The sequence below is a fragment of the Schinkia azotoformans genome (assembly GCF_035811335.1).
Classification (GTDB): Bacteria; Bacillota; Bacilli; order Bacillales; family Bacillaceae_J; genus Schinkia; species Schinkia azotoformans.
The window spans coordinates 1-115,343 of record NZ_JARSMD010000024.1 but is presented as its reverse complement, the minus strand read 5'-3'; the positions used below and the strand labels follow the sequence as shown (position 1 = coordinate 115,343).

117 protein-coding genes, 3 pseudogenes and 1 riboswitch (1 of these 121 running past the window's edge) are annotated in these 115,343 nt (G+C 38.1%); of the genes and pseudogenes, 98 read left to right on the top strand and 22 right to left on the bottom strand.

Annotation, left to right across the window (positions count from 1 at the left end; genetic code table 11):
- The 11 genes from P9E47_RS15020 to P9E47_RS14970 form a co-directional block, all read left to right on the top strand.
- Window positions 1–570 carry the 3' portion of a 50S ribosomal protein L25 gene (locus tag P9E47_RS15020; RefSeq protein WP_003330494.1) on the top strand. It extends 33 nt beyond the left edge of the window, so the window shows 570 of its 603 coding nt (coding positions 34–603); its start codon lies beyond the left edge, outside the window; its stop codon occupies window positions 568–570.
- 450 nt (window positions 571–1,020) lie between these two features.
- A complete protein-coding gene (locus P9E47_RS15015; RefSeq protein WP_326163882.1) occupies window positions 1,021–1,470 on the top strand; it encodes a DinB family protein in 450 nt (149 codons plus the stop codon).
- 203 nt (window positions 1,471–1,673) lie between these two features.
- Window positions 1,674–2,783, top strand: coding sequence for an ABC transporter ATP-binding protein (locus P9E47_RS15010; RefSeq protein ID WP_003330496.1), 1,110 nt, complete (start codon window positions 1,674–1,676; stop codon window positions 2,781–2,783).
- Complete coding sequence (locus tag P9E47_RS15005; RefSeq protein WP_003330497.1) at window positions 2,773–3,576, top strand: ABC transporter permease; 804 nt, start codon at window positions 2,773–2,775, stop codon at window positions 3,574–3,576. Before P9E47_RS15010 ends, P9E47_RS15005 begins: the two co-directional genes overlap by 11 nt.
- Window position 3,577: 1 nt before the next feature.
- Window positions 3,578–4,381 carry an ABC transporter permease gene (locus P9E47_RS15000; protein WP_326163881.1) on the top strand — a complete coding sequence of 268 codons (804 nt, stop codon included), beginning with the start codon at window positions 3,578–3,580 and terminating at the stop codon, window positions 4,379–4,381.
- A complete protein-coding gene (locus tag P9E47_RS14995; RefSeq protein WP_003330499.1) occupies window positions 4,378–5,451 on the top strand; it encodes an ABC transporter substrate-binding protein in 1,074 nt (357 codons plus the stop codon). The genes P9E47_RS15000 and P9E47_RS14995 overlap by 4 nt, the downstream gene beginning before the upstream one ends.
- Before the next feature lie 302 nt (window positions 5,452–5,753).
- Window positions 5,754–5,894, top strand: a complete 141-nt coding sequence (locus P9E47_RS14990; protein ID WP_157382080.1) for a hypothetical protein — start codon at window positions 5,754–5,756, stop codon at window positions 5,892–5,894.
- Window positions 5,895–5,911: 17 nt separating this feature from the next.
- Window positions 5,912–6,373 carry a cytochrome c oxidase subunit II gene (locus P9E47_RS14985; RefSeq protein WP_003330500.1) on the top strand — a complete coding sequence of 154 codons (462 nt, stop codon included), beginning with the start codon at window positions 5,912–5,914 and terminating at the stop codon, window positions 6,371–6,373.
- Between the two features lie 14 nt (window positions 6,374–6,387).
- The gene (locus P9E47_RS14980) at window positions 6,388–8,094 is read left to right on the top strand and encodes a cbb3-type cytochrome c oxidase subunit I (RefSeq protein WP_326163880.1); all 1,707 of its coding nucleotides are present in this window, start codon (window positions 6,388–6,390) and stop codon (window positions 8,092–8,094) included.
- Window positions 8,095–8,180: 86 nt separating this feature from the next.
- Window positions 8,181–8,816, top strand: coding sequence for an SCO family protein (locus P9E47_RS14975; RefSeq protein ID WP_003330502.1), 636 nt, complete (start codon window positions 8,181–8,183; stop codon window positions 8,814–8,816).
- Window positions 8,816–9,388: a hypothetical protein gene (locus P9E47_RS14970; RefSeq protein ID WP_003330503.1), complete on the top strand. Its 573-nt coding sequence runs from the start codon at window positions 8,816–8,818 to the stop codon at window positions 9,386–9,388. The genes P9E47_RS14975 and P9E47_RS14970 overlap by 1 nt, the downstream gene beginning before the upstream one ends.
- A 41-nt stretch (window positions 9,389–9,429) precedes the next feature.
- Here P9E47_RS14970 and P9E47_RS14965 read toward each other — a convergent pair whose 3' ends face one another.
- Window positions 9,430–9,609 (bottom strand): DUF3896 family protein, encoded by a 180-nt coding sequence (locus P9E47_RS14965; protein ID WP_039957070.1) that lies wholly within the window; start codon window positions 9,607–9,609, stop codon window positions 9,430–9,432.
- Between the two features lie 213 nt (window positions 9,610–9,822).
- Here P9E47_RS14965 and P9E47_RS14960 point away from each other — a divergent pair, with 213 nt between their 5' ends.
- On the top strand, window positions 9,823–11,022 hold the full coding sequence (locus P9E47_RS14960) for an MFS transporter (protein ID WP_326163879.1): 1,200 nt from the start codon (window positions 9,823–9,825) through the stop codon (window positions 11,020–11,022).
- Window positions 11,023–11,141: 119 nt separating this feature from the next.
- The gene (locus P9E47_RS14955; RefSeq protein ID WP_003330505.1) at window positions 11,142–11,702 is read left to right on the top strand and encodes a YkoP family protein; all 561 of its coding nucleotides are present in this window, start codon (window positions 11,142–11,144) and stop codon (window positions 11,700–11,702) included.
- 19 nt (window positions 11,703–11,721) lie between these two features.
- Here the strand turns inward: P9E47_RS14955 and P9E47_RS14950 are convergent, their stop codons facing one another.
- Window positions 11,722–12,570 carry a metallophosphoesterase gene (locus P9E47_RS14950; RefSeq protein ID WP_326163878.1) on the bottom strand — a complete coding sequence of 283 codons (849 nt, stop codon included), beginning with the start codon at window positions 12,568–12,570 and terminating at the stop codon, window positions 11,722–11,724.
- Window positions 12,571–12,696: 126 nt separating this feature from the next.
- On the opposite strand from P9E47_RS14950, the gene crcB (P9E47_RS14945) reads away from it, so the two are divergent.
- From crcB (P9E47_RS14945) to P9E47_RS14935, 3 genes are read left to right on the top strand one after another with little or no spacing between them, the layout of a single operon-like run.
- The gene (gene crcB / locus P9E47_RS14945; RefSeq protein WP_035199085.1) at window positions 12,697–13,053 is read left to right on the top strand and encodes a fluoride efflux transporter CrcB; all 357 of its coding nucleotides are present in this window, start codon (window positions 12,697–12,699) and stop codon (window positions 13,051–13,053) included.
- Window positions 13,050–13,412 carry a fluoride efflux transporter CrcB gene (gene crcB, locus P9E47_RS14940; protein ID WP_326151602.1) on the top strand — a complete coding sequence of 121 codons (363 nt, stop codon included), beginning with the start codon at window positions 13,050–13,052 and terminating at the stop codon, window positions 13,410–13,412. Before crcB (P9E47_RS14945) ends, crcB (P9E47_RS14940) begins: the two co-directional genes overlap by 4 nt.
- 14 nt (window positions 13,413–13,426) lie before the next feature.
- On the top strand, window positions 13,427–14,212 hold the full coding sequence (locus P9E47_RS14935; protein ID WP_326163877.1) for an arylamine N-acetyltransferase family protein: 786 nt from the start codon (window positions 13,427–13,429) through the stop codon (window positions 14,210–14,212).
- A gap of 51 nt (window positions 14,213–14,263) precedes the next feature.
- Here P9E47_RS14935 and P9E47_RS14930 read toward each other — a convergent pair whose 3' ends face one another.
- Window positions 14,264–16,894: a cation-translocating P-type ATPase gene (locus P9E47_RS14930; protein WP_326163874.1), complete on the bottom strand. Its 2,631-nt coding sequence runs from the start codon at window positions 16,892–16,894 to the stop codon at window positions 14,264–14,266.
- A gap of 703 nt (window positions 16,895–17,597) precedes the next feature.
- Between P9E47_RS14930 and selB the strand changes: the two genes are divergently transcribed.
- Genes selB through P9E47_RS14915 form a run of 3 tightly spaced genes read left to right on the top strand, consistent with a single transcriptional unit; the run spans window position 17,598 to window position 21,431 of the window.
- Window positions 17,598–19,487: a selenocysteine-specific translation elongation factor gene (selB, locus tag P9E47_RS14925; protein ID WP_326163872.1), complete on the top strand. Its 1,890-nt coding sequence runs from the start codon at window positions 17,598–17,600 to the stop codon at window positions 19,485–19,487.
- 15 nt (window positions 19,488–19,502) lie between these two features.
- On the top strand, window positions 19,503–20,522 hold the full coding sequence (locus P9E47_RS14920; RefSeq protein WP_157382083.1) for a glycosyltransferase: 1,020 nt from the start codon (window positions 19,503–19,505) through the stop codon (window positions 20,520–20,522).
- Between the two features lie 18 nt (window positions 20,523–20,540).
- Window positions 20,541–21,431 (top strand): selenium metabolism-associated LysR family transcriptional regulator, encoded by an 891-nt coding sequence (locus P9E47_RS14915; RefSeq protein WP_003330513.1) that lies wholly within the window; start codon window positions 20,541–20,543, stop codon window positions 21,429–21,431.
- Window positions 21,432–21,487: 56 nt separating this feature from the next.
- On the opposite strand, the gene selD is transcribed toward P9E47_RS14915, so the two are convergent.
- Window positions 21,488–22,507: a selenide, water dikinase SelD gene (gene selD / locus P9E47_RS14910; RefSeq protein WP_326163896.1), complete on the bottom strand. Its 1,020-nt coding sequence runs from the start codon at window positions 22,505–22,507 to the stop codon at window positions 21,488–21,490.
- 230 nt (window positions 22,508–22,737) lie between these two features.
- Here selD and P9E47_RS14905 point away from each other — a divergent pair.
- A pseudogene (locus P9E47_RS14905) lies at window positions 22,738–22,932 on the top strand (Rdx family protein); the annotation flags it as partial.
- A gap of 45 nt (window positions 22,933–22,977) precedes the next feature.
- Here P9E47_RS14905 and P9E47_RS14900 read toward each other — a convergent pair.
- Window positions 22,978–23,400: an Hsp20/alpha crystallin family protein gene (locus tag P9E47_RS14900; RefSeq protein WP_003330515.1), complete on the bottom strand. Its 423-nt coding sequence runs from the start codon at window positions 23,398–23,400 to the stop codon at window positions 22,978–22,980.
- A gap of 147 nt (window positions 23,401–23,547) precedes the next feature.
- Here P9E47_RS14900 and selA point away from each other — a divergent pair, with 147 nt between their 5' ends.
- On the top strand, window positions 23,548–24,963 hold the full coding sequence (gene selA, locus P9E47_RS14895) for an L-seryl-tRNA(Sec) selenium transferase (RefSeq protein WP_326163871.1): 1,416 nt from the start codon (window positions 23,548–23,550) through the stop codon (window positions 24,961–24,963).
- A gap of 5 nt (window positions 24,964–24,968) precedes the next feature.
- Here selA and P9E47_RS14890 read toward each other — a convergent pair whose 3' ends face one another.
- Window positions 24,969–25,103 carry a small acid-soluble spore protein P gene (locus tag P9E47_RS14890; protein WP_003330517.1) on the bottom strand — a complete coding sequence of 45 codons (135 nt, stop codon included), beginning with the start codon at window positions 25,101–25,103 and terminating at the stop codon, window positions 24,969–24,971.
- A gap of 117 nt (window positions 25,104–25,220) precedes the next feature.
- On the opposite strand from P9E47_RS14890, the gene P9E47_RS14885 reads away from it, so the two are divergent.
- Window positions 25,221–25,481 (top strand): hypothetical protein, encoded by a 261-nt coding sequence (locus P9E47_RS14885; protein WP_003330518.1) that lies wholly within the window; start codon window positions 25,221–25,223, stop codon window positions 25,479–25,481.
- A gap of 39 nt (window positions 25,482–25,520) precedes the next feature.
- On the opposite strand, the gene sspO is transcribed toward P9E47_RS14885, so the two are convergent.
- The gene (gene sspO / locus P9E47_RS14880; protein ID WP_003330519.1) at window positions 25,521–25,670 is read right to left on the bottom strand and encodes a small acid-soluble spore protein O; all 150 of its coding nucleotides are present in this window, start codon (window positions 25,668–25,670) and stop codon (window positions 25,521–25,523) included.
- A gap of 212 nt (window positions 25,671–25,882) precedes the next feature.
- Between sspO and acnA the strand changes: the two genes are divergently transcribed.
- The 17 genes and pseudogenes from acnA (at window position 25,883) to P9E47_RS14795 (ending at window position 44,032) form a co-directional block, all read left to right on the top strand.
- Window positions 25,883–28,588 carry an aconitate hydratase AcnA gene (gene acnA / locus P9E47_RS14875; RefSeq protein WP_003330521.1) on the top strand — a complete coding sequence of 902 codons (2,706 nt, stop codon included), beginning with the start codon at window positions 25,883–25,885 and terminating at the stop codon, window positions 28,586–28,588.
- A gap of 106 nt (window positions 28,589–28,694) precedes the next feature.
- Window positions 28,695–29,720, top strand: coding sequence for a redoxin domain-containing protein (locus P9E47_RS14870; RefSeq protein WP_003330522.1), 1,026 nt, complete (start codon window positions 28,695–28,697; stop codon window positions 29,718–29,720).
- Window positions 29,721–29,986: 266 nt separating this feature from the next.
- A complete protein-coding gene (locus tag P9E47_RS14865; RefSeq protein WP_326163870.1) occupies window positions 29,987–30,199 on the top strand; it encodes a hypothetical protein in 213 nt (70 codons plus the stop codon).
- Between the two features lie 230 nt (window positions 30,200–30,429).
- Entirely contained in the window at window positions 30,430–32,043 is a 1,614-nt protein-coding gene (locus tag P9E47_RS14860) for a class I adenylate-forming enzyme family protein (RefSeq protein ID WP_326163869.1), read from the top strand.
- Window positions 32,044–32,117: 74 nt separating this feature from the next.
- Complete coding sequence (locus tag P9E47_RS14855; RefSeq protein ID WP_326163868.1) at window positions 32,118–34,325, top strand: helix-turn-helix domain-containing protein; 2,208 nt, start codon at window positions 32,118–32,120, stop codon at window positions 34,323–34,325.
- Between the two features lie 142 nt (window positions 34,326–34,467).
- A complete protein-coding gene (locus P9E47_RS14850) occupies window positions 34,468–36,033 on the top strand; it encodes a class I adenylate-forming enzyme family protein (RefSeq protein ID WP_326163866.1) in 1,566 nt (521 codons plus the stop codon).
- Between the two features lie 873 nt (window positions 36,034–36,906).
- Complete coding sequence (locus P9E47_RS14845) at window positions 36,907–37,185, top strand: hypothetical protein (RefSeq protein WP_326163865.1); 279 nt, start codon at window positions 36,907–36,909, stop codon at window positions 37,183–37,185.
- Window positions 37,186–37,348: 163 nt separating this feature from the next.
- Window positions 37,349–38,206 carry a 3-hydroxyacyl-CoA dehydrogenase family protein gene (locus P9E47_RS14840; protein ID WP_326163864.1) on the top strand — a complete coding sequence of 286 codons (858 nt, stop codon included), beginning with the start codon at window positions 37,349–37,351 and terminating at the stop codon, window positions 38,204–38,206.
- A gap of 31 nt (window positions 38,207–38,237) precedes the next feature.
- Window positions 38,238–38,639: an acyl-CoA thioesterase gene (locus tag P9E47_RS14835; RefSeq protein WP_326163863.1), complete on the top strand. Its 402-nt coding sequence runs from the start codon at window positions 38,238–38,240 to the stop codon at window positions 38,637–38,639.
- A 25-nt stretch (window positions 38,640–38,664) separates the two neighbouring features.
- On the top strand, window positions 38,665–39,804 hold the full coding sequence (locus tag P9E47_RS14830; RefSeq protein ID WP_326163862.1) for an acyl-CoA dehydrogenase family protein: 1,140 nt from the start codon (window positions 38,665–38,667) through the stop codon (window positions 39,802–39,804).
- Window positions 39,805–39,929: 125 nt separating this feature from the next.
- Window positions 39,930–42,011 carry a (Fe-S)-binding protein gene (locus P9E47_RS14825; protein WP_326163895.1) on the top strand — a complete coding sequence of 694 codons (2,082 nt, stop codon included), beginning with the start codon at window positions 39,930–39,932 and terminating at the stop codon, window positions 42,009–42,011.
- 102 nt (window positions 42,012–42,113) lie between these two features.
- Window positions 42,114–42,245, top strand: a complete 132-nt coding sequence (locus tag P9E47_RS14820) for an FbpB family small basic protein (protein WP_003332641.1) — start codon at window positions 42,114–42,116, stop codon at window positions 42,243–42,245.
- A 110-nt stretch (window positions 42,246–42,355) separates the two neighbouring features.
- On the top strand, window positions 42,356–42,499 hold the full coding sequence (locus tag P9E47_RS14815) for an acid-soluble spore protein N (protein ID WP_003332642.1): 144 nt from the start codon (window positions 42,356–42,358) through the stop codon (window positions 42,497–42,499).
- Window positions 42,500–42,587: 88 nt separating this feature from the next.
- Complete coding sequence (gene tlp, locus P9E47_RS14810) at window positions 42,588–42,815, top strand: small acid-soluble spore protein Tlp (protein WP_326163893.1); 228 nt, start codon at window positions 42,588–42,590, stop codon at window positions 42,813–42,815.
- A 119-nt stretch (window positions 42,816–42,934) separates the two neighbouring features.
- The gene (locus tag P9E47_RS14805) at window positions 42,935–43,363 is read left to right on the top strand and encodes an acyl-CoA thioesterase (RefSeq protein ID WP_003332644.1); all 429 of its coding nucleotides are present in this window, start codon (window positions 42,935–42,937) and stop codon (window positions 43,361–43,363) included.
- Between the two features lie 3 nt (window positions 43,364–43,366).
- Window positions 43,367–43,663 (top strand): annotated as a pseudogene (locus P9E47_RS14800) (hypothetical protein); the annotation flags it as partial.
- A gap of 6 nt (window positions 43,664–43,669) precedes the next feature.
- A complete protein-coding gene (locus P9E47_RS14795; protein ID WP_326153848.1) occupies window positions 43,670–44,032 on the top strand; it encodes a GIY-YIG nuclease family protein in 363 nt (120 codons plus the stop codon).
- Window positions 44,033–44,078: 46 nt separating this feature from the next.
- On the opposite strand, the gene P9E47_RS14790 is transcribed toward P9E47_RS14795, so the two are convergent.
- The 7 genes from P9E47_RS14790 to P9E47_RS14760 form a co-directional block, all read right to left on the bottom strand.
- The gene (locus P9E47_RS14790) at window positions 44,079–44,366 is read right to left on the bottom strand and encodes a HesB/YadR/YfhF family protein (protein ID WP_003332647.1); all 288 of its coding nucleotides are present in this window, start codon (window positions 44,364–44,366) and stop codon (window positions 44,079–44,081) included.
- Window positions 44,367–44,572: 206 nt separating this feature from the next.
- The gene (locus tag P9E47_RS14785) at window positions 44,573–44,767 is read right to left on the bottom strand and encodes a hypothetical protein (protein WP_003332648.1); all 195 of its coding nucleotides are present in this window, start codon (window positions 44,765–44,767) and stop codon (window positions 44,573–44,575) included.
- Window positions 44,768–44,830: 63 nt separating this feature from the next.
- Window positions 44,831–45,262, bottom strand: coding sequence for a Fur family transcriptional regulator (locus P9E47_RS14780; protein WP_003332649.1), 432 nt, complete (start codon window positions 45,260–45,262; stop codon window positions 44,831–44,833).
- The gene (locus P9E47_RS14775; RefSeq protein ID WP_326163860.1) at window positions 45,263–46,123 is read right to left on the bottom strand and encodes a metal ABC transporter permease; all 861 of its coding nucleotides are present in this window, start codon (window positions 46,121–46,123) and stop codon (window positions 45,263–45,265) included.
- The gene (locus P9E47_RS14770; protein WP_003332651.1) at window positions 46,120–46,908 is read right to left on the bottom strand and encodes a metal ABC transporter ATP-binding protein; all 789 of its coding nucleotides are present in this window, start codon (window positions 46,906–46,908) and stop codon (window positions 46,120–46,122) included. Before P9E47_RS14770 ends, P9E47_RS14775 begins: the two co-directional genes overlap by 4 nt.
- Before the next feature lie 23 nt (window positions 46,909–46,931).
- On the bottom strand, window positions 46,932–47,168 hold the full coding sequence (yidD, locus tag P9E47_RS14765; RefSeq protein ID WP_003332652.1) for a membrane protein insertion efficiency factor YidD: 237 nt from the start codon (window positions 47,166–47,168) through the stop codon (window positions 46,932–46,934).
- Window positions 47,169–47,445: 277 nt separating this feature from the next.
- Window positions 47,446–48,624: a CapA family protein gene (locus P9E47_RS14760; protein ID WP_004432437.1), complete on the bottom strand. Its 1,179-nt coding sequence runs from the start codon at window positions 48,622–48,624 to the stop codon at window positions 47,446–47,448.
- Between the two features lie 233 nt (window positions 48,625–48,857).
- On the opposite strand from P9E47_RS14760, the gene P9E47_RS14755 reads away from it, so the two are divergent.
- Together P9E47_RS14755 and P9E47_RS22955 are read left to right on the top strand one after the other, a co-directional pair.
- The gene (locus P9E47_RS14755) at window positions 48,858–49,148 is read left to right on the top strand and encodes a hypothetical protein (protein WP_004432435.1); all 291 of its coding nucleotides are present in this window, start codon (window positions 48,858–48,860) and stop codon (window positions 49,146–49,148) included.
- Window positions 49,149–49,467: 319 nt separating this feature from the next.
- Window positions 49,468–49,653 (top strand): iron-sulfur cluster biosynthesis family protein, encoded by a 186-nt coding sequence (locus P9E47_RS22955; protein ID WP_157382194.1) that lies wholly within the window; start codon window positions 49,468–49,470, stop codon window positions 49,651–49,653.
- Between the two features lie 103 nt (window positions 49,654–49,756).
- Here the strand turns inward: P9E47_RS22955 and P9E47_RS14750 are convergent.
- From P9E47_RS14750 to P9E47_RS14740, 3 genes and pseudogenes are all read right to left on the bottom strand, one after another.
- Window positions 49,757–49,912, bottom strand: a pseudogene (locus P9E47_RS14750) (tyrosine-type recombinase/integrase); the annotation flags it as partial.
- Window positions 49,913–50,112: 200 nt separating this feature from the next.
- Window positions 50,113–51,396 (bottom strand): M48 family metallopeptidase, encoded by a 1,284-nt coding sequence (locus P9E47_RS14745; RefSeq protein WP_326163858.1) that lies wholly within the window; start codon window positions 51,394–51,396, stop codon window positions 50,113–50,115.
- A gap of 64 nt (window positions 51,397–51,460) precedes the next feature.
- Window positions 51,461–51,862 carry an RDD family protein gene (locus P9E47_RS14740; RefSeq protein WP_004432432.1) on the bottom strand — a complete coding sequence of 134 codons (402 nt, stop codon included), beginning with the start codon at window positions 51,860–51,862 and terminating at the stop codon, window positions 51,461–51,463.
- A 1,010-nt stretch (window positions 51,863–52,872) separates the two neighbouring features.
- Here P9E47_RS14740 and P9E47_RS14735 point away from each other — a divergent pair.
- The 38 genes from P9E47_RS14735 to P9E47_RS14550 all read left to right on the top strand — a co-directional run bounded on the left by P9E47_RS14735 (window position 52,873) and on the right by P9E47_RS14550 (window position 89,592).
- The gene (locus tag P9E47_RS14735) at window positions 52,873–54,075 is read left to right on the top strand and encodes a dipeptidase (protein WP_004432430.1); all 1,203 of its coding nucleotides are present in this window, start codon (window positions 52,873–52,875) and stop codon (window positions 54,073–54,075) included.
- A gap of 26 nt (window positions 54,076–54,101) precedes the next feature.
- The gene (locus P9E47_RS14730) at window positions 54,102–54,860 is read left to right on the top strand and encodes an SDR family NAD(P)-dependent oxidoreductase (RefSeq protein ID WP_326163857.1); all 759 of its coding nucleotides are present in this window, start codon (window positions 54,102–54,104) and stop codon (window positions 54,858–54,860) included.
- Window positions 54,861–54,882: 22 nt separating this feature from the next.
- Window positions 54,883–55,248, top strand: coding sequence for a hypothetical protein (locus P9E47_RS14725; RefSeq protein ID WP_004432427.1), 366 nt, complete (start codon window positions 54,883–54,885; stop codon window positions 55,246–55,248).
- A 13-nt stretch (window positions 55,249–55,261) separates the two neighbouring features.
- Complete coding sequence (locus P9E47_RS14720) at window positions 55,262–56,317, top strand: TRAP transporter substrate-binding protein (protein ID WP_004432426.1); 1,056 nt, start codon at window positions 55,262–55,264, stop codon at window positions 56,315–56,317.
- A 102-nt stretch (window positions 56,318–56,419) separates the two neighbouring features.
- The gene (locus P9E47_RS14715) at window positions 56,420–56,986 is read left to right on the top strand and encodes a TRAP transporter small permease (RefSeq protein ID WP_004432425.1); all 567 of its coding nucleotides are present in this window, start codon (window positions 56,420–56,422) and stop codon (window positions 56,984–56,986) included.
- Complete coding sequence (locus tag P9E47_RS14710) at window positions 56,973–58,262, top strand: TRAP transporter large permease (RefSeq protein WP_004432424.1); 1,290 nt, start codon at window positions 56,973–56,975, stop codon at window positions 58,260–58,262. Before P9E47_RS14715 ends, P9E47_RS14710 begins: the two co-directional genes overlap by 14 nt.
- Before the next feature lie 238 nt (window positions 58,263–58,500).
- Complete coding sequence (locus P9E47_RS14705; RefSeq protein WP_004432423.1) at window positions 58,501–59,625, top strand: acyl-CoA dehydrogenase family protein; 1,125 nt, start codon at window positions 58,501–58,503, stop codon at window positions 59,623–59,625.
- A gap of 323 nt (window positions 59,626–59,948) precedes the next feature.
- Window positions 59,949–61,868 (top strand): XylR N-terminal domain-containing protein, encoded by a 1,920-nt coding sequence (locus P9E47_RS14700; protein WP_326163855.1) that lies wholly within the window; start codon window positions 59,949–59,951, stop codon window positions 61,866–61,868.
- A gap of 184 nt (window positions 61,869–62,052) precedes the next feature.
- Window positions 62,053–63,342, top strand: a complete 1,290-nt coding sequence (locus P9E47_RS14695) for a Rieske 2Fe-2S domain-containing protein (RefSeq protein WP_004432420.1) — start codon at window positions 62,053–62,055, stop codon at window positions 63,340–63,342.
- 240 nt (window positions 63,343–63,582) lie between these two features.
- Window positions 63,583–64,992, top strand: a complete 1,410-nt coding sequence (locus P9E47_RS14690; protein WP_326163854.1) for an amidase — start codon at window positions 63,583–63,585, stop codon at window positions 64,990–64,992.
- Complete coding sequence (locus P9E47_RS14685) at window positions 64,989–65,375, top strand: VOC family protein (RefSeq protein WP_326163853.1); 387 nt, start codon at window positions 64,989–64,991, stop codon at window positions 65,373–65,375. The genes P9E47_RS14690 and P9E47_RS14685 overlap by 4 nt, the downstream gene beginning before the upstream one ends.
- A gap of 59 nt (window positions 65,376–65,434) precedes the next feature.
- Window positions 65,435–66,349 carry a catechol 2,3-dioxygenase gene (locus P9E47_RS14680; RefSeq protein WP_004432417.1) on the top strand — a complete coding sequence of 305 codons (915 nt, stop codon included), beginning with the start codon at window positions 65,435–65,437 and terminating at the stop codon, window positions 66,347–66,349.
- Window positions 66,350–66,369: 20 nt separating this feature from the next.
- Complete coding sequence (locus P9E47_RS14675; RefSeq protein WP_326163852.1) at window positions 66,370–66,678, top strand: 2Fe-2S iron-sulfur cluster-binding protein; 309 nt, start codon at window positions 66,370–66,372, stop codon at window positions 66,676–66,678.
- Between the two features lie 486 nt (window positions 66,679–67,164).
- Window positions 67,165–67,350, top strand: a riboswitch (cobalamin riboswitch).
- Window positions 67,351–67,479: 129 nt separating this feature from the next.
- On the top strand, window positions 67,480–68,229 hold the full coding sequence (locus P9E47_RS14670) for an energy-coupling factor ABC transporter permease (RefSeq protein ID WP_326163851.1): 750 nt from the start codon (window positions 67,480–67,482) through the stop codon (window positions 68,227–68,229).
- Entirely contained in the window at window positions 68,219–68,497 is a 279-nt protein-coding gene (locus tag P9E47_RS14665; protein WP_003332150.1) for an energy-coupling factor ABC transporter substrate-binding protein, read from the top strand. Before P9E47_RS14670 ends, P9E47_RS14665 begins: the two co-directional genes overlap by 11 nt.
- On the top strand, window positions 68,494–69,285 hold the full coding sequence (gene cbiQ, locus P9E47_RS14660; RefSeq protein WP_003332151.1) for a cobalt ECF transporter T component CbiQ: 792 nt from the start codon (window positions 68,494–68,496) through the stop codon (window positions 69,283–69,285). Before P9E47_RS14665 ends, cbiQ begins: the two co-directional genes overlap by 4 nt.
- Before the next feature lies 1 nt (window position 69,286).
- Window positions 69,287–70,117, top strand: a complete 831-nt coding sequence (locus tag P9E47_RS14655) for an energy-coupling factor ABC transporter ATP-binding protein (RefSeq protein ID WP_003332152.1) — start codon at window positions 69,287–69,289, stop codon at window positions 70,115–70,117.
- Window positions 70,118–71,674: a precorrin-3B C(17)-methyltransferase gene (gene cobJ / locus P9E47_RS14650; RefSeq protein WP_326163849.1), complete on the top strand. Its 1,557-nt coding sequence runs from the start codon at window positions 70,118–70,120 to the stop codon at window positions 71,672–71,674.
- 12 nt (window positions 71,675–71,686) lie between these two features.
- Entirely contained in the window at window positions 71,687–72,577 is an 891-nt protein-coding gene (locus P9E47_RS14645) for a sirohydrochlorin chelatase (RefSeq protein ID WP_326163847.1), read from the top strand.
- 12 nt (window positions 72,578–72,589) lie between these two features.
- The gene (cobK, locus tag P9E47_RS14640; protein WP_326163846.1) at window positions 72,590–73,366 is read left to right on the top strand and encodes a precorrin-6A reductase; all 777 of its coding nucleotides are present in this window, start codon (window positions 72,590–72,592) and stop codon (window positions 73,364–73,366) included.
- Window positions 73,356–74,012 carry a precorrin-8X methylmutase gene (locus P9E47_RS14635; RefSeq protein ID WP_326163845.1) on the top strand — a complete coding sequence of 219 codons (657 nt, stop codon included), beginning with the start codon at window positions 73,356–73,358 and terminating at the stop codon, window positions 74,010–74,012. The genes cobK and P9E47_RS14635 overlap by 11 nt, the downstream gene beginning before the upstream one ends.
- 6 nt (window positions 74,013–74,018) lie before the next feature.
- Window positions 74,019–75,122 (top strand): cobalt-precorrin-5B (C(1))-methyltransferase, encoded by a 1,104-nt coding sequence (locus P9E47_RS14630; RefSeq protein ID WP_326163843.1) that lies wholly within the window; start codon window positions 74,019–74,021, stop codon window positions 75,120–75,122.
- Window positions 75,115–76,314 carry a precorrin-6y C5,15-methyltransferase (decarboxylating) subunit CbiE gene (gene cbiE / locus P9E47_RS14625; protein ID WP_326163841.1) on the top strand — a complete coding sequence of 400 codons (1,200 nt, stop codon included), beginning with the start codon at window positions 75,115–75,117 and terminating at the stop codon, window positions 76,312–76,314. The genes P9E47_RS14630 and cbiE overlap by 8 nt, the downstream gene beginning before the upstream one ends.
- A gap of 13 nt (window positions 76,315–76,327) precedes the next feature.
- Window positions 76,328–77,029: a precorrin-2 C(20)-methyltransferase gene (gene cobI, locus P9E47_RS14620; protein ID WP_326163840.1), complete on the top strand. Its 702-nt coding sequence runs from the start codon at window positions 76,328–76,330 to the stop codon at window positions 77,027–77,029.
- Window positions 77,026–77,802, top strand: a complete 777-nt coding sequence (gene cobM, locus P9E47_RS14615; RefSeq protein ID WP_326163839.1) for a precorrin-4 C(11)-methyltransferase — start codon at window positions 77,026–77,028, stop codon at window positions 77,800–77,802. The genes cobI and cobM overlap by 4 nt, the downstream gene beginning before the upstream one ends.
- On the top strand, window positions 77,799–78,908 hold the full coding sequence (locus P9E47_RS14610; protein WP_326163837.1) for a cobalt-precorrin 5A hydrolase: 1,110 nt from the start codon (window positions 77,799–77,801) through the stop codon (window positions 78,906–78,908). The genes cobM and P9E47_RS14610 overlap by 4 nt, the downstream gene beginning before the upstream one ends.
- A gap of 1 nt (window position 78,909) precedes the next feature.
- A complete protein-coding gene (locus P9E47_RS14605) occupies window positions 78,910–80,280 on the top strand; it encodes a cobyrinate a,c-diamide synthase (RefSeq protein ID WP_326163836.1) in 1,371 nt (456 codons plus the stop codon).
- Window positions 80,277–81,794, top strand: a complete 1,518-nt coding sequence (locus tag P9E47_RS14600; RefSeq protein WP_326163834.1) for a cobyric acid synthase — start codon at window positions 80,277–80,279, stop codon at window positions 81,792–81,794. Before P9E47_RS14605 ends, P9E47_RS14600 begins: the two co-directional genes overlap by 4 nt.
- Window positions 81,791–82,843, top strand: coding sequence for a nicotinate-nucleotide--dimethylbenzimidazole phosphoribosyltransferase (gene cobT, locus P9E47_RS14595; protein ID WP_326163833.1), 1,053 nt, complete (start codon window positions 81,791–81,793; stop codon window positions 82,841–82,843). The genes P9E47_RS14600 and cobT overlap by 4 nt, the downstream gene beginning before the upstream one ends.
- 4 nt (window positions 82,844–82,847) lie before the next feature.
- Window positions 82,848–83,504 (top strand): NAD(P)-binding protein, encoded by a 657-nt coding sequence (locus P9E47_RS14590; protein WP_326163832.1) that lies wholly within the window; start codon window positions 82,848–82,850, stop codon window positions 83,502–83,504.
- Window positions 83,501–84,274, top strand: a complete 774-nt coding sequence (gene cobA, locus P9E47_RS14585; protein ID WP_003332168.1) for a uroporphyrinogen-III C-methyltransferase — start codon at window positions 83,501–83,503, stop codon at window positions 84,272–84,274. The genes P9E47_RS14590 and cobA overlap by 4 nt, the downstream gene beginning before the upstream one ends.
- Window positions 84,271–84,810 (top strand): cob(I)yrinic acid a,c-diamide adenosyltransferase, encoded by a 540-nt coding sequence (cobO, locus tag P9E47_RS14580; protein WP_003332169.1) that lies wholly within the window; start codon window positions 84,271–84,273, stop codon window positions 84,808–84,810. Before cobA ends, cobO begins: the two co-directional genes overlap by 4 nt.
- Window positions 84,810–85,916: a threonine-phosphate decarboxylase CobD gene (gene cobD, locus P9E47_RS14575; protein ID WP_003332170.1), complete on the top strand. Its 1,107-nt coding sequence runs from the start codon at window positions 84,810–84,812 to the stop codon at window positions 85,914–85,916. Before cobO ends, cobD begins: the two co-directional genes overlap by 1 nt.
- Window positions 85,913–86,455, top strand: a complete 543-nt coding sequence (cobU, locus tag P9E47_RS14570; protein WP_326163830.1) for a bifunctional adenosylcobinamide kinase/adenosylcobinamide-phosphate guanylyltransferase — start codon at window positions 85,913–85,915, stop codon at window positions 86,453–86,455. The genes cobD and cobU overlap by 4 nt, the downstream gene beginning before the upstream one ends.
- A complete protein-coding gene (cobS, locus tag P9E47_RS14565) occupies window positions 86,449–87,189 on the top strand; it encodes an adenosylcobinamide-GDP ribazoletransferase (RefSeq protein WP_326163829.1) in 741 nt (246 codons plus the stop codon). Before cobU ends, cobS begins: the two co-directional genes overlap by 7 nt.
- Before the next feature lies 1 nt (window position 87,190).
- Complete coding sequence (locus tag P9E47_RS14560) at window positions 87,191–87,787, top strand: histidine phosphatase family protein (protein ID WP_326163828.1); 597 nt, start codon at window positions 87,191–87,193, stop codon at window positions 87,785–87,787.
- Window positions 87,788–88,741 (top strand): adenosylcobinamide-phosphate synthase CbiB, encoded by a 954-nt coding sequence (gene cbiB / locus P9E47_RS14555; RefSeq protein WP_326163826.1) that lies wholly within the window; start codon window positions 87,788–87,790, stop codon window positions 88,739–88,741.
- Entirely contained in the window at window positions 88,738–89,592 is an 855-nt protein-coding gene (locus P9E47_RS14550) for a GHMP family kinase ATP-binding protein (RefSeq protein ID WP_326163825.1), read from the top strand. Before cbiB ends, P9E47_RS14550 begins: the two co-directional genes overlap by 4 nt.
- A 61-nt stretch (window positions 89,593–89,653) precedes the next feature.
- Here the strand turns inward: P9E47_RS14550 and P9E47_RS14545 are convergent, their stop codons facing one another.
- Window positions 89,654–90,373, bottom strand: coding sequence for a FadR/GntR family transcriptional regulator (locus tag P9E47_RS14545; protein WP_003332177.1), 720 nt, complete (start codon window positions 90,371–90,373; stop codon window positions 89,654–89,656).
- A 392-nt stretch (window positions 90,374–90,765) separates the two neighbouring features.
- Here P9E47_RS14545 and P9E47_RS14540 point away from each other — a divergent pair, with 392 nt between their 5' ends.
- The 15 genes from P9E47_RS14540 (at window position 90,766) to P9E47_RS14470 (ending at window position 107,635) form a co-directional block, all read left to right on the top strand.
- Window positions 90,766–91,950: a M24 family metallopeptidase gene (locus P9E47_RS14540; protein WP_003332178.1), complete on the top strand. Its 1,185-nt coding sequence runs from the start codon at window positions 90,766–90,768 to the stop codon at window positions 91,948–91,950.
- Between the two features lie 5 nt (window positions 91,951–91,955).
- Window positions 91,956–94,079 (top strand): hydantoinase/oxoprolinase family protein, encoded by a 2,124-nt coding sequence (locus P9E47_RS14535; protein ID WP_003332179.1) that lies wholly within the window; start codon window positions 91,956–91,958, stop codon window positions 94,077–94,079.
- Complete coding sequence (locus P9E47_RS14530) at window positions 94,072–95,844, top strand: hydantoinase B/oxoprolinase family protein (protein WP_326163824.1); 1,773 nt, start codon at window positions 94,072–94,074, stop codon at window positions 95,842–95,844. Before P9E47_RS14535 ends, P9E47_RS14530 begins: the two co-directional genes overlap by 8 nt.
- Window positions 95,845–95,956: 112 nt before the next feature.
- Window positions 95,957–97,369 carry a purine-cytosine permease family protein gene (locus P9E47_RS14525; protein ID WP_326163823.1) on the top strand — a complete coding sequence of 471 codons (1,413 nt, stop codon included), beginning with the start codon at window positions 95,957–95,959 and terminating at the stop codon, window positions 97,367–97,369.
- A 70-nt stretch (window positions 97,370–97,439) separates the two neighbouring features.
- Window positions 97,440–98,681 (top strand): acyl-CoA dehydrogenase family protein, encoded by a 1,242-nt coding sequence (locus P9E47_RS14520; RefSeq protein WP_003332183.1) that lies wholly within the window; start codon window positions 97,440–97,442, stop codon window positions 98,679–98,681.
- Window positions 98,656–99,435, top strand: a complete 780-nt coding sequence (locus P9E47_RS14515) for an SDR family NAD(P)-dependent oxidoreductase (RefSeq protein ID WP_326163821.1) — start codon at window positions 98,656–98,658, stop codon at window positions 99,433–99,435. The genes P9E47_RS14520 and P9E47_RS14515 overlap by 26 nt, the downstream gene beginning before the upstream one ends.
- A gap of 35 nt (window positions 99,436–99,470) precedes the next feature.
- Window positions 99,471–100,805: an aromatic ring-hydroxylating oxygenase subunit alpha gene (locus P9E47_RS14510; protein WP_326163819.1), complete on the top strand. Its 1,335-nt coding sequence runs from the start codon at window positions 99,471–99,473 to the stop codon at window positions 100,803–100,805.
- Window positions 100,802–101,380 carry an aromatic-ring-hydroxylating dioxygenase subunit beta gene (locus P9E47_RS14505; protein ID WP_003332186.1) on the top strand — a complete coding sequence of 193 codons (579 nt, stop codon included), beginning with the start codon at window positions 100,802–100,804 and terminating at the stop codon, window positions 101,378–101,380. The genes P9E47_RS14510 and P9E47_RS14505 overlap by 4 nt, the downstream gene beginning before the upstream one ends.
- Window positions 101,381–101,427: 47 nt before the next feature.
- Entirely contained in the window at window positions 101,428–102,936 is a 1,509-nt protein-coding gene (locus P9E47_RS14500; RefSeq protein ID WP_326163817.1) for a glutamine synthetase family protein, read from the top strand.
- Between the two features lie 39 nt (window positions 102,937–102,975).
- Window positions 102,976–103,248: a hypothetical protein gene (locus P9E47_RS14495; protein ID WP_326163816.1), complete on the top strand. Its 273-nt coding sequence runs from the start codon at window positions 102,976–102,978 to the stop codon at window positions 103,246–103,248.
- An 80-nt stretch (window positions 103,249–103,328) separates the two neighbouring features.
- Window positions 103,329–104,060, top strand: coding sequence for a class II glutamine amidotransferase (locus tag P9E47_RS14490; protein ID WP_003332189.1), 732 nt, complete (start codon window positions 103,329–103,331; stop codon window positions 104,058–104,060).
- A 380-nt stretch (window positions 104,061–104,440) separates the two neighbouring features.
- Window positions 104,441–104,641, top strand: a complete 201-nt coding sequence (locus P9E47_RS14485) for a hypothetical protein (RefSeq protein ID WP_326163815.1) — start codon at window positions 104,441–104,443, stop codon at window positions 104,639–104,641.
- A gap of 26 nt (window positions 104,642–104,667) precedes the next feature.
- The gene (locus tag P9E47_RS14480) at window positions 104,668–105,114 is read left to right on the top strand and encodes a pyridoxamine 5'-phosphate oxidase family protein (RefSeq protein ID WP_326163813.1); all 447 of its coding nucleotides are present in this window, start codon (window positions 104,668–104,670) and stop codon (window positions 105,112–105,114) included.
- A 415-nt stretch (window positions 105,115–105,529) separates the two neighbouring features.
- The gene (locus P9E47_RS14475; protein ID WP_003332192.1) at window positions 105,530–106,861 is read left to right on the top strand and encodes a DNA recombination protein RmuC; all 1,332 of its coding nucleotides are present in this window, start codon (window positions 105,530–105,532) and stop codon (window positions 106,859–106,861) included.
- A 15-nt stretch (window positions 106,862–106,876) separates the two neighbouring features.
- Window positions 106,877–107,635 (top strand): IclR family transcriptional regulator, encoded by a 759-nt coding sequence (locus tag P9E47_RS14470; protein WP_003332194.1) that lies wholly within the window; start codon window positions 106,877–106,879, stop codon window positions 107,633–107,635.
- Between the two features lie 65 nt (window positions 107,636–107,700).
- Here P9E47_RS14470 and P9E47_RS14465 read toward each other — a convergent pair whose 3' ends face one another.
- Window positions 107,701–108,696, bottom strand: a complete 996-nt coding sequence (locus P9E47_RS14465) for a 5-oxoprolinase subunit C family protein (RefSeq protein WP_003332195.1) — start codon at window positions 108,694–108,696, stop codon at window positions 107,701–107,703.
- Complete coding sequence (gene pxpB / locus P9E47_RS14460; protein WP_003332196.1) at window positions 108,686–109,429, bottom strand: 5-oxoprolinase subunit PxpB; 744 nt, start codon at window positions 109,427–109,429, stop codon at window positions 108,686–108,688. The genes P9E47_RS14465 and pxpB overlap by 11 nt, the downstream gene beginning before the upstream one ends.
- Window positions 109,430–109,698: 269 nt before the next feature.
- Between pxpB and P9E47_RS14455 the strand changes: the two genes are divergently transcribed.
- The 3 genes from P9E47_RS14455 to P9E47_RS14445 all read left to right on the top strand — a co-directional run bounded on the left by P9E47_RS14455 (window position 109,699) and on the right by P9E47_RS14445 (window position 112,581).
- On the top strand, window positions 109,699–110,487 hold the full coding sequence (locus P9E47_RS14455; protein ID WP_003332198.1) for a LamB/YcsF family protein: 789 nt from the start codon (window positions 109,699–109,701) through the stop codon (window positions 110,485–110,487).
- 124 nt (window positions 110,488–110,611) lie between these two features.
- Window positions 110,612–111,754, top strand: a complete 1,143-nt coding sequence (locus P9E47_RS14450) for an NRAMP family divalent metal transporter (protein ID WP_235786740.1) — start codon at window positions 110,612–110,614, stop codon at window positions 111,752–111,754.
- 35 nt (window positions 111,755–111,789) lie between these two features.
- Entirely contained in the window at window positions 111,790–112,581 is a 792-nt protein-coding gene (locus P9E47_RS14445) for a putative hydro-lyase (protein WP_407697189.1), read from the top strand.
- Between the two features lie 57 nt (window positions 112,582–112,638).
- On the opposite strand, the gene P9E47_RS14440 is transcribed toward P9E47_RS14445, so the two are convergent.
- Entirely contained in the window at window positions 112,639–113,703 is a 1,065-nt protein-coding gene (locus P9E47_RS14440; protein ID WP_326163811.1) for an acyl-CoA dehydrogenase family protein, read from the bottom strand.
- 255 nt (window positions 113,704–113,958) lie between these two features.
- Window positions 113,959–114,495: a DUF4242 domain-containing protein gene (locus tag P9E47_RS14435; protein ID WP_326163809.1), complete on the bottom strand. Its 537-nt coding sequence runs from the start codon at window positions 114,493–114,495 to the stop codon at window positions 113,959–113,961.
- Window positions 114,496–114,639: 144 nt separating this feature from the next.
- Here P9E47_RS14435 and P9E47_RS14430 point away from each other — a divergent pair, with 144 nt between their 5' ends.
- Window positions 114,640–115,077, top strand: a complete 438-nt coding sequence (locus tag P9E47_RS14430) for a winged helix-turn-helix transcriptional regulator (protein ID WP_326163808.1) — start codon at window positions 114,640–114,642, stop codon at window positions 115,075–115,077.
- The last annotated feature ends 266 nt before the right edge of the window (window positions 115,078–115,343 follow it).

Genomic DNA, 115,343 nt, shown 5'->3' with positions numbered 1-115,343 from the left:
GATTTTAGAAAATCAGCCTCAAATCAATTGAAAAGTAAAGGCCAAATTCCCGCGGTTGTTTACGGAAAAAAACATGAACCAAAAGCAATATCTGTTTACAAGGGAGATTTATTGAAATTATTAAGACAAAATGGCAGATATGCGATTCTTTCTCTAAATGTGGGAGGAATTGATGAGAAAGTGATTCTAGGAGACTATCAAGTAGACCCTCTCACTAAAGAAATAATTCATGCCGATTTTCTTTATGTGGATTTAACTAGTGAAATTAACACGAAGGTCCCTGTTGTAATAAAAGGAGAAGCGGAAGGTGTTAAAGTGGGAGGGATCCTACAACAAGTGCTTTATGAACTAAACATTTCAGCGAACGTAAAAGAAATTCCAGAGGAAATTTTAATAGATGTAACAAACTTGGAAATTGGTGATACGTTGAAAATAGCCGATATAAGAGAAAGTTATCGTTCCATCATACTTAACCATGAAGACGATGAACTAATTATTTCTGTGATCCCTTCAAGGCTTAGCGTAGGTGCTAAAGAAGATATGAATGAATCTATACCACAAACTGTATAAATTGGGGAAAAGAATGGTGCTCGTTTATTGGCACCATTCTTTTGTTTGACTGGGACAGAGGGTCGGGAACTGTGTCCCGAAGAGGCTGAATCGTATAATATTTCGTAATTTACACTTTCTTCTGTTAATATTGATATATAAAACATTGTTGAAAAAGAGGTGCTATTGTTATGTCATATACGGGGGTTATCATTTTTAGTATAATCATAGCTGCCGTTGTCATAGGTTTGACAATTTGGATAACAAATAAGGCGTATGAAGTGCTACCTTCTGTAAGTAAAGTAGATCCACTCCCTAATGAAAAAACGAGAGAAATATCAGAGAATACTAGGTTCGATTGGGATAATTGATGAAAGGTGCTTGCGCTCGTGCGTGTAATGGGGAGCAGGCACCTACACCTGAAGGGACAGATTTCGTGATCTGCTTCGTGGATCGAGAGGAGGATATAATTTGAAAACAATTCAAAGAATGTATGAGCATTTGCATTGGGCAAATCTTCATATTTTTGACGCATTGCAAAATATTAAAGGTGATAAGCAAGAGGTATGCGGATTATTTTCCCATATTCTATCAGCTGAAAAAGTTTGGTTTACTAGGTTACAAGGTATAGATGGCCCCCAAATTCCATTATGGCCCGAAATGAATATGGTACAATGTGCCGAACTTATAATGCAAAATGAGATGACTATTACAACCTATCTTACTAACTTAAAAGAGTCGGATTTGGATCAATCACTATTATATAAAAATAGTAAAGGAACAGAGTTCACTAATTCGGTTCGTGATATATTAACGCATGTAGCAATGCATGGACAGTATCATCGGGGTCAAATTAATACACGACTACGCGCTAACGGCGAAGTGCCAGTTAATGTTGATTTTATTACTTTTGTAAGATAATGGACCTTTTTGAAGAATTGTAAAAGTATTTGACCCTTGTCGACTAAATATAATAACAACAGGACCCACCACGCCTCTTAACAATGCGGACAATGGTGGGTCATTTTATTCTAAGGAGATTTTAAAAGCCGGGTGTAGTCAGTGTTCTAGTTTTTTTAGTATAATAGTGGCGAATTTATTTTTTGGCATAGGAAGTGTTTTTATTGACGAATATACCGATCATACGCTTTGAAAATGTAACAAAGCAATATGATGATGACGATGCTGTTCTTGTTAACGTTAGCTTGGAGTTTGAACGAGGGAAGTTTTACACACTACTAGGGCCATCTGGTTGCGGTAAAACAACAATCCTTCGCTTGATAGCTGGATTTACAGAGCCTTCAGCGGGCAATATTTATTTTAATGGCAAAAATGTCAATCAAGTTCCCGCAAATAAAAGGCAAGTCAATACTGTTTTTCAAGATTATGCATTATTTCCGCATTTGAATGTGTTTGAAAATGTAGCATTTGGTTTGAGAATTAAAAAAATGAAAAAAAGTGAGATAGAGAAAAAGGTTCATGAAGCCCTGCAATTTGTGAACCTTAAAGGGTATGAAAACCGTGAAATTAAAGAAATGTCTGGTGGACAACGGCAGCGTGTAGCCATTGCTCGTGCGATTGTGAATGAACCGGAAATTATCCTTTTAGACGAGCCTCTATCAGCGCTTGATTTAAAATTGCGCACAGAAATGCAATATGAGTTGCGTGAACTGCAACGCCGTCTAGGCATTACCTTTATTTTTGTTACTCATGACCAAGAAGAGGCTCTTGCGATGTCGGATGAAATTTTTGTCCTTAATCAAGGAAAAATTCAGCAGAGCGGTACTCCAAATGATATCTATGATGAGCCTATTAATCGATTTGTTGCTGATTTTATTGGGGAATCGAATATTATAAATGGCAAAATGATTCGAGATTACGAAGTAGAATTTGTTGGAAAAAGATTTGAGTGTGTTGATAAAGGTTTACATGATAATGAACCAGTTGAAGTAGTCATTCGTCCAGAAGATCTTGAAATTACCTCAATCGAACGAGGGAAATTACAAGTCCGAGTAGATACGCAACTATTTAGAGGTGTACATTATGAAATAAGCTGCTATGACAAGGATGGAAATGAATGGCTTGTTCATTCGACTAAGAAAGCAACAGTTGGAGAAGAGATCGGTCTCTATTTTGAGCCTGAAGCCATCCATGTTATGCGTTTTGGAGAGAGTGAGGAAGAGTTTGATCGCCGTTTAGAATCATATGAGGAAGGAGATTATGATGAATTCTAAATTAACACGTAATCTTTATATGATTCCTTATGCTGGTTGGATTGTACTCTTTGTCATTGCACCGATTTTTTTAATACTTTATTATTCCTTCTTTGATATTGAAGGACATTTTTCACTGATCAATTATCAAAAATTCTTTACGTCTGTTTATTTACATATGACATTGAGCTCTTTTTGGTATGCATTTTTAATTACTGCCTTTTCTTTATTCATTGCATACCCAACTGCTTTTTTATTAACGAAAACGAGGCATAAGCATCTTTGGCTTTTATTAATTATTACACCTTCGTGGATTAATTTATTATTAAAAGCCTATGCATTTTTAGGAATTTTCGGTACGTACGGAATGACAAATCAATTTTTAGAAATCATTGGCGTCGGTACCAAGCAGATCTTATTTACGGATTTTAGTTTTATATTTGTTTCGGTTTATATATTTATTCCATTTATGATTCTGCCTATTTTTAATGCATTAAATGAATTAAATCCAACCTTAATTGATGCTGCCAATGATTTAGGAGCATCGAAATGGACAACGTTCCGAAGAGTGATTTTTCCACTTACGTTGGACGGTGTAAAATCGGGGTGTCAAGTTGTCTTTATTCCTGCTCTTTCTTTGTTTATGTTAACAAGATTAATAGCTGGAAACCGCGTGATTACCCTTGGTACTGCGATTGAACAACATTTCCTTGTGACACAAGACTGGGGAATGGGAGCAACCATTGCTGTATTTTTAATTATTATTATGTTTTTAATTATGAGCGTAACTGGCAATAGAAAGCGTGGTGTATAAGGTGACTCAAAAATTAGCACCTATTTCAAAGCTTTATTTACTGGTTATTTTTGTTATTTTATATACGCCGATTTTCTTTTTAGTGTTCTACTCTTTCAATAGTGGTGGAACAATGTATGACTTTGAAGGCTTTACCCTTGATTGGTATAAAGAATTATTTAGTGATACGAGGCTTCTCATTATCGTGCTGAATACGGTTGTAGTAGCATTATTATCTGCACTGTTAGCAACCATCATTGGTGTTTTTGGTGCTCTTGCTATTTATAACGTTAGAAAGAGAAAGACAAAGCAAGCTTTATTATCATTAAATAATGTGCTGATTGTCAGTCCGGATGTCATTATTGGTGCATCGTTTTTGATATTATTTACAGTTGGTGGAATGAAACTTGGATTTATCTCCGTGTTATGCTCGCATATTGCTTTTAGCATTCCCATTGTTGTGTTAATGGTTTTGCCTAAGTTAAATGAAATGAGTCCGACATTAATCGATGCGGCAAGAGACCTAGGTGCAAACGAATGGGATGTACTGACAAAGGTTATTCTTCCCTATATAACACCGGGCATTATGGCTGGCTTTTTTATGGCCTTAACGTATTCGTTTGATGATTTTGCTGTGACGTTTTTTGTAACAGGAAATGGCTTTAGTACGCTTTCTGTTGAAATATACTCATTGGCCCGTCGGGGAATTTCCTTAAATATTAATGCATTGTCAACTGTACTATTTTTATTTACAACATTATTAGTTGTCATCTATTATTTTATTTTACAAAAAAATAAACCAAGAGGAATGGGGGCTAGAAAATGAAAAGATTAGTCCATTCGTTATTGGTAGTTGTCGTAGCATCCGTCGTTTTATTAGTGTTGCTAGATCAATTAAATTCATCCCAGGGGTATTCAAGTGGAAATACGTTAACCATTTATAACTGGGGTGATTATATTGACGAGGAGCTGATCACTCGTTTTGAGAAAGAAACGGGTATTAAAGTGATCTATGAAACCTTTGATTCAAATGAAGCGATGATGACAAAAATCGTTCAAGGCGGTACAACCTATGATATTGCAGTTCCTTCCGAGTACACGATAGAAAAAATGAGGGAAGAAGACCTGTTGATTCCACTTGATCATTCCAAGTTGCCAAATTTAAAGTATATTGATGAACGTTTTATGGACTTGCCGTTTGATCCTGAAAATAAATATTCCATTCCTTATTTTTGGGGGACCGTTGGAATCGTCTATAATCCAACATTGCTGGAAGGGATGGAAATAACAAGTTGGAATGATTTATGGGATCCAGCATTGAAAAATCAAATTCTTTTAATTGATGGTGCTAGAGAAGTAATGGGAATGGGGCTAAATAGTCTTGGGTATTCATTAAATGATACGAATAAAGACCATTTAATGGAGGCAAAGGAAAAACTGGATCGACTGACGCCGAATGTGAAGGCGATTGTTGGTGATGAAATCAAGATGCTCATGGCAAATGAAGAAGCCGCGATTGGACTTGTGTGGTCAGGCGATGCAGCTGATATTATGTCGGAAAATGAGAATTTAGACTATGTAGTACCGGAAGAAGGTTCCAATCTCTGGTTTGACAATATGGTTATCCCTAAAACGGCTAAAAACATCGAAGCTGCCCATCAATTTATCAATTTTATGCTTGACCCAGAAGTTGCAGCACAAAATACTGAATATGTGAGCTATTCAACACCAAATAAGGAGGCTTTGAAATATATGCCTCGGGATATGGTAACGGATGAACGCTTCTATCCATCACCTGAATTAACGGAAAAACTTGAGGTTTATGAAAATCTTGGCAAAAAGAACTTAGCTTATTATAATGCCCTGTTTTTAGAATTTAAAATGCATCGGAAATAGGCAAGGAAATAAATACGTGATGACGAAAAACTGCACAGTGAACTCTCACTGGTGCGGTTTTTTAATCCTTTTTTTCATTTATCTCCCAAAAAAATTAAATTTTTTTAATTTTTTTATTTAGCTATTGACAAAGCTAAAGATGTTGTCGAACCCTTGAGTTTACTGGGTTTTCATAGTGTTAAAGTGGCATATAGCCGTCGTTATTTACCAAAAATTGATAATTGACTGTGATTTAACGCACATTATTGAAAATGATTTGCAATTAATATGGAGGTAGAAAATCATTTGGGAGGTGGAGTTCGATGGCTACAACAAAAAATACTCAAGAGGTAGTCAAAGAGGGCCGCGAGGGAATAGGAACCTTTATCGGGGTAGGGATTGTTGGCGCTGTAATTCTAGTTACGTATATTGCAATGTACGGACTATATATGGCGAGAATTTAGAAAGGAGATAGGTGAACATGCATAAATCGGAAAAGATTTGGCTGACGTTAAGTTTCGGTATGATTATGGGTTTTATGATTCTTACTGGTTATCAGGCCTTTGCATTAGGAATGGGGACACCATCTGGTCAAACAACACTTGATCCACAAAAAGTGGATCAAACAGCTCCATTTGATAAACCTGGTGTTACACAGATTGGAGAAAATGAATACGAAGTGGTCATGACATTACAAATTTTTAGCTTTACACCAAATAAACTTGAGTTTCCTGCAGGATCAACAGTTCATTTTAAGTTAACTTCAAAGGATGTTGTCCATGGATTTGAAGTCGCGGGAACAAACCTAAATGCAATGGTAATGCCAGGCTATGTTCAAGAAATCACACAGAAGTTTGATAAACCTGGTGACTATTTAGTTTTATGTAATGAATACTGTGGTGCCGGACACCAATTAATGTCAACAACCATCACGGTTAAATAAAAGGGGGGAGTTACATGCAACCTACATCATCAACGGCAAATATGTCAAAGCCGTCATTTAAAGAAAGATCAAATCAAATGCTTGGCGCAATACCACAAGATGCTATTATAACAAAATCATATTTATTTGTCGCTTTTACTGCGGTACTATTAGGTGGACTGTTAGGACTATTACAAGGTTTAAACCGTGCAGGCTTACTTCAACAAATGCCGCTTGGATTAAACTATTATCAAATATTAACAGCACACGGTTTATTATTAGTCGTTATCTTTTCAGCAACGTTTGTAATTGGTTACTTTTATGCAGGTATGTCACATACATTAGGAGGACTTCTTCCTAAAGTTAGAAAGATCGTATGGACTGGATTTTGGTTGAAAATTGTCGGAACTGTAGTAGTAGTAATTCCGGTATTAATGAATGAAGCTTCAGTTATGTATTCATTCTATCCACCTATGAAAGCACACCCAATGTTCTATTTCGGGTTAGTATTTGTAGTATTGGGTGTATGGGCAGCTGCTATTGGGGCTTTTATTCAAGTAGCTTCTTGGAGAAAGAATAATCCTGGAAAGCATGTACCGATTTTCTCTTTCTTTGCTACTGGGGTATTTATTCTATTAGTAGGCGCAACATTAATGGTTGCAGTTGAAGTATTATTCATGATTATTCCTTGGTCTTTAGGATGGGTTGATACAATCAATGTTATGGTTGCTCGTACCCTATTCTGGGCATTCGGTCATACTGCGGTTAATATCTGGTATTTAACAGCTGTATCTGCTTGGTATGTTATTGTACCAAAAATTATCGGTGGTAGACGCTTTAGTGATATGCTGACTCGTGTCGTAATTATTGCACTAGTAATTATGAACATCACTGGTGGATTCCATCACCAAATTATTGATCCAGGTATTTCAGAACCGATTAAATTTATGCACGTATTCATGAGTTTAGCAATTGGTTTCCCATCTTTAATGACTGCTTATGCAATGTTTGCTGTAATGGAGCGTACAGGTAGAGAAAAAGGTGGAAAAGGTGCTTTTGGTTGGTTTAAAAAGTTACCATGGGGCGATGTTCGTTTCTTAGCTCCATTTATTGGAATGGCTGCCTTTGCTCCAGCAGGTGCAGGTGGTATTGTTCAAAGTACAAACCAATTAGATCAAACTGTGCATAACACGATGTGGATTGTCGGACATTTCCACTTAACATTAGGTATGTCTGTAGTTATGACATTTTTTGGTGTAAGTTACTGGTTAATTCCGCATGTTTCAAAACGTATTTTAACACCGGCTATGAATAAATTAGGTGTCTTCCAAACAATCGTTTGGACAATTGGTATGGTGATTATGTCATTCTCAATGCACTATATTGGATTATATGGCGGATCACCACGTAGAACATCTTATACAACATATTTCGATCATCCGATGGCCTTATCATGGGATCCATGGATGTTAGCAGTTGGTATCGGAGCAGTTTTATTATTCACCGCTGTTTGTATTCAAGTTTTTGCAGCATTCAATCTTATGTTCTTTGCACCAAAAGGTGTTACAGAATTCCCAATTGGTGAACCACAAAGTGATGATGAAAAAACACCATATTGGACAGAACGTTGGGGTATCTGGGTTGTATTAATGATCATTACAATTGCAATGGCTTATACTGTACCATTAGTTGAAATGATTGTGAATGGCCCTCCAGGATCACCACCATTCAAAACTTGGTAATAATTAAAATAGAGAGGTAGCTCGATTTTTATGGGCTATCTCTTTATGCTAAGTAAGAGAAAACTATAATTCAGGAAGTGATCTCCGTGATCAAAAATCGCCATACGACAATAGCTTGTTGGCTCGTTATAATATTTGGAATCGGCTTGTTTTTTATCGGAACCGACGGATTTAGTGCGTTTACTGCTGAAAAGGCAAGGGTAAATAAATTGGTCGATGAGAAACCAAAGTTCCCAAGTGTCACACTAGAGGATAGTAAAGGTCGTACCTATTCATTCAGTGAATTTGAAGGAAAAAATGTATTTATTACGTTTCTTTACACATCTTGTGGATCGGTTTGTCCGCAATTAGAAAAAAATATGTCACAAGTTTATGAAAAGATCCCGAAAAAATACTTTGATAAGGACATTGTATTTTTAAGTATAAGTTTTGACCCAACTAGGGATGACCCAGCTACATTAGAAAAATATAGAGAACTATTTAATAGTGACGGGGAAACATGGAGGATGGCGAGAATTAATGATCAAGCCGAATTAGATTCCCTGTTAAAATCCTTTGGAGTCATTGTAATACCTGATAAAAACGGAAATTTCTCGCATAACTCTGCCTTTTATTTTGTAGACAAAAAAGGGAGTTTAACACATGTAATGGATTATAAAAAAATTGATGAAGCAGCACAAACAGTAATTGATATTCTTGAAAAGGAAGAGGGGGATAAATAATGGAACAATCCAAATATGGTTTAATCTTATTTATTTTCCTTGCTATGCCCCCTGTTGCTTACATTTTGGAATCCGTAATGGCATTGCATATGCATATGCAAATGCCGATGCTAGTTATAGCTGGACTGTTAATGGCTCGTTTCTTTCAAATACGTTTTCCACAATTTTTTGAAAACTGGAATCAAAATGGTATACCCGGAATTTTATTATTTATCATTATAATTGTGTTTTGGATGATGCCGAGGACCATGGACGAGGCATTAACCGAATTAAGTGTTGAGATATTTAAATTCATCAGTTTACCGTTTTTGGCCGGAGTTCCGCTCCGTGACAGCTGGAAAAAGCTAAGTGAAAAAATTAAAAATGGTGTAATCATTCTGTTTACTGTTTTATTTTTATTAATGGGATGGCTGTATATTTACTCTCCTGTTCAATTGTGCAACAATTATTTGCAGATTGAACAAATAACCCTTGGTTGGGCTTTCATTACGACAAGTATTGGGTTGGTCGTTTATTTGATTTACATTACAGTCGTTGATCGTTCGAAATATGAAATTGGAAATAATGAATAATCATATAAATGAAAAAAAGGAGCTTGTGCAAGAGCTCCTTTTTAATTTATATTTCCTCGCTCAAAGTGATTCATTTCTGTTAATTCGATAATATAATCATAATTCTGGATTGAATTTTGGACTGATTCATACTCCTCCCTTGTTAAATCCTTTTTTTCTAATCTTTCTACTAATTTTCTTTTATTTTCTTCAAGATTGACGATAATATCTTTATAGTTCATATTTCAACATTCCTTTCCAAATCAGGGGTTTGAAAGCGCTATCTATTTCTATATATATTTTAATTTACGAAGCAGTAAAATTACTGATGGTCCTGTTGCGAATTGGTGACATATTGGTTACGAATTTAGCAAAATTAATCTTGTATTTTTGAAATCATGCTTTATAGTTAATACATATAGACAGTTGTCAAGACAGGAGGAAAGACGTACAAGATGGGAGAAAAAACGATTTCAAGAAATAAAGTATTAGGAATTGCTGGACTGGGTTGGATGTTTGATGCAATGGATGTTGGCATGCTATCATTTATCATTGCTGCCCTGAAGGTAGACTGGGGTTTAACACCGCAACAAATGGGTTGGATCGGGAGTATAAATTCGATCGGTATGGCTGTTGGTGCTTTTGTATTTGGTATATGGGCAGACCGTATTGGTAGAAAAAATATATTTATTATAACCTTAGTCTTATTTTCGCTAGCCAGTGGACTTTCAGCTTTTGCAACAACACTTTCAATCTTTCTCATATTGCGGATTTTCGTTGGGATGGGACTTGGCGGTGAATTGCCAGTAGCCTCAACCTTAGTATCTGAAATTGTCCCGGCGAAGGACCGTGGTCGTATTGTAGTATTGCTTGAAAGCTTTTGGGCTGTGGGTTGGTTGATTGCGGCACTAATTTCATACTTCGTTATTCCGGCTTTTGGTTGGAGAATAGCTCTGTTATTAAGTGCCTTACCTGCTTTATATGCTATTTATTTACGATTAAAACTGCCTGACTCCCCGGCATTTTCACCTAAAAAGAGTGAAAAACGGACAGTATTGCAAAATATAAAGGATGTTTGGTCGAAAGAGCATGCCCGTTCCACGTTTGTCCTGTGGACGGTTTGGTTTACGGTTGTTTTTTCTTACTATGGAATGTTCCTATGGTTGCCAAGTGTTATGGTTATGAAAGGTTTCAATTTGATCCAAAGTTTTGAATATGTGGTGATCATGACACTTGCGCAATTGCCTGGATATTTTACAGCAGCATGGTTTATTGAACGAATCGGCCGTAAATTTGTACTAGTTACTTATTTATTAGGCACCGCTGCATCAGCTTTTGTATTTGGAACAGCAGAATCGACCGCTTTATTAATCGGCTCCGGGATATTATTATCCTTCTTCAATCTTGGGGCATGGGGCGCTTTATATGCCTATTCTCCGGAACAATATCCGGCAGTGATCCGTGGAACTGGTACAGGAATGGCGGCATCTGTTGGCAGAATAGGAGGCATCTTGGGACCGCTTTTAGTAGGTTCTTTAGTAAGTGCCGGCTATTCAATTGGTTTTATTTTCTCAATTTTTTGTGGAAGTATTATTATCGGAGTTTTGGCTGTCGCTTTTGTTGGACACGAAACACGACAGATCGAACTTGCTTAGAAAAAAGAGTTGCAGTCTAGATTGCAGCTCTTTTCTTTCCTAATTTTTTCAAAAATAAAATTCCCCTAAATGTAAAAAAATAAAATGAAATGAAGAAAAAGCGAAGGAGAGCTGGCAATATGCGGGGCTACGTTCTTTCGATTTGGAACTTTTTTGATCCTTTTTATTTTTTCTGTACACGTCTAACATTTCCTCCGCGAACAGGTACGGAAAGCAATATTTTCAGGGTTAGACTAACAAAATACAAAGGAAGAGAAGTCGTTCTTACTGATGGAACAATCATCACGAAAAATGATATTTTAGTTAAAATCCACCTTCACAACGTGAAACTATTAAGGGAATTATTTGAAATAAAAAGTGAATTAAGAAAAGCAAAAATTCTTTACCGCCATGTTCAAGAGTCACTGCCAGGGATCGAGTATTTCATTCGAAACAGCAGTTTTTCAAATGAAATTAAAGGAATTGTTGGTATCACCCATTTAAATAAAAGCTGTGAACGGCTTGGATTTGAAATTTTTGATATTTCTCATCCTATCTATAAATGGTTTAAAGTGTTTGCTTTTTTGCCAATCGAAATTCTATCCAGCGCAAATCATTCCATTCTCAATAGTTTAAAACATCAAACACCAAAATATTTATTTATGTCAAGAAATACACTAAACAAAATGTATCGAATCTAAAAGAAAAAGCTGCTCATGATTAAATAGCAGCTTTTTTAGGTCTTAAAGGCAGTTCATGAAGGGTAATTTCTGGTCGGCTTCCGACACGGATATTAACTCCCGTTTGACCAAGTCCTTCATTGATATAGTAAGGCTTCCCATCTTGTAAATGGAGTCCCTTTGTAATATTCATTCTAGCGAGTTTCCCCATTTTTACTAGGTGATAGGCTTTTGGGTAGCAGATTTGCCCCCCGTGGAAATGGCCAGATAGCAAATAATCAAAATGATAATTCTTCATATGCAACACGATATTTGGATCATGGGTAAGAACTAATTTTGTACCGGAAACGATTCCTTTGTAAGAAGCGTTAATATCGCTACGTTTTGTCTTAAAGTCGTCAATGCCAATGATGTTAACTGGTTTACCATTTACATAAATGACATCATGTTGATTGATCAAAACCTTGCAGTTATATTGTTCAAGAATTTCGATTAGCTTTTGTTGGTATTTAGGTCGCAGAAAGTAATCATGATTTCCTAAAACCGCATAAATCCCATGCTTTGGATTCAGTTTGTTCAATGTTTCAAGGTAGGGAGCTAGTTTAGGAATGGTTCGTTTACGATCTAAAAAATCACCAGTTAGTGCAATTAAATCAATCGGTTCGTCTTTTAGCATTTCATAGAGATCGGTTGGAGAAATCGAAATATTTTCAAGATGCAAATCTGATAGCTGTAAAATTTTTAACTTTGGATGCTGTGGTACAAGTTTTTCATTTAATTTTATCTTGTTTATGACAACATCTTTCGTGTTATCATGGGCTTTTTTAAATAAATTATTAAGAATATAAACAAGAAATAGGATGAGGACAGCAAGTAATAAAAATTCCAAGTGGCTACGCACCTCCATATAAAAATTATACAGGATGGGAACAGGAATTTTTACATGCAATAGTTGGAAAGCGTTTTTCTTCTTAGTATAATTAAAAAAGCTTAACGGAAGAAAAGGTGCTTTTTTATGCAAATTTTACTAGTCATGATTGGTGGTTTTTTAGGGGCAATAGGTAGGTTTAGTGTCGGAGAGTGGTTTAATCCAAATCAAGGTTTTCCTTTTGGAACTTTACTCGTAAACCTTATTGGATGCTTTCTTCTAGGGTGGCTTTTAACTTTTATGAGCCGTCGCAGCAAAAATTACTCTTACCTAACTTTGTTTCTCGGAACTGGGGTAATTGGCTCTTTTACAACCTTTTCAACATTCTCTGTTGAAACGATTCAATTATTCAAACAGGGACTTGTTGTTCTCGGTTTGCTTTATGTACTCATAAGTATATTTTTCGGCTTGTTATTAGCCTATTTGGGGAGCAAATTAGCATGATCTGGATCATTGGGTTTGGTGGTGCAATTGGTGCAGCTGTACGCTTTTTATTAGGTGATTTTATTAATAAAAGGTGGTCTAAAAAACTAGGTAGGTTTCCGGTGGGAACATGGATCATTAATATTTCCGGCTCTTTTTTACTTGGTGTAATCGCTAATTATCATTTGTCAAACAGCATAGAGGATTGGGTTTGGTATTTTGTTGGAGTTGGATTTTGCGGGGCATATACTACTTTTTCCACATTTGGCTTTGAAACAATTCGGTTGATCGAAGACAAAAAAATTAAGATTGCGATTGAATATATACTATCATCATTGGTAGTAGGGATTGCATCAGCTTCAGTAGGTTTTATAATTTGATTTGGAGGTATGGTATGCCTGATATTAATGCTTTATTTCGCAAAAGAATTGGTTTACCTGAGGATGAGATTGTAAGGTTTGAAATATTAGATAAGGTTCTTGAAAAAACAGCCAAATCAATTCCCTTCGAAAATATATGTATTATTAATAAAAATACAAGTGATATTTCGAAGGAAAGCCTAGTTAATAAAATTCTTGATAGGAATGAAGGCGGCGTCTGTTATGAGTTGAATCCTATTCTTTATTTGTTTTTACAGGAAAATGGCTTTGATGTCTCCTTAGTTCGTGGGGCTGTTTATGATCATTCAGCGCAAAACTGGGCGCCTACGGGTCTTACCCATGTTACAATTTTATTAAACCTTAATAATCAAACCTTTGTATTGGATACTGGTTTTGGAGGGAATTTACCTTTAAAACCTGTTCCATTGAACGGGCGAATGGTTCATTCCGGTAATGGCCAATTTCGAATTAAAAAGCAGAATAGTGAGTATGGAGATTATGTTTTTGAAATGAAGTTAAAGCATAAGGATTCTGACTGGAAGCTAGGTTATGCTTTTGATACGAAAAGTATCATTCGCGACCTCCCTGAATTAAATGCCGTTAAACAGGTCATCTCTGAAAGTGAGCATTCGGCCTTTAACAAGGCCCCTTTGATGACAAAAATTACAGACAGCGGAACAGTCACTTTAACCGGTTCTTCATTAACAGTATGGACAGATGGAGAAATGAAAAAAGAGGATATTGCTGAAACACAATATCCAGATCTAGCCAAAAAACATTTTGGTTTGTCGGTTAAATAGTAAAATAGCAAAGGGGTACCCGAAAAATGGGTACCTCTTCTCTATAATGTCTTAAAAAATTCTTTTCCATGCTTTAGAAAGCTCGCTGAAAATGATTGGGACTAGAGATAGCGTTAGTACGAATAACCAGTCCTTTAAAGAAAGGATGTGTAGGTCGAAGATATCGTTAAAGACCGGTACATTCACTAATAGGGCTTGAAGTGCAATACCTACGAAAATAGACACTAGTAAAAACTTATTTGTAAATAGTCCCACTTCACGAAGTGACTTTTTAGTACTCCGCAAATTCAAGGAATGGAATAATTGAGCAATACTTAGTGTTACAAATGCCATCGTTTGGGCATGAACGAGTGCATCCTTCGAAATGTTGCTAAAGTCGATTGAAAAAATCGATGGTGCGCCAGTGTAATAATTTAATCCTGTAACAAAAGCAAATAAGGTTAAGGAACCGATTAATAATCCGTAAAGTAGGGTAAACATTCCGCTGCCATGGGCAAAAATACTTTCTTTAATGGAACGTGGCTGTTGATCCATAACATCTGGATCATCAGGATCCAGCCCTAGTGAAATGGCAGGCAATGTATCTGTAATTAGATTGATCCATAAAATATGAATAGCGGATAGGGGAGCCGGCCATCCAAGAAGAATAGCGATGAAAAGCGTTATAATTTCCCCTAAGTTACATGATAGGAGGAATAAAATCGATTTTTTAATGTTTTGATAAATATTTCGACCTTCTTCAACGGCAGCAACGATCGTTGCAAAGTTATCATCGGTTAATACAATATCCGCTGCACCTTTTGCGACGTCAGTACCGCCTTTCCCCATTGCAACGCCAACATCAGCTTGTTTTAATGAAGGAGCATCGTTTACCCCGTCCCCCGTCATTGCAACAATTCGCTCATTCGTTTTTAAAGCTTTCACAATTTTTACCTTATGCTCTGGTGACACCCGCGCAAAAACACGGATTTTGTTAACCTTCTCGCATAACTCTGATTCACTAAGTCGATCGATCTCGGATCCTGACATAGATTCGATCTCCTCGTTTGCAATTCCAAGATCTTTAGCAATTGCGAACGCTGTTTTTTGGTTATCCCCGGTAATCATGATCGTTTGGATACCGGCTTGTTTGCACTGTGCTATGGATGCTTTTACTTCTTCTCTTGGCGGGTCGATCATTCCGGTTAGGCCTAGAAAAATTAGTTCTTTTTCCAAATCCTCGCTTGTCATGCTGTTATCGAAGGTTGGAATTTCCTTGTAGGCAATCGCAAGAACACGTAATGCTTCAGCAGACATTTCATTGGCAACATTCTTAATTTTATCTACTTCAAGGGTAGTCACTCGGATTTTGGGTAAAATGCTTTCTAATGCACCCTTCACCATTACAAAATAACGGCCACCATGGTGGTGAACGGTTGTCATCATTTTACGGTCGGAATCAAAAGCTATTTCAAAAATTCGCTCATAATTTTTATCAAGAATTTGTTTTTCAAATCCAGCAACATGAGCCGCAGCAACAAGGGCGATTTCGGTCGGGTCGCCAGAATGTTCCTCCTCAGTAAAAACGGCATCATTACAAAGAGCCATTGCTTCAAAGAAGCGGGAGTATTCCCTTTGCTTTAGTAATGGTGAGTTCATGGAAAGATAATTTCCGTTAACATAGACTTTTGTCACGGTCATTTTGTTTTGGGTTAGCGTCCCTGTTTTGTCAGAACAAATAACACTAACAGCACCAAGAGTTTCAACCGCCGGCAGTTTTCGAACAACAGCTTGTCGTTCGATCATTCTCTGTACGCCAAGAGCAAGTACAATCGTAACGATGGCAGGCAACCCTTCAGGAATGGCTGCAACCGCCAGACTTACAGATATCAAAAACATATCAAGAACATCTCTGCCTTGAAAATAGCCGATTAGGAAGATGATGACTGACACAATGACGGCACCAATTCCGAGAATTTTCCCAAGCTCTGCTAATTTTTTTTGAAGCGGTGTTTGTTCTTTTTCTTGTTTCCCAAGCAAATTAGCGATTTTTCCGATTTCGGTCTGCATTCCCGTGTTCACGACTATACCAATAGCCCGCCCGTAAGAGGATAGGGTGGACATAAACGCCATATTCCGTTGATCGGCAATCGGCAATTCCTCAGCTGCTACCCAATCAGCATTTTTATCAACAGGAACGGACTCCCCGGTTAATGAAGATTCTTCAACCTGAAAATTGGCAGTTTCAATTAACCGTATATCAGCAGGAATAAATCGTCCAGCATCAATAATTACGATATCACCTGGTACTACGTGCTCTGATGGAATTTCAACCGTCATTCCATCTCGTTTTACAATGGCTTTGGGGGTTGTCATTTTTTTTAGTTCCTCCAAAGCTTTTTCTGCTTTAGATTCCTGAATGACGCCAATAATCGTATTCAGCAGAATCACTAATACAATAATAATGGCATCACTATACTCCCCAACAAACGCAGAAATAAGGGCGGCCCCAATTAAAATATAGATTAGTAAACTATTAATTTGCCTGAAAAACAACGTAAAAATCGATTCTTTTTTATGCTCGCTGAATTCATTAGCTCCAACCTGATCTAACCGTTTTTTTGCCTCTACATTCGTTAGACCTGTTTCCGTATTAGTTTCTAAATCAATGGATACTCTTTCTGTATCTTTTGTGTACCACATACTTCACACTCTCCCCTAGATAGAAAATGGATTATCTATCCCAATTTAATTAAACCACATATAGGTAAATATTTCTAAAACGAAAAATGAAAGTTTATATATAAATTAGTCAGTGATATCCCCTTATATTACCATTTAAAAGTTTGCTATTTTTACCGATAGTAAGGATGAGCAGCAATTTCCCTAGCAAATGTTGTTGTTCATGATAACTTTATTCAGCTGAATAAAGTTATAGCCTTCGGCGAGCCTTGCGATTTTTAAAGGTAGTTTTTCGAGCTAAGATCAAAGACTAAGAACGCCACATCCTGTGGCAACGTCTTTGTGACCCACATCCTGTGGGCCTAAAAATCTGGGCGCAAATATGCCAAGGCATATTTGATTGTATTCCTCTATTTCGTCCATCTAATTTAGGTGGACTTTTTTTATTTTTAACAACCTTAGTTCATGCTACTTGAATAGTTTTCCCAGACCTATTAAAGTAAAATGGAATGATTAACTTCATTCAGCAGAAGTCTTCCACTTCCATAAGTGGTGAGATGAATGCAAAATAGTGTTTTAATCCAGTGGGGGTGCAAACCCCTGCTGAATAAAGTTAAAGCCTCCGGCGGATGCCTCGGATTTTTAAAGGTAGTTTTTCGAGCAAGCTCGAAAAAAATCCGGGCGCAAATACGCCAAGGCGCATTTGATAAAGTGGGTGAATATTTTGGCAGTTCGAAATTATACGATTGGGATGGCCGGGCACATTGATCACGGCAAGACATCTCTTACGAAGGCATTAACGAATGTTGATACAGATCGACTTAAGGAAGAAAAAGAAAGAAATATTTCAATAGAATTAGGCTATGCACCATTAAAGATTGATGATGAGCTTGATGTCTCTATTATCGACGTGCCTGGTCATGAACGTTTTATTAGACAAATGATTGCCGGTGTTGCTGGAATTGATTTAGTCATCTTGGTTATTGCTGCAGATGAAGGTGTTATGCCGCAAACGAAAGAGCATCTTGAAATCCTGTCCTTTTTAGGTATCGAAAAAGGGATTATCGCAATTAGTAAAATTGACCGTGTTGATGCAGAATTATTAGAACTTGCCGAAGAGGACATAAGGGATAACCTCAAAGGGACGGTGTTTGAATCAGCTCCTTTTGTATTAGTGGACAGTCTTTCAAAGAAAGGTCTGGAGGAACTAAAACAGCAAATTAAGAAGGAATTAGAACATAAGGAGATGCGTGATGCAAGGGGACCGTTCCGCTTGCCGATTGACCAAGTGTTTTCAGTTCAAGGACAAGGAACGGTGGTACGTGGTACGGTGTATGAGGGAATTGTCGAAAAAGGCAGTTCACTGCAGGTTTTACCACAGGGCATTCCGGTAAAAGTTCGGCAAATTCAGGTGCATCATGAGCAAACAGAAGTGGCTAAGGCTGGACAAAGGGCGGCCTTAAATTTAGGTGGCATTTCCAAACAAGAAATTGCCCGTGGAGACGTTTTAGTATCATCTGAGCATTTTCTCGTTACAGATACGCTTGATATTACAACAAAATTTGTGGGTGACTTGGCATCGCCGGTCAAGCAGCGTGCACCGATTAAGCTACATACAGGAACAACTGAAGTAATGGGAACAATCGTGTTCTTTGATAGAAATGAAGTTGTTGAAGAGGATGATGAAGTAGTTTGTCAGCTTCGTTTAGACCACCCAATTGTTTGTAAACGTGGGGACCGCTTTATTTTAAGGAGACCGACACCTGTCGAAACGATTGGTGGTGGCTGGATTATCGACCCGAAAGGCAGTAAATATCGCTTTGGCGAAGATACAGTAAAAATGCTCATGCAGAAAAAAGAGGGCACACCAAATGAACGGGTTCTTTCTATATTAAAAGAGAAGGCACTTATGACATTTGAAGCTTTATTGAAATATTCATCGATGGATAAAGACGATTTAATAGCTATAGTGGATGCAGAAAAAGGTACGAGTATTTTTGAACTAGCAAGTGGCGAGTATGCCCTCCACTCTGATTTTGAATATATTAAAAACAGGATAGAGGAAAAATTAACAGAATATCATGAGGAATTTTCCCTTCGTGCTGGCTTCAATAAAGCGGAAATTGTTCATTCTTTCCTGAATCTTTATCCGAAACGTCTAGTTGAATTTGTTATTGAAAAATTGATAGAAGAAGGCTTCTTAAAGAAACAAGAGCAATATATTCAGCTTGCAACTTTCTCACCGCATTATCCAGAAAAATGGAGTAAACGTATGGAAGCAGTAGTCATAGCTATTCAAAAAGACGAAATTGAAGTGCAGCCATTTGAGCAATATATGAAGAGTGAAAAAATACCGGAACAGTACAAGGATGATTTCAAATATTACTTAATCCAAGCAAGAAAAGCTGTTGCCTTGGATGAAAATCATCTCCTATCAATAGAAACAATTAACAAAGCAGCAGATTTATTAAAGTCAAAAACCGGTGAAGAATTCGCAGTTAAGGATGCAAAAGATGTTCTAGGACTATCCAGAAAATATTTGATTCCATTACTAGAGTTATTTGATGCATTAAATCTTACAAAAAGAGTAGAGGATAAACGGAAGTGGGTGTAATGTAGTTTGTCACCAATGAAGATCTTACTTCTCACACCTTTTTTATACAGCAATAGAGGCAATTCAACAACCGCAAAACGAATTGCCTCTGGTTTGGAGCAAAATGGAGTAGATGTTACTGTTTTTGCCTATGAAGAAGACGCGTGGAACGATGAAATCGATAGACAAGCTAAAAACTGTGACCTTATCCATATCATCCACTTTTACCGTTTTTCAAAATGGGCAAAAAAGACAAAATTTCAGTTGAATAAACCATACATTATGACGAACGGCGGAACGGATGTAAATCTTGATTTGTATAACCTAGGTAATCGGGCAGAAATGTTGGATATTTTGCAAAATGCCAGTGCAATTACCGTTTTTACTGATGATGCAAAGGCAAAGCTTTGTCATGCATATAGTGGTATGGGGCTACGAATAGAGGTTATTATGCAGAGTGTATGGTTTCCGATTTCTGAGGAAAATGCAGACGATTTGAAATTGGGAATAGGAGAGCCTGCGATTTTACTTCCATCTGGATTAAGGGCGGTAAAGGATGTTTTCTTTTTAATGGAAGAAATTGTTGGTCTGCAAAAGAAGTATCCTAATTTACAGTTTTTGATCGCCGGTATGGTTTTAGATGAAAATATATATGAAACGTTAAACCAATATATCGAAAAATATAGCTGGATTCACTTTTTGGAAAATGTTCCGATTGAAAACATGGTATCATTGTATAAATGGGCACATATAGTTTTAAATACGTCTATTTCAGAGGGCCAATCTTCGGCTATTTTAGAGGCAATGGAAATGGGTTGTGTTGTTTTGGCGCGAAATAATCCCGGCAATGCCAGCATCATCGAAGATGGAGTAAATGGCTATCTATTTAATGACGGAAAAGAATTTTTAAATAAGATTAATGTAGTTTTAACTGAGCAGGAAAAAGCCCAAAGGATTATTCAAAATGCTAAAAACTTTGTGCAAACCAATCATTATTTTGAAGATGAAATAAAGGCATTTATCAAGCTTTATCAAGATTGTTTACAAAAACCTTGAAACTAGTGGTGAAAAACAATGAATTTAAACCATCTAAAAGCGTTTGAAAAGTTGATACAAGTAAAAAGCTTTCAAGAGGCGGCAAGGCAATTATCGGTATCACAGCCGGCTATAACGCTCCGAATTCAAGCCTTAGAGGAGCATTTTAAAACAAAGCTAGTAAAGCGCACAGGAGAGGGTGTGCAGTTAACCTCACAAGGTGAAGTGATCTATAAAAGGGTTAAAGAGATTCTAAAACTATGGGAAGACTTGGAGGTCCAATTTTTAGGAGGAGAGCCAGTAGGGAAACTTGTCATTGGGGCCAGTACAATTCCTTCTGAATATATTCTTCCAAAAATCATTAAGAATTTTAAATCAACCTACCCAGATGTAGATTTTAGTATGAGAATATCAGGGAGCAAGGATGTCGTTGATTGGTTGAAAAATCGCTTAGTTGATATTGCCATTACCGGTGAACCGATGACAACCCCTTTGCTTTATTCAAGACCAATTGTTAGTGAGAAATTAAGTATCATTGCCCCTTTGGAATTTATTGAAGAAGATATAAAGCAGTTTCGGGATTTATTTGATGTAGAATGGATTTTACGTGAAAAAAATTCTGATACAAGATCCTCGCTTGAGAAAACGATTGGAACACTAGGTTTTTCAACAGAGTTAATGAAAATCGTAGGTGAGTTGGGTAGTACAGAAGCTGTCATAGCGGCGGTAGAAGCCGGTCTTGGAATTACCGTTGTATCTTCTTATGCAGCAGAACGGGCCGCCCAATCTGGCCGTGTAAAAATTATTAATTTGAAGGATTTTCAAGTCACAAGGAACTTTTATTTTTCTTGTCTTGAGGAAAATAAAAATCTTCCGGTCATTTCCGCGTTTTTGGGTTTTATAGAAGATTCCTATAAAGACCATAATTAATGAAGGCTGACATAGGTAATTTCGTTTTCAAACGACTTTACTGGTCAGCCTTATTTTTATTTAATGTATAAAGATTTCTTATTTAATTCATTCACTTCACCGATAATTTGGGCAGCCGTTATATTTTGTTCGTGAAGCTTTTGCACATAAGCCTTGGCTTCTTCTTTTGGCAGACTTACTAAAAGTCCTCCTGAGGTAATCGCATCACATAAAATGTATTGACTGCTTTCAGTGATTGATGACGCGAACTCCACATTATCCTTTAACCATGCAAAGTTGGATTTTGAACCGCCAGGAATGACGCCCTGTTCAGCTAGGTTGTATGTTCCGTCTAAAATAGGAACATCATCGTATGTAATCGTCATGCTGACGTTACTTCCTTTTGCCATTTCACAAGCATGACCTAATAGTCCAAACCCTGTTACATCGGTAACAGCATGGATTTGGAAACCTTCTAATGCTTCTGCTGCTTTTTTATTAAGCATGGCCATTGTTTCAATGACTTTTTCCTCTTGTTCTGGTGTTACAACACCACGCTTAATGCCTGTTGTAAGAATGCCAACTCCTATTGGTTTTGTAAGGACCAAGGCATCGCCAGGCTTTGCTCCTACATTACGGAAAAACTTTTCAGGATGGACATAGCCTGTTACAGCCATTCCGAATTTTGGTTCTTGATCATCAATCGAGTGTCCACCGACAATAATGGCGCCAGCTTCCTTCACCTTATCAGCCGCACCCTTTAAAATTTCAGCAAGCATATCTGCTCCGAGTTTTTTCACAGGGAAGCCTACGATATTTAGAACAGTTTTAGGCTCTCCGCCCATCGCATAAACATCACTTAAGGCGTTTGCAGCCGCAATCTGTCCAAACATATAAGGGTCATCCACGATAGGTGTAAAATAATCCACGGTCTGGATTAAGGCTAACTCATCTGATACACGATAAATCCCCGCATCATCCGATGTATCTATACCAACTAATAAGTTTGGGTCATGTTCTCTCTCGGGTAAAAGCCGCAACACTTGCGACAATTCGGCAGGGCCGATTTTGCAGCCTCAGCCAGCTTTTGTAGACATAGCCGTTAGGCGAATTTTCTCTTCCACAATATACACCTCCAACTTATAGTATAGTATATCCTTGACGATAATCTCTAACAAAAAGACTTTCAAGCTGAAATTACGGGCAGAAGATTTTACTGTTTGCTATAGTTTGTACTACAATATTGGGTAAAGTCTATGGTTTAGGAGGAATATTTATGACTTATAAAATTACAATTGAGTTTTGCATGATGTGAAACTATGCTCCAAAAGCTGCGAGTTTCGCAGAAGGATTAATTACCCATTTTCGCAACCAAATTACATCAGTAGAACTAATTCCGAGTTCTGGTGGGGTATTTGAAGTAACAGTAAATGGGGAAAAACGATATTCTAAGCAAGAAACAGGGAAATTTCCGAATGTTGATGAGTTTATTGCAGAAATGGAAGCAATTGAGGGGAAATAGATGCCATAAAAGGTGCCAATTCATAGTGGATTGGCACCTTTTGAGTTATTCAATATCAATGTATTTTTTCTTTCTCCGACTTGTTTTCGGTATATGGACTTCAAGGATGCCATTTTTATAATAAGCTTTTGTATCTGCACTTATCTCATATGGGAGTGGAATGACACGTTCTAGTCTCCTGAATCTTCTTTCTTTTTTAAAATATTTTTTCTTGTCATCAATGGTTTCAAGTTCTTGATGATCATCTGCGATAATTTTTAAACCTTCATGGACGGCCTCAATTTTAATTTGATTTTGATTAAAACCAGGAAGTTCTGCTTCGACTACAATTTTATTACCCATATCATATAGGTCGACCCGAAACTGTTGAGGGAAAAGAGAGGTAAATGGGTCCTCCCAAAAACGGTTAAACAGCTGATTTAAGTCTTTAATGACAGGCAAAAATTCATTATCTTCTTTCTTGTTCATTACCACAAATCTCCTTTACTTAATTTCTCAATATAAAGGTATTCATAGTAATGAAAAAATGATTAGGCTCCGAGATATTGAGGATTATGGTAATACTGGCAAAAATGATATAATATGACATGAATTTCTGGAGTGGAGGCGTTAAAAATGAAGCAATATTTACGTTACTTACCACCTGTTCATGAGTTGCAGAAGTCTGTATTTTTTGAACAGCTGTTACAAAAATATAATGTAAGCAGTGAACGTTTAACAAACATTTGTCAACAAGAGTTAAATGGGATAAGAGAACAGCTTTTACAAGATCAATGGCATGATGAAAATCCGGACTTAAATAAGGAATATTGGATAAAGCAAATTTTTGCAAAAGTAGAAAGAGCTGTTGAACAGCTGTCACAGTACTATTTAAAAACGATAATTAATGCGACTGGAACGGTTTTACATACGAATTTAGGACGAGCTCGTTTAGGGGAAAAGCAAATTGAGCATGTTGTGAAGGTTGCCTCCAATTATTCAAACTTAGAGTATAAAATTAATGAAGGAAAAAGAGGGTCGCGTCACGATATTATTGAAGGTCTAATTCAACAAGTAACAGGCGCCGAAGCAGCGATGGTTGTAAATAATAATGCTGCTGCTGTTTATTTGATTTTGAGGGCGCTTGCCAAGGACAAAGAGGTCGTCGTATCAAGGGGACAGCTTGTCGAAATTGGAGGTTCTTTCAGAATTTCAGCAATTATGGAAGAGAGCGGGGCTAAGCTTGTTGAGGTTGGAACAACAAATAAAACCCATTTGTATGATTATGAAAAAGCAATAACAGAGGAAACAGCGATGATTCTGAAAGTACATACAAGCAATTTTAAAGTGATCGGTTTTACAGAAAGTGTAGAAAGCAAAGAGCTGGTTGAACTTAAAGAAAAACATGATAATGTGATTTTCTACGAAGATTTAGGAAGCGGTGTTTTATACGATTTTCAAAAGCACGGCATTGGTGAAGAGCCTGTTGTGAGGGATGTTATTAAGCTTGGGGCGGACCTTGTTTCATTTAGCGGTGATAAATTGTTAGGTGGGCCGCAAGCAGGAATTATTGCCGGAAAACGTGAACTGATTCAGAAATTAAAAAAACATCAGCTTGCGCGTGTGCTCCGAGTAGATAAAATGACTTTTGCCGCCCTTGAAGCAACATTAAAAGCGTATTTATTGGGAGAGCAGACAATGATGGAAATTCCAACACTCCGTGATATTTTACAATCGGAAGAGGAAATCGAAGCGCGTGCCTCTAAATTTCGACAGCAATTAATAGAACAAGATCCGCAATACCGCTGTACGCTTGAAAAAGACTTTTCACAAGTTGGCGGGGGGACAATGCCGGAAGTAAAGCTCCCAACAGTAGTAGCTGCCGTTACCCATTCTTTCTTAACCTCGGAAGAACTGGCAGTTAGGCTGAGATTATCTACTCCGAGCATTGTCACTCGTCAACAAGACGAAAAAGTATATCTTGATTTTAGAACGGTCACGGATGATGAACTGGTATTTATCATTGATGCTTTTCAAAATATTCAATGTTAAACCATTTACATATCATGACTTTGATTGTTCTTTTGTCGTGTATGGTTATGATTTTTAACCTTTTTCGAACCGCTTAATGCTTGAGGTTGATTTGTTGGCTCTTGTTGGTTCTTTGGTTGATTAGTACGTCCAGATCCCATGGTACTCCCTCCTTTAAATTTAGGATGGATTGCCTTACATGGATTTATTCAGTATAAAATTCATTCTTTTGTCCACAATATAGCTATGCTATATAACATAAGGAGTTGGATTTTATAATGCCATACAATAAGAACAAACAACAAGCATTCCAGGCAGCCCAGCAAGGTGTTGACCATGCCGTTGATATCTATAAAGATCTAGTGCGAAATGATCCGGATTACGGGCACCACTTGAAAGATCTTAAAAATGAAGTGAATGAAGCGTTCGAGCAAATACAAAATGCTTTAGAAGTGGCTTCAGAAAGCCAATTAGATCAACTTCAAAAATTTCAAAGTGACCTCCAATCCATCGTTAGCAATGTCGATTTTGGAGAGTAAATAAAAACCGCTGGGAAGCGGTTTTTACTGTTCTATTGCCTATTGATTTTTCTTACGTTTCTTGTTGTGCTGCTTTTGTGTCTCTGTCAGAGGTTCATTAGATAATTCCTCATTAAAACCCGCACCTGTTCCTTGAGCTTTGGCCGCGTTCATTCCTGGGATCACATGATTTGCTTTTCTTTTTGGCATTTTACTCACCTCCACTAGTAGGTTTTGAAAAAATATCATAAATATACAAAATTTTATCATTATGTAAACTTATGTCGCCAAGAATCGAATCGGTATTTACTTATGCGAAAAATTCTATTAAAATGATAGAGTAATGAGATGGGAGTCATATTGTCGTCTTTTTTTTGACAATTACGACAATATGCAAAACTTTACAGGGGGGTACATAATAAATGGCAAACAATGATGTGTTTAAAGCACGGAAAACGTTTGAAGCAAATGGCAAAACGTACAACTATTACGATCTAAGCGCGCTTGAAGGCGTAGCAAATATTGCGAAATTGCCATACTCAATCAAAGTATTACTTGAATCTGTTCTTCGTCAAGTTGACGGACGTGTCATCACTAAAGAGCATGTTGAAAACCTTGCAAAATGGGGCACAAGTGAATTACAAGATATCGATGTTCCATTCAAGCCAGCTCGTGTAATTTTACAAGACTTCACAGGTGTCCCTGCAGTTGTTGACTTAGCTTCTCTAAGAAAGGCAATGGCAGATATGGGTGGGGACCCTGCGAAAATTAATCCTGAAATTCCAGTTGATCTAGTTATCGACCACTCAGTACAGGTTGATAAAGCTGGTACAGCTGATTCATTAGCATTCAATATGGAGCTAGAATTTGAGCGTAACGCTGAGCGTTATCAGTTCTTAAACTGGGCTACAAAAGCATTTGATAACTATCGTGCAGTTCCACCTGCAACAGGTATCGTTCACCAAGTAAACCTTGAATACCTTGCAAGTGTTGTTATGACAAAAGATGAAAACGGCGAAACAGTAGCATTCCCTGATACATTAGTAGGTACTGACTCACATACTACAATGATCAACGGTATCGGTGTTCTTGGATGGGGTGTTGGTGGTATTGAAGCTGAAGCAGGAATGCTTGGACAACCTTCATACATGACAGTTCCGGAAGTTATTGGTGTTAAATTAGTTGGTTCACTTCCAAGTGGAACAACAGCTACTGATATTGCATTAAAAGTAACTCAAGTACTACGTGAGAAAAAGGTAGTAGGTAAGTTTGTTGAGTACTTCGGTCCTGGTCTTGCAGAAATGCCGCTAGCTGACCGTGCGACAATTTCAAATATGGCTCCAGAATATGGTGCAACATGTGGATTCTTCCCAGTTGATAAAGAAGCACTTAACTACTTACGTTTAACTGGTCGCTCTGAAGAGCAAATCAACCTTGTTGAAGCATATTGCCGTGCAAATGGTTTATTCTATGTTGCTGGTGAATCAGAAGACCCAGTTTACACTGATGTAGTTGAAATCAATCTTTCTGAAATTGAACCAAATCTTTCTGGTCCTAAGCGTCCACAAGACTTAATTCCACTTACAAAAATGCAAGAGCAGTTCAAAAAAGCTGTTGTTGCACCACAAGGAACACAGGGTCTTGGCTTAACAGAAGAAGAGTTCAACAAAGAAGTAACTGTAAAGCTTGCTGACGGTACAGAAACTACTATGAAAACAGGTGCAATTGCCATCGCTGCAATTACAAGCTGTACAAATACATCAAACCCATACGTACTAGTTGCTGCTGGTTTAGTTGCGAAAAAAGCAGTTGAAAAAGGATTAACAGTACCTGATTATGTTAAAACTTCTTTAGCTCCAGGATCTAAGGTTGTAACAGGATACTTGCAAAATTCTGGACTTTTACCATACCTAGAGCAACTTGGCTATAATATTGTTGGTTATGGCTGTACAACATGTATCGGTAACTCTGGTCCATTAGCACCAGAAATCGAAAAGGCTATTGCTGATAATGACCTTACTGTAACTGCTGTACTTTCAGGTAACCGTAACTTTGAAGGCCGTATCCATCCACTAGTAAAAGCTAACTACTTAGCATCACCACCATTGGTAGTTGCTTACTCACTAGCAGGTACAGTTGATGTTGACCTTCGCAACGATTCTCTTGGAAAAGACAAAGATGGTAATGATGTGAAGTTTGCTGATATTTGGCCATCTTATGATGAAATCCAAGCAGTAGTTGAGAAAACAGTTACTCCTGAATTATTCCGTGCAGAGTATGCTGAAGTATTTAAGAGCAATTCACGCTGGAATGAAATTGAATCTCCAGAGGATGCTTTATACGATTGGGATGAGGAGTCTACTTACATCCAAAATCCTCCATTCTTTGAAGGATTAACAAAAGAATTACGTGAAATCAAGACATTAGATGGTTTGCGTGTAGTTGGTAAATTTGGAGACAGTGTTACAACTGACCATATCTCACCAGCTGGTTCAATCGCGAAAGATGCTCCTGCAGGTAAATACCTACAAGAGAAGGGTGTTAGCCCACGTGACTTCAACTCATACGGTTCTCGTCGTGGTAACGACCGAGTTATGACAAGAGGTACATTTGCAAATATCCGTATCCGCAACCAAGTTGCACCAGGTACTGAAGGCGGTTGGACTACTTATTGGCCAACAGGCGAAGTTATGTCTATTTATGATGCAGCTATGAAGTACAAGGAAGATGGAACAGGATTAGTAATCCTTGCTGGCAAGGATTATGGTATGGGTTCTTCTCGTGACTGGGCAGCAAAAGGTACATTCCTTCTTGGAATTAAAGCTGTAATTGCTGAGAGCTATGAGCGTATCCACCGTTCAAACCTTGTATATATGGGCGTTCTTCCTCTTCAATTTAAAGATGGAGAAAGTTCCGAAACACTTGGTTTAACTGGAAAAGAAACGATTGAAGTTCAACTTGATGAAAACATCAAACCACGTGACTTCGTAAAAGTAACCGCTACTAAAGAAGATGGTTCTAAAGTAGAATTCGAAGCACTTGCTCGTTTCGACTCTGAAGTTGAAATCGACTACTACCGTCACGGCGGTATCTTACAAATGGTTTTACGTGAAAAGTTAGCTCAATAATAATAGCGTAAGCTTGATAAGAGGGTGCAGTATTGCAAATTGGCAATACTGCACTTTTTTGGTATAATTCATACTGGATGGGGTATTTATAAAAAGGAGTGAGGACTTGTTAAACGATGCCATCAAACTTGGACCATTTTTAATCAAATACTACTATTTGTTTATATTTATTTCTGGATGTCTAGCTTATATTATGATGAGGTATCGTTTACGATTGAACCTCCCTTTGCGTGATGTAGTTTTAAACCTGATCACGAATGGTGTAATAATTTGGATTTTTGTATGGAAATTTAGTTATATCATATTTAACAGCTCAAAATCTATTTCCAACCCGCAAACGATTTTATTTTTTACAGGCGGCAAAAGTGGCGCCGTGTTAGCAACCATTATTACTGTCATTTATTTGTTCGTTAAACTTTGGAAAAATAGTAGTAACAAGAAAACCGTATTAGATGTTATAATTGTTGGTAGTTTTAGTTTTTTCATCAGTTTTTATATGATCTTGCTATTATTTGGACATGACGGTCACTTGTCATTAATTAAGCTATTGGTTTTAGGTACATTATTTTTATTATATTTATATAAGGATATCAAGCAGCAGGAAAGGAAGGAAACAATGAAGAAGGTCATTGCACTAATTGTTTTTATTGGATTAATCGGCTATACTGTCTATACAACTGCATTTACAGAGAAAACTGCGGTAGTAGGACTTGAAAAAGGCAATCTTGCCCCAGACTTTGAATTAGTTACATTAGATGGGAACAAGGTCAAACTTTCAGATTATCGTGGTAAAAAAGTATTGTTAAATTTCTGGGCTTCCTGGTGTGGTCCGTGCCGTGCAGAAATGCCAGATATGGAGGAGCTTCATAAAGAAGGTCGGGAGGATTTCGTAATTTTGGCAGTAAATGCAACCCAAACTGAAAAAAGTAAAGAAAGTCCTGCCGAATTTATAAAGGAACTCGGTTTAACTTTTCCAGTCGTTTTAGATGAAAAAGGCGATGTGAGCAAAATATATCAAGTTATTGCCTTGCCAACAAGTTATTTTATTGACAGTGAAGGGAAAATCAACGAAAAATACACGGGAACATTAAGTTATGAGCAAATGATCAATGGGGTTTCTAAATTGGATTAAATGGATTAAGATTAAGATTAAGATTAAGCTCACATAATGTGGGCTTTCTTTGGACAAGTTATGTGAATTTATTCACAAAATAGCCATAGACAAAATTTAAAAATGATGTATAATGAGGATAGCGCTTACAAAAGTCATTGCTAATGAATACGATAATATGTGAAAAAATGTACAAGAGAGTCAAGCACTGAAGCTAAGCAACAGTTCTTTTTTATAATATTGAATTGTGAATAGTTTCACAAAAAATAGGAAAGGGGGAAAAGTCCGTGAAGAAATATGTATTTTTATTTATAAATCCAAAGGAACCTCAAGCAGATTGTTTATGTGAGCAAAAGGTAGAAGCTGTTGGAATGTATGATGCTTTTACTAAAGTCCAAAAAATTGCGAATGATTATGTTAAAGATACTCACAGTCCATTAAAAATTGAGTTGAAGGAAGTTCAATACTTTGATGAAGTACAATATGTAGATGCTTTGTAGTTGAGGAGGAACCCCTATTAGCAGAACTAAATACACCAATAATCATTGAACAAGCCGCTTTTTGAAGATTCATTCAGAAAGTGGTTTGTTTTTTTATCCGTTATTTTGTAGAAATAAAAAACAATATTATCCTACATTTTACGTATAATTTATCAAATTTTATAAGTTTATAATAAGGATGACTACATAAAGTCTTTGAAACTTAAAACAAAGGATGAGGAGTGGGGAGAATGAAAGATAATGGTGTTGACATGATTAAAGGAGCAAGAGCAGCTTTTATGAAATCACAATCTAATTTATCAGTTAATCAACTATTAAATGCCGCTGCATCCTCCCATCCAGATAAAGAAGTTATCGTTGATGGAAAAGTGAGAATGACATATAAAGAGTTGGAGAAAGAAGCGAATCTTTTAGCTTCCGGATTATCAATGCTTGGTATTGGAGAAGGTGATCGCGTTGCTGCAGGGTTGCCAAATTGGTACGAAATAGTTGTTATTTATTTTGCGTTGGCTAAAATCGGTGCTATTCTTGTACCTTTTAACTATCGTTTAAGAATGGCGGAAGCAGAATATATCCTTCGAAATTCTGGTGCAAAAGCATTATTTCTTCCAGAGGAATTTGATCGTTTAAACCAGTATGAACAATTTATAAATATAAAAAATCATTTGAGCTCTTTGGAATATCTCCTTTCCGTTCGTTTTGAAAAAGAAAATACGATTAGTTATCAAAAGTTGCTTGAAATGGGGATGCAAGAAGAAATAGATGAAATAGAGATTGATAGTGATAACGACATTTATACGATTCTTTACACATCAGGAACAACTGGAAAGCCAAAAGGAGCCATGCTCACACATAAAAACATCGTTCAAACTGCCGTGGTTACAGCCGATTGGATGCAGTGCTCGAGCGAGGATGTTTTTTTAATGTCCATGCCTTTATATCATGTGATGGGCATCAACTTTTTGTTCCGAGTAATTGTTTCGAACGCTTCCTTAATTTTAATGGATAAATATAAACCTGAACGCGCATTATCACTAATAGAAACAGAAAAAGTGACCGTACACCCGGGGGTTCCAACCATGTTTATCTTAGAGCTAAATCATCCAATGTTTTCATCGTTCGATCTATCATCACTTAGAACAGGAGAAATAGGTGGCTCATCCTGTCCAATTGAAATCGTTCATCGAATTAGGACTGAGATGAATTGTAATATTTTAGTAGGGTATGGCTTGACCGAAACGTCTCCGACTTTGACACTTACTGATTTTGAAGACGATGATACAATTCGGTCGGAAACGGTTGGCAAGCCGCTACCAGGAGTAGAAATTAAAATCGTCGATGATTTTGGGAATGAAATAGGAAAAGACAAAGTTGGCGAATTAGTTTGTCGTAGTTTTGGAGTGATGAAAGGGTATTATGCTATGCATGAAAAAACAAGAGAAGCTATTGATGGAGACGGTTGGTTTTATACAGGTGACCTAGCTATTATTGATGAAGAAGGGTATATCCGCATCATTGGTAGAAAACAAGAAGTAATTAAAAAAGCTGGTTTTAAAATATATCCACAAGAAATTGAGGAAATTTTCCTCACTCATCCCAATGTTGCCGAAGCAGCTATGATCGGGATGCCGGATTCAGAAGTTGGTGAAATATCTTATGCCTGTCTCCGGCTACGATGGGGCTCAAAAAATTCCGAGGAAGAATTAAAAGATTTTATTAAAAATAAATTGGCAGATTATAAGGTGCCAGACAAGATTATTTTTATGGAGCACTTTCCAAGGACAGCCACAGGGAAAATAAGAAAAATAGATTTGCAATGTCAAATTAAAAGTGTAATACTTTAAATAATTATAAAATTCAGAATCTTGGTGCGCTCACTTGTCGAACTAAGATTCTTTTATAGGGAGAGGGTTCCCGCATGCAAATGGACAAGCGTGAAAAGTTAATGAAAAAGGTCGAAAACCATTTAAGAATGACCGCTCGAAAACTAGTAAAGTTTGATACCGAAGGGGAAACGCTGCAATATTTAATTGATTCATTCCGCTCTGAATTTCAGTGTGATTTTGTAGGCATTATTATGAAAGAGGAAGACTTGCTTGTCTCTAAAGCTAACAGTGGTGATTCGGTTCTTTTTATCAAGTCTTTACCACTAAATGTAGGTGATTGTTCCAGCAATCTTTTATACACTCCGTTAACCTTCGATGATATGGTTACGGAAAATGATCAATGTCCTTTAATTGAACTGCTAAAAAAAGAAGAAATGAATACATGGTTTACAGTTCCATTAATAGATGAAGGAGCCAGCTTTGGCTTTTGTATTATCGGGTTTAAAAATAATATCCGCTTAATAAAAGAAATGGATTCCATGTTTATTGAGTTCGGCAAAGATGTGGCCACGGCGATAAGATTAGCGAGTAAAAAGGAATCTGAAAAACGGAAAATTCTCGATGTTGAGTGGATTAGCCGAAACCTTTCTCTTAATTCATCACTTGAAAAGGTAGTAGAAAAGGTGGTCGATCGGGCTGGAAAAGGGACGAGTTCAAAGTTTGCCTGTATTTATTTATATAATGAGCATGATAATAGCTTTAATTATCAGCCACCCTCCTATGGAGAAATGAATGTAACCGAAAAAATTAATATCAATAATTACGTTCTAAATGACTACTTTCCGTACATAGAAAAAGTTGGGGGACCGGAGTTAACCGTTCCGTTGGTTGTTGATTTAAAAACGATTGGTGTTCTACATGTTGGGCAAAAAGGCAAAGGAAAATTTTCCGAAGAGGATTTGGAGCTTCTTGAACTGCTTGCAAGCCATGTAGCTTCCATGCTCGAAAATGCCAAGCTTTATAATGATGAAAAAAATCACAAAATTAGATTACATTCTTTACTAGAATACCAGCAAAAGCTAGTCTTGGAAACTGTCAAACCGAATAGCTTTGATGGAATAACAAAGATTGTCAGTCATTATTTTAGTAAAAACGTGATCTTATTTGATCGCTTTATTAGACCGATTTCCTACCATTTACAAGGGTCAAAAATGGACGACCTCTCATATCTATTTGAAAAGGCAACCGTTGAAATCGTTGGCACCAGTAGGGGTGGTGGTTGGCTTCAGTTAGAAAATAATGAGAAATCGGAAATTATCGTTTGGCCGATCAATGATGGTATTGATTTATTAGGATATTTAGCGATTGAAAAAGACAAAGATGGTATTGATGAATTTGATCAAATCGGCATCGACCTTGTGTTAAATATCTACTCTTCTCAATTTGTAAAGCAAAAACTAATATTAGATGCGAAAGAGCAGGTAAAGGATAGTTTTATCAATAAAATTTTAGTTAAGAGCATTAAAGAGCCTGATAGCATAATCCAATACGCTAATTTGTTTAATTGGAATTTATTTGATCATCACCGTGTTGCAGTTTTATCATTAGTGCTTGAAAAAGATGAGGCAACTGACGAAAATATTCTTGAAAAAGAAGCTCGAAAATCAATCCTTTGGGAACGATTGAAAAAGCGAATTACGATACACGACAATGATATCCAGGTAGCGAATAAGAAGGATGAATATATTCTTATTGTTCCGATAGCAAAAGAAATGAACAAGCCTAAAGTGTTTTGGTCAAGTTTTTATGAAAGAGTAAAAAAATGGGCGAAGGAAGATCATATTCATAATCATGTTTTTATGGGGATAGGTGGAATAACAAAAGGGCTTGAGGATTATTATAGCAGCTACCAACAGGCACTGCAGACTTTAAACGTTGTAAACAATAGATTTAGAGATACCTGTTTTGCCTTGTTTGATGAATTAGGTGGATATGCTTTATTACATGGATTGAAAAATTCTTCTGTTACAAATCTGTTTACAAGTAAATATATTGATCCACTACTTAAATATTCAAAAGAAAAAAATGCCGATTTATTTCATACTTTAAGGGTATTTTTAAATAATCACGGCAATCTTTCCAAGACATCAAACGATCTATTCATCCATAGAAGTTCGTTGCTTTACCGAATCGAAAGAATTGAAAGTCTATTAGAAATTGATCTAAATGATCCAGACCATCGTTTTAATATTATGCTTGCGTATCGATTATATGATTTATTCTATAGTGCCGAATCGTAAAAATATAGGAAACATCTAAGGTAAATTTCCTATACCTTGTACGTGTTTTAACAGAGGATAATATTTTATAATTAATTTACAGAATATTATAAATTTGGGACGGAGTTCCCGACCCTCTGTCCCAAAAAGGAGGAACGATAAAATGAATTATCAGCTCTCGGTACCTCAGGTGTTAGAACAGGCTTATCTTCAAAGTCCTGAAAAAGAAGTTATCTTTGATGGATATAAACGTGTTACCTATGAAGAATTATATCAAAGTGTGCAATTAATGGCGTCGGCTTTAGCTTCAAAAGGCATCCAAAAAGGAGACAGGGTTCTGGTCTGTCTCCCAAACTGGCATGAGTTTGTTACGATATATTTTGGTTTGGCCCAAATCGGTGCAATTCTCGTCCCATGTAATACAAGATATATGAAAGAGGAGCTGCAGTTCATCCTTGAAAATTCAGGAGCTAAAGCTATTTTTCTAGCCGAAGAGTACGGGCATTTTGAATTCTTGAAGCCAATCTTAAATAAAGACGGTAATTTCCAACATATTTTTACTGTACGTTTTAAAGATCCCGAATGTACTTCATACGAAGAGTTATTGGAATTAGGTAAAAAGTCAGAACCCCCACAAGTTGAAATTGACTCCATTGAAGATGTTTTTTCCATTTTATATACATCAGGAACAACTGGTCATCCCAAAGGAGCGATGCTAACACATAAAAATTTTGTTCATACAGCCACTGTTTCAGCAGAATGTATGAATTGTACAAGTAATGATGTTTTCTTAATCGCCGTTCCAGTTTTCCACTGCTTCGGTATGATCCCCGGAATCCTTACTGCGATTGTGGTAGGTGGGAAGATGGTCTTCATGGAAGAATTTAAAGCGGAAAAGGCATTAACGTTAATAGAACAAGAGAAAATCTCTGTCCATCATGGTGTCCCAACGATGTTTATTTTAGAACTAAACCATCTATCCTTTAAGCAATTTGACTTATCTTCTTTACGTACTGGCATCATTGCCGCTGCTCCTTGTCCGGAAGAAATTGTTCGTAAAATTAGAACCATTATGGGATGCGATATTGTTGTCTCTTACGGGATGACAGAGTCCTCGACAACCCTTACAATTACAGGATTTGAAGATGATGATTTTCTACGCTCCGAAACGGTTGGAAAAGCAGCACCTGGTGTAGAAGTGAAAATTGTTGATAATAACCGCGTAGAACTGTCACCTGGTGTAGTAGGTGAAGTTGCTGCTAAATCATTTGGGATCATGAAAGGCTATTTTAATAGTCCTGAAAAAACGGCTGAAGCCTTAGACCAAGATGGCTGGTATTATACAGGTGATCTAGGAACATTAGACGAAAATGGTTATCTTCGCATTATTGGTCGGAAAAAAGAAATGATTATCCGAGGTGGGTTTAATATTTATCCACGTGAGATTGAAGAAATCTTGTACAAACATGAAAGCGTTTTAGAAGTGGCGATCGTAGGCCTGCCAGATACAGTATTAGGTGAAATTACCTGTGCTGCTATTCGCCTAAAGCCAGGCAAAACTGAGGATCAATACTCAATGAAGACTTATCTTAAAGATAAAGTAGCTGATTTTAAAATACCAGATCACTTTATTTTTGTTGAAAAACTACCGGTAACAGCCAGTGGGAAAATTAAGAAAATAGCATTAGAACAAGAGTTAAAAGAAACACTTAAACCATTACTTCGTTAAATCCTTTACTATAACTTTTCCGTTAAGGGAGAGAAAAAGCCAAATGGCATATTAATTTGCACGTATTTTGGGATAGCAAATAAGTATCCTTTATCCATTGGAAATTGGTTCCACAAGAATTATGATATAACTCATAGTAAGAACGAATATTCGCTAGTATTAAAACAAGCGTTAATTGTTGACTTATGACACAATAGGAGGCTAATGCGTATTAGATTCCCACTAAAATTTCTAGGATTGGAAAAATGTGAAATCATAGAGGGGGGTAATTCCCGGAGTCTAAGGAATATCGGGAAAATGGGAATCAAAGAGAGAGTATGATTCCCAAAGTCTAAGGATGAACAGGAATATGGGAATCACAGAAGACCATTTCTTTTATTCTTCAAAAAAATGCGGCCATGCCCAGGGCGGAACCTGCACTCCCTGTCCACAAAAATGAAAAATGCGGCCACGCCAAGGGCGGAACCCGCACTCCTTGTCCGCAAAACTGAAAAATGCGGCCATACCGAGGGTGGAACACATACTCGCTGTCCGCAAAAATGAAAAATGCGGTCATGTCAAGGGCAGAACCCACTCTCCATGTCCGCAAAAACGAAAAATGCGGCCACGCCAAGGGCAGACCCCGCACTCCCTGTCCGCACTGTAATGTTGGAAAGCCAGTTTCGGTCCTCCTGCTATGCCTACTGCACATTATCCCTCCAATGTTCACTATATATCCCAAAAGTTCAGTAGGTTTGTGGCGGAAAATCCGGCTATTGCGCTTTAAGCACCCTTATGCTAAATTACCTTTAACAATTTTTATCATTTAAGAATACTCTATTAAGTTGCTGTATAATAAGGGTATCGATATTTTTTAATAAAAGAGGCGGAATCATGCAATCTGTTAATTCATTTCAAGATAATCATTCCAATAATGACTATTCATTAATCCTTGAACTCGTAAAGAGTGCTTTAAAAGAAGCAAAATTACTAGATCAAATCATAATAGAAGAACGTAATGAGGGCTTTTTCGTAAAACCTAAACAAATAGATAAACAAGAAAAAATTAAACAATTTGAAAAATTAGCTGGTACTGCGATAGCAGCAGGAGAAGATATAAAAGAATTGCTTGATATGGTTAGTCGAAAGGATATTTACCCACTGTTGCCTTAATAACAGTGGGTATTTACTTTGAGGGAAACAAAGTCACATACTTTATTTGATTCCGTAAAAATAAGGAATAATCAATGTTACTTTCCTATAGTTTGTATATATAATTGCATAATTGTTTTTTATATAATTTCCTTAAAGATGAAATCTAAGGAGAGATTTAGTAATGAATATTAAAACAATTGGAGTCGTTGGTGCAGGATCAATGGGAACTGGCATTGCTAATTTAGCCGCTTTGAATGGATTTAATGTTATTTTGCGAGATATTGATGAAAAATATCTGCAAAACGCGTTAAATAGAATGGATAAATTTATGGAAAAAAGTGTTGCAAGAGGAAAGATGACAGAAGAGCAAAAACAACAAACACTTGATCGAATTAAGCCAACAACAAAATTAAATGATATGGTGGAAGCTGATGTTGTTATAGAGGCAGTTATTGAAGATCTAGAATTAAAAAAGGAAGTATTCTCACAGTTAGATGAAATTGTGAAGGAAAATGTTATTTTGGCGACGAATACATCTTCAATGTCGATTACAGTGATTGCTTCTGCAACTAAGCGTCCTGATCGTGTAGCAGGGATGCACTTTTTCAATCCGGCCCAGCTAATGAAATTGGTTGAAGTTGTTCGGGGCTATGAAACTAGCGATGAAACTGTGGAAGAATTAAAGACGTTATCAAAGGCATTAACGAAAGAGCCAATTGAAGTGAAGAAGGATGTGCCAGGCTTTATCGTAAACCGAATTATGATTCCTCAGTTTATCGAAGCAATTAAACTATTAGAAGAAGGCGTTGCAAGTGCTGAAGATATTGATAAAGCTGTAACACTTGGATTGAACTATCCGATGGGTCCATTCACGTTACAAGATTACGCTGGAGTTGACATCGGCCTTTATGTAATGGAATATTTTAAACAGGAATTTAATGATAATCGTTTTGCACCGCCATTACTACTTAAACAGCTTGTACGTGCAGGCCGTGTAGGACAAAAAGCTGGTGCTGGGTTCTATGATTATAACAAATAACAAAGAGTAATCATTTGGAGGCATAATTTATATGAAAAGTACAGAGTATTCATTTACAGTAAGATGGGGCGATACAGATGCAGCGGGGATTGTCTTTTTCCCAAATTTTTATAAATGGATGGATGAAGCAACCCATGATTTTTTAGGTCAAATCGGATATCCTTCGTCAAAGCTTTATGAACAAGAAAAGATTGGTGTTCCACTTTTAGAAGCAAAATGTGAATTTAAATCACCGCTTTTATTTGAAGATGAGGTAACGGTTGTATCAACTGTTAGTGAATTGCATGATAAGGTTATTAAGTTGAACCACGATTTTTATAAAAATGGTGTCAGGGTTGCCGGTGGCTATACACTCCGGGCATGGACTTATTTTGGTGGCGAGAGACCGAAGGCCGTATCAATACCGGAAGAAGTAAGAAATGCCTTAAGTTGAAGATACTTGGTAGGAGGAGATCTAGTTGGACTTTAAACTTTCAGATGAACAATTAGCGATCAGGGCAATGACCCGTGATTTTGTAAATAATGAAATTATGCCGATTGCAAGAATGTATGATGAGGAAGAAACATTCCCAACACCGATTTTTGATAAATTAAGAGAGTACGGCTTATTTAATTTAGCAATTCCTGAGGAATACGGCGGTCCTGGAGTTGACAAAATCTCTCAAGCTTTAATTGTTGAGGAAGTAGCGAGAGGCTGTGCGGGAATTTCAACTTCAATGGAAGCGAATTCATTGTCATCCTATCCGATTTTGGTAGGGGGAAGCGAGGAATTAAAGAAGAAGTATTTAACCCGTTTAACAAATGACGGTGAGTACGCCGCGTTTGCGCTTACTGAGCCGCAAGGTGGCAGTGATGTAATGGGGACTAAAACGATAATTGAACGCGTAGGTGATGAGTATGTAATTAATGGCGAAAAATGTTTTATCACAAATGCCAGCTATGCTCATTTCTTTGTTGTCCTGGCAAAAATGAAAGGTGAAAAGGGTTCTAATAGTTTTATAGCCATTGTTGTGGAACGTGATACGGAAGGTTTATCTGTTGGTCCAAAGGAAAAGAAGATGGGTCTAAAAGCATCCAACACGGCTTCTGTTATGTTTGACAATGTTCGAGTACCAGTTTCCAATCGAATTGGTGAAGAAGGCGAAGGGTTTAAAATTTTTATGAAAGCCCTATCATTTGCAAGACCAATGGTTGGAGCCCAATCCGTTGGATTAGCACAGGGAGCCTATGAGGAGGCAGTGAAGTTTGCAAAAGAACGGAAGCAATTCGGAACGACGATTTCTAACTTCCAAGCGATTCAGTTTATGCTAGCAGATATGGCAATGAATATTGAAGCTGCGAGATTGCTAGTTTATAAAGCTGTCTATTTATTACAAGAAGGAACACCTTCCATTACGAATGCTTCATTTGCAAAGTGCTTTGCATCGGATACAGCGATGAAAGTTGCGACTGATGCAGTCCAAATTCATGGTGGATATGGCTTTATTCGCGAATATCCTGTTGAAAAGTATTTCCGTGACGCAAAGATCCAGCAAATTTATGAAGGAACAAACCAAATTCAACGTGTTGTTATTGCAAAAGAGATCCTTAAAGACTAGAGGATGTATGTAAGGTTTTTCTATTATTAATAGAAGAAATGAAAAGTGTAGCGGTGAGCTAAAACCTAGTCCAATTCTTTTTAAGGATTGGACTAAAAAAAATATAAGGTAGGGAGGGGATTATCATTAGTCCACTGCAACTTATCAATTTACTACTGTTTCTAATCGTAACTGGTTATGCGGTTTATTTGTTTGCAACTTTAGTGAGGACACGTATTGCTTACATCAAGCTAGGTAAAAAAGCGGAATTTAATCGAACCGTCCAAGAACGCATCGATGATATTCTTGTCAATGTGTTTGGACAAAAAAAGCTATTAAAGGATAAAAAGAGTGGTACGATCCATGTTATGTATTTTTATGGATTCCTGCTAGTACAATTTGGTGCGATCGATCTTATTTGGAAAGGAATTGCTTTTGATTCTCACCTTCCGTTAGGTCCACTTTATCCATTCTTTACTTTTTCCCAAGAAATTGTCGTTTTGATGATTCTAGTCGCCACAATTTGGGGCTTTTATCGCCGTTATATTGAAAAGTTGGCACGCTTAAAGCGCGGATTCATGGCTGGTCTTGTCTATATGTTCCTTGGGGGCTTGATGACGGCAACCTTGCTCGCAAACGGAATGGGAATCATTTGGCATGGTCATGAATTAACATGGTCCGAGCCGATTGCTTCCGGCATTGCTTTTGTATTTAGCTGGCTACCACAAGGAGTGGCCGCCGCATTGTTCTTTGTATTTTGGTGGATGCACTTATTATTCTTACTTGCTTTCTTAGTTTATATTCCGCAAGGAAAACATGCCCATTTGATTGCCGGTGTCGCTAATGTATATTTAGGGCGTAACAGTAAAGTTGGAAAGTTGTCTTCGATTGATTTCGAAGATGAAACCCAAGAATCTTATGGTGTAAGTAAAATTGAAGAATTTACACAAAAACATTTGGTGGACCTTTATGCCTGTGTCGAATGTGGAAGATGTACGAGTATGTGCCCGGCTACCGGAACAGGTAAATTGTTGTCACCGATGGATTTAATCGTGAAGATGCGCAATCATTTGACTGAAAAAGGAGCTGCCGTCACATCGAAAACCCCCTGGCTGCCGGCGTTTGCTTTTAACAATACAAGAGCGAATCAATTAGCAATGCAGGGTGCTGCGAATTCAGAGGCAGCTGCGACAATCGAATATGATGTGAATTTAATTGGTGATGTTATTACCGAAGAAGAGATCTGGGCTTGTACCACTTGCCGAAACTGTGAGGATCAATGCCCAGTGATGAATGAACATGTGGAAAAAATTGTAGACTTGCGCCGTTATCTTGTTTTAACAGAAGGGCAGATGAAACCAGATGCCCAACGTGCTATTACCAATATCGAACGGCAGGGAAATCCATGGGGAATTAACCGCAAGGAACGTGAACATTGGCGTGAAGACCGTGAAGACGTTCAAGTTCCGACGGTAAAGGAAACGGAAAAAGCCGGTGAAGAGTTTGAATACCTATTCTTTGTTGGCTCCATGGGTTCCTTTGACAATCGTAGCCAAAAAATTGCACAGTCTTTTGCGCGTGTGATGAATATCGCTGGTATTAAGTTCGCCATTTTAGGTAATAAAGAGAAAAATTCAGGAGACACACCACGTCGTATCGGAAATGAGTTTTTATTCCAAGAACTAGCACGTGATAATATCGAAACGTTTAAAAAGCATAATGTGAAGAAAATCGTCACGATTGACCCACATGCCTTTAATAGCTTTAAAAATGAGTACCCTGAGTTTGGGCTAGAGGACGTGGAAGTCTATCACCATACCCAATTACTTGAGCAATGGATTAAAGAAGGTAAGTTGAAACCGACTAAGGAAGTCAATGAAGTCATTGCCTACCATGACTCCTGTTACTTGGGCCGCTATAACGGCATCTATGACCAACCTCGTGATATTTTAAAAGCAATTCCGGGAGTAAAGCTCGTGGAAGCAGCTCGTAATCGTGAAAATGCGATGTGTTGCGGTGCCGGTGGCGGCCTGATGTGGATGGAAGAGGATACAGGCACACGCATTAACGTGGCGCGTACAGAACAAATTTTAGAAGCAAAGCCAACGATGATTGGCAGCGGTTGTCCATACTGCTTAACGATGATTAGTGATGGTACAAAGGCGAAAGAAGTGGAAGATCGCGTTTCGACTTTGGATATTGTTGAAATTTTAGAAAAAGCTCTCTAACGGACATTATTTTCTTTTTTCTGCCACTTTGTATGAAATAATCAAGTATTGGAAATAATTTTAAATAACTATTATTTGAAAATTTTAAATGGAGTGAAGAAAATGAGAAAATTTAAAAAGAGGTCTTTTAAAGAATTAGTGATGGAGAATAAAAGACAATTATTAAATGACCAGGAAGCACTTAATAAAATTGAAGAACGCTTGGAGCAAAGAGCACAAGCTAAATTGATGTAGGCCCTAACACAGGAAAATGTGATTTCATTTTCCTGTTTTTTCTTTTTATATAAATTGAAGTTTAGACAAATATTAAGATGGAAAGCAAAAAATATGCAGGGGGTTTTGTCATGACAAGTGGCTCTAAAGGAAATCAACAATTTGTGCCTAACCATATTGGTACACAACCAAGAAAATATGGGAATAACAAAGGGGCAAAATATCAAAATAAGGGCGGCAACGAACCACAGGTTATCCAAACAAAAGGTGAATAACGAATCATTTTTTTTGGAATAATTTTCTGATCAAATGGAAGAATAATATGGTAATCAATACTTAACAAGGAGAGAAGAAAAGATGACAATGAACACACCAAAACCAGATGATCGTAGTGATAATGTAGAAAGATTACAGGATATGGTCCAAAATACAATCGAAAATATTGAAGCAGCACATGAAACAATGCAATTTGCATCTTCAGAAGAACGGGCCCAAATCGAAGCGAAGAATAAGCGCCGAGAAGAATCGATTGCAGGTATGCGTGAAGAAATTAAAGACGAAGCGGCAGCACGTGAAAATGGCTATCAGTGAGAATTTAGGGCAGGAAATTCCTGTCCTTTTCTATTTCATGCTTAAAACTGATGCCAATCCTCACTTTGTGATAAAATATAAGTAGTGATAAGTGATAAAGAGAGAGGAAGAGACGTTTCATGTTTGTTTCAGAAGTAAAAGTAGATGTTCGTTATGCAGAAACAGATCAAATGGGAGTCGTATATCATGCCAACTATTTAGTATGGTTTGAAATTGGCAGAACTTCATTAATTAAAGATTTAGGCTTCAGTTATTCTCAAATGGAAAGAGACGGTTTCCTTGCCCCTGTTATTGATGCAAACCTTTCATATAAAAAATCAATGCATTATGGTGAGACAGCATCAATACGAACATGGGTCGATTCTTATGATGGTTTTCGCACCGTTTACGCCTATGAAGTTTTAAATCCCAAAGGAGAAGTTGCCGTAACAGGTCAAACCCATCATATCGTGGTTAAAAAAGATTCATTTCGTCCAGTACGCTTTAAAAATTACTATCCCGAGTGGCATGATGCATATGAAAAGGCGAAAAAGCAAGGGGAAGATTAATCCATGGCTTTTGGAATCAACCGAGAAGAACTGAAAAGCTGGAAGGAAAAGGTCAATAGTGGGGATCTGGCTTTTCTAACACATTATTGGATTCATCCGAGGTTTCCGGAAAACAACACGGTCACAAAAGCGGGCTGTAATGATCTTGAAAAGCTTGTTAAGTGGGGAAAACAGTATGGCTTAAAGGAAGAATGGATTGACCATCGTCCAATGTATCCGCATTTTGACTTAATCGGCGTCAAGCAGGTTGACATTCTTTTTCAAGAAGGGTTGGAAAGTCATGTTGAAAGATTTCGATTACCCCTAATTAATGAAGATCATACACTTTACGCCATACATTTAACTATAACTGAAAATAAAATAATCCAGATAGGGAAGTTAGGCACATTCCAATTCCCAATTGGTACATACATATATGTTGGAAGTGCAAAAAGAAATATAAGGTCGCGGGTCTTACGTCATATTAAAAGAGAAAAACCTTTTAGATGGCATTTTGATTACCTGCGTCCACAAGGAGACATTTGGACGGTCGAAACCTTCGATGATAGACTCGACGAATGCGCTAGATACCAACAATTGAAGAACAAATATCGAGCACAAGAACTAGTTAAAGGATTTGGATCTTCAGATTGTCACTGTTCTACACATCTTTTGTATTTACCAGATTAACAAAAAACGAGATTTCAGTATTTCGAAATCTCGTTTTAAACGTAATTTAGTTATATTGAAATTCTAATTCATCTCGTTGGTCATTGTAGGCTACTGTCAAATTATGATTATCAAAATACCATTCATCATCACGTTCAACATAGAATGTGATACCATCATTCATGACTTGGATAGTGGGTTCAACAGGCTTTTCCACCATCATGCCTAATGAGAAGCCAGCTTGGAGATTACTTTCGCCCCCATATCTTGCATAAAAACGGATGAAGTCACCCTCTGCTAATTCCATTTCACGTTTATACCATTCTAGAGCTGCTTTAGTTATCATAAGTTGCATTTTCGTTCGACCCCTTCCCAAATCATGTTGTACAATACTATTATAAAATTCGCAAAATTAGATGACTGTGATATTTATCACAATGTTGTAAGCGTTCACAGTAATGAAATAAAATTGTCAAAAAGTTGTATCTAGTTTGGAAGGGGATGGAAATAAAATATAAAAGCCGACCAATTGTTGGCCGGCTATGTGGCATCCGGTAGGGATTAATCAAAAAATTGTTCCAGTTTTTCTTTTTCCGCTTTAGTTGCTTTTGGGTCGTAATAAGGATTTTCCTCAACCATACTCTTAGCATCCAAATTTGTTTTGATCACCAAAGTAGGGGAGGGTGATGCTTCTGCGATCACACGATCATTTAACGCATCAAAATCCGGTAATTGTTTCGAATTCTTTTTCTCCATAAAATAATACCACCTCCATAGTATATAGGGTGGTATTATTTAACGAAATGTATGTGTGTCTATTTAATTACCCATCTGCTGTACTTCTGCGCATTCCGGGCAGCGGCCGTAAATTTCGAACTTATGGCCGGTAATTTCAAAATCATCCATTTCATGGTCAATGATACTCATTGGGCATGCATGAACCTGCTTTGTCTTTCCGCAATCTGTACAAATAAAATGATGGTGGTGGTGAACGGACCCACATGTAAATCGAAAATGCTTTTCTCCGTTCATATCAGTTGCTTCTAAAATATTTAATTCCTCAAATAAATAAAGATTCCGGTAAATGGTATCAAAGCTAAGTCCAGGAAATTCCTCTTTTAAATACTCTAAGACGTCTTTTGCGGTTAAATAGCGGTTGTGGTCGGAAAACAGATGCAGCATTTTTTCACGTTTATCCGTCTGTTTATATCCGCTATCCTTTAATATTCCGATAGCTTCTTCAATGTTCAATTATTCCACCCCCTGAAGCTTTTTGCCAAAACTTAATTTCAACTTTTTCCAGTATATCGCCGCAATTAAAATCAGAATGGAGAAGATTACAATCGTTCCGCCTGGGGCGATATCCAAATAATAAGCAGCAATTAAGCCGCCAATAACAGCCAATTCCCCAAAAATGATGGAAAAAATCAATGTTTGCTTAAATCCTCTTGCAATTCGGATGCTAGCGGCCACAGGTAAGGTCATTAGTGCTGATACAAGCAGGACCCCAACAATTCTCATTGATGCAGCAATGACAAGGGCAACCATAATTATAAATAAAAAATGGATCGATTTTGCATTAACACCAGAGACTGCTGCATGTTCCTCATCGAATGATAGGACAAAAAGTTCTTTAAAAAATAAATAGATAGCTAAAACAACAACGATTGTAATCGTAAGAATTGTCCAAACATCCAATCTGCTTACAGCAGTTACACTACCAAATAAAAAACTAAACAAATCCGTATTAAATCCATTTGCTAAAGAAATAAAAACAACACTTAGTCCGACGCCACCGGATAAAATAATCGGGATTGCAAGCTCTTCATAATGTTTATACACTTTACGCAGCTTCTCAATAAACAGTGCTCCGAAAACAGAGAAGAGCATTCCCATATACATCGGATTTAGCCCTTGCACAGATGAAATCTTTTTTTCTATTAACATACTTGCTGCGATTCCTGCTAATGTAATATGGCTTAAGGCATCGGCGATTAGCGATAATCTTCTTACAACAATAAAAACACCAATAAGCGGTGCGATTAAGCCGATCATAATACCTGTGAAAAAGGCGTTTTGTAAAAATTCATATTGGAGTAAACTAGATATCATGCAAACGAACCTCCATGTATGTGCTCGTGGGTTAATACATGGATATCATGTCCGTAAAAGCCCGAAAGCTCGGTGTTTTCCATATGTAGAAACTCCTCGGAATCACCATGAAAATGCAAAGTTTTATTTAAACATGCGACATGTGAAGCGTGGCTTGTCATTGTTCCAATATCATGCGATACCATAATAAGCGTAATTCCTTTTTGTTTATTTAATGTCGTCAACATATCGTAAAAGTTTTCAACGTTTTTAATATCGACACCGACGGTCGGTTCATCTAAAATGAGTAATTCAGGTTCACTTACTAAAGAACGGGCAATAAAAGCGCGCTGCTGCTGACCTCCAGAGAGTTCTCCGATATTTCGGTGAACAAACTCATCCATGCCGACAGCTGAAATAGCCTCCAGTGCCAATTCTCTGTGTTTTTTCGTAAGTCTTTTGAACAACCCGACCTTAGCGACGAGTCCACTAAGAACGACTTCTAGTACAGTCGCCGGAAAACCGGTATTAAAGCTGTTCGCCTTCTGCGATACAAACCCAATTAAATGGCGATTTTTCAGCTTGGAGATCGGGGTTCCAAAAACATTTATATCACCTTGATCAGGTTTTAAAATACCTAAGATCAACTTTATCAATGTTGATTTTCCGGAACCATTCGGACCGACAAGTCCTAAAAACGTTCCTTTTGGTATTTGTAGTGTAATATTATCTAACACTTTCTTTTCATCGTAACTAAATGAAACCTTTTGTAAATCTACTGCCAACTCTTTGGAGTGGTCATTCATAAAATTATCACCCTGCTTGTGTTTTAGTGATGTTCAACTTTTTGCTTTTTTTCTGGAACAGGATCGAAGCCGCCCGGATGGAATGGGTTGCATTTAATAATGCGAATAGCTGTTAAATAGCTTCCTTTAAATACGCCAAAGCGTTTAAAGGCCTCTAATCCATAATGTGAACAAGTCGGATAAAAACGGCATGAAGGCGGCTTTAGTGGCGATATAAATTTTTGATAAAAACGAATGAAACCAATAAACAACCATCGCATTATTCATTACCCAACCTTCCGCTTATTTCGTAACCATTACGATTTATATTAAAAAAAAAAATGTAAAATGTCAATAAAGAAAAGCGGAAGCGCCTTGCTCATCGCCGTACAAACTGGAGGGGCTTCGACTGAGATAAAGGAAACTTGAATTGCGTTAGCAATTCTTAGTTGACTTATCGTAGGGAGGAGACCTGAAGTTTGCTAGGCGATAGGCGCTGGAGCTAGACAATAAGAAAGGGCCAAGGACAATGTTCTCTTGTCCAAATTGGCCCCATTTTTATTCTGCTATTTTCAATTCAGGCATCAACTGTGTCATATGATGAGTAATATCAGTATAAACACTTGAATCTTTATTATATACATTTTTTAACGGAACAACTGTATATTTTGACACTGCCGTTTTCCGTACAATCGTCGGCAAGAAGGATGGATTTTTAATTTCAATATCAACACTGCTGCCGTTAATTGTTTTCTCTACATCTAATTTAAGAATTCCGCCAACTTCCTTATAAATCCCTTTTTGACCGGATAAAAAGTTTCCTAATGAATAGATCACAAATGTTTTTTGACCATCATCCCGTTCAACCCATTCAGCGGGCTGCAATACATGGGGGTGGTGCCCTAAGATAATATTCGCACCGGCATTTGCCAACTCTCTTACAAGATGCTTCTGATTTTCGTTCGGTAGTCTTTGATATTCGTTACCAAAATGGACACTAACAACGACAGCATCCGAAACGGCTTTTGCCTTAGTGATATCATTTTTCATAGCTTCAATGTCTATTAGATTAACTAAAAAATTTTTTCCTTCCGGTACCGGAATCCCATTCGTTCCATAGGTATAAGCTAAAAAAGAAAATGTTATGCCATTAGCTTTCAATGTTCGAATCGTCTGTTGGTCCTCTTCATTTAGGTAGGAACCTGTATAAAGCATTCCAATTTTATTCCAATGCTGGATCGCATTATTTATTGCTTTTTCACCACGATCCAATGTATGATTATTAGCCATGGACACAATATCAATACCTGCATCCTTTAACGCATCCCCGACTTCTGTTGGACTATTAAAGGTAGGGTAGGTGGAAAGACCAATCTCTTTTCCGCCGATCATCGTTTCTTGGTTGGCAAAAGAAATGTCAGCACTATTAATGTACGGTTTCACATCGGCAAGCAATGGCTTGAAATTATAGCTTTCACCAGCTTTTACATCTTTGTAAACAATTCCATGAATTAAAATATCCCCAATCCCGACAAGGGTTGCTGTCGTCGGTGGTAAGGCCTTAGTATTTGATGTAATAATTTTTGTTGAATGACGATGAGCCGCTTTTTCTGGAGCAGCCATAACCCCGGAAACATGATGAGCTTTGGTCATATACATTTGTAATAACAGAAAAACTGACAAGAAAAACAAAGTCATCGACAAAATTGATATATACATCTTTCCTTTTATCTTCATTTATAAAAAACTCCTAGTTTTGTTCTATCTCTACTATAATACAAAAACAGACGATTTTTACTAAAAATAGATAAAAATATTATTTTTATTCGACATTAATTTTTTAAAAATAACAAATTTCGATCTAGTTGGGTTGTTCGGAAAATGGATGTCTATAAATTGACAAAATATAACCGTTGATTTTTTAGGACTTCATATTAAAATAAGGTTATAAAGATGAAGGAGAGAGTAAAATGAAATTCCCTAAAAATGTTATTTTAGAATCTGTTGTGGAAAGAAAAAATCACCCAACTTATGGTCTTGAATTTGTTCAAGAACTTGGAAATGACGATGCTGGATATGACGAAATGGTAGTAGTTATTTTTAAATACCAAGATAAATATTATAGTGTAGAAATCCAACATCTTCATGGTGATAATAACTACGACCATTGGGGAGATGAAGTGGACTGCCCTGAAGTCATTCGTAAAGAAGCAGTCACATATTATTGGGAAGAAGTAAAAAAAGAATTAGTCATGGCATAATACCATATTAGATTGCATTACTTTTCTATGAAATGTACAAGCTAACGTCTAAGGTTGTTCAATACTTCACTTAGTAGTTAGCTTTTTTATTTTAATCATATTGCAAGCAAAACTTTTGCAAAAAATAAATGTGATAGTTATAATATACGTATAAGGGTATTAATCAACGATATAAAGAGGTGAATGTATAGTGGTAACAGTAACAAAAGCAGCCATTACGAAAATTAAAGAAGAAATGGCTTATTATAATCAAGAAAAAGTTGAAGAATTGTTTCTACGTTTAGGAATGGGAGTTGGCTGAGGGGGACCACAGCTACGTCTGGCTCTGGAAGAGTCAGCTTTACCATCAGATGAACAGTTTGAACAAGACGGCATCAAATTTTTAGTAAATAACAATGACAAGCCATATTTTAACGGTCTATCGCTTGATTACCGTGATTCATGGATGGGCGGAGGCTTTACATTAGTGGATGCTGGCGGTAGTGAAGTCGGTGGGAAGTGTTAAGTTAGTTCCCTATCTATTCCACTTAAAAATATTTTTTAATATTGAATCTCCTATCTAAAAGGTAGGGGATTTTCTTAATTAATCATATTGGTCACAAAATTGGTCACAAATTACTCATAGCATTAGAAAAAATGTTCATCGAAGTTTGTTGCATTTCAGGCAAAACATGTGAATATATGTCTAATGTTATTTGGATACTTTTATGTCCTAATCGTTCTTGTATGACCTTTGGATTCACTCCTAGCTTTAATAGATTAGTCGCATGAGAATGTCATGGAACCTGATTTTGGGTAAATCAAGTTTTTTTCATGGTCCTCCTAAATAACACCCAATTGCTGTGGGGGACAGTGGTTTACCGTTCAAATCAGATGTTAAAATATAGGTTGTAATTGTTCAAAAAGGCATTCTCTGAGTTAATTGAAAAGAGCAACGTCTTGTGGGGCGCTGCTCAATATAACCTTATTTGTTAATATAGGTGTCCATAAGGCGAATATATTCGTTATTTCCAGTTTCCTTTGCATGATCAATTGCTGACATTTTATCTTCATCTTCTAATAATGGGTCTGCTCCTGCCTCAAGTAAAATCTTACTAATTTCGATATTTTCAGTCATAACAGCTGACATAAATGGGGTCCAGCCGTAATCATCCTGAAGATTTGGATCGGCTCCACTATTTAACAATACCTTGATTAGTTCTACATCCTCGTTTACAATTGCTATTAAAAGAGGACTTTCACCAAATTCATTCATCTCATTAGGATTTTCTCCTGCTGATAATAATTCATTTACCCGTTCCCAATCTCCCTCCTGTGTCGCCTCCATTAATGGTGTATAATCCGGTTCAAATGGCATCCAATCCATTAAATTAAATTTCTCGATAGCTTTAATCCCTGCAAAAGTAACACCGGCTACAAGGACCGGAAATAAAAAGAATACGATAAACATAATGGCAAAAGTTTGCTTCCCTCTATTTATTAGTGGCACGGTTGACTCTCCGAACATCAAATTTTCTATCTCATGAATCCGCTTAGGAATAGGTGGATGGGTACTTAGCAACTCCATTAATGTTACAAATACTCCCTTTTTATCATTGTATTGTTCCAAGAATTCACTTAGGTTTACTTTATTATATAAACGTTTTCCAGCTGCTAATATTAATAACCCGTTAATGGCATCATGGGGCTTTTCCGTGTAATAGGTTGCCATTCGATCACAAGTGTATTCAGCCATTCTTGAAAAACCCACTCCGATAAATGGGATCCACATTGCGGGAAAAATAAGAAGAGCTTTAATAATATGATTCCTTTTAATGTGGGCTAATTCATGAGCAATAACATAATCAATCTCATTCCCACTTGAATCATATGAAATATCAACAAAATCAGAATATAAGACAACCATGTTTTTGCCAAAAAATCCAAATACCTTTGTTGCAAAAGCATTAAGCATACCTCCGGACTCAACTACGTAAACTTCTGGAACCTTCTTTAATTCCATTTTTTCACAAAGTTCTAACACTCTTCTATACAAATCAGGAAATTGATTTTCTTTCAACCGAACACCATTAACTTGTATATGGGCCATTGAAATTGCGTGTGAAAATAAAGAAATAATACCTAAAACAATAAAAATAATGGCCCCAATAATCGAAAGTAGTAAATAAATAGTAAGTGCGATACTTGTTATTATACAAAGTCCATACATTAAATTTTCATTTTTATGGACAAGTAGCGGCTTTTCCATAGACACATACATCTCCTTTCAAAAATAACCTTTCCCAAAGTTGAGAAAGGTTATTATCTTGAATCTATTCAGCCCTTATAACAATTGTTTTAGCTATATAGTCGTGTAAAGCTCTTTTTGACCTTCCTGCTGCCATTAAAAAACCTATGAGCAGGATAAGGCCAGAAACTAGTTTTCCGATTATTTCTCTTAATGTCATTTGACCAATTGTAACCCGTTCACCCTCTAGATTAGCAACACGAATGCCGGTTATTTTTTTACCAATTGTTTGTCCATTAAATTTAACCTGAAGCCAAACAAAATACAAAAAGGTTAAAATAAGATTTATGATGGATGATAAAACATTCATTTCTGTGAGAGAGTAACCACTAATTAAAAATGACAAAACGAATTGAACAATACTCAAAATAATAGTGTCGATAATTAATGCAATAAACCGAATCCAAAATCCTGCTCTATGTTCCATCAGCAGCCCTCCTTAGATTTATATTATCCAGATAAAATCAGGCTATTCTGAAGTATGGTTTTGTAATTTTCCTAAAGACAGTTTTTATATGAATGAGAACACTCTTTTGAAGGGAAATGTAAGAAAAATATTATTAAAATATCAGGGGAATTTATTCTAGGAATTTTTGAATTTGTTTTCGGCGTTTTACCCATAGTTTTTTCTTATTGATAAAACTTAAATGTAGGGGTGATATATATAAGATAGAAAACTAAGTGATCTAAGGAAAGAAGGCATAATATCCATGTTGGTATTGGTTGGAGCTTTTATCTTACTAATAGGTTTGGTGTCTGCTATAGCCATATTGATTTCTACATATAGAGAACTTAAAAAAGAAGATAAAACATCGAATAAGGTGTTATTTGTAATTGTAGGTATGCAATCCAAAATACGTGATTGCGGAAGTAAATAGTCAAATCAAGTCGGTCTAGGCAGTCTTGCGGATAGTATTATTAGCGCCTTGCAAATAAGGTTTAAATAACTTATTATTCGATAGAAATGGGACCTAGGCAGAGGAAATAGAAAAAAATAAGAGAACTCACTAATTTTTACAGTTAAGTATTTATTTGGCGATACTTTTATAAATTAATGATTCAACATAGGATGCCAATGTAAGGGTTAGATAATGTCTTTTATTATCTAACCCTTTTTGCCATTCCCTCATCCTAAACAATATACTAATGGTATTAATTCAACCAGAAAAATTAGACAGAATGTGCAGTGGTAAGAATATTCAGAATATTATACCATATGAAATATCGGCAGTATTCGAAGAGGATCCTATTTCGTGTGAACGGCTGTCGTCATGATAGGAATACTTATCTAGTGAAAAGGAGGGCTTCACGGCCAAGAGAAATTTTAAGATTCATTGGTTACATTTTCGATAGGGGATACCATTTCGAACTTCGTTTCATGGAAACGATTTCATTGAGTTGGTAGGAAATTATTTTTCACAAAGTGTGGGGATGATTATGACAGTAAAACAATATGATGGCTATCGCTCCTTTCAATATCTAACACCAGGCAAACACTATAGATCGTATCCTCTCCCTCAATCGGACAGGTATAGGAATACCTATGAAATCAAGCTTTCTGAAACAGAGGAACGAATTTTTGATACAATTCAAAAATATTACCCGATTGTTTCTTTAAGGGACCATGGATTTATTGTACCAAAAAATCCGGATGATATTATCCCTTATTGCCGTCAGCTTCATACAGAGTTTGATTATGAGGGCTTAGCTCGTTCCGGCATTGATGTCATTTTCGAAAATTTTATGGATGGAATTTCCATTATTTCGTCGCTAAATGGGTTAAAGTGGAACGATGTAATCATGACTTTAGGTATACGTTTTTGTGACATTGCCAAGCAAGACACTGTCTATCTAGCAAAAACATTCAAGGATATACAGGAAGCGAAGATAACGAATCGGGTAGCAATTTTACCATCATTAGAAGCTGCTAGTATTCTAGAAAATGAAGTTGATCGGGTGGATGTTCTTTATGGTTTAGGAGTTCGCTGTATGGGGATTACCTATAATGCTGCCAATACGTTAGGATCTGGGTTAACAGAAAAGTTCGACGGTGGATTAACTAAGTTTGGTAGAAAAGTAGTCGAACGAATGAATGTACTGGGAATGGTCATCGATATTTCACATTGTGGGGATCAAACAAGCCTAGACATCATTGAGGCAAGTAAAACACCAGTTATGATTACACATGCCGGTGCAAGAAAGGTGTGGGATTCTCCAAGGATGAAGCCTGATGAAGTCCTGCTCGCATGTGCGGAAAGAGGCGGTATAATCGGAGTTTGTGCTGCACCGAATACAACTCTATCATCTAAAAATCCAAATGATCATACCATAGAATCTGTCATGGAGCATCTTGAATATCTCATAGATTTGGTTGGCATTGACCATGTAGGATTAGGGCCGGATACCTTCTTCGGGGATCATGTAGCCTTACAGCATGCATTTGATGATATGTTATCGCTTCATGAGTCGCATGGAAATCAAGACTACGAAACTCCTTCCTTTGTTGAAGGCCTGGAGAACCCGACAGAGGCGATGAGTAATATGATTAAATGGATGATCAAGAAAAACTATAAGATTCAAGAGATTGAAAAGATTGTTGGCGGAAATGCGCTCAGAATTCTTCAGTATATCTTGTCATAAATAGTAGTGAAAGGCGGGGCAGATTTATGGATCATTTGGAAGGCTATGAAAGAGTAGCAGTTGTGACTGGAGCTGCTCAAGGCTTAGGTTTAGCGATTGCAAAAAGCCTATTAGAAAAAGGGAAAAAAGTCGTTTTTATAGATGTCAATCAAGAATTATTGCAAGAACTAGAACAGTCTTTCCAATCTAATTATAAAGAGCGGGCTATGTTTTTGCAGATGGATGTTTCGAATATCTGTCAAATACGTGAATCCATTAACACTATTATTACACAATGGAAGCGGATTGATATTTTAGTCAACAATGCCGGAATACGTGAAGAAACATCAATAGAGGATATCGAAGAACAGGAATGGGACCGCATTATTGATGTGAATTTAAAGAGCACATTTTTCTTTTCACAATCCGTAATTGATGTGATGAAAAAGCAAAAATGGGGTCGCATTATTAATATGTCTTCCTTTGGAGGACAAGTTGGTCCCCTTACATCCGGTGCCCATTACTGTGCATCAAAGGCAGGGCAGCTTGCCTTGACAAAGGTGTTTGCCCGTAGTTTATCGAAGGATGGAATTACTGTGAACGCCGTTGCACCTGCGGCGATCCGTACACCGGAGATGGATCGAATTGAGCCTGGAAAACTAGCAAAAATGGTTGAAGGGATTCCTATTGGTCGAGTGGGGGAAGATCTGGAAGTAGCCGAGCTTGTCCTATACTTAGCTTCTGAGTCAGCAGGGTATATCACTGGATCAACATTTGATATTAATGGCGGATTATTAATGAGATAAAAACAAAAAGGAGGAAAAAGACATGGCAGGAATTAAACACGGAGCACCACAAGTCCCATCACCACTAAGGGTGATGATTTATTTCGAATCAACGGGGTGGTTTAATACGACCGGTGAGGAGAAAACAAATGAGATTTTACCCACATTAAACGAGGTAATCGCTTCATGGAAAGAAAATGGTTCTGAGTTACTAGGAACATTTGACCGTGATATTTTAACAGCCGGTCCAGCGGGAAATACAGGATGGCATGCTTGTTTCCTTTATAATATTCCTGATTTACAAACCGTTGCGGATATGACACATTCATTTCGTGAAACGGGATTAGATAAGTATTTCCGCTTGGAAGCAGTCATAGGCAGACCGTTTTTCTTACTTGAAAAAAATTAAAGGAGAGTCGTATATGAGAAAAGGGATATTATTCAGTTTAATTGCTTTAATGATGTTGTTTATGGCAGCCTGCAGCAGCACTTCATCTGGGAACCAATCAAGTGGAAACGAATCGAGCGGAGAAAAATCAGCTGATGTAATTGAACTAAACTATGCTTTCTTTGCTCCTGCCGGGACTTTTCCTGCTGTTCAGATGGAAAAGTGGGCAGAAGAGCTTGAAAAAAGAACGAATAATAAAGTAAAAGTGAATACATTCCCAGGAGGTACATTATTAACAGCTGAAAATATGTACGATGGGGTAGCAAATGGACTTGCCGATATTGGTTTATCATCTACTACATATGAACCAGGCAGATTTCCATTATTGGCGGTTTCTGATATGCCGTCAGGATATCCAAATGCAAAAGTAGCAAGTAAAGTCATTGCTGATTTAGTAAATGAATATACGCCAGAGGCCTTTAAAGATTTTAAAATTATTACAACATTTGCCTCTGAGCCAGCTTATATCCAATCACAACAACCGATTGAAAGCTTAGAAGATTTAAAAGGAAAACAATTACGCATCTCAGGTGCCACAACGGATTTATTTAAAGAACTAGGCGCTGCACCGGTAGGTATGTCTCAAAGTGAAGTAGCAGAAGCCTTGCAAACAGGAATTGTTAATGGCTATGTATCTTCTCGCGAAGTGTTAAAAGATATGAAATATGCTGAAATGGTGAAATATATAACAGACTATCCACTAACAGTAAATACATTCGTCGCGGTTATGAATAAAAGTAAATGGGATTCACTTCCAGAGGATGTGAAGACAGTTATTGATGAATTGAACACGGAAATGACTGATTTTACTGGCGATTATTTAGATAACTATGTAGGCGAAGTATTAAAATGGAGTGAAGATGAACATAGTATCAAAACAGTTCCACTAAAAGACAATGAAAACTGGACTGAAATTGGTAATAAATTACAACTAAATGCAGTGAAAAAAGCTGAAGAGGCTGGATTGCCTGGACAAGAATACCAAAATCGCTTGAAGGAACTTGTTGAAAAATATAGTCAAGAACAATAGAAACAAAAAAATGATTACTCCCTATGACGTTTTCATTGGGGGGTAATCATTTTATACGCTATGAACAGTATCATAAATGGATATTTCGAGGTGGGATATACGATGAATGAAGTGACAGAGTTAACAACAGGTAAAGAGTCAATAAGTCTAAATATAGAAAAAAATGCAGCGGGAATAAACATGTTTGAAAAATTTACCATCAAGGTTAGTAAGTTTTTTGCTTGGATTTCTGGAAGCGCTGTTATAGTGATGATGCTGCTTATTGTAATCAATGGGATTAAACGGATTTTTTCAACTCCAATATTAGGAACAACTGAAATCGTCGGTTGGCTGGCTGCCATTTCGGTTTCTTTTGCACTAGGGTTTACGCAAATTCATCGTGGTCACGTAGACATTGATTTACTTGTGTCGAAATTCCCAAAAGGTTTGCAAAAGGTGCTAAGAATCATTGTTGCTTTTCTTTCTCTTGGATTCTTTGGTATTGTGGGCTGGCAGCTATTCCAATATGCCTTTTCATTATCAGCCAATCGTAACGTTTCACAAACCCTAGGGGTTATCTATTATCCGTTCGTCATTCTATCTGCTCTTGGATTTTTTGTATTCGTGCTAGTTCTTCTGAAAGACCTTATTTCTGAAATCAAAGGGGGAGAATCCAATGGATCCAACTAGTATCGGATTAATTGGTATCATTGCTTTATTAGTCGCTATTTTTCTACGTATGCCCGTCAGTTTCGCAATGTTTATAACCGGATTTGTCGGATTATTCCTGTTTATGGGGAAAGCAGCGGCTTTCAATGTTCTAAGCGCTGATATCTGGGGCCAATTTGCGAGTTACACTTTGGCAATCATTCCATTATATGTATTTATGGGGGAAATCATTTTTCGTTCTGGTATCACACAAAATTTATTTGATGCTGCTTATAAATGGCTTGGGCAGTTTAAAGGCGGTATGGCAAGTACGACTATTTTAGCAAGTGCGGGATTCTCCTCCATTTGCGGCTCCAATACGGCGACTGCAGCAACAATGGGAACCATCGCCCTGCCGGAATTAAAAAAATATAAGTATGATCAGGCAATCAGTGCTGGCGCTGTAGCAACAGGCGGAACACTAGGGATCTTAATCCCGCCAAGTACAGTGTTAATTGTTATAGCTATTCAAACACAGCAATCTGTGAAAGATCTATTTGCAGCTGTTCTTTTGCCAGGAATTTTGCTTACAATCTTAATGATATTAACTATTATTTTTCTTTGTCAGAAAAACCCTAATTTGGGGCCAGCAGGGCCCAAATTCCCTTTAAGTGAAAAATTAAAGTCCCTAACAGGAGTTATTCCCGTATTTGTATTATTTGCTTTTGTTATCGGTGGATTGTTTTATGGGTTATTTACACCAACTGAATCAGGGGCATTCGGGGCATTTGGTGCTCTGATCATAACCATTGCTATGAGGAAGTTCACATGGAAACGCCTTGTAGATGCTTTAGATAGTACCATTCGTTCAACCGCTATGGTGTTATTTTTAGTAGTTGGTGCGGTTGTTTTTGGGCGTTTTATTACGGCAACAAGACTTCCGTTTGCAGTCGCGGAGTTCGTTAGCAATTTGGCGGTGCCATCTGTCATTATTCTTATTGCTATCTTATTTGTTTATGTTATTGGCGGTGCGATTATGGATGCATTAGGCTTCTTAATCCTGTCTATTCCGATCTTCTTCCCTGCTGTCATCATGCTCGGATATGATCCAGTCTGGTTTTCTATTATTCTATGTATTGTGACGAGCCTTGGTGCGATTACACCTCCAGTTGGAGTCAATGCCTTTATTGTTCAAGGGATATCAAGGGAAATACCCATGACAACGGTCTTTAAAGGAACTGGTTACTTTATCGTCACTTATAGTATTTTAATTGCAATACTCATCTTATTCCCACAAATCGTTACATTTTTAATCTAAAGTTTTAGTAGAAAAGGATAATCTATCAAAGTGTCTGGGATCCGCCAAAAATCTATGGAGTAAACATCTACTCGATTACTAGATTTCGTTCGGCGGGACTAGACTATTTTTTTGTTTTGAGATAATCGTACGAACCATACTGAATTTTCCATCATGTTTAAACCTAATGAGTTATAGTTGGAATTTTTAGAATAATTTAATATATTCGTAGAGATGAAAATATAGGGAGGAAAGATACATGACTATTAAGATGCAAAGTAAGACCATGCTCAACAATGTGTTGACTGAAATCCGTGCTCGCCGGGACGAATTTGAAGCAAAACGCCATGTGCCTCGGGACATGATTACGAAGTTAAAACAATTAGGCGTCTATCGCGCTCATACACCACGCTGCTTCGGTGGGGATGGCTCCTCACCTTCGGAATTCCTTAAGCTAATTGAGGCAATCTCCGAGGCTGACGGCTCGACCGGATGGGTGGCAAGCTTTGGCTCTGCTTCGAACTATCTAGCAGCCCTTCCACGTGAAACACTTGCACGCGTTTATGCAAATGGACCAGACGTAGCCTTTGCGGGAGGACTATTTCCAGTCCAACCTGCAGAAAAGGTTGAAGGCGGGTGGAAAGTGAACGGTCGTTGGAAATTTGCTAGTGGTTGCATGGGTGCTGACATACTTGGTGTCGGTATTGGTTTCGGGGATGGAGGTAAGCCGCTCACAGCTGTACTTATGCCTGATGATTTGGAAATCGTTGAGAACTGGGAAGTCATCGGGATGCAAGGAACAGGTAGCCATGATTTACTTGTGAAAGACACCTTTGTTGCCGACGAATGGACTTTCGTCCGCGGTGGGAAGCCTTCCATTGAGGAGCCGATTTATCGGTACCCATCTATCGCTTATGCAGCACAAGTACTAGCGGTAGTCAATCTTGGCATAGCTCGTGCTTCGCTTGATGAAATTACTCAGATGGCAGGGGGTTCTACTATCACTGGTGCACCTAAGATGGCTGATCGTGCTTACATGCGAATCGGTTTGGCAAAGGCAGAAGCAAAACTCAGGTCGGCGCGCGCTTTCTTCTACGAGGCCACCGATTCCGCTTGGGAATCAATCCAAAAGGGGGACATTGTCTCCGCTGAGCAAACAAGTATGTTGCGCCTAGCAGCCGCACATGTTGCTCGTGAAGGTGCAAGCGTTGTGCAGTCAGCTTACATGCTCGCAGGTACCTTAGCAATCTACGACGGGCACCCACTGGAGCGCAACCTCCGGGATGCGATGGTCGTAACTCAGCACGCTTTCATAAACGAAAGTATGTACGATGGAGCGGGCTCAGTTTTCCTTGGCTTACCACCGTTTCGTGGCTACATCTAAGCCTATTAATCGTCACTGAACGAACTGAAATTGCCGTTAAAACACATTGTTCCATAGGTTTTATCCTATGGAACATCGTGTAAGTCAATTATCTTTTCTGGATACCCCCTGATAAAAACTCCCTATAAACTAGACTCCGAAATAAAACAAGGGTTTTAAATTAATTGTAATTTTACAAATATTATAAAAATTGTAGCAGTTATTCTGATCATAAAGTATAATTTAATTGCAATAACGTGTCTTCATGGCTACTTTTTAAACATTTTTAATTACTATATTGAATTAATATGGTGTCAATCAAAACCTAAAGGAGGTAAAGTAATTTGACATCTACTGTAAAAAATGCATTAACGAATATTTTTTCCTTTTTCAATAATGGAGGAGATCATTATTTTCAAAAAAAGAGGATGGTTATTTCAAGCACGGATGCATGGGGAGTCCTACGGAAGGATCTCATCGATACACTGGGTATTCAGCGCGCAAAAAGGTTCCTCATCCGCTACGGGTGGAATTGTGGAAAAAATGAAGCAAGGATGCTAAAGGATATGGTAGATTGGGAAAGTGACTTGGATTGGCTTTTGGCAGGTTCGCAAATGCACCAAATTGGCGGACGTGTCTTTTCTTATCCAGAGCATTTTAAGGTTGATATGGAGAAAGGAATTTTTGATGTTTCTGGGTACTGGATTGATTCGTATGAAGCCAAACAGCATTTACATCATTATTCCTTATATCACGAACCCATCTGTTATTTTCTTATCGGCTATGGAGGGGGTTATACAAGTGAATGTCTTGGAAAAAAGATCATTTTTAAGGAAACACAATGTGTAGGAAAAGGTGATAAACAATGTTGTTATGTCGCAAAAACCCTAGAAGAATGGGGATCCGAAATTGATGATGAATTAATTAACTATGAGGAACAAGACATTGCAGATGAACTGGATATTGTATACCGCCGTGTCGAGAGACAAAGTGAAATTCTACATGTTGGTGCGTCTGTAACTAAGAATCTGACATCTGCCCTACTTCAAGGTAAAGGGATGGACGATTTCGCGAAAATTCTAGCAAATGACTTGAATCTTCCGGTTTTGATCCAAAACCAATATTTCGATTACATAGCCCATTACGTGGATGAAAGCAGGCCGGATGTACAGCAGTATAATCGGGGGGAAATCAAAGATTTTATTGAAAAACAATTTTCGAAACATGTCTTGACTCAAACCGAGCCATTAGAAATAAAGCCTAATCAAAATTTACTTATCTCTCCTATTATTATTCAAAATGATGTGTACGGCTATATTTCTATCTATCGGGAAGGAGCCCCATTCGGGGAGGCTGAGACAGACTTCCTAGAAAGGGCTGCAAGTGTTTGTGCTGTTAAAATGTTAAATGAACGGACTGCGATTCAAACCGAAGTGAAAATGAAGGGCGATTTACTAGAGGAACTCTTTAAAGGTAAAACAGATCCGGCCAGCATCATCAAGCGATTCTGCTATTTTGGATACAATATTAATCAACAACAATATGTATTAACAGTTGAATTCTCCAATCAGAATCCATTCTCAAGCTTTGAGAGCAACGCTAAAGACCTCAAAAGTGCGCCAAAACAATTAATGAACTTTTTTACAAGAGAAGAAACACATTATCATACTACATTTGTTAGACTTGAAAAGTTTAATAAAGCAACAATCCTTATTCCAAAAGAATACCTTCAGAAGAAAAAAACGAGTATAAAGCAATTTGCTCAGCATTGTTATGACCTGGTTCAATCTAGTCATGGTTCGGGTCCAATCTATATAGGGGTAAGTAAACTATGTACAGATGTAGGACAGTATAGTAAACGATATAAAGAAGCTAATAAAGCCATTGAAATAGCGAAGGCGAAAAATCGATTAATTAATGAATCTAGTAGCGGTGTCGTACATGCGGAAGAGTTAGGACATATCATGATATTGCTGGATGCACGGAAACCAGAGGAGTTATTGGATTACGCTCATGAGTTTCTTTCAGATCTAAAAGCATATGACGAAAAGAGCTCTACAGAACTCCTCAGAACTCTTTTCTATTATATTGAAAATCAATGCAATCTTCATAAAACAGCAAGAGAAATGAATGTTTCTATTAGTGGAATGAGATACCGGATCCAGCGTATCGAAGAATTAATGAATGTTGATTTATCGAAGGCAACGTCAACATTTGAAATTCAAATCGCCCTACAAACGTATATGGTCTTTAATCTATTGTAACCAATGATATTCATGATTTTTTGGGGAAAATCAGACTTTATTTCATTTACTGTATGGTTAGGTTGTAAATAAATCAAATTTTCCAACCTAATCATAGATAGTATGTGATAGAACAATTTAATAGAATATATACATAAATATAAATATTCAGAATAAATAAATTAATTTCCGAGGAGGAATTTAAATGCTATCAAAAGAAGATAATCATTTATTAACACGTACAGGCCCAGGAACTCCAATGGGGGACTTGTTTCGCTTATATTGGATACCGGCACTAAAATCAGATGAATTAAAAAGTGATGGAAAACCACAGAAAATCAAGTTGCTAAGTGAAGATCTAATCGCTTTCCGTGATACGGAAGGGAAAGTCGGCTTGATGGAGGAAGCTTGTCCACACCGTGGAACATCTATGTATTATGGTATTAATGAAGGTTGTGGCCTACGCTGTATGTATCATGGCTGGAAGTTCAATACAAATGGTGACTGTACGGAAATTCCGTCAGAAGAAGGGGATCCGAAGTTCAGACAGAAAATTAAGATCAAAAGTTATCCGGTGAAAGAGGTTAAGGGAATGATCTGGACATACATGGGACCAGAGGAGAAAATGCCGGAATTTCCTGAGTTTTATTGGATGGGATTGCCTGATGACTACGTGATGTCAGAGCGGGTTTGGCAGGAGTGTAACTATGCTCAGGTAATGGAAAATGACCTAGATTATGTACATGCTGCGTTTCTTCACAAAGCAAATGGAAAACAGGAAGTAGGGGAAGGAATTTTAAGTTCAGATTTAGGAATTTCCCCGGATCATCCTCTTGTTAGAAACCCACCGGTTAAACAGGATGTAGAGGATACCAATTATGGAAAGCGCTGTATTGGAGTTGGCATCGGTAGTGAGACAGAACATGCCTTCTTTGAAATTCACTACATCTTTCCGTTTTACACATTCCCGCCTCGCCTTGATGGTGATGATGGGATGTGGCATGCTTTCATTCCAAGGGATGACTACAGTACATGGACTTGGGATGTCCAATTTTCTCACAACCGTCCAATTGATGTACAGGCCAATCATGAACGTCGCGGTATAAAGGTGGATGAGCATTTTAGAAAACAAATCAATTTTGAAAGTGATTATGGTCAAGACCGTGAGTTGCAAAAAACAGAAAAAGGAAACTTCACGGGAATTCGTGGAATTGCTATTCAGGATCATGCGGCAACAGAAACGATGGGACCGATTGTAGATCGCTCCAAGGAACATTTAGGCACAAGTGATTTGCCAATTATTCATATGCGTCGCTTATTACTTCAGCAGGTAAAGGCGATACAGGAAGGAAAAGAAGAAAACTTCAAACTAGATTCCAACTCGCTTAAAACACTGTACAGCGCTGGAATTTATGACAGCAACAAAAAGTCCTGGCAGGAAGCCTTTCCGATGAAGCCCCAGTTTAAAAAGGATGGGCAAGAAGTGAATTCTTAACGAGATAAAAGAAAGGTATCAGGCACCACACCGTCATATCTAGTATTACCACAACATAAATTGGTACTAGAGAAGATAAAATGTGGCTGCCTATTGCCTTTTATAGATTTATAGAGAAAGCAGGGGAATACATGACATTAGAAGAATATTTATCCACCATTTTAGGCGATGATGAAATAAAATTAGCAACACTAGAGCCAGCTTTTACTTTTAATCTAGAATGTTATGAGGAAACAAGTCATGAATGAACTTCTTTTTGAAACAATTGAAAATGCGGGGAATGCAATAAAAAATAAACAAATTTCTCCAATTGAACTAACGCAGATGACCTTAACCCAGATTCGTGAGCATGAACCAACCGTCAATGCTTTTATTACTGTAATGGAAGAAGTGGCACTGGCCCATGCGAGGCAATTGGAAGCAGAGCTGATGCATAATCAGGTAAGGGGACCGTTACACGGAATTCCGATTGCAGTCAAGGACATTTTACAAACAGCAGGTGTCAAAACGACTGGTGGATCGAAAATTTTTGAGGGCTGGGTCCCAGATGAAGATGCGGTAGCTGTTCAAAAACTAAGAGAAGCCGGAGCGATTATTATCGGTAAGGCCAACCTGCATGAGTTTGCCATGGGGGCAACGACGGAAAATCCCCATTATGGCAGTACCAAAAACCCATGGAATGAAAAAAGAATACCAGGAGGATCAAGTGGCGGCTCTGCAGTAGCTACTGCAACTGGAATGGCCTTTGGTGCAGTCGGTACAGATACGGCAGGATCCATGAGATTGCCAGCTGCAATGTGCGGTACAGTCGGGTTCAAGCCAACCTATGGAGTTGTCAGTAGACGGGGTTGTCTTCCGTTTAGCTGGTCATTGGATCATGTAGGTCCGATGACAAGAACGGTACGGGATGCAGCCATCATGCTGGAGGTGATGAAAGGATATGATCAAAAGGATCAGGCATCTGTAAAAAGAAATGTTCCAGTCTTATATGATTCGTTACCTGACTTAAAGGGAATAAAGCTGGGCTTCTATGAGCCTTATATGTTCGCGGGAATTGATGCTGATGTGAGACGGGTTATTGACGAAGCTTTCCGTCAACTTGAAGTGCTTGGAGCAGAAATTGTTCCTATTGATTTACCAGGGATTAACGAAGCACTCAACGCTTTAAAAGCAATCGCTCAATCTGAGGTTCTATCCGTTCACGAACCGTTATTGAAAAAATTTGGACATCTCTATGGAGATGACTTGAAGTATCGCTTTGAATTTGGCAGCGATATGTCCGCAACCGACTACATTCGGTCTCAACGTAGAAGAGACCAATTTGTCAGGGAAACAATCAAACAAATGAATGGGATTGACGCTTTAGTAGGCCCAACAAATGTCCAACCGCCTTTTGAAATTGGTACGATGGTTCCAGAAATGGCCATCAGTAATATGTTTACACTGGGCAAAACACCATTGGCAAATATCCTAGGCTTTCCTTCATTATCTGTTGCCTGTGGTTTTACTTTAGAAAATCTTCCAGTCGGATTGCAGCTCATTGGGAAACCCTTCACTGATCAAAGAGTCCTTCAAATCGGTGACTGCTACGAAAAATCAATGCCATGGGTCAAAGCATTAAGGAAGCACATGGAGGGGCGAACAATATGATACAGAAAATGGAGCATGTAGCCATTATGGTTCGCGATATGGACCAATCGATTCGGTTTTATTCGGACATCCTTGGCTTTAAAGTTCGTCTGCATGGCAGTAAACGCGATCGGGTAATGGCATTTTTATATCTAGAATCACAGTCAGATATGGAGATTGAGCTTATCCAAGAAAAAACGGAAGCTACCGAGTACAGTGAAACAGGAATTGTGAACCATCTTGCTTTTACAGTTGAAAACATTGATGAAACTATTTACTTTTTAAGAGAAAAAGGGATTGTCTTTTCTTCTGATGAAGTGAAGCCTACATTGGAAGGCGGTCGCATGATTTTTTTTCATGGACCTAACCAGGAGTTACTACAATTAGTAGAAAAAGTGAAATAAGGCGATCTGTATTTTTATAGTAAAAGCCAGTATTTAAGATTTATATTAGGGGGATAAAAATGGCAAGAGTTATGCGTTTAGGCCGTGTGGAATTAAATGTATTAGACCTGGAAAAATCAGTAGAATACTATACAAAGGTTATTGGACTAGAAGAAACTGGACGTATGGAAAACAGTGTTTACTTTAAAGCATGGGATGAATATGACCATCATAGTTTGATTTTAACTAAATCTAACAAGGCAGGTTTAGCCCATATGGCGTTTAAAGTAGAGACTCTTGATGATCTTGCCTATTATGAAAGAAAAATAGAACAATTTGGCTGTACGACTACTCGTATTTCCAGTCATACAAGATTAGCAGAAGGGGAAGCCGTTCATTTTATTTTACCAACTGGTCATCATTGTGAACTTTATCATGAAATCGGTTTTCTAGGAACGTCCGTTGGATCACTAAACCCTCATCCTTGGGTCTTAGATTCAAAAGGAATTGCACCACATCGTATTGATCATTGTTTACTTACGGGTGACGATCTTAAAACTGTTACGAGATTTTTTATAGAGGCTCTTAATTTTAGACAAAGTGAAAAAATTACGACAGTAGATGGGGAGGAGTTATTAGGCAGTTTCTTGTTTACTACCAATAAAGCGCATGATTTAGCGTTTGTTAAAGGACCTGATGCAAAGTTACATCATGCTGCCTTCGCAGTTGATTCTCTTCATGATGTATTTAAAGCGGCAGATCTTTTATCAATGTATGAAGTACCATTTGATGTAACACCAACCCGCCATGGAATAACACGAGGACAAACGATTTACTTCTTTGATCCGTCAGGGAACCGTAATGAAGCGTTTGCTGGAGGTTATATGTCCTATCCGGATATGCCGACCATTACATGGACGGAAGATAAAATTGGGCAAGGTATTTTCTATCATAGACGAGAACTTTCAGAATCCTTTATGAAGGCATTAACATAATAGAATTAGGGGGAGGAATCATGTATAAAGTATCATTAAAGGCAAGAAGCCAAGAATATGAATATCAATGTGGTCCGGACCAAACACCTTTAAAAGCGGCTAGAAACAACTTCATTCCTTTTCCGACAGGCTGTCAACGAGGCGGCTGCGGGATGTGTAAAGTAAAAGTATTGGATGGAGAATATGAGCACGACTTAGTACGCTCACATGAATATCTTCCCGATGAAGAACTCAACAATCGCTTTGCCCTAGCCTGCTGCATGACACCGAAAAGCAATTTAGAAATCATAACAATAGAAGATTATGAGAAGCAGAATAATCGTATCTAGAGTATTTTGAAAATCTTTATATATAATTAAATATTATTCTAAACAGTGCAACCACTTTTTTAAAAGGTGGTTTTTTTCATTTTTCGTGGCCGATCAAAATTTAGAGGTTATAAACCTCATTGTTATTTCTATTCCGGTTCTTCTTTTAATACATCATTTACCTCCCACTATTTTTGACTTTCATTTATTTTACTTAATAAAGTGAAGATGATAGAAGTAAAAGTTCCCACCGGAAGGTATCGTTTGAATGAACCTTGTCTAGTTTGAATAATGAAAACCAAGATATTAATAGTACACCGTATAAGATCACTTTTCTTATCATTTTCGTTTCATCCTTTTAATCATTTTATGTACAGTACGGAATCAATTTCTATAGGGATAAAATTCCTTATATTACCTTTAAATATGCATCATATTTTAAAATAGAGTTGTCATTTACAAAAAAATGGTGTTTAATAAAAGACATGGTAATTAAATTAAAAATTAAATAATGAATGCAATTTAAGTGCTCAAAGATTCTTTTGAGTTAAAAGGGAAATCGGTGGAAATCCGATGCAGCCCCCGCTACTGTAAGTATGGATGAAATTGTCATATACCACTGGAATAATCCGGGAAGGGACAAGAGTAAGGTGAAGTACAAGCCAGGAGACCTGCTTTAATTGTTGAATTCTAATTCTTCGGAGGGAAGGATGTGGTTTCTAGCGGTACGTCAGATTTTTTGATCGTCTGTTATATTAATTTTGGAACCTTATCTCTTTATCGGGATAAGGTTTTTTTGGTTTTAAAGACAAGGAGGAAATAATGAAAAAACTATTTTTTATTGGTCTATTTTTTGTTTACTTTGCCTTGAATTCACCAAATGATGCTTCTGCGATGCATATTATGGAAGGTTTTTTGCCTTTAGGTTGGACATTATTTTGGTGGGGGTTGTTTATTCCATTTTTTGTATGGGGCCTTATTCAAATAAAAAGGGTTACGAATGAAAATCCACATTTAAAACTCATGCTTGGAATGGCCGGGGCGTTTGTATTTGTTCTTTCAGCTTTAAAAATACCGTCTGTAACGGGAAGTAGTTCTCATCCGACGGGAGTGGGTCTTGGCTCCGTTCTTTTTGGTCCCCAAGTAATGACAGTATTAGGAACGCTAGTTTTATTTTTTCAAGCTTTACTGCTTGCTCATGGCGGTCTTACGACATTGGGAGCTAATACTTTTTCTATGGCTGTTGTTGGACCGTTTGTTGGGTATTATTCATACAAACTATTAATAAAACTTGGAAACAAACAATCTATTGCCATCTTTTCGGCTGCATTTCTATCCAATATTACGACCTATTTGTTTACATCCTTTCAATTAGCGTTGGCATTTCCAACTGGAGGGATAGCAGCCGCGTTTATTAAATTTATTTCAATTTTTGCCGTTACTCAACTGCCTCTAGCCATAGTTGAAGGCTTATTAACGGTATTAGTGTGGAATTGGCTCGTAGCCTATAATTCGAAAGATATTCTATTTTTACAGAATTTAAAGAGTGGGGTGGCTAGTAGTGAAAAATAAATGGTTAATCATTTTAGCGATCATAATCACGTTCAGCCCGTTGCTATTTTTAGGTAATGCTGAGTTTTTAGGGGCAGATAGCATTGCAGAAGAACAAATCCAAGTGCTGGCTCCTCATTATGTTCCGTGGTTTTCATCAATATTTGAACCGAAGAGTGGTGAGGTTGAAAGTCTATTATTTGCCTTACAGGCTGCACTTGGCGCCGGATTCATAGGTTATGTCATTGGACTCTTTAAAGGCAGGAAGGAAAGTAGTGCCAAGCAATGAATATCCAGATTGATACGCTCAGCTATAATAGTAGATTTCGAAAGGTGCCCCCCATTTATAAAATCATTTTTACAATATTACTTTGTGTGATGGTCTTTTTATCACATATTCCTGTTCAAATAACAATTTTTCTCGGGGTATTTGTTTTTCTATGTTGCTATGAAAAAATTCCTGTTGGCGTGCTATTGAAATGGATAGCAGTGCCAAGTTTATTTTTATTTGCAAGTATGCCTGCTATTATTCTTCAGGCATCAAATCTAAACGAGATGAACAGTGATATATGGTTATCAATCATTAAAATTGATAACTGGCAGATTTATATATCTGAAAGTGGATTGGGGCTTGCAAAGGCAATCATTTTTAGGTCACTTAGTCTATTGATTTGCGTATTTGCGCTTGTAATGACAACACCGTTTAACGAAATTTTGCATGCTTTACACAAAATGCGCACCCCACAAGTGTTGCTAGATATCCTTGTGGGCATGTACCGGTTTATCTTTATATTTTTACGTTATGCTGGGGAACTTTATATGGTGTTTCAATCACGCGGAGGAAACGTAACGTGGGAACGAACATTTCATAGTGTAGGACTGGTTATCGTCCAATTATTTGTTAAGACCTTTGAAAAGTATAAAAGAATGTTGCTTGTGATGGAATCTAGGGGATTTCATGATCAACTTTATTACGCTGATGAACAAAGGAAATCGGCTCCAAAGAAATTTACAGGAGGTGCCCTCTTTATCCTTTTTATTTTAATAGGATTAGAGTGGTGGTGTAGAGGCAGTTAAAATGACTAGTTTACTTGAATTAAAGAATATTACATTTGCCTATAGTGGCAATGGTCAACCAGCTTTACAAAATTTTTCTATAAAAATACCAAGAGGAAAAAGGTGTGCTCTATTAGGGCATAACGGTTCTGGAAAATCAACGGTTCTTCTATTAGTGAATGGGTTGTTGAAACCTAATGAAGGTAAGATGCTATGGAAGGGAGAGCCGATTGAATTTAAAAGGAAAAGTTTGAAAGATTTTCGCCAAAAAACAGGGCTCCTGTTTCAAAATGCGGATGAAATGTTAATTTCACCGACAGTTTTGGAGGATATATCCTATGGGCTGATTAGTGCGGGCTATAAGGGAGAAGCCCTTCAGAATAAGGTTGGAGAAATATTAAAACGTTATCAGCTTGATCATTTAAAGGATAGACCGATCCATCATTTGAGTTTGGGCGAAAAAAGAAGAGTCGCTTTAGCCGGTATCATGGGGTTGGAACCTGATTTATTGCTAATGGATGAACCGACTACTTACCTTGATCCATCTCAAACAGAGGTTTTTTTAAAAGAAATGAACCGTATTCATCATTCAGGGACAACTGTCGTGATGTCTACCCATGATCTTGACCTTGCCTATGAATGGGCTGATTGGATTTTTGTAATCGAAAAAGGACAACTCATCTTTGAAGGTACACCTGATGAATTGTTTGTGAATGAACGATTTGTTCTCGAAAAAGGTTTATCGATACCATTGTTTTTTCAATTAAAACAATTGTTTGGTACTAAAAATGCATCAAAAGAAGAGGTTTTACTTTTATTAAAAGGCTTGCTTGGAAAAAAGGGGGATTCATAGATGTCAGGTAAATTAATCATCATTGGTTTTGGACCAGGTAGTGTAAAGCATTTTACAGAAAGGGCAAAGGAAGGAATTGCAGAATCGGATTGTATTTTAGGTTATAAGACTTATGTTGACTTGATTGAGGATTTAATAACGGATCAGGAAATTATTAGTACTGGGATGTCTGAGGAGGTTGCGAGAGCCCAAGCTGCTGTCCGCCTTGCCGAAGAGGGTAGAAAGGTTGCGGTTATTTCCAGTGGAGATGCAGGGGTATACGGAATGGCCGGTCTTATTTATGAGGTATTAGCTGAAAAAGGGTGGAAGGCTGAAAATGGTGTGGAGGTAGAAGTGATTCCGGGAATATCCGCTATAAATTCCTGTGCCTCCTTATTAGGGGCTCCGGTCATGCATGATTCCTGCACAATCAGCCTAAGCGACCATTTGACCCCTTGGGAGATAATTGCAAAGCGTGTGGAGTCAGCAGCTTTCGCTGATTTTGTGATTGCTTTATATAATCCGAAAAGTGGTCGCCGAACAAGACAAATTGAAGAGGCTCAAAAAATTCTTTTGAAGTATAGAGAACCTAATACACCTGTAGGTTTAGTAAAAAGTGCTTACCGTGAGCGTGAAAGTGTCGTTGTTACAACGCTCGGAGAGATGCTTGAACACGAGATCGGGATGCTATCAACTGTCATCATTGGAAATTCAAGTACATTTATATATGAAGGAAAAATAATTACACCAAGAGGATATCAACGAAAATACTCATTGGATACTGAAGAACAGCGTTTAAAACTACACGAGAGATTGCAAAAAGAAAATGAACCGTGGGCATTGCATGGCGGCAAGAATAATGAGACTACTTTGTCTATAGCGGAGGAAGCGTTAAATAAACTGAACAAGCAAGTTGCCACCAATTTTGAGAATATTTTCGAAGTTGCTGTAAGTCCTGGAGTAGCAAACAAAAATTTCACCCCACAGCAAATGATGACATTGGCTGAAGTGGTTGGTGACAATGGGACGATTCAATATTCAACGGACCATCAGATTCATTTAACGATACCAACATCAGATCCTGACGAGATCATCGAGAAATTAAGGAATAGTGGTTTATCTCTTTCTCCCGTTGGTGATGTTTTAACCGTCAAGGCTTGTGATTTTTGTGATGGAGAAAAGAAGGATGCCATCCCTATTGCTGAAGAGCTGCATAAAAAGCTAGGAGGTATTGATCTGCCAAAAGAATTAAAGCTTGGTATTAATGGTTGTGGAATGGCATGCTATGGGGCTGTTAAAGAAGACATCGGGCTCGTCCACCGCCAAGGGAAATTTGATTTATTTATTGGTGCTAAACCGGTTGGCCGAACGGCCCATGCCGGACAAATCGTCGAGGAGGGAATTGAACCTTCAAAAGTGGTAAAAATCATCGAAGAAATTATCAATGAATATAAAGAAAAAGGACATCCGGGTGAAAGGTTTTTCAAGTTTTTCAAACGAGTAAAGGCTGTTAGAGGTTATGGATATAAAGACTTTACCCCAAAGATGGAAATAGCAGCAGCACCGTGTGGGGATTAAAGGAGAAAAAAGATGAAAGCTATTTTATTTGTTGGACATGGAAGTAAGGATAAAGAAGGAAATGAGCAAGTTCGAGAGTTTATTAATGAAATGAAGCCGGCCATTGACCCAAGTTTTCTTGTTGAAACATGCTTCTTGGAATTTGAAACTCCGACGGTTGATCAAGGGATCGATACATGTGTGATGAAGGGGGCAAGTCACGTTTATGTCATTCCGATGATGTTATTGCAGGCTGGTCATTCGAAAATTCATATTCCGCATTGTATCGATGAAGCAAAAAAGAAGTATCCACATGTAGAGTTTACATATGGGCGGCCGATTGGTATTCATGATTCAGCCTTAGAAATATGTATAAGTCGACTAGCTGAAATAGGTCTTGATATCGAATCAGGAGATCCGGATACCGCGATCATTTTACTTGGACGTGGCGGCAGTGACCCAGATGCCAATAGTGACCTTTATAAGATTACTAGATTGCTATGGGAGAAATTAAATTACCCCATTGTTGAACCTGCATTCATGGGGGTAACAACTCCCTTAATAGATGAAGTCATTCATCGTTGTTTATTGCTGGGAGCGAAGAAGATTGTTATTTTACCATATTTCTTATTTACAGGGGTTTTGATTAAAAGATTAGAGAAGATCGTTCAAGGTTACAAAGAGAGGTATAAAGATCACCAATTTGCCTTGGCAGAATATTTTGGTTTTCACGAAAAGCTTCAGGATATTTTAATGGATCGTGTTCAAGAGGCGTTAGACGGTGATGTGAAAATGAATTGTGATACATGTCAGTATCGAATTGGGGTTGCGGAGAACGTTGGTCATCATCACCATCACCATCATGACCATCACGACCATGATAATCATCACCATCATAATCATGGGGATCAAATAAGAAAATAGAGGAATTAGGCTGTGAAAATTTTACAATTAGCAGGAACTAGCGATGCAAGACAGCTTGCCATCGAACTAAAGAGACAAGGGTTTGATGTTCTTACGACGGTGGTAACTTCAAATGCTGCAATCGAGCTTGAAGCATCAGGACTTCAAGTATTAGTTGGAAGATTAACAGACTCGGACCTGTTTCAGTTAATCAAGGAAAGAAAGATCAATATCGTAGTAGATGCTAGTCATCCCTATGCGGAAGAGGCTTCCAAGAATGCCATAAAGGCAGCGGAAATGGCCGAAATTCCTTATATCCGCTTTGAAAGACCATCACAACAATTCGATGATGACTTGATTATCAAGGTAGATTCCTACGAGGAAGCGGCCGAGTTGGCAGCTAAAAAACAAGGCAATATCATGTTAACAACAGGAAGTAAAACACTACAGATATTTACTGATAAATTACTTCCACTACCAAATACAAGAGTCATAGCGAGAATGCTGCCTAGAAAAGATAATATGGAAAAATGTGAAGGGCTCGGATTGCCACAAAAAAATATTATAGCGATCCAAGGGCCGTTTACAAAGGACTTTAATAAGGCACTTTTTAAACAATTCGAAGTGACCTTGATGGTAACGAAGGAAAGTGGTAAGGAAGGGGCAGTTGATGAAAAAGTGGAGGCTGCCTCGGAGCTAGGAATTGAAACGATTTTGATAAAAAGACCAAGGATTCAATATGGAATAACCTATTCAACTGTAGAGGACGTAATAAACCATATAAAAGGAGTCGAGAACAATGGAATTTAATACAGAATTTAAGCCGCTCACAGTACAACCGCAGGAAATTGAGGGAAAAAGCATGGAAATGATTGATGAAGAGATCGGTGAGCATTCGTTTACAGAGGAGCAATGGCCTGTTGTTCAACGGGTGATCCATTCTTCTGCAGATTTTGAACTTGGCAAAAGCATGGTGTTTCATCCGGATGCTGTACAGGCTGGAATAAACGCAATCTTAAATGGTGAGCAAATCGTTGCGGATGTACAAATGGTGCAAGCGGGAATCAGTAAGCCAAGATTAGAGAAATTTGGATGTGATGTTCACGTATTTATTTCCGACCCGGATGTAGTTGATGAAGCAAAGAAGTTAAATACAACTAGAGCCATTATCTCGATGAGAAAAGGGGCAAGAGAAGTAAATGGTGGGATCTATGTTATCGGTAATGCCCCAACGGCTCTATTAGAATTAATTCGTTTAGTGAAGGCGGGCGAAGCGAAGCCAAGCCTTATTATTGGGATGCCAGTTGGGTTTGTATCTGCTGCAGAATCGAAGGAAGAGCTAGCTAAGCTTGATCTTCCGTTTATTACCAATGTAGGCAGGAAAGGCGGTAGCACAGCTGTCGTGGCAGCTTTAAATGCAATTTCAATCATTGCTGATCGGGTATCAAAAGGGTAGATTTCAATGGCATCTACAGAACAACAAGAAAAGAAACCGTTACGACATGGCTATACAACTGGTGCCTGTGCAACAGCAGCTACAAAGGCAGCGTTATTAGCTTTAATAATGGGCAAGCCGGTTGAAAAGGTAAAAATATTAATTCCTGCAGGAGAAATCGTCACATTTAACATTGTTCAGTGTAATCTTTCCGAAGATAAGGTCACGGCTGGGGTGATCAAGGATGGCGGCGATGATCCTGATGCAACCCATGGAGCTCTCATCTTATCTACAGTTCAATGGAATGACGAAACGGATTATCAACTGGACGGTGGTATTGGAGTGGGCAGAATCACAAAGCCGGGGCTGCAAATTCCGATTGGTGAAGCTGCCATTAATCCTATTCCGAGAAAGATGATAAGGGAAACGGTAAGGGAAATCATTGAAGAATTTGAAATAAACCGCGGGATTTCAGTCACAATTTCTGTTCCGGATGGCGAAGAAATAGCGAAGAAAACATTAAACGGCCGTCTCGGAGTTATAGGTGGCATTTCTATATTAGGTACGAGAGGGATCGTTGTTCCATTTTCGTCCTCGGCTTATATGGCAAGTATTGTTCAATATATTAAAGTAGCCCGCGCCAATCAATTGGATCATGTTGTCATTACCACTGGCGGGCGCAGTGAAAAATATGCGATGAAATTATTTCCCTATTTGCCGGAAGAGGCTTTTATCGAAATGGGTGATTTTGTCGGGTTTACGCTTAAGCAATGTAAGAAGCAAGGGGTTAAAAAAGTATCAATGGTAGGGATGATGGGCAAATATTCGAAAATTGCCAATGGAAATATGATGGTCCATGCCAAGGGCTCGAAGGTGGACTTTGAATTTTTAGCTGGAGTTGCTAAGACCTCGGGAGCTCCGGAATCTGTTATCAAGGAAATAAGAGAGGCGAATACGGCTTCACAGGTTGGAGACCTCATGGTATCCCTTGGGTTTACGAGCTTTTTTGAAACACTTTGTCGTTTATGTAATGAATCTTCTCATAAGGAAGTTAAAGGCGGCATGGATATAGAAACAGTACTCTTCACATTAAACGGAGAGTTATTAGGAAGGGCGATTTTACATGACTAGTTCAATTAAAATGATTGGGATTGGAGATAACGGAAAAGACAGTCTTCTTCCTATATACGAAGAAATGATCTATGATAGTGAGCTTTTAATAGGAGGCGAAAGGCAGTTAGCCTTTTTCCCGGATTATCAGGGTGAAAAATCAATCATAAAAAGTGGATTAACAAAGCTAGTAAACGAGTTAAGAGAAGAAACCAGAAAAACCGTTATTTTGGCTTCGGGTGATCCATTATTTTTCGGGATTGGCAGCTTTTTAGCGAGCAAAATTAATATGGAAATATACCCATATTTAAGTTCGATCCAATTAGCATTTGCCAAAATGGGTGAACGCTGGCAGGACGCTAAGTTCATTAGTGTTCATGGCAGACCAATGAAAGGATTGTCCCAAAAAATAGACGGGGAAGAAAAGGTAGCCCTACTTACGGATGAAGAAAACAGTCCTACTAGGATTGCACAATATCTTTTACATTATGGGATGACTGAATATTCCGCTTTCGTTGCCGAGCATCTTGGTGGTGAAAAAGAGCGGTGCAGACATTTTACATTAGATGAAATGGCAAATGAACAGTTTCTTCCTTTAAATGTCGTTATTTTAAAAAGAGTATCAGAAGGGCCAACATGGTCTTTCGGAATTGATGATCGTGAGTTTTATCAACGAAAGCCGGACAAAGGACTTATCACCAAAAAGGAAATACGGACACTTTCGTTAAGTGCCTTAAAGCTTAAGAAAACCTCCGTCATGTGGGATATCGGGACATGTACTGGATCAATCGCTATCGAAGCGGCCCGAATTGCCAAAGAGGGAGAAGTCTACGCGATTGAGAAAAATGAACATGATATCGTCAACTGCTATGAAAATATGAAAAAATTCCGCACGGATTTTACCGTTGTTCATAATAAGGCACCAGAAGGTTTAGAGGAATTTCCAAACCCGGACGCTATTTTTATAGGTGGAACGGCTGGGAATATCGATGAGATTATGGATATTTGCTGCAAACGATTAAAACCAAATGGCCGGATCGTCTTAAATGCGGTCACGATAGAAAATTTAATGCAGGCCGTTCAGGCTTTTAAGAAAAATCAATTTCAAGTAGATATTACACTAACTCAGGTTTCAAAAAGCAAGCCGATATTGGATTTAACACGCTTTGAGGCTTTAAATCCAATTTATATTATTACAGCTTGGAAAGATTGAGAGGAGAACAGGAATGATCGGAACATTATATGGTGTAGGGGTGGGCCCCGGGGATCCGGAGCTAATTACGGTAAAAGCTTTTAGAATATTAAAGGAATCGCCCGTGGTTGCTTATCCAAAGAGCAGAATGGGGAGCAAAAGCTATGCCCACAAGATTATTGATGTGTATATTAATCCAAATGAAAAAGAAATGCTTGGGCTTGTTTTTCCAATGACAAAGGATCAAGCGGTACTAGATAAAGAATGGTCGAACACCGCCCAGTTAGTATGGGAGAAGCTCTCAGTAGGAAAAGACGTCGCTTTTGTAACAGAGGGAGATCCGATGTTGTACAGTACGTTTATCCATATGATGAAGCTTATGAAAAAACGTTATCCTGAAGCAGGAATTAAAATCATTCCTGGAATATCGTCAGTCAATGGCGCAGCCTCAAGACTTGGATTGCCACTGGCTGATGGAGATGATAAATTCGCGATTGTTCCTGCAACAGACCAATATGAGGAAATGAAAAAAGCCGTACTTGAGCATGACTGTGTCGTTTTTATTAAGGTGGCTAAAGTAATAAAGCCAATGCTAAAACTATTAAAAGAACTAGATTTGTATAATAATGCAGCAGTTGTTACGAAGGTAACGTCTGAAGAGGAAATTATTTGGGATCTGAATGAGATAGGTAACGTTGATTTAGAATACTTATCGTTAATGGTGGTGAGAAAGTGAAGATCTATATTATTGGGGCAGGACCTGGAGATCCTGATTTAATAACGGTAAAAGGACTTAAACTATTGGAAGAGGCGGATGTTGTCATGTATGCCGATTCCTTAGTAAATGAGGAATTAATTCAAAGGTCAAAGTCTGGAGCTGAAATCGTCAAAACGGCCGGCATGCATTTGGAGGAAATGGTTGACTATATGGTTTTACGCGCACAAGAAGGGAAGAAGGTCGTTCGTGTCCATACGGGAGATCCTGCCGTTTACGGTGCGATTATGGAGCAAATCGCTTTACTGAAAAAACAGAATATAGAAGTAGAAATCATTCCTGGCGTCAGCTCTGTATTTGCTTCAGCTGCCAGAGTGGGTGCTGAATTAACGATTCCTGATTTAACGCAGACTGTTATTCTGACAAGAGCGGAAGGAAGAACGCCAGTCCCAAAGTATGAAAAACTTAAGGATCTTGCTAGCCACCATTGTACAATTGCTTTATTTTTAAGTGCCACACTAACGAAGAAAATCGTTCGTGAATTTATAGAAGCGGGTTGGAGTGAAAAGACCCCTGTTGCTGTGGTATATAAAGCAACTTGGCCTGATGAAAAAATTGTTCGAACTACGTTGGAGAACCTTGATTCAGATATGCAAAAAAATGGGATTAGAAAGCAAGCGATGATTTTAGCAGGATGGGCACTCAGCGAAGATATTCATGATAAAGATTACCGCTCTAAACTATATGATAAAGAATTTACACATGGTTTTAGAAAAGGTGTACTAGAAAAATGATGAATAATAAAAAAGACTATTGCATTATTGCGATTACAAAGCACGGAGTGAAGCTTGCCCGCGATTTACATAATATCACGTGGCCTGAGGCTGATTTGTTTTACATGAGCAAGTTTGAACAAGGGGATGAAAAAGAACGTTCGATCGGAATGTTCTCAGGCAGTGTTCGTTTACAGTTACCTACCTTGTTCGAAAGCTATAAAGGTCTCGTTTTAATAGTTTCATTGGGAGCGGTAGTAAGAATGATAGCCCCACTTTTGAAGGATAAAAAAACGGATCCTGCCATTGTCGTTATCGATGATAAAGGGGAAAATGTAATTAGTGTTCTTTCCGGTCATTTAGGTGGTGCCAATCAATTAACGGAGAAAATAGCCAAAATGATTCATGCAAGGCCTATTATCACAACGGCATCAGATGTCGGCCAAACGATTGCTGTTGATATTTTTGGGCGCGAGTTTGGATGGCAATATGAGTCTGATGAGAAGTTAACACCTGTGAGTGCAGCGGTTGTTAATGAAGAAAAGGTTGCCGTCGTCCAGGAATCAGGGGAATTAAATTGGTGGAAATACTCGAAACCACTCCCTTCTAATATTAAAGTTTACGACTCTATTAAACTTGCGAAAAGAGACAACCCGAATGCAGCGTTAGTTATAACACACCGTTTATTAATGGATGAGGAAAAAGACATCCTGGATAACGGTATTCTATACAGGCCAAAGGTGATTGTGCTTGGAATGGGTTGTAACAAGGGGACGAGTGCAGAGGAAATCGATGGAGTCATTCAAGAAACGCTAATGGAGCTACAATTTTCTGTAAAGAGTGTTAAGGCTATTTGTACGATTGATCTTAAAAAGGATGAGCAGGGTTTTCTGGATATTATCAATAAATATGGATGGGATTTTATTACATATACTCCTGAAGAGCTAAATCAAGTTGCAATTAGTGATCCATCCGATACGGTCTATAAATACACCGGAGCCTATGGTGTAAGTGAACCTGCGGCACTACTTTATAGTAAAACGAAAAAACTAGAATTAGTGAAGAAAAAATCAGGAAATGTTACGATTTCAGTGGGTATACTGGCAAATGAAAAAGGGAGAGGTTAAGATGTCAGATCGTAGACTCGTAATCGGCGGTACAGGCAGTGGTGTCGGAAAAACAACCTTAACAATTGGACTGATGGCAGCTTTCAAAAAGCGAGGTCTAACTGTACAGGGCTTCAAATGTGGGCCTGACTATATCGATCCTTCCTATCATAGTGCTGTTACTGGTAGAGTTTCCCGTAACATTGATAGCTGGATGATTTCGCATGATTTACTTAAAGATATATTTGCCCGAGGATCTGAGGGTGCAGATATTTCAATTATTGAAGGCGTAATGGGTTTTTATGATGGCAAGGACCCAATAAACAACAGTGGCAGTACAGCTGAGATTAGCATCATTACCGAGTCACCGGTAGTTTTGATTGTAAATTGTGCCAGTATGGCTCGAAGTGCCGCCGCGATTGTTAAAGGGTTTCAACTATTAGAACCGAACGTCAATATTGTTGCCGTTATTGCCAATCGGGTTGGTAGTGAAGGTCACTATAAACTTGTGAAAACAGCGATTGAACAAGAATGTAAAGTGCCGGTAGTCGGCTATTTATTAAAGAACGAAATGATTGAAATACCTGAACGTCATTTAGGGTTAATACCATCCATTGAAAGAGGAGAACTAGACTCTTTTTTTGATAAACTTGGTGAATTAATTGAAGCAACAGTAGACCTAGATATTTTATACCAATTGGCAAAAACAAACGAGCTCAAGGAGTACTCTACGAATCTTTTTGATAATAAAGCTGAAAAAGGGATTCGGATCGCCATTGCTAAAGATGCCGCCTTTAATTTTTATTATCAAGAAAATCTTGAACTTCTTGAAGCCGAAGGAGCTGAGCTTGTTTACTTTTCCCCATTAAACGGGGAAGGATTGCCTGAGAATATTCACGGTTTATATTTGGGAGGCGGCTTTCCAGAAGAGTTTGCTGAACAGCTTAGTAGTTTAGAAGAAGTTAGAAAATCTATTAAGGATGGAATTGAAAAAGGGCTCCCAACACTGGCTGAGTGCGGCGGGTTTATGTTTTTAGCAGAGTCGATTGAAACGAATTCAGGAGATGTTTTTCCAATGGTCGGCCTTATTCCGGGAAAAGTTAAAATGCAAAAAAGGCTGGCTGCTTTAGGTTACCGACAAATAAAAGGGGCAGATAATAATTTTTTGCTGAGTCCCAATTTGGAAGCAAAAGGGCATGAATTTCATTATTCCACCTTCGAGCCAAGTGAACCAATCGGTTATGCCTACCAAACAAAAGGGATGAGAGGGTTAAAAGAGGAAGGCTATATGAACTATAATCTCATCTCAGGGTATACTCATTTTCATTTTGCATCCTGTCCGGAGATGGTCGGAAATTGGATTCGAAAATGTGAGGAGTGGAAGGGAAAATGAAAAAAGCACTTCCAATCATGATTCAAGGTACTCATTCTGATGCTGGAAAAAGCATAATAACGACGGGCCTTTGTAGAATTTTCTATCAAGATGGTTATAAAACAGCCCCATTTAAATCACAAAATATGGCACTTAACTCTTACATAACGTTGGATGGAAAAGAAATCGGCAGAGCCCAAGGTGTTCAGGCAGAGGCAGCTAAGACAATCGCCACAACAGATATGAATCCGATTCTAATTAAACCGACTCGTGACCAGGAGTCACAAATTGTTGTTCATGGGAAACCATATAGAAATATGGAAGCAGGAAGTTATCGGAAAGATTTTTTTGAAACAGGACTGCAATTGATTAAAGATTCCTACGCAAAGCTTTCAGAAAACTATGATCGAATTGTCATTGAGGGGGCAGGGAGCCCTGCGGAAATCAATTTAAATGATCGAGAGCTTGTTAATATGCGTGTTGCGAACTTGACCAATGCTCCGGTTATTTTAGTTGGAGATATTGAAAAGGGTGGTGTTTTTGCCAGTTTAGTAGGTACCTTGCAGCTTCTTTCTGAGGAAGACCGTAAACGGGTAATCGGAGTCATCATCAATAAATTCCGTGGTGACTTATCGCTATTAACTCCAGGTCTTGATTGGTTTGAAGCATATACGGGGGTTCCTATTTTAGGGGTGATTCCTTATATTCATAATCTTACTATAGATGCCGAGGACTCGGTTGCTTTAAATCGATACTCCCATGAAGAGGATCCTACAAAGGAAATCGATATTGCGGTCGTTCGTTATCCGATGATTTCAAACTTTACAGATATTGATCCGTTCATTCGTGAGCCAGACTGTCATGTTCGCTTTATAACGAAGCCTGAACAATTAAAGCAACCAGATATTATTATTCTTCCTGGAAGTAAGAATACGATTGAAGATTTGAGATTTTTAAAAGAAACAGGGTTAATGGGCAAAATTATTTCCGTTTATAAGAGCGGAAGAACAAAAGTAGTTGGCATTTGCGGTGGATATCAAATGTTGGGAGAATCCATCACGGATCCGAATCATATCGAATCAAGTATTTCTTTTGAAACAGGTTTGCAGTTATTACCGATACAAACAACGATTACAAAAGAGAAAACGACCACTTTATCGGAGGGTCTTATAAGTTTTGGTGGCTTTGATATTCTAGTAGAAGGCTATGAAATACATATGGGACAGTCTACATATGGGGATACATATACTCCTTTGATTGTAATGAAGGGCCGATCTGATGGTTGTGTGGGCAACGATGGGATGGTTATGGGAACGTATTTTCATGGTATTTTTCATAATGATTTATTTAGAGAGAAATTTATTAATGAAGTGCGAAAAATGAAAGGACTTGAAGCTGTACATGGGCGTATCTCTTTTAATCAACTTAGAGAAGATGCCTTCGACCATCTTGCAAGTCATATTAGAGAGCATGTGAAGTTAGATTATATTTATAAAAAAATGGAAGAATTTCAAACAAGAGGTGTATCGAAATGACAATCGAAACAAAGTATTCAAACATTCCTAACATAGATGCTGAGATGGGGAAAACCGTATTTAACTATATTCAGACCTTAACAAAGCCGGTCGGAAGCCTCGGTAGATTAGAAGAACTGGCAGTTCAGCTAGGAGAAATAACCGGCACTCCATTTCCGACAGTTACTCCACCAGGAATATTAGTGTTTGCTGCTGACCACGGTGTTGCTGTTGAAGGAGTATCCGCTTATCCAAAGGAAGTAACAGCTCAAATGATCCTCAATTTCCTTGGTGGTGGAGCAGGTATCAATGTGTTTGGCAGACAAATTGGTGCAATTCAAAGAGTGATTGATATAGGTGTTGCAAGTGATATAGAAGATACCGGAGTCATTCAAAAAAAGGTCCGGTACGGAACAGGGAACTTTTTGGTTGAAGAGGCGATGACAAGAAACGAGGTTGAACAAGCACTCGAAATCGGTTTTAGTCAATGTGAAGAGGTTATCCAAGAAGGTGCCAAATGTATCATCTTAGGTGAACTTGGAATTGGTAATACAACAACAAGTAGTGCGATGTTAGCAGCACTTAACGGAGTAGATTCTGTAGGTGATTTGATTGGAAGAGGAACAGGTATATCGGATGAAAAGTTACTCCTGAAGCAACAGGTAATTGAAAAAGCTTTAGCTGAAAGAAAGCCAAATCCATCGGATCCAATTGATGTTCTTTCAAAGGTGGGTGGACTTGAAATTGCTGGAATGGCAGGGGCGATGCTGGCAGCAGCCCAAAATAGAGTGCCAATTCTTGTTGATGGGTTTATTTCAACGATTTCAGCATTGGTCGCAAAAGCAATAAATCCTGCCGCTGGAGACTATATGATTGTAGGTCATCGCTCTGCAGAACCTGGCCACTTGCTGGCACTACAACTATTAGAAAAACAACCATTAATAGATTTAGGGATGCGATTGGGAGAAGGAACTGGTGCAGCCGTTGCCTTTCCAATTCTTCAATCTGCAACATTAATGATAAAAGAAATGGCTACTTTCGAGTCAGCTGGAGTTTCGAGCAAAGAGTAAGAGTATGGGAGAGAGTCGCCTGAAAAATTATCCGATTACTTTAAAGCTTGCAGGTAAGCAAGTTGTCGTGATAGGTGGGGGAACGGTAGCCGAAAGAAAGATTCATAATTTACTTGATACGGGAGCCGTTATAAACGTTATAAGTCCAGTTGCTACCGCCACCATCCAATCATGGCTGGCAACCACGAAAATAAACTGGAAAAAGAAATACTTCGAAGATGATGATATTAAGGATGCGCTTCTCATAGTTGCTGCAACAAATGAAAGAACTGTTAATCAGCGGGTTTTAAAGGCTAGTAGGCCGCATCAGTTAATTAATGTTGTTGATGATCCAGAGGGAAGTAATTTTTTTGTTCCCTCTACATTGCATCGAGGGAAACTATCGATATCAGTTTCAACCTCAGGAGCAAGTCCAGGTCTTGCAAAAAAAATCGTGAAAGAATTGGCCAGTAAATATGATGAGGATTATGAGGGATATCTTGATTTTCTCTTTGAAACTCGTAGATTCATTCAAAAAAACATCTCGAACCTAAAAGAAAGAACGGAATTGCTCACACAGCTCCTTGATGAGCGATTTCTATCTTTAACAATAGAGCAGCAATACGAGAAAAGGGATCAACTAATAAATAAGTTAATGTTGAAAAGGAGGGATTCAGAATGAAAAAAGGAAAAGTTTTTCTTGTTGGTGCAGGTCCGGGGGATATTAAACTAATGACCTTATATGGTATGGAATGTATCAAAAAGGCTGATGTAATTGCTTATGATCGTTTAATAAACAAAGAGCTGTTATCCTACGCAAAAGAGGGGGCAGAGCTGATATACGTTGGCAAGTTACCCGGTAAACATGCATTAATACAAGAAGAGATTCATGATTTATTAATTGAAAAAGCCAAAAGTGGGAAAAGTGTTACGAGGTTAAAAGGTGGAGATCCTTGTGTTTTTGGGAGAGTTGGGGAAGAAGCTGAGGTGTTGGCCGAGCACGGAATCCCGTTTGAAATCGTTCCTGGAGTGACCTCTGGAATAGCTGCTCCTGCCTATGCGGGAATACCAGTCACTCACCGTGACTACGCTACTTCCTTTACGATTGTTACGGGACACGCTAAAGAAGATAATGGAGTGGCTGGAATTAATTGGTCAGCCTTGGCCGGGGGTAGTGACACGATTGCTTTTTATATGGGAGTTGCCAACTTATCCCAAATTTGTGCTAAACTTATACAGCATGGTAAAAGTCCGACCACACCGGTTGCGGTTATCCAGTGGGGGACAACAGAATTACAGCATACCGTGACAGGTGACTTATCAACAATAGAGGAAATTGTAGATAAAGCCGGTATTAGCCATCCTGCGATCATTGTCGTTGGTGAGGTTGTTAGGTTAAGAGAAAAAATTAAGTGGTTTCAGGAACAAGGGGAAGGAGAGGTTGTAAAATGAGTAAATCTAATGGATTAGTTCTAGTATATACAGGAGATGGCAAAGGGAAAACGACTGCGGCCCTCGGCTTGGCAGTTCGTGCAACAGGAAGAGGAAAAAAAGTTTTGATGGTCCAATTCATTAAATCACCGGAGCGAACATATGGAGAACAGCTTGCATTAGAGAAAATTGGTATTGAGATTTATCAAAAAGGTTCTGGTTTTACATGGACAAAGACTCCAGAGGAACATCGTGAAGCGCTAAAAAATGCATGGGCATTTGTAAAGGAAAAAGTCTCAAGTGGGTCCTATGATGTGTTAATATTAGATGAGATTAATAATGCTCTAGCGATCGATACATTCCCTATTGACGATGTTCTTCCATTAAAGGAAGTCCTTGATTTTATTGAGAAGTATCGTGGAACGATGCATATTGTTTTAACAGGAAGAGCTGCAAAGAATGAAATTATTGAAGCGGCAGATTTAGTCACGGAAATGAAACCAATTAAGCATTATTATGATGAAGGAATTCCGGCAGTGAAGGGAATTGAATTTTAATGGCAATCATTGAAAAGCATGGCCATGGCGGAGATCTATTAACGGCACAAAACCTTTTTGGTATACCTCAAGACCAGATTCTTGATTTTAGTGCCAATATTAATCCCTTTGGCCCACCGGAAAGTGCGATGAAGGCCATCATAGATAACATACATACTATTGTTCATTATCCGGATCCGGTTCATCGCTGCTTAAGTACTAGGCTTGCCGAAAAGCTAAGTATTTCAGAAGAACAGCTAGTGATCGGGAATGGGGCTGCTGAATGTATGGCACTCGTTCTACTTGCCCTTCAGCCCAAATTAGTTGGTATTGTCTACCCATCTTTTTCAGAATATACAACCTTATCTAGTACATTGGGTGCAACGATTGAGCCGTGTTTTGGTTGTATAGAAAATAATTTTAAACCAGAAATGTCTGATTTATATCAGTTACTAGATAAAGTAGATTTAGTTTTTATCGGTCAACCGAATAATCCGACCGGTATTCTATATACGAAGGAAGAGCTAAGAAGCCTAGCAATGCAAGCCAGGAATACGAATACATATCTTGTTATCGATGAAGCGTTTATCGACTTTGTTCCTGTTCAGGAGAATTATACGATTTTAGATGAATTGAATCATTTTCCAAATATTATTATCATAAGATCGATGACTAAATTTTATGCGATTCCGGGTCTGCGCTTGGGCTATTCGATTTGTTCGGAGGAAGTGGCACTCCTGCTTAAGAGGAAGCAAGTAACTTGGAGTGTAAATAGTCTTGCATTGATCGCGGGTGAAGCATGCCTTCAGGAAAGTGGATATGCAGAAAAAACAATCGCGTTTATTGAAAGTGAAAGAGCTTATTTAATAGAAAGACTTGAAAAAGAGTTTAATTTTACGGTATTACCTAGTACGGCTAATTTTCTATTAGTAAGACTTCCGGCTTCAATGACGGCAAATGAGTTGCAATCAAAAATGGGGCAGCATGGAATTATGATTCGTTCCTGCTCGATGTACCCGGGACTATCAGAGCGGGATTTCCGTATTGCTGTTCGTACAAGGAAAGAAAATAATCAATTTCTTGAGGTACTAGAGAAAGTTGTTAAGAATTGGGGCGAAATAAAATGACAATAACTCTTGTAACCGGAGGAGTTCGCTCAGGGAAAAGTAGATTTGCTGAAACGCAGGCCAAAGAGGTAAGCCCCTCTGTTTTATATGTTGCCTTTGGAGTAAGTATTGACCATGAAATGGAACAAAGAATTAATAAACATCAGATTAGGCGTCCAAAGGAATGGGGATTACTAGAGGAACCATATAATCTGCTTAACGGAATTCACAGCTATCAATCTTATGATTGTATTCTAGTAGATAGTATAGATACATGGGTATCCAATCAATGTATTCGAATTCCCGAGGATCAGCTTAAAAACCCTGAATATCCAGCTGCGATTTTGCAAGAAACAAAAGAATGGTTAGTCCATATATCTGAGATTAATTGTTCCATTATTATCGTGACGAGCGAAACAGGCTTAGGAGGCGTGGCCATGTCTCCGCTTGGACGCTTTTTTCAAGATGTATTGGGAGAAATCAACCAACTTATTGCCGAACAAGCGGACGAGGTGTATGCGGTTATGTCTGGGATACCTTTGAGGATCAAGCCATGTTGAAGCCTTTGTTCAGTGCCATAGCTTTTTTATCTAGAATTCCGATTCCAAATATTTCTTTTACAAAAGAAAATTGGGAAAAAAGCCCCGCTTACTATCCGATTGTTGGTGCCATTATTGGTGTTTTCCTATTAATAGTAGCCAAAGGGCTTCACTTTTTCTTACCGGAAACGATCACAGCCTTTTGTATCGTGTTGTTTTGGATTTTTCTTACCGGTGGACTACATCTAGATGGCTGGATGGATTTAGCGGATGGGCTAGGAAGCAGTCGAACGCGCGAGCAAATGCTTGAAATAATGAAGGATAGCCGAGTTGGCGCTATGGGTGTCATTGCGGCGATTTTATTGATTGGTGGTAAAATGATTGTTACCTATGAATTAATAAAGCAGGGGGTAGTTATACCACTTCTGCTTGCACCGTTATTAGGAAGATTTATTATTTTACCTGCTATTAAATATTGGCCGTATCGCCAAAATGGTATCGCTGACGGATTAGGAAAATATATTTCCCATTTTACGATATTATTTCATTCACTATGGATTTTGCTCCTGACCTATTATTTAGTTGATTTGATGGGAGTCATCGTTATTTTAGTGTCCGCTTTATTAAACTTTCTATTTTTAGTTAATATTTATAAAAAACTTAAGGTATTAACTGGTGACTGTTATGGTGCGATCATTGAATGGGCTGAGGTTAATTTTCTGTTTTTATATCTATTAATTGGAAGGATTTTATAGTATGCGCATCATCTTGATCAGGCACGGACAAACAGATGAAAACAAAGAAAATCGCTATCTGGGGCACTTCGATTCTCCATTAAATAGTACGGGCAGAGAGCAGGTGGAAGGCTTGGCTGAAAGTCTGAAAAAACTGGAAGCACGGGGAATTTGTTATAGCAGCGATTTGTTGCGGGCGGTTGAAACAAGTAAAATCATCTGCCATGCTTTTTCACTGGATTTAAAGGTATACCCGGACCTTAGGGAGCTTCATTTCGGTGATTGGGATTGTCATACATATGATGAATTAAATGAAAAGAATTCTGTTGGTCTTCATCGTTGGATTTCAAATCCGTTTGAGTACTCACCTCCAAATGGGGAAACCCTTACCGAATTAGGGGCTCGAGTTGACCGCTGGGTTAAGCAGATCATTTTTTCAAATGGTGGAGAGGATTGTTTGGTTGTTAGTCATGGCGGTCCAATACGGTGGATTTTGAGTAAATGGCTTCTCCATGATGAATCGCAATTCTGGAATGTTCAAAACATCCGCCATGGGGAAGGGCTCATTCTTGAAGTTGATGTGATAAGGAATATATGGAAGCATAAGGGGAATATCTAAATGTTATTATCAATCTCTATCATAATTGCCTATATTTTTGACCGACTCATTGGAGACCCGAGAGCCCTGCCTCATCCAGTTGTGCTAATTGGAAATTGCATCTCTAAACTGGAAAAGATAATTCGAAAGTGCGAATTTAAAAATTTGAAGATGGCTGGATTACTATTTCCTTTATTGATTGTAGGGGGAACCTACTTGATCGTTTCTTTACTATTAGAGCTTAGTAAACTAGTTCATCCGTTCTTATTTTTATTCATCCAAATCATACTTATCTCTTCTACAATCGCGACAAAAGGATTAGCAGATGCTGGTTTAGGAATCTATCATTTGCTTGGTAAAAAGGACTTGGAACAAGCGCGCTACTCGTTATCTATGATTGTGGGAAGAGATACAGAGAATCTAGGTGAGGTGGAGATCACTAGAGGTACGGTTGAAACCGTAGCTGAAAATATTGTAGATGCTATCATCTCGCCTTTGTTTTTTGCGTTAATAGGTGGTGCCCCACTGGCTATGGCTTACCGAGCAACGAATACATTAGATTCGATGATTGGTTATAAAAATGAAAAATACAAAGACCTAGGCTGGGCTTCCGCTAGGCTTGATGATATATTAAATTTTATTCCTGCAAGAATCACAGGATTATTGCTGATTGTGGCAAGTTTGTTGTTACGATTAGATGCAAAAAAAGCATTAACGATTATCATAAGAGATGCGAAGCTCCATCCGAGTCCTAACAGCGGTATACCTGAATCGGCAGTTGCAGGTGCCCTTCAAATCCAACTTGGGGGAACCAACTATTATAAAGGGATTCCTTCCCACCGGGCTGTAATGGGAGACTCACATAGACCATTGCAGGCAGATGATATCCTAAAAACAGTTAAGATGATGAAAACATCTGTCAATGTTTTTATTGGAATGATTCTCTTGGGAGTTCTAGTGGGTGTTTTGGTATGAAGCTTGGAGTAGGAAAATGCAACGGTACATTTGGAGAGCTTATCCAGGGGGTCATCGGTGATTCTCCTTTTTTAGTTTCATTGCCGATTGAAATGGGAAGTTCAGCTTTATTTCTTCCAAACCCAAAATCAGAAAAAATATCAATCTTGTCCTTAAGCGCAAAACCAAAATCAGAACGGGCCTGTCAATTATTATTACGTAAGTATAATATTCAGACTGGCGGTAAACTTTTAATAACCTCTGATCTTCCAGAAGGTAAGGGAATGGCAAGTTCTTCCGCTGATTTAATGGCAAGTCTTCGAGCTGTAGCACAGACACATTCATTGCCGATTAATGAAAGTGTTCTTTCAGAAATCACCAGCACGATCGAGCCTACTGATGGAATTATGTATTCGGAATTGGTTGCCTATGATTATATTAACGGTCGGTTAATTAAAGTAATTGGACAACTTCCAAGAATGATTTTACTTGGAATCGATACGGGGGGAACGGTAGAAAGTACTATTTTTAATCAAATTCCAAAAAACTATAGTACTGAGGAAAAACAATTATTCTCAAAGGCCCTATATTTATTAAAGGAGGGTATGCAGAAAAAAGAACTTTCCTTCATATTCGAAGCTGTAACAATGAGTGCAAAAATTAACGAAAAACGGTTAGCCAAACCTTTCTTCGAGGAAATAGTTAAAATAGCAGAAGAAAATAACGGTGGAGTAGTAATTGCGCATAGTGGCACGGTTATCGGAATTTTACTGTCTCCTGATATATCGAAGCAGGAGCTCCGCATCATAATAAAAAAGGTAGAAGAAACAACAAGAAAAAAAGTAAATATTTATATGGTTGGGAAGGATTGAATATAAAAAAACGGTGTATCAGTCGAAATTCGACTGAACACCCCATATTTATATTCTATTTTTATAAACTGGATGAAGAGAAATCATTAACGAAATTGCTAAAATGATGAATATGCTGTTTCATTCTTTCAGCAGCCAATTTTGAATCTTTTTGTTCAATCGCCTCAAAAATTCCAAAAAGGTCCAAGATCAACCCTTTCTTTAATTCAGCAGGGCAATCCATATTTGTAAAGTAAGGTGTTAACGACAATGTGATCGCTTTTATCGTAGTAATAACCATACGATTATGAGTCGCTTCGGCAATGGCTTCATGAAACTTAAAATCTTGTTCATAAAAATGCTGATCAGAGAGCGTGACTTCTTTACTTGGGAGGCATGCCTTTAAATTTTTTAGATCAGCTTCTGTCCTCCTTAAAGCTGCCAAGGAACATGCTTTTAATTCGACAGTTTCTCTTACTTCGATTACTTCATCTATCGTCATACCTTCAAGGCTAAGTGAAAGGGTAATAAAATCACTAATATCACTTACAAGATCATTCAGATTAATTTCGGAAACGAAATGTCCTCCCTTTGCCCCTGATTTTGTCACAATTAATTTAGATGCACTTAAAATTTTAATGGCATCACGAATGGTCGGTCTGCTTACTTGAAATTGATCGGCCAGCTCCTGTTCGGAAGGAAGCTTGTCGCCAGGGTTTAAATCTCTGTTAATAACGGCAGTTCTTATTTGATCTGCAATTTGTTCCGATAAGGTTAATAGTTTTTTATGTTTTAATGTCATGGCCATCCTCTCAATCTTTGATTTTTTGAAAATATTCTAAATGTAAATTTTTAAAACAATTGTAGTAGATATGGTAATTATAATATTTCAAAAATTCAAAATCAAAAATATTAAAGTTAAGACTATTTTCACAGGCTAATTTGTAAAAAAATAATTACTGTGAAAAATTAATTTTCAACTGCAACTTCATGAAAAGGGAGCAAGAAAAAGGATTGTAAGCTACTGAAAATTTAATTTATTTAAAGTTTTAATATACATATATAACAACACCTTTAAATGTAAAAATAATGAACATTTAAAGCTATTTACAATTGATACAATGATGGACTATTATTCAATTATTCATTTTTAATATTTTGAAAATTAACAAAATTGGAAAAGGGGTGCAAACGGTGATTATTACTGTTGAAAAATCAGAAAGGGAGTATCGATTAAGCCAAGTAAGATCTCTCTTAAAGAAAAAAGAATATAAAGCTCTATTATTTGTAGCTGACTCTTATCTAGGCAAAAAAGGTTCATTGCGATACTTATTTGATAATCATTTAATTCACCGATATGGATATGGTCTTATTTTAGATGATACCCAGTATCAAATTCTTCCATCAGGATTGCATTGGTGTACAGATCGCCGAGTGCCGGATACATTGTTTCCTAAGGACCATGAAGCACTCGAAGTAGTCAGAAGGTTAAAACAACACAATGTGCAAAATGGGAAAATTGGCGTTGTTGGATTGAATAATACAATGAAATTAGAGGATTTTAAGTTTTTACAACGAGAGCTCCCGGAAATTCAATGGGAGGATGCCAGTATTGCGTTTGAAGAAGTTCGCTCTATTAAGAGTGAAGCTGAAATTAATGGAATCAAAGAGGCCAATCGGATCATCGAAGAAGGCTTTGATAAAATTATTGAAAATATTAGGAGTGGAATGACAGAAGAGGAAGCGGTTTCAGTTGCTTATTCCACTGTCCATGCGCTGGGAGCGAAGGATACACTATTCCTTACACTTTCAAGTGAGAACCCAGGCGAGGTTGAACCGTACTTCTTAAATCCAAGACCTCGAGTTATTAAAGAAAATGATTATCTGATCGTCTCCCTTGAAATTACTGGACCTTCGGGACACTGGGTGGAACATTCACGGATGTTTTGTTTTGGAGAACGTGATGTGGAAATGGAAAAAATGGCAGGCCTCGTTGCCAAAGGAATTGAGTACGCTGAACACGCGATGAAACCAGGTGTAAAAGTAACCGACATTCAAGCAGAAGTAGAAAAAATTGCTGCAGCAGAAGGTGCTTTATGTGGTCATTTGACTGGACACGCCATTGGTATGGATGTTATTGAGCGCCCATTTGTTGCCAGACCAGCTGAGCTTTCATTCATAGGGGTAGAGGTGCCTACAGGTGATGATGAACAGCTGTTGTATTTGCAAGAAGGGATGGTTATTAGTTTCCATCCACAAATAATGAATCGGGAAATGAATAAATCAGCCTATATGTCAGATGTTTTTGTTATTACAAAGGATGGAGCCGAACGATTATCTAACCGCAGTCATGAAGTTATTTTAATTAAGGGAAGGTGAAGTGAATGAAATATCGTATTGGTATTGATGTAGGAGGTACATTTACTGACTTTTTGCTAACTGATCAGGAAGGGAATTCAAGCGTATACAAAACATTATCTACACCTAGTGATCCTACAATTGGTTTTTTTAATGGACTAACTGAAATGGCGCAAGATTATCAAATGGATCTTAAAGAATTTATTCAAAAGATTGAATTAATTGTTCATGGAACAACGGTAGGAACAAATGCAACTCTTACGTATAATGGGGCCAAAACAGCATTGCTAACAACAAAGGGTTTTCGCGATACGTTAGAGATGCGTCAAGGTCTAAGACCAGATGCTTACAACAATCAATATGTTTCACCGAAAGCATTTGTACCTCGACATCTACGGCTCGGGATTGAGGAGAGGGTGGATTATAAAGGTCAGGAGGTAGCACCTTTATCAGAACAAGACATTCATGACGCCATCGATTATATCCGTGAGCAAGGAGTTGAAGCGATTGCCATCAGTTTTATGCACTCGTATGCTAACGGAGAGCACGAGTTAAGAGCCGGTGAAATTGTTAGAGAAAAGCTGCCCCATCATTATGTAACCCTATCAAGTCAACTTGTGCCGCGCTCTCGCTTATATGACCGAACTAGCACAACGGTTCTGAATTCATATATTGGACCTATCATTCAAAACTACTTAACTAACTTAACAAGAAAACTAGAAGATTACTGCTTTGACGGCACCTTACTAATTATGCAATCCAATGGCGGCGTTGCTACTCCGGCAGCAACGATTTTAAAAGCAGCTAATACTTTATTATCTGGACCCGCTTCAGCTCCAGTTGCAGGAAGCTGGTACTTGAAGCCACATGGAATAATGGATGCATTAACGATGGATATGGGCGGAACTAGTTTTGATGTAGCCCTTATTAAAGATGGTTATCCGTTAATCCGTACAGAGGGTGAAATAGCTGATTGGCCGATAAGTCTGCCAACGGTTGATATTCATACAATCGGTTCAGGCGGGGGGTCCATTGCATGGGTAGATGAAGGTGGCTTACTCCATGTAGGTCCACAAAGTGCTGGTGCATATCCTGGTCCTGTCTGCTATGGGTTTGGGGCCGAATTACCAACAGTTACAGATGCAAATTTAGTGCTTGGTTATTTAAATCCTAACTATTTTTTGGGTGGAAAAATGAAGCTCGATGTAGAGCAGGCGAAACAGGCTATTAAAAAGCAAGTAGCGGATAAATTAGGATTAAGCGTGGAAGAAGCTGCCCAAGGTATCATTGATATGGTCAATGTTAATATGGCAAATGGCATTCGTGAAATCAGTACGAAAAGGGGCTATGATCCACGGGAGTTCCCGTTAGTTTGTGCTGGTGGTGCCGGTCCGCTTCACGCTGCTGCAATAGCTGAAGAACTTGACAGCACACTTGTTGTTATTCCAAAAGAATCCTCGATATTCTGTGCGGCCGGAATGCTCATGTCAGATTTAAGACATGATTTTGTAAAAGTAAATCGTGCATCTACTAGAGAAATAGAATTAGACCAAATTAGTGATATATTCCAACAGCTTGAGGACCAAGGTGCCAAGGTGCTTAGCGGTGATAGTGTAAGAGAAGAGGAAATGCAGTTCCAGTATAGCTTGGATATGATGTATGTTGGTCAGTATTTCCAAGTGAATGTTCCTTTCACTGCAGAAGAAATGAAAACGATTACAATCACTTATATCGAAGAAAAGTTCCATAAATGGCATGATCAATTATTTGGCTACAGTACACCGGAGATGGAGGTTGAAATTGTTAATTTCAATCTATCAGCCTTAGGAATTACGAAAAAACCTAATATGAAGCATACCGAATATCGCAGCAACTCAGCTGAACATGCTTATAAAGGAAAACGCCCAATGTCACTTGGTGATCACGGTAAGTTAGTGGAAACACCAGTGTATGATGGAGAGGTTCTTGTCCATGGTAACCATATTAGTGGACCGGCGATTATCGAACAGAAAGTAACTACGATCATTGTCTCTGCTTATTTTAATGTAATTTGTGATAAAAATGACAATTACATTATGTATAGTAAAAAGATGGATACAGAAGCTGTCAAACACTTTATCGAAGAGAACAGAGGTGTCATTTATGAGTGAGAACAAGAAAGTTGCTATTAACCCAATTCTTGCATCGGTCATTCAACGTCGTTTAAACGCCGTAACACATGATATGGCCAAAGTGCTGCAGCAGACATCCCGCTCCCCAGTGTTCAATGAGGCTGGTGATTTCGTAACAGGATTATTCGATCATCAAACGAGAATGATGGAGCAAAGTGCCAATATCCCCATCATTGGGTTCGGGGCTCAGCCAGCATTACCGTATATTATGGAGTTTTTCAAAGACGACCTTTATCCGGGAGACGTCATTGTCCACAATGATGTGTATGAAGGGGGAAATCAAACCCATGATGTAGGAATCTATAAACCAGTTTTCTATCAAGATGAACTAGTAGGTTGGACAGTCAGTAAAGGGCATTTAACAGATTTAGGAGGTGCCACTGCTGGTGGTTATAATCCACAGCATACAGAAGTTTGGCAGGAAGCGATTCGGATTCCCGGTGTGAAAATCATTGAAAAAGGGAAGATCAGACGTGATGTATGGAAAATGCTGTTTGCCAATGTTCGGGTGAAAATCGTAGAAGAAGATGTAAAAGCGATGATAGGTGCATGTAATATTGGGGAACGTGGTCTATTAAAAGTAGTCGAAAAATATGGCTTGGAAACTTTCCGCAGCCACTTGGACTATATTATAGAAGCAACTGAAAAACAAACGAAAGAAATTATTCGCAGATGGAGACCTGGCACTTATTATGGTGTTAGCTATATGGTGTCAGATGGCGTTGACCCACTACGGAAATATAAAATTGCAGTTAAAATTACCATTAATGATGACGGAAAAGTAAAAATGGATTTTACAGGTACAGATAAACAGGCACCTGGATTTACAAATATGCCTCCTGCAGGAGCGAAAGCAGCATGTGCAATTGCATATTTAATGCTAATTAATCCGGGAACAGAGATTGCCCAAAATGAAGGGTTATTTTCCTCATTGGATTGCTATTTTCCAAAGGGTAGTATATTAAATCCTAACTTCCCGGCAGCTACAATCGTTGGAAACCAAATTGCAGATGTTTTATTAGAGGCGATTATGAATGCGCTAAAAGATGCTGTACCTGATCAAGTGACAGCTGGCTGGTGTAAGGCCTGTCCACCAGTATTTACTGGAACAGATCCTCGTAAAAATGAACCCTACTTTGATTTTGGGTTTATGGCAAAAGGCGGTCAAGGTGCGTTGGAAGGATTTGATGGTTTCAATGGAATCGGATTTGCCGGTGCGGCAGGTTGCATGAGATCACAGGATCCCGAAATGTTGGAAATAAAAGATCCTTTCTTCATGGAAGCGTATGAGTATTTGCCAGACTCTGCCGGTGCAGGGAAGTACCGTGGCGGGTATGGTACCTATGTGAAAATCCGCATCGATGGTGACAACAATGCCGTTGGAACACTTGGTGATGGAATGGAATATGAGGGAGCTAAGTTACCACATGGATTATTTGGAGGCCGGGAAGGTATGAGTAATAATTATCTCCTCTATCTTCCTGATGGAACTATACAAAAGGTAGGTTCCAAAGACATGGTATTCCAAGTGCCCAAAGGGACCTGGCTTGAAATGTATTGTGGCGGTGGCGGTGGCTACGGTTCACCGATCTTGCGTGATATCAATAAGGTTCAAGAGGAAGTATCAGACGGACTTTTATCAATCGAGAAAGCGAAAAATGAGTATGGGGTAGAAGTGGACCCGAAGACAGGAAAAGTAAATCTCGAAGCTACTAATCTATTAAGAAAGCAATTGTTATCATAACAAAGCGGTTGTTTTTGTAAGTTTTCCTAGTAAGGTGACAGGCCTTACAAACAAATTGTAGGAGTCTGTCACTTAGGAGAAATCAGATTCATTGGTAGAGAGGAGATTTCAGATGTCACAAAAATTAGAAAACATGATGGAGGACTACTCGCTTGAGGCTGTTCCAGCTGAAATGAGGAGACCGTGGAAGGATCTTGCCGCTGTAGGTGTAGGAATTGGGTCCAGTCTTGCTGTATTACTCACTGGTGGGCTTGTAACGTTTATGGCTGGATTTTGGATGGGAATGCTCGCAGCATTTATAGCATTTCTTGTCAGTACTTTTTTCACCATATCATTAGGTGTGATCTCATTTCGCGACGGTTTTTCAAGCAATATCATTTCTAGGGCGTATGCTTTCGGCACAAGAGGTTCCGCCATCGGTTCCTTAATTTGGGCTTTTATGATTATCGGTTTTCTTGGAATGGAAAGCGTATTAATAGGAAACTCGATATTCTTTTATTTTGATATAGAACCTACATTCACTATCAAGCTTATCTTTTACTTAATTTTAACTGCTATCTGGATTGTCCTATCATTATTTGGTAATAAATTAGTTTCTCGTGTAGCAGAGATTATGATTCCTTTGCTGTTTTTAATGTTACTTTTTATGGTGTTTTTATTAATGAAACAAGGCTCATTAGTAGAAGCAGTTACCCACGGTATTCTTGTTCCTAATATGACGACTAGTCAAGGCTTTGCAATTGCCTTAAATGCTACGGTTGTTTTGGCAGGACTACTAGCAATTGTTGTTGCGGATTTTACAAGATTTTCAAAGTCAACTAAAGATGTCGTAAAAGTAAGTGTGGCTTCAAACTTCTCTCTATTTGGTGTGACGATGTTTTTTGGAGCGGTCATTACTTATTTCGGTTATCAATTAACTAACGATTATTTCTTAAAACAAGGAATGGATCCTGCTGCAGCAGGGATGGCTGCGATTACAAATCCGGGTATTACCCTAGTTCTAGCGGGAGGTTTTTGGGGGTTATTAACGATTATTTTTTCGCAGTCAAAAGTGCAGGTTGGGAATTCTTACGAAGGAGCGCTGGCGCTTGTTAACTTGTTTGATACTGCCTTCAATTGGAGACCTGGCAGAGCCGTGATGGTTGTTTTAGCCAATATTATTTCTCTTGTTTTCATCTTTGGAAACATCTTACATTATATTGAAGCGTTTTTAACAATTGGCAGTGTGTTGTTATGCGTGTGGGTAACGATTGTGTTAACAGATTATTATGTCGTAAGGGGAACATTGAAGTTTGGCCAAAAAGGTATTGTCAATCTTGACGACATTCCTGCGGTAAATTGGATTGGGTTACTTACGTTAGTTGTAAGTACCTTTACCGGTATGGCCTTTTACCAACAAAATTGGTTCCAAGTACCTTTTATAATCTCAACGGTATGTGCCTTTGTCCTATATCTTGGATTGAATTATTTAAAGAGCCAGTTTACTTCTTCTAAGAAAAATAATTTGAATAATATTTCAGGTTAATTTTCTAAACAAATTCATCAACTATATTTTTTAATATAAGAAATTTATTAAGAGCTGGGAGAGATGAAGGATGTCCATTAATTTCGAATTAACAGCGGAGCAAAAGAAATGGAAGGAGCTTTGCAAAGAGTTGGCACAAGATTTTGCTTTACGTGCCGATGAGCATGACAGAAACCGCACTTCACCGGTTGAGAACTATCAAAAACTTTATGAAGCAGGCTTGTTTGGACTTACAATTCCAAAAAAATATGGAGGACTTGGTTCTGGTTTTCTAGGTTATACAATTGCTATTGAGGAATTAGCACAAGGCTGTGCAGCAACAGCGATGTCATGGAATATGCATGCAGCAGGCACAGCAGCCATCATGGAAAATCCAGACATCCCCGAAGACAAGAAACAAGAAATCGCTGATCTTGTCATTAAGGAAGGGAAATTAATTTGTCAATCTGTATCAGAACCAACATCGTCCAGCTTAATCGGGCAATCATACACACCTTCATTGATCGCTAAAAAAGTAGATGGCGGCTATATATTAAACGGAAGGAAAGCGTTTGCATCAATGTTTGAAGCAAGTGATTATGTGTACATTTTCGCGCATCCAGAGGAAAGTTCAAATCCGCAAAGCAGTATTGGCTTCTTCATCTCAACGAAATCAGAGGGAATTAATGTCATTGATGTATGGGACACGTTAGGAATGCGTGCCACTCGCAGTAATACAGTTGAATATAATGATGTTTTTGTACCGGAAAATGCTGTGCTCCATAAAACAGAGGCCTTTTTAGAATCATTCATCTTCAAAAATGCAGCTTGGGCATTTGGAACATTTGCATCAATGTATTATGGAATTGGTCGCGGTATTGCAAATTGGGTGAAAGAAACGCTAACTACCCGTAAACCAAAAGGATATGCTCAGCCAATGGCTTATCATCCTGCAATGCGTTTACGTGCTGGAGAAATTTTCTCTGAAATGGAAGCGGCTAGATTAATGGTTTATTATGCAGCCTGGACACATGATACGAAAGGGCCTGGACCAGAAACGTACGCAGCTTGTCTGCGAGCTAAATATATTATGATGCAAGCAGTTAGCGCAACCGTTCGCTCAGCATCAATTGCTTGTGGTGCCCATGGATTAGTAAAAGGCTTACCGTTTGAAAGAATGGTTCGTGATGCGTTTACCGCACCAATTATGCCGCCGAACGAGGATGCGGTTCTTGACCAAATCGCCGTTATCGATTTAGGACTTAATCCTGAAGATTTACCAGCATTCTTAAAGGAGGAAATTTGTAATGCAGAACCAGCAGAGATTAGCTAATAAGGTCGCAATTATTACTGGAGCAGGCAGCGGAATTGGCAGAGCAACAGCCCTAAGATTTGCTGAAGAAGGAGCAAAGTTAGTATTGAATGATATTAGCCATGCTAGATTAGAAGAGGTAGCTGCAGAATTAGATTGTCCGGACAGATGTGAACTTGTAAGTGGTGACGTTTCTTCGGAAGCAACTGCGCAATTATTGAAGGATACAGCTCTAGAGAGTTTTGGACGGATTGATATTCTAGTTAATAACGCAGGTATTCATTGGATTCAAGATATAACCGAAACAACGGTGGATGATTTCGATCACGTAATCAATGTTAATTTGAAAAGCATGTTTTTAAACTGTAAAAATGTCATCCCTGAAATGATTAAACAAGGGAATGGTGGAGCTATTGTTAATTTGAGTTCTGTTTCAGGCTATGTCGGCCAAGAAATGATGGGCAAGAGTACATTCCTATATAACATGACAAAGGCGGCGATTTTACAGATGAGCCGGTCACTGGCGACTCGCTATGCAAAAGAGGGCATTCGTGTTACTTGTGTTGCCCCAGGGGTGACAAAGACAAATCAAATTACAACTGAGCATACTTCGGATTTAGAAGGATTTTGGCAGGCAGTTGAAGGAGTTCAACCGCTTGGAAGATACGCAGATCCAAGGGAAATTGCGAATTGTATCGTATTTTTAGCGTCTGATGAAGCGTCCTTTGTAACGGGCTCTTCCTTAGTCGTTGATGGTGGTTATTTAGCTCTTTAATTACTGAACTATGAAAAATGAGGTAGGTGGAAATCATGAATCAACAGAATATAAATGAACACAATTGGGATGTACTCATTAAACATGATCGAGTTCATCAGAAATTGTATACTGATCCAACTATATTTGCAGAGGAAATGACGAAAATCTTTGGGATGACATGGGTTTATTTGGCTCATGAAAGTGAAGTGCCAAATGTAAATGATTATAAAACGGGCTACCTTGGCAGCCGCCCGATAATTGTTGTCAGGGATCGCAATGACGAGTTCCGGGTTTTGTTTAACCGCTGTACACACCGTGGGGCCACAGTTTGTCGCAATGATCGTGGTTCCGCCAAGGTGTTCACCTGCCCGTACCATGGCTGGAATTTTAAAAATAACGGAGAACTGGCTGGTGTACCATGGCCTAAAGCATACGGTGATGATTTTGATACTAGTGAATGGGGGTTGAAACAAGCGAGAGTGGAAAGCTACCGTGGCTTTATTTTTGGAACTTTAAATCTTAATGCTCCGAGTCTCGTCGACTATTTAGGTCCTGCTAGAGAATTACTCGATCAATGGCTTGATCGTTATGATGGGAAGAAACTAGTAGTCGGCAACGCTCACCGCATGATCTATAAAGGAAATTGGAAATTAACGTATGATAACGCAGCGGATGGATACCATGTGTCTTTTTCACATCGTTCTTTATTTGAAACAGCGGGACGAATGGGAGAGGACAAGGATATGTCTTATTTTGCCGAAAGTCCGGATTATGGACCGATGGTTGTTCAGTATCTTGGCAATGGCCATACGTTCATCGATCAACGTCCTAACTATAAAAATATTGGTGATTTCTGGAAACAACAGCGTCCGCAACCAGGCAGAGAAGTATATGAAGAAATGATTAGAGAGCGGTACCAAGAAGAAGCTGATGCCTTGTTAGATCAAGCGATCGGTGCTCAAATGAATCTTAACATATTTCCAAACCTCTGCTTAATTGGAAATCAAATTCAAGTGATCCAGCCGTATGCGGTGGATAAGACAGAGTTGACCTGGTATTCAACGACGGTAGACGGGTTGCCGGAAGAAATCAATATGCTGAGAATGCGTACGCAAGAGGATTTTCCCGCTTTTGGTGAGCCTGATGATATGACTAATTTTGAAGAATGTCATCTTGGCTTAACGATTCCTGAGGTGGAATGGGTTCATACCGGTCGCGGCTTAGGAATACCGGATCGTCAAACAGTCGACGAACGCGGTGTTGTCTCAGGTCCTGTTACAGATGAATTGCATATCCGTAATTATTATCAAGAGTGGAAACGACTTATGGGCCAGCCGTCACTAAAAACTCTTTGTGAAAATGTTAAAGGAGGTGTGTCATCAGTATGATAAAGGATAGTTCAAAAGTATCCTATTATATGAATGATGAATTCTACTCTGGACTGTTGGATGGATTGAAGGATTGGGATACTGAAACGGGTAAAGCAACTCAAAAGGTATGCCGTGAAATTGAACAATTTTTGTTTCGTGAGTCACGATTAGTTGATGAAGGTAAACTGGAAGATTGGCTTGATTTGTTCGGTTTTGAATGCCTTTATTGGGTGCCGATTACACCTGGAGGTGGAAACCCACTGAAGGAAGTTTCCCATGCCTTTGATGACAGGAGACGGCTTGAGGATCGAATTTATCGACTTCGTACCGGCTATGCTTATTCGCAAATTCCAGCTTCACGCACACTTCGGATGTTAAGTAACATCGAAGTATGGAAAGATGGCAAGGAGGATTTAGTTCGTGTACGGGCAAATTTCATGCTAACTGAGTTAAGAGCAGGCAAACAAAAACTATATTCCGGTTGGAATGGCTATCGTCTGAAAAAAGAAAATGGTGTATGGAAAATAAACGTTAAACAAGTTAATTTAATTGATAGCGACCAAGGTCATGAAAATATGACATTTATCCTCTAAAATAGACAGAAAATTACAAATACTAAATAAAAAAGGAGACGGTAAAAATGAGAGAAATGTTAAAAATAAGTACTGAGGGTTTTATCTGGCGCCATAATTTATGGAATGAGGAGCAAGTAAATGCCATTCAGAGGATTCTCAAAACAATTGAGGAAAAAAATCTGCGCCTTATACGAGTTGCATGGGCTGACCAGCACGGTATTTCGAGAGCAAAAACATTAACAATCCCCGCTTTTATGAGTGCTCTTAAGGATGGCATTGATTTTAATACGGGTCCTCTCTTTTTTGATACAGCCAATGCGATTGTGTTTAACCCGTTTATTAAAGGTGGCGGATTCGATCTTGAGGAATTGACGGGCTGTCCAAACTATACACTTGTACCAGACCCGCTTACGTTCAAGATTCTTCCTTGGGCTCCAAATACCGGTTGGATCTTATCGGATGCTTACTTAAAAACAGGTGAAATACTCCCGTTTGATAGCCGCCAAATTTGTCGTAAGGCACTAAAAGAATTAAATGAAAAAGGCTATGACTTAGTTTCAGGACTTGAAGTAGAGTTTTCATTAACGAAAATAGTCAGTGATGAGATTAATCCAGAATTATTAGGAGCACCGGGCTCTCCTGGTCAGCCTCCCAAAGTTCGACCAGTGGCAAGAGGATACCAGTATCAGTTGGAAGCACATAATGATGAAATCGATGAGGTCATTCAACTTATCGTCGAAAACATTGAAGCGCTTGGGCTACCATTACGTACGATTGAAGATGAGTGGGGACCTAGCCAAATTGAAGTAACATTTGCGCCTATGCGTGGAATCGAAGCGGCAGATGCAATGCTGTTATTTAGAACAGCTGTTAAACAAATTTGTAAAAGACATGGCTATTTAGCAACGTTTATGTGCCGACCTTCCATCCCAGGATTTTTCTCAAGTGGTTGGCATTTGCATCAATCCTTAGTAGATGTGAATACAGGTGAGAATCTGTTTATGCCGGAAGTTGAAACAGAGTCATTATCTGTACTTGGAAAGCACTATGCTGCGGGGATTTTGAAGAATGCTAGGGCGGCAACGGTATTTACAACACCAACGATTAATGGTTATAAGCGCTTCAAGCCGAATTCATTAGCGCCTGACCGTGCAGGATGGGGCGTTGACAATCGTGGAACGATGATTCGCGTTTTAGGAGGATATGGAGACAAGGCGACCCATTTTGAAAATAGAGCTGGTGAACCAGCTGCGAATCCGTACTTATATTTTGCATCACAGATTTTTGCAGGATTAGATGGAATTGAAAATCGCTTAGATCCAGGACCTGCAAGTAGTGAAGCCTATATGGACCAGAGGGAATTGATTCCAAAAAGCCTGCAGGAAGCGGTAGATTCATTGCGTGAAAATGGAACATACCAAAATAAGATGGGAAAGATGTTTGTTGATTATATCATTAGAATGAAGGAAAGTGAAATCTCTCGTTATATGGCATACGTAGAAAATGAGAAGGTTGAAGACTATCAAAATATTGTAACAGAATGGGAGCATAAAGAGTATTTTGAAAACTTTTAATACTGATACTATCGATTTGAAAGTAGAGGTGGCAGGATGATGACAGAAAGAGAACAAGCAAATATTGAAAATACGGATGTTGAATTACAAAAACAAATCCAACGTCTTCAGAAAACCATTCAGATATATGAGCAGTTAGCTGAAGCAGTCCGCACCGCTGCAGTCATCGATAGAAGCATTTATACAGGTGAACGGGATAACGATTGGCTTTCCATAGATCGAGATGACTATGTCAAAATCATGGCTATTATTTCTCAACTTGATATCTGGAAGCCTTGGAATCACACGATCCAACCGCGGATCACAAAGTAAATTAGATTCCCATCAGGGAGCTCCTCTGATGGGGGTTTTATCTGTTTATATCGAGATTATAAATGAAGGAGTGGGAATGGATGTGTGAATTATTTACGGTTAAATCCGATGAAAATATACCAATTGAATGGATTTTTCATTATGCAAAGCTACTTGAAGAATATGGGTTTGCTGGATTTGGCTGGGGCATGGCATGGAAATGTGAAGATGGACAGATTCGAAGATATCGTGCGATAGAAGGTGTGAGAAATGATATTCTTGCCCCACAAACTTTGAAAGGGATTGTATCCAAAGAATACCTTGTTCATTTGCGCAGACCAAGCTTAATGAAATCAATGGCATTTAACAATTCCCAACCGTACTTAAATGAAGATCAGTCACTCGCTTTTGCACACAATGGCTATTTTAAAAATCATGATCAATATCGTTCTTTTTACGCAAATGAATTGGCAGGTACTTCTGATAGTGAAGTAGGATATCGATATTATTTAATGAAGCTTAATGAACAAAAAGACCCGATTATTTCTCTTGAATTAACACATCAGATATTGGAGGGGAATGCAAACCTTATTGCATTTCGAAAGAATGAAGTGACTCTTTTATATGCAGGAAATAATGATAACAAGATGTATACCTTTAATCTTGGTGGTGTCAGATGTGCATCAACTTCTCTCCATAGTCAGGACGACTATTTATTCCAAGCAATTTTTCCGACAGCTACTAATATAAAACAAATCCCATTATTTACTGGGTGTGAATTAACTTTTGGCCAATTAGAAAATAAAAGCTACAAAGAGAGTTCAATGAAGTAGATTTAAGAAACGCATTTCTAAAGGAGGAAAAATAATGGTGAATTCAACTTAAGCGGGTAAAGAGTGATCCTCGACCAGCAAGCGATATCCTATTTACGCCTGCAATTGATTTAGAAAATGCTAAAGCAGAAATACTGGCATTAAAGAGTCAGGCAATTGAAAAAGAGCGGAGTGTTGATGTTCTTACGTTCTCACATGTAATTTGTCGTCTGACCGAGGAGGAAGCCCTCCAATATTGGGATTATGCTGCTAGAACGAATGCGGATTGGACAGCTGTAGAAAATGTCATTAAAATGCAATTTGCCAATTGTTATTCGTTCCCACATGAAGTTTTACATTTATTGCGTGAACGTTTTGCTTTAGGACATGGAGGATTTCCATTGGTTGGGACACCAGAACAGGTTGCCGATGGAATAACAGCACTTGCCGAAGTAGGATTTAAGGGAACTACTTTATCGTTTGTTGACTACAATGATGAATTCCCATATTTCCGTGATCATGTATTGCCAATTCTTACTGAACGTGGGCTGCGTGGAGATGGAAATAGAAATAGTTCAAGTTTGAACATCTCAAAGCAATAACGAAGAGTAAAAGGAGTGTTTTCAGCATGTCAAAAATTAAAGAAAAATTAACTAAAGAGTTAATAGATTTTTTACAAGGTGAAAGAATTATTTCTCTCATTACTGTGGATAAAGAAACAAAAAAACCTACAGTCAGTACGATTTCTTGGTTATTTGCGCATGAAAGTGGTGAGAAAATTAAGTTTGCATTAGGCCATAAATCCTCAAGTATTGAAAATATTGAAAATGATCCATATATAGTTCTTAATGTAGTTGGTCCTGAAAGTTGTTATGAAATAAAAGGTACCGGAAATGTTTCGGAAATAATGCAAGGAACAATGAAGTTTAGAATAGTAACAGTAGAGATCGATAGTGTAGAAGATGTCATTTTTTATGGCGGGAAAATTAATGCGGTACCAGGATATGAAAAAACATATGATGCTGAACTTGCTAATAAAATAGATCATGAGATTTACAGTGAATTAAAAAAATAAGGAATGGTGAAAAAGAATAAAAGTTTGAAGATATACAAAAGGGTCTCAGCTAATAAACAGCTAAGACCTTTTGATTTGACGTATATGAAAAAATACTAGCATCAGTTACGTATTATTTTGTTAAATTCTGAAAGTATTCACTCTATATCAATTGTCCCTTTTTTTCGAATTGAAAGAGGTCGAGGATCGCATGCTGTTTAGAAAACAAAAGGAAATTTAGGTCAAATCAGCTTGATATTTATTTACAAATTAATTGTCTTGACAAAGGGATACATTACAGTTGTGAACGATTGAACATTGGACCGTTGAAGTGGCGGTCTATTTCTTTTTGTTTAGTATTTTTATAGAATAGATTTATTGGCGATACTAAATATAAATTATACAAGTTTAATATTACACTTAGGAGGGGAAATGGATGGACCAAAATATATTGGTTATGGTATCAATGGTGATAAATGTTATTATGCTTATTTTGCTATTGATCGTTATGAATATGGTGTCCAAGCAAAAATCTAATAAAATACAAGCTTCTTTATCTTTGATAGAAAAAGCTCAAGAAAGGCTGGAACGAATAGTTAGGGAGGATATTGGCCAAGTTAGACAGGAGATGGGGCTGTCAACGAAGCAAGCCCGTGAGGAATTAACGACACTATTAAACACTCTGAGTCAAAATGTCATGACGACGATAAATCAAATGGCATTTCAAAATAAAAATCAGCTTGATAGCTTTAATAAACAATTAACAGAACTTACGAATATGAATGAACAAAAACTCGAAGGTGTCCGCCATACAGTCGAACAAAAATTAACGTATTTACAGGAAGATAATAGTAAGAAGCTAGAGCAAATGCGCTTAACTGTAGATGAAAAACTACATGCCACTTTAGAACAGCGGCTTGGCGATTCTTTTAAACAAGTAAGTGAACGGTTAGAACAAGTACATAAAGGTTTAGGGGAAATGCAAACATTAGCTTCCGGAGTAGGGGACCTGAAAAAAGTACTATCGAATGTAAAAGCGAGAGGAATAATGGGTGAAATTCAATTAGGAAATTTACTTGAGCAAATCCTTTCACCAGAACAATATGAATCCAATGTCGCAATGAAAAAAGGCTCTGCGGAAAGGGTTGAATTTGCTGTAAAACTTCCTTCAAAAGATGATAGCGGCGGAGTTGTATATCTTCCGATCGATTCAAAGTTTCCGCTAGAGGACTACAATCGATTACTGGACGCACAGGAATTAGGTGATGTCCAAGCAGCAGCTGATGCAGCTAAACAACTGGAAAACCGAATTAAGCTGGAAGCCAAAAGTATTCGCGATAAATATATTAACCCGCCAAACACAACAGACTTTGCCGTATTGTTCCTACCGTTTGAAGGCTTATTTGCTGAAGTCCTACGACGTCCGGGCCTTTGGGATTCCTTGCAAAGAGATATGCGGATCATAATTGCAGGACCGACGACATTAGCTGCCTTCCTTAACAGCTTGCAGATGGGATTCAGAACATTAGCTATTCAAAAACGATCCAGCGAAGTCTGGGGATTACTTGGAGCTGTAAAAACGGAGTTTACTAAATTTGGAGACATTCTCGACAAAACGAAGAAAAAACTCCAAGAGGCAAGCAATACAATTGACAGCGCAGCCACACGAAGCCGGGTAATCGAAAGAAAATTAAAAAATGTCCAAGAACTGCCGCAGCCAGAAACGTATGAATTGCTGGGTGAATCGGAATTGGTTGGATTAGAGTAAGGTGGGGGAAGGAAAATGAATAACAAAAATAAAACGGTCGTCCGATCAATGGACATATTAAATCTCTTTATTGAGCATACAGAATTATCATTTCAAGAAATTATTAATTTATCGGGGATACCGAAAACTTCAGTCTATCGAATGATTAGGTCGTTTGAGGAGATGGGCTTTTTGGAAAAAGGAAGCGATGCTAAGTACCGGCTTGGGCTTTTGTTTCTTAAATTCGGCCATCTTGTTTCTATGAGGTTGGATATACGTAAGATCGCTTATCCATTTATGCAAGATTTACATAATGATGTAAAGGAAGCGATAAATTTAATTGTACGAGAAGGTAATGAGGCGATCTATATTGAAAAAATCGACACAAAACAAAAGGTTCGCCTTTATACTGCGATTGGCAGGAAAAGCCCGCTATATGCAGGAGCTTGTTCACGTTCAATCTTGTCCTTCTTACCTGATGCAGAAATAAAGGCATATATCGAAACAGAGGAGCTTAAACCTTTTGCCCAAGGCACGATTACTGATAAGGATAAACTTTATGAAACTATTCAACAGGCGAGAATGGAAGGGTACACAATAAGCCATTCAGAATTAGAAAATCATACCTCTGCTGTAGCCGCACCGATTTTTAATCATCTTGGTGAAGTGGTTGCAGGTATAAGTATTGCTGGCATAGAAGCAAATTATAAAGGGGAGAATGTCGAAAACTTTAAGGAAAAGGTAAAAAAAGTGGCCGAGGATATATCAAGGCAGTTGGGCTATATAAAGGAATGACAAAGGGGGTCTCTTTAATCAACAAAGAGACCACCTTATTCTTATAATTAAATGCTTTAGTATGACTATCTGTGAAGTGCCTTCATGCGAATCCCCAACGCTAGTTCATTTAGCATAATTTCTTGATTAATTAACTCTGCTTCAGCTTGTTCAAGAGTTGTTTCTTTAAATAAAATCTTCGCTTTCGGTTGCAATTGGGCTAATCGAGGTAAATCAACTGAAATCACTTGACCAATTTTGGGATACCCACCTGTTGTTTGCCGGTCTACCATTAAGATAATCGGTTGTCCGTTCGAGGGGACTTGAATCGTCCCGTACGTAACCCCTTCCGATAGTAATTCAAATTTCTTAGTTAAATCTAGCTGCTTGCCATCCAATCGATACCCCATCCGATCTGCTTCAGTTGTTAATGTGTAGGAATCTGAAAAAAATACATGTTGACTTGCTTTATCGAAATGATTAAACTCAGAGCCTTGTAAAACCCGCACCGTTTGTGTTTTATCAAATGAGAAGAATTCAGAAAAGTTGACAGACCATGTAAAATGATTTTTCATTTTGTCTAGTTGCTGAACAAATGCCAAACTGATTGTACTGTAATTTCCACACGTAAATTCATCCCCTTTTCGTAAAGCTCTGCCTTGAATCCCTCCAATGGCTGCTCGGAGATAAGTGCTTTTACTTCCAAGTACTTCAGGAACTTCAATCCCACCAGCAAAGGCAACGTATGCCCTACATCCAGTTATGGCAGATTTAAATTTTAAAATAGACCCTTTACGAATAAGGAGCGGCCTCCACATTGGTGCTTTTTCCCCATCGATGGTAGGCTGTAAATCACCGCCAGTAATGGCAATTAATTGGTCGCTTCCAAATTGGAGCGTTGTCCCCAAAAGCGTAATTTCAAGTGCTCCTTCGCCTTCGAAATTTCCAACAAGTAAATTCGCAACTCGCAATGAAATAGGATCCATCGCACCGCTTACAATTACCCCGAATTTTTGGGAGCCGAATCTCCCTAAATCTTGAATGGTCGTCAATAATCCTGGATGAATCACCTTAACACTCATCATGTTTCATCTCCTTGTAGGTAGCAAATTCTTCAAATGAAATGGGGATAAAGCGGATTTTATCTCCTGATTGTAATAACGTTGGAGGTGTTTGTTCCGGAAGAAACAAATCAAGCGGGGTCCGTCCGATAATTTGCCAGCCTCCCGGTGTTTCCAATGGATAAACGCCTGTTTGTTTGCCAGCGATTCCCACGGATCCTGGGGCAATGGCAAGACGAGGTGACTCCTTCCTAGGTGTGGCAATTCTTTCATCCATTCCTCCAAGGAACGGGAAGCCCGGTGCAAAACCAATCATATAGACCTGACAATCATTTGCAGAATGAATTTGAATGACTTCATCTACTGTAAGCCCATGGTAAGCCGCTACATATTCCAAATCTGGGCCAAATTCTCCCCCATAAGCGACCGGAATCTTAACAAGCCGCTCTTCGACCAGCTCATTTGTACTTAATTGATCGAGTAATTCTGCCATTAAAGCGCTCACAATTTTATAAGGACTTTTTTTATCTTTTTCGATAATAGAAAAATAAACAGCTGCAGGATTGTAATACACAGTTAAGTTATTGTAGGACGGAACTGATTCAATAAATCCAGGAAATGGTTCTTTTTCTATTAAGTAAGATAGATGTTTAACTTGTTCATGGATCGTTGGGTTAATTCCATCCCCTAAATGGATTACTAATGCTGAATCCCCTAAAGGCCGTATTAATTCAATTTTGTCATGAATCGTCATGGAGGCCAACTCCTTTAGTTTCGAATTTCGGAAATATTGTTCTGTTTTACGGATGATATTTTTATTATAAATTATTTGAATAGAAAAACAAGCCTTGAAAAGGCAATATTTAGATACGTTCCATTTTTCGTATAATTCTAAAATTAACTCTTTTCAACAAAAAATAATTATGCTAGAATATTGCTATAAATCGAAACTAGAGTTCCGTAAATCGGAACAATTTACTTTGTAGTTTATCAAGATAGTGAAAAATGAAAAGGAGGGGTTTTATGTTTCAAGTTGATTTAAACTGTGATCTTGGGGAAAGTTTTGGCCGCTTTAAACTGGGGGAACAGGAAGAAATATTGAAATACATTACATCAGCCAATATTGCATGCGGTTTCCACAGCGGTGATCCAAGTGTAATGAGAGAAACAGTGAAGATGGCAATTTCAAATGGTGTTAAAATTGGGGCTCATCCTGGTTTACCAGATTTAAATGGTTTTGGTCGAAGAGAAATGGCGATTACACCGCAAGAAGGATATGACATGGTTGTTTACCAAATCGGGGCATTACAAGGGTTTTTAGCGACCTTCAATGAAAAAATGCAGCACGTAAAACCTCATGGTGCTTTGTACAATATGGCCGCAAAGGATCCTCATCTTGCTGAGGCCATTGCGCAAGCCGTCTATGATATTTCACCATCATTGATTTTATTTGGGCTTTCTGGCAGTGAATTAACGAAAGCGGGGGAGAAGATTGGTTTACGGACTGCCCATGAGGTGTTTGCAGATCGAACCTATCAACAAGATGGATCCTTAACTTCTCGTTCTCAAAAGGATGCGATGATTACAGATCATGAACAATCTGCCGCACAAGTAGTGAAAATGGCAAGGGAAGGGAAAGTAGTTTCCCAGCAAAAAACAGAGGTTTCATTACGTGCAGATACAGTATGTATTCATGGGGATGGGAAACATGCCTTATTATTTGCGAAATATCTTAAAGAATCATTAGAACAAAATAATATTACAATTGCTGCAATCAGCAACTGGGAGGAGGCTTCATATGGAAAATACTAATGCAAGGGTGGAAAAATCTCAATTAAAATCGGAAAACCCAGAACTAAAAGTTATCCAAAATAATGATAGCGCTTTAGTAAAAAAGAAGACGAGCCGTAGTGTATTATTAGGTGCAGCATTTTTGATGGCGACATCATCAATTGGACCGGGCTTTTTGACACAAACAACAGTGTTTACTCAGCAATTAGCTGCTAGTTTTGCCTTTGTTATTCTAATATCATTAATATTAGATGTCTTTGCACAAATGAACGTTTGGCGTATTATTTGTGTATCGGGACTCCGTGGGCAAGAAGTTGCCAATAAAGTGTTACCTGGACTTGGCGTTGTTTTGGCCATCCTGATTGTCATCGGCGGTTTGGCATTTAATATTGGAAACGTTGCTGGAGCCGGATTAGGTTTGAATGCTATGATGGGATTAGACCCGATTACCGGAGCTATTATTAGTGCCATAGTAGCGATTTTTATCTTTGTTGTTAAAGAAGCAGGAAAAGCAATGGATAAGTTCGCTCAATTTGCAGGAGTTGTTATGATTCTACTTATGCTGTACGTTGCTTTTAAAACATCCCCACCAGTAGGGGAAGCAATCATTAATACAGTTAAACCTGAACAGATTAGCTGGTTTGCGATCGTCACGCTTGTTGGAGGTACAGTGGGTGGTTATATCACATTTGCCGGTGGACACCGTCTACTTGACGCAGGCGTAAAAGGCATTGAATCATTGCCAGAAGTTACGAAAAGCTCTGTTACCGGAATTGTTGCAACTGGTATTATGCGTGTAGCCTTATTCTTGGCAGTTCTTGGTGTTGTAACACAAGGTTTAGCGATTGATGCAGCAAATCCTCCTGCTTCAGTTTTCCAATTAGCAGCAGGAAACATTGGCTATCGTATCTTTGGTGTTATTATGTGGGCAGCGGCGATTACTTCTGTTGTAGGGGCAGCTTATACATCAGTTTCATTTATCCGCTCCTTCCACCCAAAAATTGAAAAATACCATAAGTGGATCATCATTGCTTTCATTATTGTTTCTACAGGGACATTTGCCCTAGTTGGAAAGCCAGTTAATATTCTAATCCTAGTAGGGGCGCTAAATGCTCTGATTTTACCAATCGCTTTAGGAACATTATTAGTAGCGGCACACAAGAAGAGCATTGTTGGTGCGTATAAACATCCATTATGGTTAACCATCCCTGGAGTATTCGTTGTTATTATTATGGGAATTTTAGGTGTAAAAACGTTAATAGAGCAATTGCCTTTATTATTTAAGTAATTTCGTAAGGAAATACATTTTGGGAGGAAGATATAATGGGAAACTATGAATCAATGGATCCGAAAGATATAAGGGAATTGATCCGAAAACAAGTAATTACTGGGCCGACAGCAGGCATGTCAAAAGGCTACACACAGGCGAATTTAGTTATTTTAAAAAAAGAGCATGCCTTTGATTTTTTACTGTTTTGTCAACGGAATCCGAAGCCTTGTCCGTTGTTGGATGTGACAGAACCGGGCTCGTTTAGTCCTTCATTGATAGCGGAAGGGGCAGATATTCGGAAAGATATTCCGAAATATCGAATTTACCAGGATGGTGTATTTACCGAAGAAGTGGCCGATATAACGGAGTATTGGGAAGATGATATGGTCGGTTTTCTAATAGGATGTAGTTTTACCTTTGAAACGCCACTCCTAGAAAGCGGCATCCCAGTCCGCCATATCGAAGAAAACTGCAATGTACCGATGTACAAAACAAATATTCCGTGCCAAAAAGCAGGTATGTTTGAAGGGCCAACTGTTGTTAGTATGCGCCCGATGACACCAGTTGATGCTATCAGGGCAGTCCAGATTACGTCGCGTTTTCCAGCCGTTCATGGAGCGCCGATTCATATTGGTGATCCGAGTCTTATAGGTATACCTGATATTTCAAAACCTGATTTTGGAGATGCTGTCACCATAAAAGAAGGAGAGATTCCGGTATTTTGGGCTTGTGGTGTTACTCCACAGGCTGTAGCAATGGAAAGCAAGCCATCGATTATGATTACGCATGGACCAGGCTGTATGTTTATCAGTGATATTAAAGATGACAAATTTAGTGTGTTGTAGAAAAAATGTCGAAGTGCTTGGCACTTCGACATTTTTAAAACATTTCGTTAATACTACTTAAGAATAACTGTTTACAATTTTCTCTAAATGTTTTACCGTTGGCGTTAGGTTAGCAAAAAAATATGCTTCACGAAGCCTACGGGAAGATGCACATTCATTTAAATAGCCTGAACTACCACAGTGCAGCATATTAGCTTGAACAGCATCAAGAGTTAAATAAGCTATTTCAAGGCGAAGTTTGGCTATTTCCGTCCAATTAAACAGATCTTCTTCAAATAAAACTTCAATCTTCTTTTGAAATTGCTGAACCTCATTAAGAATGTGATATGCTTGTTTTTTCAAATAGCGATTACATCCATTTTGCCTCTGCTCAACATGATCAATTGAAGAAATTGATTCTTTTGTTACACCTACTCCAAGCGGGAGTTGGTATAGAACGAAGGTAGGGCGGATTGCCTTTACAAACTCATCTGCATCCTCTGATAACACCCATTCCTTTGGAATAAATACATTGCTAAACTGGCAGGAATATGTTGCACTTCCGTTGACACCAAGGAATTCCACCTTGCCCTTCATCTTCAAACCTTCTATTTGACAAGGTACGAAGCACATTACACGCTTATTTTCATTAACAGCTGCGACAACACCAATCCAATGATTTTCACCAAGATTTGATACTGCCGGTAATACACCAGAGAGGAAATAACCCCCTTCTGTTGGTTCCGCACTCAAATGTAGGTCCTCTAGGCCCGCATAATATTTCATTGGGTTAGATAAACCGGTTGCAGCTAAAATCTCCCCATTCTCCAGTAGTGGTAAAAATTTTTGATGTAATACCTCATTACTTGTATTTCGAACGTATGTTAAAGCAGCAAGGTGGCACCATAGACAAAAGGCAGTAGTCATACAAGTTTTTGCAGTTTCTTCGACTAAATGCATGCCATCTAATATTAATTCCTTCTGAGACTTATTGACAGAAGCAAACAGACCAGCCTCACCTAATTTTTTCAAAAAGTTTTCAGCATAAAATGCTTCGACATCAATTTTTTTCACATAGGGCTTTAAATCCTGTTCAATTAAATCTTTAAGTATTTTAGATTTTTTTAATGCAAAATTATTCATTATGAACCCACCTATAATTCTAGTAAATTATTAAAAGTAATATGGATAACAAAAAGGAAAGATTGTTACGTTTCATACTTAATTTAATTTTAGTTTTCCTACTTGTTTAGTTGGTTTAAAGGTAATAATAATGCACTTTATGTAAAAAGGCAATAAAGTGTTTTGATTATTCAACATAAATTACAGACCGAGGAAAGAAAGGCTTTAAACCATTTTTGATTTAAAGCCTCAATCAAAGGTACGTAAGCTTTAAGATTAATTATTTTCAGTCAAAATTTCTGTAATCGAATCAATCGGTGTTTGTACAGCTTCTCGTGCTCGTTTTACGGCTGCAACATCCGGTGCATCATAGAAGCACAAGCATTTCGTCATATCCTCACACACATATGTTCTTGAAAAAGCTACCTCTGGAACCTCTTGATAGTGAACTGAGTTTTTCTTCTTTCTTTCTAAGTACTGCTCCATTGTGATATTTTCAGGAATATTCCATTCAACCAAGTAATTGACCACATCTTTATTTTTCTTTACATCTTCTAGGTCTTTCCCAACAAGGCGAACCTCTTTAATCAGTTGGACTGGAATGCCAGCGTTTCTTAATGTGTTAGTTGCCTCATTTCGGTCTTCAGCTTCAATAATAAAAAATGAACGTGAAAAATCTTTTGAAACTTGAAGCTCAATTAATGCTGAATTAGTTTCAGTAAGTGCTGCTTGAAGGTCACTGGCTTTTTGATTCAATTCTTCTTTTGTAGAAATGATTCCCTGTAATGATGATTCAATTAAATAAAGTCCCATATTAAATACCTCACTTTTAATCCTATTAACTAACAATTATGAATTGTTTATAGGTTATATTATTATACTCAGTTAAAAAAATCAACTAACTTGTTTTTTTTATTTTTTTAATGGTAAAATTATTTTAACTGGAGGGGGTATATTATGAAATCTAGATACGATATTCCATGTAATATCGCCCAATCACTAAATATTATTGGGGACCGTTGGACGCTGCTAATCGTTCACGAAATATTAACTGGCAAGACATTGTTTAATGAAATTAAAAAATCCCTTAATGGCATATCTTCTAATCTTTTATCTGACCGGCTGAAATATTTAGAAGAAGAGGGTCTTATAAAGTCGGAACTGTATTCAGAGCACCCACCACGCTATTCTTATAGATTAACAAAAAGTGGGGAAGAGCTTGAGCATGTATTTAATGCCCTTATTATTTGGGGAAGTAATTATTTGCAAAAGTGTTATAAAAAACTGATTGATGCAGATAGTGGGGAAGAAGTCGTCATTGCTTATTACACTAAAAAAACAGGAGAACTTGTGGAAAATCTTAAAGTGATCGCTGTTGAAAATCAACATCAATAAACAGAATAATCGTTAAACAGAACTAATCATCTTTTCTAGATGGTTAGTTTTTTTATATTGATAAGTATAAAATTTTAAAGGATATCAGTATAAGAAAGACAATTTTTGAAATATTTTATATATTCTTATTGAAAATTTTAACAAAGTATAATAAGATTACTTTCAACAATTAAAACACAGTATTTCTATATGAATTAAGTGAATGAAAAAATAATATTGATAGTTAATTGTTAGAGGGGGGAATAGGTGTTATTAATCACCCTGTT

Coding starts and splice junctions, on each gene's coding strand:
- P9E47_RS14980 (WP_326163880.1), top strand. CDS start 6,388: ATGCAACCTACATCATCAACGGCAAATATGTCAAAGCCGTCATTTAAA.
- sspO (WP_003330519.1), bottom strand. CDS start 25,670: ATGCCAAAAAGAAAAGCAAATCATGTGATCCCAGGAATGAACGCGGCC.
- P9E47_RS14705 (WP_004432423.1), top strand. CDS start 58,501: ATGACTATTAAGATGCAAAGTAAGACCATGCTCAACAATGTGTTGACT.
- cobT (WP_326163833.1), top strand. CDS start 81,791: ATGACAATCGAAACAAAGTATTCAAACATTCCTAACATAGATGCTGAG.
- P9E47_RS14775 (WP_326163860.1), bottom strand. CDS start 46,123: ATGATATCTAGTTTACTCCAATATGAATTTTTACAAAACGCCTTTTTC.
- cobO (WP_003332169.1), top strand. CDS start 84,271: ATGAGTAAATCTAATGGATTAGTTCTAGTATATACAGGAGATGGCAAA.
- P9E47_RS14550 (WP_326163825.1), top strand. CDS start 88,738: ATGAAGCTTGGAGTAGGAAAATGCAACGGTACATTTGGAGAGCTTATC.
- P9E47_RS14790 (WP_003332647.1), bottom strand. CDS start 44,366: ATGCAACTTATGATAACTAAAGCAGCTCTAGAATGGTATAAACGTGAA.
- P9E47_RS14885 (WP_003330518.1), top strand. CDS start 25,221: ATGCCATACAATAAGAACAAACAACAAGCATTCCAGGCAGCCCAGCAA.
- P9E47_RS14500 (WP_326163817.1), top strand. CDS start 101,428: ATGAGAGAAATGTTAAAAATAAGTACTGAGGGTTTTATCTGGCGCCAT.
- P9E47_RS14920 (WP_157382083.1), top strand. CDS start 19,503: ATGAAGATCTTACTTCTCACACCTTTTTTATACAGCAATAGAGGCAAT.
- P9E47_RS14520 (WP_003332183.1), top strand. CDS start 97,440: ATGTCCATTAATTTCGAATTAACAGCGGAGCAAAAGAAATGGAAGGAG.
- P9E47_RS14475 (WP_003332192.1), top strand. CDS start 105,530: ATGGACCAAAATATATTGGTTATGGTATCAATGGTGATAAATGTTATT.
- P9E47_RS14685 (WP_326163853.1), top strand. CDS start 64,989: ATGATACAGAAAATGGAGCATGTAGCCATTATGGTTCGCGATATGGAC.
- P9E47_RS14740 (WP_004432432.1), bottom strand. CDS start 51,862: ATGGAACATAGAGCAGGATTTTGGATTCGGTTTATTGCATTAATTATC.
- P9E47_RS14470 (WP_003332194.1), top strand. CDS start 106,877: ATGAATAACAAAAATAAAACGGTCGTCCGATCAATGGACATATTAAAT.
- P9E47_RS14985 (WP_003330500.1), top strand. CDS start 5,912: ATGCATAAATCGGAAAAGATTTGGCTGACGTTAAGTTTCGGTATGATT.
- P9E47_RS14715 (WP_004432425.1), top strand. CDS start 56,420: ATGAATGAAGTGACAGAGTTAACAACAGGTAAAGAGTCAATAAGTCTA.
- P9E47_RS14990 (WP_157382080.1), top strand. CDS start 5,754: ATGGCTACAACAAAAAATACTCAAGAGGTAGTCAAAGAGGGCCGCGAG.
- P9E47_RS14760 (WP_004432437.1), bottom strand. CDS start 48,624: ATGAAGATAAAAGGAAAGATGTATATATCAATTTTGTCGATGACTTTG.
- P9E47_RS14770 (WP_003332651.1), bottom strand. CDS start 46,908: ATGAATGACCACTCCAAAGAGTTGGCAGTAGATTTACAAAAGGTTTCA.
- P9E47_RS14680 (WP_004432417.1), top strand. CDS start 65,435: ATGGCAAGAGTTATGCGTTTAGGCCGTGTGGAATTAAATGTATTAGAC.
- P9E47_RS14960 (WP_326163879.1), top strand. CDS start 9,823: ATGGGAGAAAAAACGATTTCAAGAAATAAAGTATTAGGAATTGCTGGA.
- P9E47_RS14430 (WP_326163808.1), top strand. CDS start 114,640: ATGAAATCTAGATACGATATTCCATGTAATATCGCCCAATCACTAAAT.
- P9E47_RS14630 (WP_326163843.1), top strand. CDS start 74,019: ATGGCATCTACAGAACAACAAGAAAAGAAACCGTTACGACATGGCTAT.
- cobD (WP_003332170.1), top strand. CDS start 84,810: ATGGCAATCATTGAAAAGCATGGCCATGGCGGAGATCTATTAACGGCA.
- P9E47_RS14510 (WP_326163819.1), top strand. CDS start 99,471: ATGAATCAACAGAATATAAATGAACACAATTGGGATGTACTCATTAAA.
- P9E47_RS14725 (WP_004432427.1), top strand. CDS start 54,883: ATGGCAGGAATTAAACACGGAGCACCACAAGTCCCATCACCACTAAGG.
- P9E47_RS14450 (WP_235786740.1), top strand. CDS start 110,612: ATGGCGACATCATCAATTGGACCGGGCTTTTTGACACAAACAACAGTG.
- P9E47_RS14720 (WP_004432426.1), top strand. CDS start 55,262: ATGAGAAAAGGGATATTATTCAGTTTAATTGCTTTAATGATGTTGTTT.
- P9E47_RS14655 (WP_003332152.1), top strand. CDS start 69,287: ATGACTAGTTTACTTGAATTAAAGAATATTACATTTGCCTATAGTGGC.
- P9E47_RS14505 (WP_003332186.1), top strand. CDS start 100,802: ATGATAAAGGATAGTTCAAAAGTATCCTATTATATGAATGATGAATTC.
- P9E47_RS14730 (WP_326163857.1), top strand. CDS start 54,102: ATGGATCATTTGGAAGGCTATGAAAGAGTAGCAGTTGTGACTGGAGCT.
- cobI (WP_326163840.1), top strand. CDS start 76,328: ATGATCGGAACATTATATGGTGTAGGGGTGGGCCCCGGGGATCCGGAG.
- P9E47_RS14545 (WP_003332177.1), bottom strand. CDS start 90,373: ATGACATTAAAACATAAAAAACTATTAACCTTATCGGAACAAATTGCA.
- cobS (WP_326163829.1), top strand. CDS start 86,449: ATGTTGAAGCCTTTGTTCAGTGCCATAGCTTTTTTATCTAGAATTCCG.
- P9E47_RS14970 (WP_003330503.1), top strand. CDS start 8,816: ATGGAACAATCCAAATATGGTTTAATCTTATTTATTTTCCTTGCTATG.
- crcB (WP_035199085.1), top strand. CDS start 12,697: ATGCAAATTTTACTAGTCATGATTGGTGGTTTTTTAGGGGCAATAGGT.
- P9E47_RS14530 (WP_326163824.1), top strand. CDS start 94,072: ATGAGTGAGAACAAGAAAGTTGCTATTAACCCAATTCTTGCATCGGTC.
- P9E47_RS14845 (WP_326163865.1), top strand. CDS start 36,907: ATGCAATCTGTTAATTCATTTCAAGATAATCATTCCAATAATGACTAT.
- P9E47_RS14490 (WP_003332189.1), top strand. CDS start 103,329: ATGTGTGAATTATTTACGGTTAAATCCGATGAAAATATACCAATTGAA.
- P9E47_RS14710 (WP_004432424.1), top strand. CDS start 56,973: ATGGATCCAACTAGTATCGGATTAATTGGTATCATTGCTTTATTAGTC.
- P9E47_RS14745 (WP_326163858.1), bottom strand. CDS start 51,396: ATGGAAAAGCCGCTACTTGTCCATAAAAATGAAAATTTAATGTATGGA.
- P9E47_RS14560 (WP_326163828.1), top strand. CDS start 87,191: ATGCGCATCATCTTGATCAGGCACGGACAAACAGATGAAAACAAAGAA.
- cobA (WP_003332168.1), top strand. CDS start 83,501: ATGAAAAAAGGAAAAGTTTTTCTTGTTGGTGCAGGTCCGGGGGATATT.
- P9E47_RS14785 (WP_003332648.1), bottom strand. CDS start 44,767: ATGGAGAAAAAGAATTCGAAACAATTACCGGATTTTGATGCGTTAAAT.
- cbiB (WP_326163826.1), top strand. CDS start 87,788: ATGTTATTATCAATCTCTATCATAATTGCCTATATTTTTGACCGACTC.
- P9E47_RS14850 (WP_326163866.1), top strand. CDS start 34,468: ATGAATTATCAGCTCTCGGTACCTCAGGTGTTAGAACAGGCTTATCTT.
- P9E47_RS14535 (WP_003332179.1), top strand. CDS start 91,956: ATGAAATATCGTATTGGTATTGATGTAGGAGGTACATTTACTGACTTT.
- P9E47_RS14915 (WP_003330513.1), top strand. CDS start 20,541: ATGAATTTAAACCATCTAAAAGCGTTTGAAAAGTTGATACAAGTAAAA.
- P9E47_RS14955 (WP_003330505.1), top strand. CDS start 11,142: ATGCGGGGCTACGTTCTTTCGATTTGGAACTTTTTTGATCCTTTTTAT.
- P9E47_RS14860 (WP_326163869.1), top strand. CDS start 30,430: ATGAAAGATAATGGTGTTGACATGATTAAAGGAGCAAGAGCAGCTTTT.
- P9E47_RS14495 (WP_326163816.1), top strand. CDS start 102,976: ATGACAGAAAGAGAACAAGCAAATATTGAAAATACGGATGTTGAATTA.
- P9E47_RS14445 (WP_407697189.1), top strand. CDS start 111,790: ATGGGAAACTATGAATCAATGGATCCGAAAGATATAAGGGAATTGATC.
- P9E47_RS14675 (WP_326163852.1), top strand. CDS start 66,370: ATGTATAAAGTATCATTAAAGGCAAGAAGCCAAGAATATGAATATCAA.
- P9E47_RS14735 (WP_004432430.1), top strand. CDS start 52,873: ATGACAGTAAAACAATATGATGGCTATCGCTCCTTTCAATATCTAACA.
- P9E47_RS14815 (WP_003332642.1), top strand. CDS start 42,356: ATGACAAGTGGCTCTAAAGGAAATCAACAATTTGTGCCTAACCATATT.
- P9E47_RS14690 (WP_326163854.1), top strand. CDS start 63,583: ATGAATGAACTTCTTTTTGAAACAATTGAAAATGCGGGGAATGCAATA.
- P9E47_RS14840 (WP_326163864.1), top strand. CDS start 37,349: ATGAATATTAAAACAATTGGAGTCGTTGGTGCAGGATCAATGGGAACT.
- P9E47_RS14835 (WP_326163863.1), top strand. CDS start 38,238: ATGAAAAGTACAGAGTATTCATTTACAGTAAGATGGGGCGATACAGAT.
- P9E47_RS14855 (WP_326163868.1), top strand. CDS start 32,118: ATGCAAATGGACAAGCGTGAAAAGTTAATGAAAAAGGTCGAAAACCAT.
- P9E47_RS14900 (WP_003330515.1), bottom strand. CDS start 23,400: ATGAACAAGAAAGAAGATAATGAATTTTTGCCTGTCATTAAAGACTTA.
- P9E47_RS14590 (WP_326163832.1), top strand. CDS start 82,848: ATGGGAGAGAGTCGCCTGAAAAATTATCCGATTACTTTAAAGCTTGCA.
- cobJ (WP_326163849.1), top strand. CDS start 70,118: ATGTCAGGTAAATTAATCATCATTGGTTTTGGACCAGGTAGTGTAAAG.
- P9E47_RS14515 (WP_326163821.1), top strand. CDS start 98,656: ATGCAGAACCAGCAGAGATTAGCTAATAAGGTCGCAATTATTACTGGA.
- P9E47_RS14480 (WP_326163813.1), top strand. CDS start 104,668: ATGTCAAAAATTAAAGAAAAATTAACTAAAGAGTTAATAGATTTTTTA.
- P9E47_RS14440 (WP_326163811.1), bottom strand. CDS start 113,703: ATGAATAATTTTGCATTAAAAAAATCTAAAATACTTAAAGATTTAATT.
- P9E47_RS14930 (WP_326163874.1), bottom strand. CDS start 16,894: ATGTGGTACACAAAAGATACAGAAAGAGTATCCATTGATTTAGAAACT.
- P9E47_RS14695 (WP_004432420.1), top strand. CDS start 62,053: ATGCTATCAAAAGAAGATAATCATTTATTAACACGTACAGGCCCAGGA.
- cobU (WP_326163830.1), top strand. CDS start 85,913: ATGACAATAACTCTTGTAACCGGAGGAGTTCGCTCAGGGAAAAGTAGA.
- P9E47_RS14635 (WP_326163845.1), top strand. CDS start 73,356: ATGGAATTTAATACAGAATTTAAGCCGCTCACAGTACAACCGCAGGAA.
- P9E47_RS14605 (WP_326163836.1), top strand. CDS start 78,910: ATGTCAGATCGTAGACTCGTAATCGGCGGTACAGGCAGTGGTGTCGGA.
- tlp (WP_326163893.1), top strand. CDS start 42,588: ATGAACACACCAAAACCAGATGATCGTAGTGATAATGTAGAAAGATTA.
- cbiQ (WP_003332151.1), top strand. CDS start 68,494: ATGAATATCCAGATTGATACGCTCAGCTATAATAGTAGATTTCGAAAG.
- P9E47_RS14610 (WP_326163837.1), top strand. CDS start 77,799: ATGATGAATAATAAAAAAGACTATTGCATTATTGCGATTACAAAGCAC.
- P9E47_RS14995 (WP_003330499.1), top strand. CDS start 4,378: ATGAAAAGATTAGTCCATTCGTTATTGGTAGTTGTCGTAGCATCCGTC.
- pxpB (WP_003332196.1), bottom strand. CDS start 109,429: ATGACGATTCATGACAAAATTGAATTAATACGGCCTTTAGGGGATTCA.
- P9E47_RS14820 (WP_003332641.1), top strand. CDS start 42,114: ATGAGAAAATTTAAAAAGAGGTCTTTTAAAGAATTAGTGATGGAGAAT.
- yidD (WP_003332652.1), bottom strand. CDS start 47,168: ATGCGATGGTTGTTTATTGGTTTCATTCGTTTTTATCAAAAATTTATA.
- P9E47_RS14890 (WP_003330517.1), bottom strand. CDS start 25,103: ATGGGATCTGGACGTACTAATCAACCAAAGAACCAACAAGAGCCAACA.
- P9E47_RS14600 (WP_326163834.1), top strand. CDS start 80,277: ATGAAAAAAGCACTTCCAATCATGATTCAAGGTACTCATTCTGATGCT.
- P9E47_RS14465 (WP_003332195.1), bottom strand. CDS start 108,696: ATGAGTGTTAAGGTGATTCATCCAGGATTATTGACGACCATTCAAGAT.
- P9E47_RS14435 (WP_326163809.1), bottom strand. CDS start 114,495: ATGGGACTTTATTTAATTGAATCATCATTACAGGGAATCATTTCTACA.
- cbiE (WP_326163841.1), top strand. CDS start 75,115: ATGACTAGTTCAATTAAAATGATTGGGATTGGAGATAACGGAAAAGAC.
- P9E47_RS14455 (WP_003332198.1), top strand. CDS start 109,699: ATGTTTCAAGTTGATTTAAACTGTGATCTTGGGGAAAGTTTTGGCCGC.
- P9E47_RS15005 (WP_003330497.1), top strand. CDS start 2,773: ATGAATTCTAAATTAACACGTAATCTTTATATGATTCCTTATGCTGGT.
- P9E47_RS14965 (WP_039957070.1), bottom strand. CDS start 9,609: ATGAACTATAAAGATATTATCGTCAATCTTGAAGAAAATAAAAGAAAA.
- acnA (WP_003330521.1), top strand. CDS start 25,883: ATGGCAAACAATGATGTGTTTAAAGCACGGAAAACGTTTGAAGCAAAT.
- P9E47_RS14670 (WP_326163851.1), top strand. CDS start 67,480: ATGAAAAAACTATTTTTTATTGGTCTATTTTTTGTTTACTTTGCCTTG.
- P9E47_RS14935 (WP_326163877.1), top strand. CDS start 13,427: ATGCCTGATATTAATGCTTTATTTCGCAAAAGAATTGGTTTACCTGAG.
- P9E47_RS14645 (WP_326163847.1), top strand. CDS start 71,687: ATGAAAGCTATTTTATTTGTTGGACATGGAAGTAAGGATAAAGAAGGA.
- P9E47_RS14525 (WP_326163823.1), top strand. CDS start 95,957: ATGTCACAAAAATTAGAAAACATGATGGAGGACTACTCGCTTGAGGCT.
- P9E47_RS14755 (WP_004432435.1), top strand. CDS start 48,858: ATGAAATTCCCTAAAAATGTTATTTTAGAATCTGTTGTGGAAAGAAAA.
- selA (WP_326163871.1), top strand. CDS start 23,548: ATGAAGCAATATTTACGTTACTTACCACCTGTTCATGAGTTGCAGAAG.
- P9E47_RS14805 (WP_003332644.1), top strand. CDS start 42,935: ATGTTTGTTTCAGAAGTAAAAGTAGATGTTCGTTATGCAGAAACAGAT.
- crcB (WP_326151602.1), top strand. CDS start 13,050: ATGATCTGGATCATTGGGTTTGGTGGTGCAATTGGTGCAGCTGTACGC.